This window comes from Mesorhizobium sp. WSM1497, from assembly GCF_001672455.2.
Taxonomy (GTDB): Bacteria; Pseudomonadota; Alphaproteobacteria; order Rhizobiales; family Rhizobiaceae; genus Mesorhizobium; species Mesorhizobium ciceri.
Genome location: NZ_CP021070.1, coordinates 3803525 through 3916355, shown reverse-complemented (window position 1 = coordinate 3916355; position 112831 = coordinate 3803525). Strand labels below are relative to the sequence as shown.

Below are 112831 nucleotides of genomic sequence, written 5' to 3'. Positions count from 1 at the left end.
GACGATGCCGAGGAATTCGTCGCCGACATAGACCTCGGCCGAATCGTCCTTGCGCGGCCGCGCCTTGACCTCGAGCTTGGGGTTTTGGAAGACGCGCTTGAAATAGGCGTCCAGCTTTCTGATTTCGTCCGGCTTCAACAGTCTTCTCCGATCATCGGGCTTGCTCGTTCGAACGCGCTTCTGGCACGTCGACAATGGCGATGTAAAGGCAAGCGGCCTGATTAAGGTCTGTTGATATTCACGTGAGGCCGGCCTGCAAATGGCGGTTTCCTGCGCTTCCCCGTTCTACCGCGTCGCGGTAGAACTGTGCTCACGTACCCAAACGTACGCTCCGCTCCGGTTCTCGGAACCCACCATTTTCGGCTCGGCCTGACCTGAATCTCAAAAGACCTTGGGCGAGAACAATCGCCCATGTCTGCCCACGGCCTCAGGCAGCGGACATATGACAATCAGATGTCGAAACTGACGACCTGATCCATCGTCTGCGACGGCAAAAGCTGGTCCATCTGGCGCGACGGCTGATCGCAGCCGGTCTCGCCGACGACGCGGGCCGGCACGCCGGCAACCGTCTTGTTGTGCGGTACGGGCGACAGCACCACCGAGCCTGCCGCGATCTTCGAGCAATGGCCGATTTCGATGTTGCCGAGGATCTTGGCGCCGGCGCCGATCAGCACGCCGTAGCGGATCTTGGGGTGGCGGTCGCCGCCGGCCTTGCCGGTGCCGCCCAGCGTCACGCCATGCAGGATCGACACGTCATCCTCGATGACCGCGGTCTCGCCGACCACGAGGCCGGTTGCGTGGTCGATGAAGATGCCCTTGCCAATGCGGGCGGCCGGGTTGATGTCGGTCTGGAAGACCGAGGACGAGCGGCTCTGCAGATAGAGCGCGAAATCCTTGCGCCCCTGGTTCCACAGCCAATGCGCCAGCCGATGGGTCTGGATGGCGTGAAACCCCTTGAAATAGAGCACCGGCATGATGAAGCGGTCGCAAGCCGGATCGCGATCGTAATAGGCCTGGATGTCGACACGCACCGTCGTCGGCCACTCCTTGTCGTCGGCCAGCATGGACTTGAAGGTCTGGCGGATGAGATCGGAGCCGATGTCCTGGTGCGCCAGCCGCTCGGCCAGCCGATGAATGACTGCTTCTTCCAGGCTGTCCTGGTTGAGGATGGTCGAATAGAGAAATGCAGCGAGCAGCGGGTCGCGGTTGACAGCCTCCATGGCCTCGTCCCGGATCGAACGCCAGATCGGATCGACCGGCTTCAATGCGCTGTGTCGGGAAATGCTGATGCTGTTCATCGCCGTCTCGTCCTGCGTCCTGCCTGGCCTGCCTGGCCTGCCTGCTGTGCTTGCCTGTTGCCTGGCCGCACATATAAGCCAGATCATAGCACGATTGAACTCAATTTTCCTTAGTGCTTTGTCAAATGGATTTGGTTCGCGGGAATTCAAGCAGCCATGGAAAACGAACCCTTGATCGACGACGCGCTGAAAAGCGAGCTCTCAGGGCTCTACCGAGCACAGGGCCGCCACTACCACAACCTTGCCCATATCGAGGCGATGCTGGCGCTGGCTGGCGACTATCGAAGGTTGCTGGCCGATCCCGAGGCGATCGAAGCGGCGATCTGGTTCCACGATGCCGTCTATGACAGCAAGGCCAAGGACAATGAGGCGCAAAGTGCCGCCCTTGCCGAAAAAAAGCTGGCGGGCCGCGCAGATCCTTCACGTATCAACCGCATCTCGGCAATGATCGTCGCCACCGCCACGCACCAGGTGCCGCCGTTCGACGACGCGACGGCCACACGAGACGCAAGTCTTTTCTTGGATATGGACCTGTCGATCCTGGGTGCCGCACCGGACGCCTTCGACGCCTATGAGCGCGCCGTGCGGCGCGAGTACCACTGGGTGGAGGAGCCGATGTGGCGAGCCGGACGCAGTGCGGTCTTGAAGAGTTTCCTCGCCCGCCCGCATATCTTCCACACGCAAGAGTTTCGCCAGCGCTTCGAACCGCAGGCCCGGGAAAACATCGCGCGATCGCTGGCGGCCCTTGCAAACGGCTAAGGACAATCAGGATAGGCGCCTATCACGATGCCAAGCAGCCTCGTCCCCGACTACGGCACTGCTTCTCGCTGCCCTGGCCCTCCGCTCAGAGCGGATTTTCGGCATAGAACTCCAGCACGCGCTGCTTGAAGGTCTTGTCCCCGACGGCCAGCATATGGTCCCGGCCCTCGATATGAAAAGCGCTGGCGTTCGGCATCAACGCTGCAAGCTCATCGGGCGAGCCGCCTATGTCGTCGGTGGTTCCGACGGCGACCAGCGTCGGCTGGGCGATGCGGGCAACATCCTGCTCGCTCAGCAATTCGCGCGATTTGGCGATGCAAGCCGCCAAGGCACGGCGATCGCTGCGGGTCTGGTCGGCGAAGGCGCGAAACGACCGGCCGCGCGGATGGCTGGTCGCGGCCGGATCTTCGGCAAGCAGCGCGTCGGCAATCGGATCCCAATCGCCGACACCGTCGATCATGCCGATGCCGAGGCCGCCGAAGACCAGCGTCGCCACCTTGTCCGGATCGGACAGCGCCATGAACGCCGCGATGCGCGCGCCCATCGAATAACCCATGACGTGGGCGCGCTCGATGCCGAGATGGTCGAGCAAGGCAGTGGCATCGGAGGCCATCTTGACCGGCGTATAGTCCGCCTCATCATAGCTCTTGGACGACGCGCCGTGGCCGCGATTGTCAAAGGCGATGGCGCGGTAACCGGCATCGTTCAGCGTCTTGAACCAGCCGGGCGACACCCAGTTGACATAGTGGCTCGAAGCGAAGCCGTGGATCATCAGCACCGGATCGCCCTCGCCCGATTCCGGCTGGCGCTCGAGGAAAGCAAGATCGAAGCCGTCATGGGTGAAAGACTGCATCTGCGATCCCGCCTGTGTGCTCAACCGCCACCGCCATTTGGCGCATCGCCATTGTCGGCTGGTGGCATGCCGGGGCCGGACACCGTGCCCACAGCCGGATGGCGCAAAAGGTCGCCATACTCGATGCCGTTCCTGGCGGCAGTGCCTGCCTTGAGCTCAAGCACGAAACGCACCGGTACACCAGGCGAAATGACGGCGTCTGATTGCGGCTCGCCGTGCTTGACCGCCCGGATCTTGCCATCCTGGCCGACAAAAATCAGATCAAGCGGCATCGGGGTGTTGTGCATCCAGAAGCCAACCTGCTGCTGGACCTCGAAGACGAACAGCATGCCGTGGTTGTCCGCCATGTCCCGGCGGTACATCAAGCCAGCCTCGCGCTCGGCGGCGGTGTCGGCGACTTCGATGGAGAAAGAGCGGTCACCGCCTTTCGTCACCACAACCAATGGCGCTGGATCCGCCGGAAGGATCATTGCCCGGCTGTCCGCCGAGGTCGGCTTTTCGGAATAGAAGTAACCACCGGCGGCGGCGATGAAGGCAATCGCGCACATCGCGCCCGCGGTCAGCCAGTTCCTGTAAGCCATTCGAGATCCTCGGCCGGAAACGCCCTAGTGCGAGACCGGCAAGGTCCCCATATCGGGGTGAATTTCGGCGGCCATAAGGCCTTTGTCGCCGCGCCCGAAACGAACCAGCACGACCTGTCCGGGCCGAAGCTCGGTGATACCGTAACGGCGCAAGGTCTCCATATGGACGAAGATGTCCTCGGTACCCTCGCCGCGGGTGAGAAAACCAAACCCCTTGGTGCGGTTGAACCATTTTACCAAGGCGCGTTCGAGACCGCTCTCCGGCGTCACAGCGACATGGGTGCGCTGCTCCTGCATCTCGGCCGGGTGGACCGCGGTGGTGACATCCATGGAGAGCACACGGAAGGCCTGCAATCCGCGCTCGCCATGCTTGACGAGGCAGACCACGCGTGCGCCTTCCAGCGCCGTCTGAAAGCCGTCTCTTCGAAGACATGTCACATGAAGGAGGATGTCGCCCGAGATGCCGTCATCCGGGAGGATGAAACCATAACCCTTGGCCACATCGAACCACTTGATGGCGCCGGCTACTTCGAGCAGATCAGAAGCGTCGCCGCCTTCGTCACGCTGCAAGGCGTCGCCAAGGGTTCCGTCCCGCCCCATGAAAGAGGCCTTTTCCCCCATAAGAATGCCCCCTCTTTTCAAGAACACCGCAACTGATTCTTGCCAACAGATTAACACTGCGGCTTCCGGTGTGTGCAAGACCTGCCGTGCCTTTTTTCACGGTTCATTGGGGCAATACCGGATTTGTTCTTTGCCGGCTGCGCACCGCCGCACGATTGCCCTTTGACAGGGCCGACCCTATGTTGCGCCGCAACGCAATTTATCGAGGAAATCACATGCGCTATCTGCACACCATGATCCGCGTCGCCGACGTCGATGCCTCGCTCGACTTCTACTGCAATAAGCTCGGCCTCAAGGAAGTGCGCCGCTACGAAAACGAGCAGGGCCGCTTCACGCTGATCTTCCTCGCCGCACCGGAAGACGAGGAGAGCGGCATCAATAAAAAGGCACCGCTGGTCGAACTGACCTACAATTGGGATCCCGAAGACTACAAGGGCGGGCGCAATTTCGGCCACCTCGCTTATGAGGTCGACGACATCTACGCCACCTGCCAGCATCTGATGGACAATGGCGTCACCATCAACCGGCCGCCGCGCGACGGCAACATGGCTTTCGTCAAGTCGCCGGACGGCATCTCGATCGAGCTTTTGCAGAAAGGCCCGGCCAAGGCCAAGGCCGAGCCTTGGGCTTCGATGGCGAACACCGGAAGCTGGTAGCCGATCACGCTGTCTTGAGCGGACAATGCCAGGCTGATGAGCCCGCTACCGTTTGGTTTTTCAGGGGCGGCGCCTATCTGTCTGGCTGAGGCGCCAGGCTTGGGCCGGCGCCCAGCCATGCAAAAGGGCGCTTGCCCAGGAGAATTCATGCCGACCAGCCATGCCGACGTCGCCACCGAACATGCCAGCCGCTACTTGCAGCAGTTGTGCAAGCACTGGGCACACAAATTCCCGGTCGAGTTCGATCCCACCCATGGCACCATCGATCTCTCAATGGGCCGTACCGTCATGGATGCCGATGCCGCAGCGCTGCATGTTACGGTGTCGACTGACGAAGCAGGATCGATCGAGCGCCTGGAAAGCGTTGTCGCCGATCACATCAAGCGCTTTGCTTTCCGCGAAGAACTGACCTTCGACTGGAAACCAACTTCCGCCTAGCCGGCCAACTACTTCTCACCGGCGTGTGCGGCCATCTCCAGCAGCGCCTGCACCGAGCGCCAATTGCGCGCGGTGCCCGGCACTTTCAGCGTGCGCGGGATCAGCCCGGCAAACACCGATTTGCCCAGCCCATTCGGTGCGCTGAGGTAGAGCACATCGCCCTTGATCTCGAAGCGTTCGGGGCCGGTGCACTTTTCGGTCAGCCGCGCCACCTCATCGGCGGTCGGCTCGCGTTCCAGCACATAGGCGTGCAGCTTCGTGTGGTCCGCGGCAATTTCCGGATAGGGATTTTCGCGCACCAGCTTCTCGAACTAGGAGAGATCGCGCACCATGATGCGCGAATGGAACCCCCATTTCGTCTCGAAGGCTGCTTCGAGCAGGTTCGCCAGTGCCGCCGCGTCGCCTTTCTTCGCCCGGAACACGGCATTGCCGCTCTGCACGTAGGTGGCGACGTCGGAAAAGCCGAGGCCCTCGAAGAACGACCGCAGCTCCGCCATCTTGACGATGCGGTTGCCGCCGACATTGATGCCGGAAAACAGCGCGACGAAGATTTTTCCCGGATCAATCATCCGATCGCTCATATGATGAACCCGGCCAGTGTCTCGTTGTCGGTGATGTCCTGATACTGAACGCCCTCGGCCTCGAACTTCGCCTTGAGCAGATCGAAATTTCGACGGTCCCTGGTTTCGATGCCGATCAGCACCGAACCAAAATTGCGCGCCGATTTCTTCAGATATTCGAAACGGGCGATGTCGTCGTCGGGTCCGAGCAGTTCGAGGAAATCGCGCAGCGCGCCCGGCCGCTGCGGAAAACGGATGATGAAGTATTTCTTCAAACCCTCGAAGCGCAACGCCCGTTCCTTGACGTCCGGAAGCCGCTCGAAATCGAAATTGCCGCCCGAAACCACGGCGACGATGGTCTTGCCCCTGATCTCCTTCTTGGAGAAATCCTTGAGCGCATCGATCGCCAACGCGCCAGCCGGCTCCAGCACGACGCCTTCAACGTTGAGCATCTCGATCATGGTGGCGCAGAGCCTGTTTTCCGGGATTAGCCGCACCGTGTCGGCCGGAAAATCCTTGAGATGACGCAACGGCTCGCGGCCGATCTCGGCCACCGCGGCGCCATCGACGAAATTGTCGACCTTGGCGAGCTTGAGCCGTTTCCCCGCCGCGAGGCTCTCGCGCAGGCTCGGCGCGCCTGCCGGTTCGCAGAAGACGAAGCGTGCTTCCCTGCCCTGATCGGCGAAATAGTGGGTGACGCCCGCGGCAAGTCCGCCACCGCCGACCGGCAGCATGACGATATCGGGCATGCGGGCGCCCGGCATCTGGTCCGCGATCTCGTAGGCGACGGTTGCCTGGCCCTCGATGATGTCCTTGTGATCGAAAGGCGGCACCATATGGGCGCCGGAACTGTCGGTGAATTCCAGGGCAGCGCGATAGCAATCGTCGAAGAAATCGCCGACCAGTCTGATCTCGATGAAATCGCCGCCGAACAGCCTGGTCTTGTCGATCTTCTGCTGCGGCGTCGTCACCGGCATGAACACGACGCCTCGCCTGCCGAAATGGCGGCAGACGAAAGCAAAGCCCTGCGCGTGGTTGCCGGCGGACGCGCAGACGAACAGTTCGGCCTCGTTGCCGGCCGCCAGTGTCTTGCGGAAGAAATTGAAGGCGCCGCGGATCTTGTAGGAGCGGACCGGCGACAGATCCTCGCGCTTCAACAGCACCCGCGCACCGGTCTTTTTCGACAGATAGTCGTTTTCCTGTAGCGGCGTTTCAGGGAAGATCTGGCGGATCGCGGCGGCAGCGGCAGCAACGCGGGAAGAGAAACTGTTCATCGGAAACCACCCCTGGGGAAAATCACCTTGCGTTGCATGCTGTCCGCGGATCTCTATCATTAATCGGGTCGCGAACGTTCGGTTGTTGAGCGCCATGACCAGGTGCGGCGCGAGCCCGCCTATCACATATCCGGCTCCCCAGCGCCATCGTCCATCATTTACGTCCTTCCGGGCGGAAATTTTGCGAAATATTTTCAGCTACTTGCGGGTGCATTCTCATGCCCCTCGCATCGGGCGGTATGAAATCGCTATCTCTGCGGGGATTGGAGGGCCGGCGGCGACGCCGCTCATTGCGCACATCACGCAGGCGTTTCCCGCCATTTTGGCTTTCGCGCAACACTGCGATGGCCGCAGCGGGGCGCCGATCACATTTCGACTCGACAGGACTTAGTTCTGCCGCACTCTGCCTGTCCGGGAGGTATCGTGAGGATAGACAGGCCTTTCGGCCGGAGTTGGAAATTCAGGCGTGCCTTTGAAGAAGATTTTTACCGTTGTCCTGGCCTTGTTCGTCGCCGGCTGCGCCGGCCAGCAAACACAGGAATTGCTTGGCAGCGCCATGGTGTCCGCGCCGGTGACGGAGATCGCCGGCAACCACTCGATCTTCATCGCCACGACGCGCAAGAAATCCGACGATCCCAACAAGGTTTTCGACGGCGAACGGTCGGCGACGCTGAACTACGCCCGCGTCAACGTCACCGTTCCGGCGCTTCACAAGACCGGCCAGATCGAGCGCCGCTCGCGCGGCAAGTCGGACGACCCGGCCAAGTATTTCATGGCTTCCGAGGTCGTCGGCTACGACACGCAGCCGAAATTCTCCAGCGCGCTCAACACCGACATCGCGGCGCGCGGCGGCCGCGTCATGGTCTTCGTGCATGGCTACAACACCGGCTTCGATGCCGCCGTCTATCGCCTGACCCAGATCGTCCATGATTCCGGCTATCCCGGCACGCCAGTGCTGTTTTCCTGGGCATCGGGCGCCAGGACCACCGACTATGTCTACGACAAGGAAAGCGCCAGCGCTGCCCGCGACCAGTTGGAGGTGACGCTCAGGATGCTGGAGCAGTCCGGCGCGCGGCGCATCGACATCGTCGCACATTCGCTCGGAACCTGGGTCACCATGGAAACGCTGCGCCAGATGGCCATCACCGGCGATCGCGATCTCGGCGGCAAGCTCGGCGACGTGGTGCTGGCCTCGCCCGACATCGATGTCGACGTGTTCAAGAGCCAGATGCGGCGCTATGGCAAGCCCGACAAGCCGTTCATCCTGCTGTTATCGGACGACGACCGTGCGCTGCGGCTCTCCGGCCTGATCGCCGGTTCACGGCCGCGTGTCGGCGACTACAAGGATGCCGCCGATCTTGCCTCCTATGGCGTGACGGTCGTCGACCTGTCCAAGGTCAAGGGATCGGACAGCTTCAACCATACGAAGTTCGCCGACAATCCGACGCTGGTGAAGATGATCGGCCAGCGGCTGCGCGAGGATGACGGCTTTGCCAGCGACCGTGATGTCACCGACCGCATCAGCCTGCTTGGCCAATAGGTGCGGTCTCGCGGCCATGCCTGCCCGGCATCGCGGACGTATGGATTCACTTTGAACTGGACCGCGCCGGTCTCTGGCCTTATCGGAATAGCCAGCGACGTCACGCGTTTGACGTCCCCTTTTGCGGGAGCCTGCGTGTGACCGTGCGTTCGAAGAGCTACCTCGTCGTTGCATTGGCGCTCGCTGTCACCGGCTGCGCTGGCGGAAAAACGCACGACCTGCTCAACAGGACGACGGTCTCGGTGCCCGCATCCGACATCGCGGCCACGCATGAAATCTTCGTCGCCACCACCCGCCAGAGGGCAACAAAAGAGCCGCGACAGGTTTACGACGGCGATCGCTCGCTGACCACCAGCTTTGCCCGTGTCGACGTCACCGTTCCCAAAAGCCATCAGGTCGGCGCCATCGAGCGGGCCAAGGGATCGGCAAACAGCAATCCTGCCAAGGATTTTACCGCCAAGGACGTCATTTTCTATGAGGGCGCGCCCCAGTTCGCCAAAGCGGTCGGCGCCGACATTTCCATGCGCGGCGACCGTGCGCTGGTTTTCGTGCACGGCTTCAACAACGGTTTTGACGACGGCATCTACCGGCTGACGCAGATCGCCCACGACACCAAATATCCCGGCACCCCGGTGCTGTTCTCCTGGGCTTCGAGCGGCAAGACCACGGGTTATATCTACGACAAGGAAAGCGCCAACGCAGCGCGCGACGACCTCGAGGCGACGCTCCGGATGCTGGCCAAGACAAAGGTCAAGAGCATCGACATCATCGCCCATTCGATGGGAACCTGGGTGACCATGGAGGCGCTGCGCCAGCTTGCCATCACCGGCGACCGGGATCTCGGCGGCAAGCTCGGCTATGTCATCCTGGCCTCGCCCGACATCGATGTCGACGTCTTCAAGAAGCAGATGATCCGCTACGGCAAACCCGACAAGCCGTTCGCCATCCTGCTCTCTGCGGATGACCGGGCTCTCAAGCTCTCGTCCCTGATCTCGGGCGACAAGCCGCGCGTCGGCGACTACGGCAACGCTGCAGACCTCGCCAGCTATGGCGTGTCGGTGGTCGATCTTTCCCAGGCCAAGGGCGGCGACCGCCTCAACCACGCCAAATTCGCCGACAACCCGATGCTGGTGCAACTGCTCGGCGACCGGCTGCGGGCGCCGGCGGGCCTCGCCTCGGACGAACCCGACCCGACACAGCTCAACAATCTCGGCCAGGGCCTCGGCAAGGCCGTCGGCTCGGTCGCAGAGATCGTCATCACCACGCCGTTCAAGGTGCTGACCATCGCCACCGGCGGGTGAGCCAGCGGGCGACATTGGCCCTAGGATTGTTGAGATTCGAGAACCGGAGCGGAGCGTACTTAAGTACGTGAGCACCGGAAGCGCAGAAAATCGCTACTTGCAGGCCGGCATGGCCTGAATAGCAACAATCCTAGACGAACAGATCGACCTTCTGGAATGTCGTCACATCGATCAGGCCGACGTCCGAAATCCTGAGCTCCGGAATGACGACCAGCGCCAGCAGCGAGTGCTGCATGTAGGCGTTGTTCAGCGAACAGCCCATCTTGCGCATCGCCTCGGTGAGCTTCTCGGCCTTGGCCGCGACGATTTCCGCCCGTTCGTCCGACATCAGGCCTGCGATCGGCATTTCGACCAGCGCCAGTTCCTTGCCCTTGGAGAACAGCACGACGCCGCCACCGACCGCGCCCAGACGGTTTACCGCCAGCGCCATGTCCTGCTTGTTGGTGCCGACGCAGATGATGTGGTGGGCGTCATGCGCCACGCTGGACGCCATGGCGCAGTCGCCCATATAGCCGAAGCCCGAAACGAAGGCGTTGGTGACGCCGCCCGTGCCCCTGTGACGCTCGACCAGCGCGATCTGGCAGATGTCGTTGCGGCGGTCCATTGCGACCAGCCCGTCCTCGACCGGCAGATCGGCCTCCAGCGCGCGCGTCGGCGCCTGGTTCTCGATGACGCCGATGACACGCACCCGAACCTCGTTGGCGCCCTTGGGGGCGGCGATATCGAAGTCGTCGCCCTTCAACTTCTTGCCGAGCTTGACGGTGTTCTTCGCCGTCCGGGGGTAATCATAGGCCGGAATGTCGATTTCGAGCTTGCCGGCCTTGGCCACCCTGACGCCGCGTGCATAGACCTCGTCGATGGTCATTGCGGCGAGATCCGAGACGATCAGCAGGTCGGCCAGCCGGCCCGGCGCGATCGAGCCGATCTCGCGCTCCAGTTTGAAATGCTGGGCGGTATTGAGCGTCGCCATCTGGATCGCCGTCACCGGCTTCAATCCCTGTTGGATGGCGTGGCGCACCACGCGGTCCATATGGCCCTCCTGGACCAGCGTGCCGGAATGGCTGTCGTCGGTGCACAGGATGAAGTTGCGCGGGTCGATGCCGCCCTCGGTCACCGCCTTGATCTGCGAGGCGACGTCGTACCAGGCCGAGCCCAGCCGCAGCATCGCCTTCATGCCCTGGCGCACGCGGGCGATAGCGTCCTCGGCGCGCGTGCCCTCATGATCGTCCTCGGGGCCGCCGGCGACGTAGCCGTGGAACGGCAGGCCGAGATCGCGCGAGGCATAGTGGCCGCCGACCGTCTTGCCTGCATGAACCGTCGCCGCGATCTCGCCCGACATCACCGGATCATTGGCGACGACGCCGGGGAAATTCATCACTTCGCCCAGGCCGATAATGTTCTCCCAGGTCATCGCTTCCGCGACATCGGCGACCGTCAGCTCGGCGCCGGCATGTTCCAGCCCCGGCGCCGAAGGCACGCAGGACGGCATCTGGACATGCACGTTGATGGGCATGGCGACCGCTTCGTCATGCATCAGCCGCACGCCGGGCAGACCCAGCACGTTGGCGATCTCGTGCGGGTCGATGAACATCGAGGTGGTGCCGTGCGGAATGACGGCCCGGCAGAACTCGGTCACCGTCACCATGCCGCTCTCGACATGCATATGCGCGTCGCAGAGGCCGGGCACCAGATAACGCCCGCCGGCATCGACCACCTTGGTGCCCTGGCCGATTGCATGGCTGGCATTCGGCCCGCAATAGGCAAAGCGCCCGCCGGCAATGGCGATGTCGGTGCCGGCGATGATCTCGCCCGAATGAACGTTCACCCAGCGGCCGTTGCGCACGACCAGGTCAGCGGGTTTGCGCCCCACGGCGACATCGACCAGATGTGTCGCCATCTCGGTCCAAGGTCTGGGTTTTGCGGGCGTTGCTTTCGTCATGGGCGATTCCTCGGTTGCCGCCAGTCTCGCAAATGTCGGCGGGCGCCGCCAGAGCCGTCGGTCCGACATACCGCGTCAGGGCGAGCTTGTTGACTAATCCGGCTGGAAGGCGATGCTGACCGCGAACCGAACCATATGAGGGAAGACATGACCCGTTTTTGGAAAGCGTTCGCCATCGTTATCCTGTTCGCAGCGTCGACCACTTCTGCCGTGGCCGAGGAGCGTTGGCAGACCTTGCCGGAACCAGCGGCCATGCCCAAACCCGATCAGAGCGGATACGCGCCGGTGAACGGCATCCAGATGTACTACGCCGTTTTCGGCGCGGGCGATCCGGTGCTGCTCATCCACGGCGGCCTCGGCCACGGCGACATCTGGGCCAGCCAGGTGGCCACGCTTTCCAAGACACACAAGGTAATCGTCGCCGACAGCCGTGGCCACGGCCGCTCCACCCGCACCGAGCAGCCCTATGGCTACGACTTGATGGCATCGGACTATCTGGCGCTGCTCGACCACCTGAAGATCGACAAGACCGCGCTTGTCGGCTGGAGCGATGGCGGCATCATCGGTATCGACATCGCACTGCATCATCCGGAGCGGCTGACAAGGCTGTTCGCGCAAGCCGCCAACGTAACCACCGACGGCCTTGATCCGGGCGTGATGACCAACAAGACCTTTGCCGCCTACATCGACCGCTCCGGCCGCGACTACAAGAAGATGTCGAAAACACCGGACCAGTATGACGCCTTCGTGGCGCAGATGAGCCACATGTGGGAGAGCGAGCCGGCGTGGAGCAAGGAACAGCTTGCCCAGATAACCACGCCGACGGCGATCGTTGCCGGCGACCACGATGAGGCGATCAAGCGCGAACACACCGAATATATCGCCTCCGCCATCCCAGGTGCGAAGCTGATCATCCTGCCCAACGCCAGTCATTTCGCCATGCTGCAAGCGCCGGATGAATATAGCCGGGCTGTGCTGGACTTCATCGATGCCAAATAGAGGATTCTGTACGGCGACAGGGGATTGCGATTGCGGCGAATGCGGTTATCCTTCTGACGAGGATCTTTCTGAACCGTCATTTCGGGGAGTTCGATGCGTCGACTGATGGTCGCTAGTGCCGGTTTCCTTGCCGTTCTGGCCGTGCCGGTTTTTGCAGCCGACCCAGCGGTCGACGTGCCGATGACCGCGCCCGGATTCGACTGGACGGGCTACTACGCTGGTTTGCAGGCCGGCTATGGCTGGGGCCAATCCGATATATCGGTGACAGAAGGTGCGCCGTTTTCCATCGCGCCCGACATTGACGGCGGTTTTGTCGGCGGCCACGTCGCCGGCCTGTGGCAATTCGACCAGGCGGTGCTCGGCGCCGAGGCGGACCTCAACTATTCCTCGGTCGGCGGCACGACGGTATCGGCGCTGGGAAGCACATTCGGCACCGACATCAAGTGGTTCGGGTCGGTCAACGCCAAGGCGGGTTACGCCATGGACCGCCTGCTGGTCTACGGCATTGGCGGCGTCGCCTTTGCCGGCATCGAAACATCGCAAGTCGCGGGTCCGGCGTTCGACAGCACGCGCACGAATGTCGGCTGGACCGTGGGTGCCGGCGTCGACTACGCGCTGACCGACAAGTTCGTCGTCGGCGCGCAGTATCGCTACTATGATTTCGGCTCCGAGCACTACGAGGTGGCAGAACCCTTTAACGATCGCGATCAGAACGTGAAGCTGAATACGGTCGGGATCAATTTGAGCTACAAGTTCTGACCAGGCCCACAATCGCGACGCTGCCGGCCCAGGCGACCACTTGAGGGGCTCTCTTCATGGAAGGGTGGCCGACGCTCCCAGTGGGCGGGGGGAATGGGTTGGGCCTGAGAGGCGCCGGCCTTGGCGGATCAAATCCACCACAAAGGCATCCTACCACTACCCGCCGCGCCGATAATTCCGTGATCGCGCCAGTATCATCAAGCCGCCCGGTCTGTTTGCACGTTCGGCGAACGCTCAACAACACGACTTGACGGCCTGTGTCTGGCGTCTGAAAAGGGCTGGCCTGCGGACGTGGCGGAATTGGTAGACGCAAGGGACTTAAAATCCCTCGATCTCTGATCGTACGGGTTCGATTCCCGTCGTCCGCACCACCCTTCGCTCTTCGAGCTTCGGGTGGCAGGCCACCTGAAGCTCGGCAGGTTCGAATTTCATCCGTTCAGGCGCACCAATTCACCGGCTACCGCCTTGTTGGCATCTCTACGCCTCGAACACTTTCTCAGAGAACCATTCCGCCAACCTGGCAAGCTCCGGTCCCAGCACGCGATCGGCGCCGACAGGCGGCACGATAGCTCTGATTTGATCGACGAAGGAACGCAGTGCCGGCGGCGGCGTCCGTTCGGTGACGTGCAGCGCCTGCGAGGCGATCATTGCCAGCATCGCCATGGCGGCATCGACGCAGCGGCCGGCGGTCGCTTCCTTGGTCCATGCGAAGAATGCCGTCGTGGCGACGTCGTCCTGCCCCGCGCCAGCCGATTCCGTGCCCGGAATGAAGGTGCGCTGTGCGGCCAGCTTGGCCTGCTCGAGATAGCCGGTGATCGCCATCGGCACATAGCCGACATTGCCATGGCCATCGCTGTCGGCTGAGTGACGTCCGGTCATCAGCAGATCCGGCAGCAGCGACACCTTGCCGTTCAGAAGCTTCGAGGCGTGGCGGTCGCAGAGCAGGCAGATGTCGGCCCATATCGCCGCCAGATCGTCCAGCGCCGGCGTTGCCATCGCATTGTGATAGCCGCCGGTCGAGATGCAGCGGCCGAGCCGATGTGCATCGTCGGGCGGGATGTAGACGGGATTGTCCGATACCGAGGCCAGCGACACATTGGCCGCCCGCTCGGCCGTCGCCAGCGCACGATGCGCCTGGCCGAGGACGCGCGGCACGATGCGGTAGCTGACCGGCGCCTGATAGTTGCGTCGCCCATCGCCGGCGCCAACCAGAAACTCCCGCAATCCCTGCAGGGCAGCCGTCTCATGCTCATCGCCCCAGAGCGTGTCCAGCGCCGCGTCATAGTGCTCGAGCGGCGCGCGAAACGCTTCGATCGACAGCGCGAACACTTTTTGCGCCATGCGGATGCGGCGGCGCCCCGCGAGCGCTGCGTCGGCCACCAAAGCGGCGGCGCAGGGCGAGCCGTTGATGAGCGAACCGCGTTCCTTGACCTCGAGGTCGAAGCGCGTCGAAAGTTCTGTAAACAAGGGATAGAGCGCCAGGATCTCACCGGCGCCGCCCTGGCCGGAGGCCGGCACGACAGGCATCGGCCCACCGTCGAGCATCGCGGCCACGGCAAGCGCGATGCGCGGCGTGGTGGCGGCGTTGCCCTCGATGAAGTTTGTCAGACGGGCAAGCACGATCGCCCTGACCACGCGATCCGGCAAGGGATCGCCGAACGAGGTGGCGGCGGCAAACGCCTTGATGCGCGCATGGCGATCACGCTCGTCAGGTTCGAGCTTGCGGCTTGCCAATTCCCCCATGGCGGTTGTGACGCCATAGATGACCGGTGGCGGATCGGATTCAATCAGCTTCAGAAACGAGACGCGGCATTCGGCGATGCGCTGCAAGGCCTTCTCGCTGATCTCCACCGTGTCCTTCTTCCAGGCGACGCGGAAGACGGTGTCGAGGTTGATGTCGTCACGCGTCGACAGGCTAACTGGCATGCTTCACACCATCGGAAATAAGGGACCTAGTAGAGTGGTTCCTCGAACAGCGTCTTGTCGCCGTCGACCAGCGCCTTGATCTGCGCGGTGCCGTCGCCGGCAAGCGCAAGACGGATGCCGAATGGCCGCACCCGCATGTCGTTCTGGATCGCCATCCCCTCGCCTTCCGGCAGATAGAAGCGCTCGATGCCATAGTCCGGCGCGATGGTCGCCTCTTCGCCGCGAAGGTCCCAGCCTTCGGCGATGTGGCCTAGAATATCGGCCTCGTCGGCGGTTGCCATCGTTGGCGCCTGGCCGAACCAGGCGGCCGTCGGCTGCCAATAGCCGTCGGCGCCCTTCTTCAGGCGCACCACAATCGACGTATCGTCGCTTGAAAATTTGTCGGGCGGAATGTTGGCGATCAATTTCACCGGTATGCGTGAAATCTCGTAGCCCAGGATAATATAGTCGCCGCGCAGGAGGTCGCGCGGATCGACGGGTTCGATCTTCAGCAGCACTTCCTTGCCGTTGCGCAGGATCGCCGCCCGGCCGGCGATGATCCAACTCAGGAAGCCTATCTGGACGAGCGCCAGCACCAGCGCCGAGATGACAAGCCTTTTCCCGGTGATCATGCCGTGGCTCCCTTGGCGTCTGGGCCCTTCATGCGTTTTTCCACGCGGATGATGACGATCGCGAGGATGCCGAGCAGCACCGCGGCGGCCAGGAAGAAACCGGCCGTATCGAGCATCGATTGCAGGGTCACGACATAGATGATGGCGAGTTCGAAGGCGAAGCCGAGATAGGCAAGCCAGCGTAGCCCACGGCTCTCCCGTCCTGCCAGCACGATCGCGGCGACAACACCGACCAGCGCGATCGCCGAAGCGAGGGCAAAACCGCTGTTGTAGGTGCTCTCGTCGGCGAGTTCGAACTGGATCATTGCGAGGCCGGTGAGGAAGCCGAGCAGCGCGTGCAAGGGCAAGCGGCCGCCGAGTTGCACGACCCGGTCGACCGGGCCAGGCGCGAAGACCTTGGCCGCGAACAGCAGCGCCGAGGCGACGACCAGCGGGATCGCCACCTGCAGCGTGTCGTGGTTGGTGACCAGCAGCATGAGATAGAACAGCACCGACAGGATAATCAGGTGGCGCGCCGCCTGGCTGCGGGTCCAGAACGAGACGGCAAACAGCACGATCGCCATCACGACGAAGCCGTGCGGAAAATCGCTGCGGCTGTAATAGTCGAAGCCTTTGAGGAACAGCCAGGCATCGGCGATGCCGACCGAAGCCACCGTCAGCGGGTTCGATCGCAGCGCAACCGCCGCCAGCGCCGTGCCGGCTCCCCAGGTCACCAGAGCCGAGGCCTCGTCGCCCGAGAGATGATACATCTGGCCGATCAGCGCGATCGAGCCGCCGAAAGCCGCGGCCGCCACGATCCACAGCGCTTCCCCGATTGCCGCATGGTCGCGGGCCTTCAGCACCGCGCCGCCGACATAGCCGCCAAGGATGACGGCAAACAGCGCCGCCACGCGCGCCAGCCTCGGGATCGCGTCCCAATTGGCGGCGACGAAAATCAGGATGGCGGCGCCGAACAGCAAGGCGGCCATCATAGCCAGGATCGAGCCGAAGCTCAGCGACTTGCGCTCGTTGGCCTCGACATCGCGCGCCAGCGAATCGGCCGTCGCGGGGTCGATCATGCCGGCCTGCTGCCAGCGCGCGATATCCGCCCTGACCCGCGACGAATAGCTCGCCATGCTGCTTCTCCCCCCAGTTTGGTCTTTTTTGCAGCCGATCCGGTCAAGCCGTTGGCGCTAAGGCATTTTCCGATTCGGGTTTCTTTGTGTCAGGTCCGTGAACGCGCGTTAATGCTGCATTGCACAATTTGCATTGCTGCCATGCAGCCATAGCGCTTTTAAATCGATATGGGTCCGCCTATTTATAGTTCGTACACAAACGGAATGATCCGCAAGAAAGACGAAACGAGAACTACCATGAACCTGATCCGCAACTACCGCAACTGGCGCCGCTACAGGGACACTGTGTCCGAGCTGAGCCGCCTGAGCAACCGTGAACTGACCGACCTCGGCATCAGCCGCAGCGACATTCCTTACGTCGCTCGCAAGGCGGTCTAATTCTTCGGACCGCGAATGGTCCGAACCAGTTTTGAAAAAGAGAACGACAATGAACCTGATCCGCAACTATCGTAACTGGCGCGTTTATCGCGAGACGGTTACCGAGCTGGGTCGCCTTTCGAACCGCCAGCTGCATGATCTCGGTATCGTCCGCGACGAAATCAAGATCATCGCCCGCCAGGCGATCTAGACAGAATTTCGCCAGGGTCGACCTCCTCCCCGATCTTGACGAATACGGTCACCCCTTACCTCCTCCCAAGGGTTGACCACCAAAACGGCGCCCGCCGCACCTCCTCCCGCGGCGGGCGTTGTTTCCCGGCAAATCGAATTTTGCCCCAAAGGTTTCGCTCCTTTTCAAACAGCGAAAGAGTTTTCGTCAAAGCCGACCTCCTCCCCGGCGATGACGAATCGGCCCGACCTTCACCTCCTCCCGAGGGTCGGCCACAAAAACGGCGCCCGCCGCACCTCCTCCCGCGGCGGGCGCTGTTTCCCAGGGGCAAGACGAATTTTGCTCCAGAGGTTTCGCCCCTTCTAAAAATGGCGAAAGGAATTTCGTCAAAGCCGACCTCCTCCCCGGCGATGACGAATATGGCCGGCCTTCACCTCCTCCCGAAGGTCGACCCCAAAAACGACACCCGCCGGACCTCCTCCCCCGGCGGGTGTTGTTGTTTTCAGGAGGCGCTCCCATCAGCAGCTGTTTGCCCCGCACCGCGCACGGCAATTGCAATCGCCGCACCAAGCGATTATTCCGGCGCTCATGAGCAAAAACCCAATCCACATCATCGGGGGCGGCCTCGCCGGTTCCGAAGCCGCCTGGCAGGCAGCGCAAGCCGGCGTGCCCGTCATCCTGCATGAAATGCGGCCCGTTCGTGGCACCGATGCGCACAAGACCGATAGCCTGGCCGAGCTCGTCTGTTCCAATTCCTTCCGCTCCGACGACGCCGACAACAACGCGGTCGGCCTGTTGCACGCCGAAATGCGGCTGGCCGGCTCGTTGATCATGAGCGCCGGCGACGCCAACCAGGTTCCGGCCGGCGGCGCGCTGGCCGTCGATCGCGACGGATTCGCCGATGCCGTGACGAAAAAACTCGAAGCACACCCGCTGATCACCATCCGGCGCGAGGAAGTGCCAGGTCTGCCGCCGACGGATTGGGACCAGGCGATCGTTGCCACGGGTCCGTTGACCGCCCCCGGGCTTGCCCAGTCGATCGCGGAAGCGACCGGCGCCGATGCGCTCGCCTTCTTCGACGCCATTGCGCCGATCATCCATTTCGACACGATCGACATGAATACCTGCTGGTTCCAGTCGCGCTACGACAAGGTCGGGCCAGGCGGCACCGGCAAGGACTACATCAATTGTCCGATGGACAAGGACCAGTACCTTGCCTTCGTGCAAGCGCTGGTCGACGGCCAGAAAACCGAATTCAAGCAATGGGAAGGCACGCCCTATTTCGACGGCTGCCTGCCGATCGAAATCATGGCCGAGCGCGGTGTCGAGACGCTGCGCTACGGGCCTATGAAGCCGATGGGGCTGACCAATGCCCACAATCCGACGGTAAAGGCCTATGCCGTCGTCCAGTTGCGGCAGGACAATGCGCTGGGCACGCTCTACAACATGGTCGGTTTCCAGACCAAGTTGAAGCATGCCGAGCAGGTGCGCATCTTCCGCACCATACCGGGTCTCGAAAACGCCGATTTCGCCCGTCTCGGCGGCCTGCACCGCAACACCTACATCAACTCGCCGACCTTGCTCGACGCTTCGCTGCAACTGAAGTCGCGGCCCGGCCTGCGTTTCGCCGGCCAGATCACCGGCTGCGAAGGCTATGTCGAGAGCGCTGCGATCGGCCTGCTCGCCGGCCGCTTCGCCGCAGCGGAGCGGCTCGGCCTTGCTCCGTCCCTGCCGCCGCTGACCACGGCCTTCGGCGCTCTGCTCAACCACATCACCGGCGGTCATATTGTCTCCGATGACGAGCCGGGAAAGCGCTCATTCCAGCCGATGAATGTCAATTTCGGCCTGTTCCCACCTGTCGAAGCTCCGAAGGCCGAGGGCAAACGCATGCGCGGCAAGGACAAGACCGTTGCCAAGCGGCACGCCATCACATCGCGTGCGCAGGCTGATTGCCGAGAATGGCTAGGGCTGCCGGCACAAGCGCGAGCCGCCGAGTAGTCCGTGGCCAAGCACTCCGAGCTGCACCAGCTTCTGCCGTCGGACCTGCCGCCGAGTGGCGAACCTTTCGCCGGCGACTACGAAATTTGCTGGAGCCTATGTCAGATGCACCAACCTGCGGAAGCTGCGCGAAGTTCATATACCCGCTATCGAGGCGCTAATAGGTCAGCCTCACGGGGGCCAAGGTTGGCTGTACGAAAATGAAAATTACAATGAGAACCGTGATCGAAGCTTGAAGAGAATCATTGCCGTTCAGCCTGTCGAAGGTCCCTACAATGACCGGCTAATTCTGGATTTCATGAAAGCGATCTATTCGCTGTCATCCTTCTGGGCGATCCAAGCCCGTCTGGATCCCTCACATCCTCATGGCGTCTACCTCAGTGCACGATTCACGCAGGAGGCTCCCAGCTCGGAGGCGCCGGCTATTGTCGACGCGCTGGTTGAGTTCGAAGCCAATTTTACAGATTTGGGGGGCCATGAATTCGGCCGGCATTTCGGCACAACTCGGCGCATTAGCGCCACCATGCCGGATGGTTCGGAAGCCGGCCGGGCGAAACCCAGGCGCTAGGACCTCATCGTTGGCCGCACGGATGAAGCAGGATACAAACCTACTTGCTGTCCAATGGGAGCCGTTCCACGGAATTCGCCGAGAAACTTTCTGTCACAGTCACGCCAGCAATGGCCCGCCTTATCCGCCAAAAAGTCGAAGACGGCTCTTTCGGCTCGGCGAGCGAAGTCATCCGCGCGGCGCTCCGGGCCTTCCAGCGCGAGGAAGAGGAGCATGCCGAGCGCCTAGCCGCGATCCGGGCCAAGATAAAGGCTTCGATCGAAGATACGCGTCCCGCTATTCCGCTGGATCACGCCATCGCGCAAGTGAGGGAACGAATCGCGCAATTGGCGTACGACAGCGATGACGACGGACCCTCCTGACATAAGAAGTTCTACTCGGCGGGCTCGACACCCACGCTTGGCAATCCCGGCTTCCCCGCCTCAGCAGGATTTCGCCTGACATAGGCAGCCTTCAAACTCTCCGAAGTCTCGCGCGAGCCGTCATGGCTCCAGCCGGGAGGCTTGATCAGATAGTTCAGGCGATCGCTCAAGGTCAGACCGGGCGCAAAGGCATCCCTGAACATGCCGATCCATTCATGGAATGCCACTTTCAGCGGATTGAAGGTGCCGAGATTCCTGACGATGCCGTAGCGCGGCCGGTCTTCTTCCAGTTCCCCGACGAAGGTGCCGAACATGCGGTCCCAGATGATCAGCGTGCCGGCATAGTTGGCGTCGAGATAGCGCGGATTGGTGGCGTGGTGGACGCGGTGGTGTGAGGGCGTGTTGAAGACGAACTCGAACCAGCCCCACATCTTGCCGATGGTCTCGGTGTGGATCCAGAATTGCCAGACCAAATTGAAGCCGAAGGTGAAGGCAATCACCGCCGGGTGGAAGCCGAGCAGCACCAGCGGCGCCTGCAGCACGAACATGAAGGTGAACAGGCCCGTCCAGCTCTGCCGCAGCGCTGTCGACAGATTGTAGTGCTGGCTGGAATGGTGGTTGACGTGTTCGGCCCACACCCAGCGCACCCGGTGCGCGATGCGGTGATAGAAATAGTAGCGCAGATCATCGAGCAGGAAGGCCACCAGAAAGACCCAGATCGACAGGCCGAGATTGAAGACGCGGAACTGCCAGAGCCACAGCAACGCCCAGTAGGACACGACGCCAAGCAGCAGCCCGGCAACGACATTGCCGGTACCCATCATCAGGCTGGTCAATGTGTCGCGCGTTTCGAACGAACCCTTGGCACGGCCGGTGCGCACCAACCAAAGCTCGATCAGGATCGCGACAACGAAGAACGGGATGGCCAGTTGAGTGACCTGCGGAAAATTGTAGTCGTCCATCATGCCGCCTCTCCGCCGAAACTCTGCGGCTCAAGCGCCTTCAGCAAGCCTTGCGCATCCGTTGCGCTGGCAAAGCGGAAGCGGCCGCCCTTCCAGGTGAAATCGGCGAGCCGCAGCGAGACCGTATTCCCGTCTCCAGCGTCCAAAATCGTGACATCTTGAGGCGTGACGATGCGGGTCAAGAAGCAGTCGCCTACGCTGTGAACGATCCCGAAGCGCCCTCGCCCGATATCCAGGAACGCGGTCCTGGCATCTGCTGTCAGGCGGACCGCCGCCACGATCTCGTCGGGAAAATCCTCGGCGAATCGGCTCACTGCCTGATCGGTGCCACTGAGCGTCGCCGTCTTGCTGCCGCCGGTGAAATGCACCGCCGCAACCGACAGTGCGATGCCGAAGGTAACGATCGCCACCAATATGGGTAAGCTCATTCATCTCCTCCGAGCCGGTCTGTTGTCTTCGGCAACAGTTTGGCGCGGGGACGTCTTAACATGATTGACGTTTACGTCAAAGAGCAGGCCAACCCTTGCTCGCACGACGCAGCAGCAGCCAATGCCGGCGCAAGGCCGACAGCCGCGCCACGCCTTCGAGCGGCGAGCCATTCTCCATCTTGCCGAGATAGGCGCGTGACAGGGCAAGTGGCAGGAATGCCGGGCGCAGCGAGACCGGGAGAGCCGGTGCGCCTTGCTCGAAGGCGGAAAGATGTTCCCGTGCCAGCGCCATCATCGCCGCCACCGCGCGTTTGGCGCCGGGTCCGCCGTCGCCGGTGACGAATTCTTCCGGCGACGATCCCGCTGCCGCCAGAATGTCGGCCGGGACAAAACATTGTCCGCGCTGGCGGTGCAGCGGCAACAGCAGCAGCAGGCCGGTCATCGCCTGTGCGCAGCCTGCCCTGCCCGCCAGTTCGGCAAAGCGCGGCGCCTCGCCGGGGTCGAGCACCATCGCCGCAAGCTGGATGAGTGCTGCCGCCGTCTCACCGCAATAGCCTTCCAGATCGGTGCGCGACGGCATCGGGTCGTCGTAGAGGTCGAAGATGCGCGCATCGAGCATGTTCTCGAAGGCCGGCTTCGGCAGGCCGAATGTCGCTATCGTAGCGTTCACGGCTTCGGCAGTGGGATGGCCGGCGCCGGCCTCGCCGCCGGCGGCAATGACATCGCGCCACCATTGCAGCCGCACCTCGCCCGGTAGCGCCTCATGGATGCGATCGCGAATACCTGATATCTCCGCGTTGAAGGCGTAGAGCGAAAACAGCGCGTCGCGCTTGTCGTCGGGCGCGTAGAGCGCAGTCAGATAGCGATCATGGTCGGCGGCGCGCACCGCGTCCATGACGATTTCAGCGCTTCGAGACATGTCAATCGACGGCAATGAGCGCGGCGGCCACGGCGCGCTCTTCCGCCAGAAGGACATTGTAGGTCCGCACCGCGGCCCCCGTCGACATCGGGTCGGATGCAACGCCGGCGGCCTTCAGCGCGGCCCGCAATGCAGCGGGCAACGGCCGGAGATCCCTGCCCATGCCGACCAGCAGGATCTCGACCTTGTCGGCCTCGGACAGCAGCCTGTCAAAATCCGCCACCGTCAGCGCCAAGGGGGCCACCGGCTCCCAGCCATGGATGCCGGATGGCAGACAGAGCAGCGAACCGCGATGCGACATGTCGGCAAAGCGGAATCCGCCATTGCCGTAGGCTTCGATCGGCGCGCGGCCCGGGAAATGCGCCTCGCGGATGACGATGCCTTTGCTGGTCACCGTTAAACCTCTTCGGGGGGGCGCGTCAGGTCGCGACCGCCTTGCCGCCATTGACCGGCTTCTCCTCGTCGGCTGAAGCCTGCGGCCGCAGTTTGAACAGGATCAGCAGCGGGGCGGCGATGAAGATCGACGAATAGGTGCCGAAGATGACGCCGAACAGCATGGCCATGGTGAACGAGCGGATCACCTCGCCACCGAACAGAACCAGCGCCAGCAGCGCCAGGATCGTCGTCACCGAGGTCAGCGTCGTTCTCGACAGCGTCTCGTTGATGGCGTTGTTCAGGAGTTGCGGCAGCGGCATGCGCTTGTATTTTCGCAGATCCTCTCGGACACGGTCATAGACCACGATCGTATCGTTCAGCGAATAGCCGATGATCGTCAGGATCGCCGCCAGTGACGACTGGTTGAACTCCAGCCCGGAGATGACGAAGAAGCCGAGCGTCATGACCACATCGTGCACCGTCGCCACGATGGCGCCGACCGCGAACTGCCATTCGAAGCGGAACCAGACATAGATCAGGATGCCGAGCAGCGCGATCAGCATGGCGATCGTGCCTTGCTTGGCGAGCTCGCCGGACACGGTCGGTCCCACCACTTCGACGCGGCGGAAATCGTAATTATCCTGCAGCTCGCCGCGCACCTTGTCGATGACGGTCTGCTCGGCATTTTCGCCACCATCCTGCGTGCCGACGCGGATCAGCACGTCGTTCGGCGTACCGAACTGCTGCACCTGGACTTCGCCGATGTTGAGTTCGGTCAGCCGCGCGCGGAGGTCGGCGAGATCGGCATTGCCGCTCTTGGCCTGCACTTCGATCAGCGAACCGCCCTTGAAATCGATGCCGTAGTTGATGCCGACGGTCATGAACAGCACCACCGACAGGATCGAAAGTGCGCTGGACAGCGTGAACGTCCAGCGACGGATGCCCATGAAGGGGATCTTGGTGCCGGGCGGAACGAAGGTCACCGGCGCCTTCGGCAATTCCTTCGGGCGAGCCCGGCGCAGCCAGATCGAGACCAGCAGACGGGTGAAGGTGAAGGCCGTGAAGACGGTCGTCAGGATGCCGATGGCATAGGTGATGGCAAAGCCCTTCACCGGACCGGTACCAAGATAGAACAGGACCACGGTGGCGATCAGCGAGGTGATGTTGGAATCGACGATGGTCGCCAGCGCCTTGGTGAAACCGGTATCGATCGCCTGGATGACCGAGCGGCCGGCGCGCCGCTCCTCGCGGATGCGTTCGTAGATCAGCACGTTGGAATCGACCGCCATGCCGATGGTCAGCACGATACCGGCGATACCAGGCAAGGTCAGCGTCGCGCCAAGCAGTGAGAGCACGCCGACGATCATCGCCACGTGCACCGCCAGCGCGATGTTGGCGAGGAAGCCGAGGAAGCCGTAGGCGACGAACATGAAGGCAACGACGAGGATAGAACCGATGATGCCGGCGACCTTGCCGGCATGGATCGAATCCTGGCCAAGGCCCGGACCAACGGTACGCTCCTCGATGACTGTCAGCGTCGCCGGCAGCGCGCCGGCGCGCAGCAGCACGGCGAGATCGTTGGCGCTCTGGGCGGTGAAATTGCCGGAGATCTGGCCGGTGCCGCCGAGGATCGGCTCGCGGATCTGCGGCGCCGAAATCACCTGGTTGTCGAGGATGATGGCGAACAGCTTGCCGACATTTTGCGCCGTGGCCTGGCCGAAGCGCGCCGCCCCTTTCGAATCGAAGCGGAACGACACCACCGGCTCGTTGTTCTGCGAATTGTAGGTCGCCTGCGCATCGACGAGGTTTTCCCCCGAAACGATGACGCGGTTCTCGATCAGATACGGAACCGGCGGATCGTCCTGCGAATACAGGACCGACGAGCCGGCAGGCGGACGGCCGTTGAGCGCGTCCTGCACCGGCATCGACTGGTCGACCATCTGGAAGGTCAGCTTGGCGGTCTGGCCGAGGATTTCCTTCAGCCTTTGCGGGTCCTGAAGACCCGGCACCTGGACAAGGATACGGTCGTCGCCCTGCCGCTGCACGATGGGTTCGGTCGTGCCGAGTTCGTTGACGCGGCGTTCGACCACCTCGATCGACTGCGTCAGCGCGGTCGACGCGCGGTATTTGATGCCGGCATCGGTGACGTTGAACTTGAGCAGGCCGGGCTCGGAATCGTCGAGCGTCATTTCCTGCACGGAACCGCCGGTGAACAGGCCGGCGGCGACCGGATCGGTCAGCGTCTTCAGCGCCGTCTTGGCGGCATCGATCTGGGCGGGATCGGTAATGCGAACCTGCAGGGTCCGCCCGGTGCCGGCAAGGCCGGTATAGCCAATCTTGGCGTCGCGCAGCAGCGTGCGGATTTCGTCGCGCGTCGTCTCCAGCCGGTCCTTGATCAGATCGTTCTGGTTCATTTCCAGCAAGATGTGCGAACCACCCTGCAGGTCGAGGCCGAGCGTCATCTGCCGCTTCGGCACCCAGTTGGGCAGCTGCGCCAGCGTGCTGGCGGAGAACAGGTTGGGCGCGGCGAGGATCACCGTGATGGCCACGGCCACCCAGATCAGGATCATCTTGAAGCGCGAGAAATACAACATATGGCGTCGTCCGTCAGAGCGTGTCCGCGGATCGCTCCGCCTAAAATTGGATTATTTCTTGGCGTTCTGGTTGGCCACCGGCTCGCCCTTGACGCGCACATCGGCGATCGTCGAGCGCAGCGCCGTCACCTTCAAGCCATTGCCGAGGTCGACCTCGAGCTCGTTGTCGTCGATCACCTTGGTCACCTTGCCGACGAAGCCGCCGCCGGTGACGACCGTGTCGCCGCGACGGACCGCGGCCAGCATCTCGCCGCGCTTCTTCAGCTGCGTGCGCTGCGGCCGGATGATCAGAAAATACATGATCACGAAAATCAGGACAAACGGCAAAATGCTGATGAACATGTCGGGAGAAGCGCCGACGCCTTGGGCGTATGCCGGTGTCACGAACATCGAGGTACTCCTGAATTTTGAAAACAGCCGCCAATCTGGCGGCCCCTTGAAATTTGGCCGGAATATAGTCGGTAAAGTTGTCAATGCAACTGCGCGGCCGGCCAAATCGGCTGCTTTTCCGGCCTGTTGAGCCGTGTTAGAGCAGGATCGCAAAAAGCGCGAGCCGGTTTCCGCAGAAAATTATGCTCGAACAAAAGGTTGCAACCGGTTTTGTATCAGGCGAAATCGGGCAGCTTCACGCCCCAAGACATCAAAAACGCGAAAACAAAAGACAGACATGACCGACAGCAGCATTGAGGCCCTGAACCAGAAACTCGACCGGCTGATCGAAGCGGTGAGCCGCCTTGCCCCGCCGCCGGTGCCCCAAACCGACCTCCGCGAGGCCGATTGCTTCGTTTGGCAGGCCGATCCGGGCTATCTGGAACCGGTGCACAGGGTTAACCGCGTCGACATCGGACTGATCCGTGGCGTCGACCGCGTCCGCGACATCCTTGTCGACAACACCGAACGCTTCGCTGCCGGCTACCCGGCCAACAATGTGTTGTTGTGGGGCGCGCGCGGCATGGGCAAATCGTCGCTGGTCAAGGCCGTGCATGCGGAGATCAACGCCAAGGCCAGGTCCGACCTGCCGTTGAAGCTGATCGAGATCCACCGCGAGGACATCGACACGCTGCCGAAGCTGATGGGTCTGCTGAAGGCGGCGCCCTTCCGCTTCATCCTGTTTTGCGACGACCTCTCCTTCGACCATGACGACACCTCCTACAAATCGCTCAAGGCAGCGCTCGAAGGCGGCGTCGAGGGCCGTCCAGCCAATGTCATCTTCTACGCCACCTCGAACCGCCGCCATCTTTTGCCGCGCGACATGATCGACAATGAACGCTCGACCGCGATCAACCCGTCCGAAGCGGTCGAGGAAAAGGTGTCGCTGTCCGACCGCTTCGGGCTGTGGCTCGGTTTCCACAAATGCTCGCAGGACGAGTATCTCGACATGATCGACGGCTATGTCCGCCATCACGGGCTGACAATCGATCCCGACACGCTGCGCGCCGAAGCATTGGAATGGGCGACGACGCGCGGCAGCCGCTCGGGCCGCGTCGCCTGGCAGTTCACCCAGGATTTGGCTGGCCGGCTCGGCAAACCGCTGAAGGACTGATGCGTTGGATAGCGTCGCCAACGCCATCCGATGACAAGATCATTTGGGCGGCTGCGACCGCCGCAAATCACGCGGCGTTTGGCCGATCTCACGCCGCATCCAATGCGCCAGATGTGACTGGTGCGCGAAGCCCGTCAATTCCGCCACCTCGCTTGTGCTGAGATCGCCTTGCTGCAGCAGGACGCGTGCGCGTTCGACGCGACGCCGTAGCACGTAGCGGTGCAGGGTGAAGCCCGTCGCCGCCTTGAACCATGTCCGCAAGTGCGAACTGCTGGCGCCGGCAACCCGGCTCAGTCGATGGATCGACAGGGGTTCGTGCAGCGCAACCTCGATATGCTCCAGCACGCGCTTGAGCTGAGTATCCGACAGCCGGCTCGCGCGATCGATATCAGGTTCACCGAGGCCAAGCAGCCTCACAGCGAGCGCGGCGCCGATGCTGTCGGCAAACAACGACCCGCTCGGCGACTTCGCATTGAGATCGCTCTCCAGTGCTCGCGCGAGGTGTTCGATGCGCTGGTCACGAAGCAGGTGACGTGTGCCGAGCGGCAATGCGCGCGCCTTGCCAAGTTCGGCTGCCACCCTTTCCATCAAGGCCGGTTGTAACGCGATCTCGATCGTGTCGAACGGGGTCTCAGCCTCGAACCCACCCTCCTGACCGGCGGGCACCAGGTCGATATGGCCGGCGCGCCTGACGAAATATCGTCCAACCTCATGGCAGTAGGAGCGCGTCGCGGCACTTGCATGCACCATGATGCGATGGTGTGGCGCCCGGAGCAGACGATGGACCCCGGCTTCGACATGCCGGGAGGCCAATGTTACGTCGGACGGGGATCGGGCCGGGGCGACTTGCGAGAGCATGCTTTCTCGATTCATGGCAAAACCTGTTCAAGACTTGGCAATTCCCGCGCGATTTTCAATGCCGTGGCTATGTACCTACGCCTCTCCATAAAACTTGGATGAGAGGTTATGCCATGAGTTTCTATGTTGTTGTGGGAGCAGGCTCGGTTGGTCGCGAGACCGCGCGGCTTCTGGGCGAAGAAGGCCATGATGTTGTCTTGACGAGCCGGAGTGTCGGTTCGAACGCGCTGCAAAACGTCCGGACCGTGCACTCCGACGCCACCAATGCCGCGGAACTGGCGCGTATCAGCCGAAACGCCGACGCGATCTTCATGTGCGCCATGGCCGCCTATCACCGCTGGCCGACCGACTTCTTCCCAATCATCGACGGCACCGTGCGGGCTGCCGAAGCGGTCGGAGCGAAGCTTGTGGTGCTCGGAAACCTCTATGGCTATGGCAAAGATGCCGAAAGCCCGCTTCACTCCGACCTGTCTCTGGATCCGACTTCGAAGAAAGGAACTGCGCGGACGATCATGTGGCAGCGGGCGGTCCGTGCGGACGTGCCGGCCGTCGAAGTGCGGTCCAGCGATTATCTTGGACATGGCGCGATCAGCTCTTTCTCACTGGTCGCGCTGCCCTCCATAATCGAAGGGAAACCGACGGCTTTCATCGGAAACCTCGACGCAACTCACGCCTGGTCCTTCACGAAGGACGTGGCCAGGACACTGGTCGCTGCCTCGCGCTACACGGGCGAATGGGGACGGGCGTTCCATGTTCCATCGCAACACGCCCCATCCCGGGAACTCATCCGGGCGACCGCGGCAATGCTTCACCGTGAAATTCCAGGAACACGCTCCTATTCCATCTCCGAAATGGAAGCATTGGGCATGCATGAGCTTATCGAGATGAGCTACCTCTTCGACAAACCCTTGCTGGTCGATTCCTCCGACGCGGAGACGCTTCTCGGCGTCAAGGCCAGCAGCCTTGGCGTCATGATCGCCGACACTCTGCGCGACCATCTTTGAAGCTTGAAGACTGGCGCGTCGCACCGGAACTGAAAAAGCCCGCTCCTTTCGGAACGGGCTGAGCCGGCGGGCCGGACTGGAGGTCAGACGGCCCGCAAATTGCTTTTTTTCTTCTATTCGAAACAGCCCCGACTATTCGAGATAACCGGAGGGATCGACTGGCGCCGAATTCTTGCGCACTTCGAAGTGCAGCTTCGGCGAGTCCGTCGTGCCGCTCATGCCCGACAGCGCGATCTCCTGGCCGCGCTTGACCTTCTGGCCGCGCTGCACCTCGATCGAACTGGCATGGCCGTAGACGGTGACCAGGCCGTTCTCGTGGCGCACCAGCACCGTGTTGCCGAATTCCTTGAGGCCGTCGCCGGCATAGATGACGACGCCGTTCTCGGCCGCCTTGACCGGCGTGCCCGTCGGCACGGCGATATCGACGCCGTCCTTGCCCGAGCCGAAACCGGAAATCACGCGACCGCGCACCGGCCAGCGCATCTTGCCGATGCCGGTGGCGTCTGGCGCGACGGCATCGTCGGCCTCGGCCTGTTGGATGACCTTCGAATCCTTTTTCGGCGGCGTGTAGGACGCCAGCGTTTCAGACGGCGTGGTCTTTGCCGCGGGCTGCGTGGTGGCCGTCGTCACTGGATCGACCTTGGCCGGCTTGGCAGCGGCGACGGTCGCGGTTCCGCCGGCCGGCACCTTCAGGGTCTGGCCGATCTTGAGCAGTCCGTCCTTCATCCCGTTGGCCTGCTTTAGAGCAACGACGCCGACGCCGGTCTTCCTGGCAATCGAAGACATCGTGTCGCCCGACTGGACCGTGTAGGTCCCAGCAGCGCCGGTCGTCTTGGCAACCTGCGGCTTGGGCTCCTTGGGCTGGTTTGCTGCGGCCGACGTGTCGACCTGAGCGGCGGGCTTGCCTTCCTTAGGCTTCGGCTGCTGCGGCAGAACGGCGACCTTGTCCGGCGCAGTGGCCGGCAGGTTGTGCTTGCCGTCTTTCGCCGGCTTGGCATCCGCGACCTTCGCCTCGCTCTTGCTGGAATAGGCATAGGCCGGGATGACCAGCTTCTGGCCGGTCTTCAGCCCCTTGGTCGCGCTCAGCCCGTTGACCTTCATGATCACGTCGGACGGCACCTTGTACCGCTGCGCCAGGCCGCCGATCGTTTCGCCGTCCCTGACGACGATCTCGGTTGCATGCGGAGTGCCGGAAGCAGCCACGCGGGGTTCGTCAGGTTGCGAAACCTTGAAAGGCGACGCCGCCGGAGCGACGGTGCCGGTCGTGGTCCTGTCGACATGCGGTGCCGGGGCCAATGCGGTGCGCACCGGCTTCGATGCCGGCGCCTGCTGCGCTTGGGCAACGGGCGGCGGCAGCGGCCGCGTCGAGACCGGCTCGAGGCTGGAGCGGCTGACCGATTGTGTATGGCTGCCATCGATCGGAGCGGCGGCGACATCGCCCGGATAGGGCTGCTGTACGGCATCCTGCTTGTTGATGATGGCGCGCTGATTGTTGGTCGAGGATGTAAAGACGTCGTCGACGCCATTGAACCGCGAAACTTGGGAACTGCACCCCGCAGCAGCACCCGCGACCATCAGAATGGCGCAGCCTCGCGCCAGATTGCGACCGTTTGTCTTCAAAACACTGAGTTGCATCGCACTAACCCGCACATACCCGGTACAAACTAGGCATGATTAAAGCGCGTTAATGTTACTCGACGGTTAACCTCATGGAATCCGACGCAATTTTTCTTAAAATATTAGACAGCGAGCCGTGCGGAGATTTCGGGTCAGGCCAGCCGGGGTCGAAGACGGGCGCACGACGCGGCCGAACATCGACATCCGCGCTAGATAACAGCGGCGACACCGCGCAGGATCGGCTGCAGGCGAACGAGCCCGATGTCTTCGCGCTCGAAGCGGCTGCCGACCTTGGTCAGCTTGGCCAGCACCTGTTCGCCCTCTTCGGGGCCGATCGGAGCGATGACGATACCGCCGCTCGACAACTGGTCGAGCAGGAAACGCGGCAGGCTGTCGAAGGCGGCCCAGGCGACGATGCGGTCAAATGGCCCTTCATTCGGCAGCCCGCCGGAACCATCGGCGTGGCGCACGATCACATTGCCGATGCCGAGCGCCTCGAAGCGCTGCCGCGCCTGCTCGGCGAGCGTCTTGTAGCGATCGGTGGTGATGACCCGAGCGGCCAGCCGCGACATCACCGCCGAGGTGTAGCCCGAGCCGGTGCCGATCTCGAGCACGCGGTTGCCCTGCTCGATGGTGAGTGCGGCGATCACCGCCGCCTGCATGTCGGCGCCTTCGATCGCCTCGCCGCATTCGATCGGCAGCATGCGGTCCGACCAGGCGATCTGATGGAACTGGGCCGCCAGGAAGCCGCGCCGCGGCGTCGCCTCGAAGGCCGCGATCAGCGCCTTCGGCACAGTCCCCCGGCCGCGCAGACGCAGCAGAAAGGCGGCAAAACCTTCGCGGTCGTCGATCGGGAGGCCCTGGTTCATGCGAGCGCCTTGCTCAGTTGGTCACGGATTTCATGGGCGGTAAGGTCGAGCTGCAGCGGCGTCACCGACACCAGCCGGTTGCGCAAGGCGTAGAGGTCGGTGCCTTGCTTGCCTTCGACCGGCTCGCGGCCGAAACGCAGCCAGTAGTAAGGCAGGCCGCGCCCGTCACGGCGCTCGTCGACCCACAGGGAGTGCACGAGCTTGCCCTGCGAGGTGACCACCGTGCCTGCGACTTCCTCGGGCGTGCAGTTGGGAAAATTGACGTTGAGCAGCACGCCGTCCGGCAATGGCGTCGCGATAAGTTTCTTCAGCAGCGCCGGCGCCAGCGCCTCCGTCGTCTCGTAGGGCACGACGCGATCTTCGCCGACATAGCTGTACCCCTGGCTGAGCGCGATCGAGCGAATGCCGAGCAGCGCGCCCTCCATGGCGCCGGCGACGGTGCCGGAATAGGTGACATCGTCGGCGATGTTGGCGCCCGAATTGATGCCGGACAGGATCAGGTCGGGTGCGCCAGGCAGGATCTTCTTGACGCCCATGATGACGCAATCGGTCGGCGTGCCGCGCACGGCAAAATGCTTCTCGCCAATCTTGCGCAGCCGCAGCGGCTCCGAGATCGACAGCGAATGCGCATAGCCGGACTGGTCCTGCTCGGGCGCCACCACCCAGACATCGTCGGACAGCGTACGTGCGACGCGTTCGAGCGACGCCAGGCCCTCGGCATGAATGCCGTCGTCATTGGTCAGGAGGATACGCATTATTTCGCTTCGATCTTTTCCAGACCGCCCATGTAAGGCCGCAGCACTTCAGGAATGGTTACGCTGCCATCCTCGTTCTGGTAGTTTTCGATGACGGCGATGAGCGCGCGGCCAACGGCTGTGCCCGAGCCGTTGAGCGTGTGGACGAAGCGGTTGCCCTTGCCGTCCCTGTCCTTGTAGCGGGCGTCCATGCGGCGTGCCTGGAAATCGCCGCACACCGAGCAGGACGAGATCTCGCGATAGGCGTTCTGGCCGGGCAGCCAGACCTCGATGTCATAGGTCTTGCGTGCGCCAAAACCCATGTCGCCGGTGCACAGCGTCATGGTGCGGAACGGCAGGCCGAGCCGCTTCAGCACTTCCTCGGCGCATTGCGTCATCCGCTCATGCTCGGCAAGTGACGATTCCTGATCGGTGATCGACACCAGCTCGACCTTGTAGAACTGATGCTGGCGCAGCATGCCGCGCGTGTCGCGCCCGGCCGAGCCCGCTTCCGAACGGAAGCACGGTGTCAGCGCGGTGTAGCGCAGCGGCAGTTTTTCATGCGCGGTGATTTCCTCACGCACAAGGTTGGTGAGTGGGACCTCGGCGGTGGGAATCAGGCCAAGCCTGCCCTCCCCGTGCGGCGTGAAGAACAGATCTTCCTCGAACTTCGGCAATTGGTTGGTGCCGAACAAAACATCGTCCTTGACCATCAACGGCGGTATCACTTCTTCGTAGCCGTGTTCGGTCGTATGCAGGTCCAGCATGAACTGGCCGAGCGCGCGTTCCATCCGCGCCAGTCCGTTTTTCAGCACCGTAAAGCGCGAGCCCGACAGCTTTGCCGCGCGCTCGAAATCCATCATGCCGAGCGCTTCGCCGATCTCGAAGTGCTCCTTCACCCAGTTCGGCCGCGTCGGTACCTTGCCGACGATGTGCTTGACGACATTGTCGTGCTCGTCCTTGCCGACAGGCACGTCGTCGAACGGTACGTTGGGCAGCACCGCCAGCGCGTCGTTCAGCGCCTTGTCGAGCTCGCGTTCGCGCGCCTCGCCGTTCTGGATGAAGACCTTGATCTCGCCGACTTCGGCTTTCAGCGTCTCGGCCAGGGCGGCATCGCCCGAACGCATGGCGTTGCCGATCTCCTTCGACGCGGCATTGCGGCGCTCCTGCTTGGTCTGTAGCTCGGTAACGTGTTCGCGCCGCGCCTCGTCCGAGGCGATCAGCCCGCCGACCGTGGACTGCGCCTCGTCAGCCGACCACGAGCGCTTCACCAGCGCCTCGACAAGGGCCTTCGGGTTTTCGCGAATCCATTTGATGTCAAGCATGGTTTGAACGCTCCGGGGTAGCATGTCGCCCAAAGTGCGCAGCGGTTTGGGACAACGACATGCTTCAAACAAAACTGAAACGCATCGCTTTCAGTGCGATGCGTTTCAGCCAGAGGGGGTAAACCGCATCCTCGATCGACGCAAGATGGGGCATGGGGAACGCAAGCCTGCGATCGCGCTTTGACGCGCTTTCGGCTGAAGGCGGAGGAGAGCCTGAAATGAAAAACCCGCCTCTACGGCGGGGTCGCTGGCGCAAGTCAGCACCATACCGAGAATCATAGCATAGCTGCCCTCACCAGGTCAAGAAAAAATTCCTATCGAGGCTGGCCAGACGCGGCGGCGCCGTTCAGGTGGAGGACGCGTCCGCCGGCTTCTTCTCGGCGACCTCTTCCGCCGCGTCCTGCTTCTCGCGTGCCACGCGCTGCTTTTCCTGATCGCGCTCGATCAGCCGGGCAGCCCAGATGGAGACCTCGTAGAGAAGGATGGTCGGAATGGCGAGGCCGATCTGGCTCATCGGATCGGGCGGCGTCAGCACCGCCGCGACGACGAAGGCGATGACGATCGCCCATTTGCGCTTTTCGGCCAGCCCCTTGGACGACAGCATGCCGACGCGTGTCATCAGGCTGGTCACCACCGGCAGTTGGAACACCAGGCCGAAGGAGAAGATCAGCGTCATGATCAGGCTGAGATATTCCGACACCTTTGGCAGCAGCGAAATCTGCACCTGATCGTCGGTGCCGGCCTGCTGCATGGCGAGGAAGAACCACATCACCATCGGCGTGAAGAAGAAATAGACCAGCGACGCACCCATCAGGAACAGGATTGGCGACGCGATCAGGAACGGCAGGAAGGCGTTGCGCTCGTTCTTGTAGAGGCCTGGCGCGATGAATTTGTAGATCTGCGTGGCGATCAGCGGAAAGGCGATCACCATGCCGCCGAACATGGCGAGCTTGACCTGCGTGAAGAAGAATTCCTGCGGCGCCGTGTAGATCAGCTCGACCTTGTGCGGATCGAGGCCTGCCCACTGCGTCGCCCATTTGAACGGGACGACCAGAAGGTTGAACAGCTTCTTGGCGAAGAAGAAACAGACCAGGAAGGCAACGAAGAAACCGCCCAGCGACCAGATCAGCCGCCGGCGCAGCTCGATCAGATGCTCCATCAGCGGCGCCGACGATTTCTCGATCTCGTCCTTTTCGGTGTCCGAAACGCTCACTTGGCGGCTCCAGCCGTCTTCTTGGCCGCCGGCTTCTTGGCCGCAGCAGGTTTCGGTTCGATTTTCGCCCCCGTCTTGGTCGCTACGGTCTTGGACGCGGTCACCTTGGCCGCAGCGGGCGTCTTGGCCCTGGGCGTTTCAGGCATTGCCGCCGTCGCGGGCTTCGCTGGCACCTTGGCCGCAGGCGTGGCCTTAGCGGTGACCGTTTTTGCAGGAGCTTTAGCGCCATTTGCCGAAGCCTTTATAGCCGGCGTCGCCCTTGACGGTGCAGGCTTGGCTGCCTTCTTCGCGGTGGACGCCTTCGGCGCCACGACGGGTGTCGTCGGCACTGATGACGTTACCACCGATTCGTCGGTCATCGCCGGGAAAATCGGCGCTGCCGGCGCTGCTTCCGGTCCGTTGACGCCGGGCATGGTCGTTGCACCGTTCTTCAGCGGCTCGGCCGCCTGCGGGGTCGAAGCGGCTGGCGTTGCCGGATCGGCTGCCGGCTTCGGCTTCATCGCCGCGTCGACGCCGGAGCGAACGTCGGCCGCGGCCTGTTCGAACGGATTGAGTTGCTTCCTGATCTCGGCCATCGGGCTCATGCCCCTGAGCTCGTCGACGGACTTCTTGACGTCGTCGAGCTCGGCCTCCTTCAGCGCCTCGTTGAACTGTTTCTGGAAATCGGATGCCATGGCGCGCAGCTTCGCCGTCGTGCGGCCGAAGGTGCGCAGCATATTGGGCAAATCCTTGGGCCCGACGACCACGATCATGACGATCGCGATGACCAGCATTTCGGTCCAGCCGACTTCAAACATGACACTCTGTTCCGACTAGAACCTTTGGGCTCAGCTCTTGCTGGCCTTTTCCTTCGCGGCCGCAACGGTCTCGTCGGCACGATGTTCGACGGTGCGCTTGTCTTCGGCAACGTCGTCGTCGGCCATGCCCTTCTTGAAGCTCTTGATGCCCTTGGCCATGTCGCCCATCAGCTCGGGAATCTTGCCGCGGCCGAACACCAAAAGCACGATCACCAGCACGATCATCCAGTGCCAAATCGAAAATGAACCCATAGCAAATCTCTCTCGAATGTTTTCCCTGGCGATGATCTATGCGTTTTCGCGTTGGGATTCAAACACAACTGCTACAGAGTTTATGAAAGGGTGGCGGATGTCACGCATTTTCGACGCGGCGGCCCCGCTACGAATCCGCGCATCCTCGACAGATCGGCCGCCAATGCCAGTCAATCTTCCGTGACGCGCGGCGTCAGCAGGCCGAGTTCCTCGAGATCGATATCGGTGAGCGCATCCTCGTCGTCGGTCAATGCATCGGGATCGGCCGGCGGCTGCGGAATGGAGAAATTCGACGGCATGCGGCCCGAAAGCAGGCCGACCCCCTTCAGTTCCTCCATGCCGGGAAGATCGCGGATCTCTTCCAGCGCGAAATGATCGAGGAAGGTCTCCGTGGTGCCGTAGGTAACCGGGCGTCCGGGTGTCTTTCGCCGGCCGCGCATGCGCACCCATTCCGTTTCCAGCAGCGTGTCGAGCGTGCCCTTCGAGGTTTCGACGCCGCGGATGTCCTCGATCTCGGCACGCGTCACCGGCTGGTGATAGGCAATGATCGCCAGCACTTCGAGAGCCGCGCGGGAGAGCTTCCTTTGCTGGACGGTATCCCTGCTCATCAGGAAAGCCAGGTCGCCGGCGGTGCGGAACGCCCAGGCATCGCCGACACGCACCAGATTGACGCCGCGCCGCGCATAGATCTGCTGCAGTTCGGCCATGGCCAGGGCGATGTTGATGCCGTCCGGCAGGCGTGCCGCAAGCTGCTTTTCGCTGACGGGTTCGGCGCTGGCGAACACGATCGCCTCGGCCATGCGCACAGCCTCGGCCAGATGCAGCCGTTCGGCCGGGTTTTGTAGCTGCTGCTCGGCCGGATCCTGGGAAAGCGGGCCCTCTTCGGGTTCATCGCCGATCTTGAACGGGACAACCGAAGCGTTGGCGCGTTCGCTCATGATGCCACCTCGACTGCCTTGATTGTCTGCGTTCGGCCGCGCAAGTAGATCGGCGCGAACGTCTGATCCTGCCGTACATCCATCTTGCCTTCGCGCACCAGTTCCAGCGTGGCAGCGAACGAGCTCGCGATCGCCGTGCGCCGCTCCTCGGGACTGGTCATGTACGCGATCAGAAAACTCTCCATCGTCGTCCAGTCGCTCACGGCTCCCACAAGGCGGGTCAGGATGTCGCGCGCGTCCTTGAGCGACCAGACACCGCGCCTGGCGATGGTCACATTGTTGATCGCCTGCTTCTGGCGCTGCTGGGCATAGGCGGTCAAGAGATCGTAGAGCGAGGCAGAATAGGCGTTGCGCTTTTCGATGATGACCATTTCCGGCATGCCGCGCGCGAACACGTCGCGGCCGAGCCGGTTGCGGTTGACCAGACGCGCCGAGGCGTCGCGCATGGCTTCCAGCCGCTTCAGTCGGAACTGCAGCACCGCCGCCAGTTCCTCGCCGCTTTCGCCCTCGTCGCCTGGCTGCTTGGGGATCAGGAGCTTGGACTTGAGGAAGGCCAGCCATGCCGCCATCACCAGATAGTCGGCGGCAAGCTCCAGCCTGAGCGCCCTCGCCGTCTCGACAAAGGTCAGATATTGCTCGACCAGCGCCAGGATCGAAATGCGCGCCAGATCGACTTTCTGGGTGCGGGCAAGATGCAGCAGAAGATCGAGCGGACCTTCGAAGCCGGCCACGTCGACGACCAGCGACGGGTCCCCGGTGACGCGTGAATCGTCATTTTCGGCCCACAGACGGTCCATCGGTGCGGCCTTCGCGGCCTTGCTTTCCAATGTCTCCGCCACTGCCTGTCACTTTCCCTTGCTATGCCACCGCATCGAAGTAGGTGGCGAATTCGGCGCGTATTTCGGTTTCTTCGACCGTGTCACGGTCCTTTATATAGGTCAGCGCCCGCTTGGCGCGCTCCAGCGACGTGCCCTCAAGCCCCGTGGTGCGCGATGCGATGCCGGCCATCTCCTCGAAAACGCCGTTGCAGTGAAGGACCAGATCGCAGCCCGCCGCAAGGATCGAGGCCGCCTTTGTCGGGAAATCCCCAGAAAGTGCCTTCATCGATGTATCGTCGCTCATCAGCAGTCCGTCGAAGCCGATTTCGCGCCGGATGATCTCGTCGATGACCTTGCCGGAGGTGGTCGCCGGATTGTTCGGGTCGATCGCGCTGTAGACGACATGCGCAGTCATCGCCATCGGCAGATGGCTAAGCTCCTTGAACGGGGCGAAATCATGCCGCTGCAGATCACTGAGCGAGGCATTGACCACTGGCAGTTCAAAATGCGTGTCGGCAAAGGCACGTCCATGGCCCGGAATATGCTTCATGACCGGCAGCACGCCGCCCGATATCAGCCCTTCCGCGGCTGCGCGGCCGAGCTCGATCACGGGTCGCGGGTCCTTGCCGTAGGCACGCGCGCCGATGACATCGCTGGCGCCTTCGATCGGCACGTCGAGCACCGGCAGGCAATCGGCTGTGATGCCGTAGCGTAACAGGTCGAAAGCATGCAGCCGCGCCATCAGCCAGGCCGCGCGGGCGCCGGCATCATGATCGTCGCGCCACAGCGCGCCCAGCGCGCCGCCGGCGGGATAATTCGGCGCCAGCGGCGGCCGCAAGCGCTGCACACGGCCGCCTTCCTGATCGATGAACACCAGCGCGTCCGGACGCCCTATGCAGTCTCGCATCTCGGCGACCAGATCGCGGATCTGTTCGGTCTCGCCGATATTGCGTGCAAACAGGATGAAGGCCCACGGGCATTCATTGCGATAGAAATTGATTTCTTCGCGGGTGAGCGATTTCCCGGCGCAGCCGAGGATCATGGATTTTGATTCGGTCATGTCGGCAGTTTAGGGCTTTGTGCGATCAAAGGGAATCGCCAGGGATTCATCCACGGCAACGCCGGATCTGCTTTCCCCATGAAAAAAGCCGGCGCGGTGACCGCGCCGGCTTTCAATCGGTTGGCTCCGGCTTTAGCGCGAGACGAAGCAGTTGCCGCCGGCTGCCTTGTAGCTGGTGCACAAATTGATCGCGTCATTGCGTGACTGGGCCGGAACGCGCACGCGGTAGAACGTGCCTTTGCCGGCGATTTCGGCCTTGACGATGTTGGCGGTACGCCCGGCAAGCACGCTGCCATAGCGGCGCTGCAGATCCTGATAGCTGGACTGGGCGCTTTCGACGGTCGGCTGCGAGGCGATCTGCATCGACCACGAGCCACCGCCGGCCGCGGTCGATGCCGGATCGATGGACGCAACCTGATCGGGCTTGACCTCGCCGACGACATCGACCGGCTGGTCGGACGGACGCTGCGGCGCGAGCGGAACTTTTGCCGGCGTGTTGGCCGATTGGGCCTTGGCCTCGGCCTTCGGCTTGGCCACCGGCTTGAGGGCCGGCTCGTCGTCCGCCTGGGCGGCGGCAGGCGCCACGGTACCGGTCTGGTCGGCATCGGCTTGCGCCGCCGGGGCGACATGCTGCGGCGCCGGATCGACCGGCTCGGTAGCGGCCACTTGCGGAGCGGCGGGTGCCGCCGGATCTTCACGCGGCACCAGCGAACCGTCCGACTTGACCACCATGGTCCTCACCTTGCGCGGTGCAATGGCGACGACATCGGCATTTGTGCCCTTGTCTGCATCCTGCAGCACCTGCGCGATGCGGTCCTCGGACTTGGGAGCTGGCGCCGTATTGTCGGCCAAAGCAGCGCCGGCCATCGGCGCGGCGTTGCCGACATCGGTTCCAGCGCCGGCTGCATTCTGGTCCGGCGAAAGATCGATGGCGCGGGCCGGGTCCTTCGCCTGCACGTCCACCGGCTCTTCGGTGTTGGTGACCAGCTTTTCCTGGACCGGCTCGGCGGGCTTGGCGCCCCTGACCGCGTCGTAGACCTTGTTGTCCTGGTTCGGCACCACGGCACCGCCCGGATTCTCCGGCTTGACCTTGATCGGCGCGTTGTCGGCCTTGACGATGACGGGCGCTTCGCTGCCGCCCTTGCCGCCAAAGGACAGCGCAAAGGCACCGAGACCGCCCGCGACCGCGACCGCGCCGACAATCGCGGCGATGAACAGGCCGCGTCCGCGCGACGGCCTTGCGGCCTCACGCTCGCCGAGACCCGGAACAGCCATCTCCTCGTCGAGTTCGGGATCGTAGTCGAGTTCATCGACGGTGAAATCATCGGCTTGGGAAGCCGGCTGGCTCCCCGGCAGGTTGTCGAGGTCGTAGCCCGAGGCGTCGGCATAACCCGTGGGCGGCGCCGCGCGGGCAGACATTTCCATCGGCCGCGCCGCATAGGTTCGCGCTTCCGGCTCATAGCCCGGCTTGACCCCGTCATAGCCCGGCTTGATCCCGTCATAGCCCGGCTTGAGGCTGTCATAGCCCGGCTTGAAGCCCGCGGCATAGGAGCCATCATCGTAAGACGCGCCGGCCGCGTTGCTTGCTGGGGCGGCAGTCACCTCCACCGCGTTCATCTCGGAGAGAAGGCTGGAGAACTCGGCATCGAGATCGTCATAGCCAGGCGACGCCGGCTGGTCTTCCTCGAAGTGCAGTTCGGGGATATCGAGATCGTCCGCCAGCGCCACGACACGCTCGGGCACATCGACCGTCTCGACATCGGGCATGTCTTCGTAACGCGCCGGCTGGCGCGATTGCGGCGCCGATACTGGGGCAGCGGGAGCCAAGGTTTCGACCGGCTCGGACGAACCATAGGACGTCATGGCGGCGACTGCCGGCGCTGCGGCCATGGATGATGCCACCGAAGCGGCCGGCTGAGCGCTAAACGTAGGCTGCGTGCTGAATGACGGCTGCTGCGGAACCGGCGTCACGCGGCTCCACGAACGCGTCGGCTCTGTCGGTTGGGAACGCTCCGCAAGCCAATCGAAAGAATCCGCCGAATTGTCCCGGGGAGCGGCTTCATCACGCGGATCAAGGCCCTGGGCCAAAGCCGCGTCCAACGCATCATCGTCGAAATCGACATCGCCAATGGTGTCCGAGTCCGGATCCTGGAGTTCATCAAGCATAAGATCGTCAATATCCGCGTCGGCCGCTTGGGCCGTGCCAACATGTCGATTCTGCTCAGGCGTGGTTTCGTCAAGATCCCAGTCGAGGTCGCCGACAAGGTCGGCCGGTTCCTCGGCAGGCTGGGCAACAGGCGGCGGGGCAGCGACAGCCGGCTGAGCCGTGACAGGCTCGCTGGCCACCGGCGCCGTGCGGGAAGTCATGGCGCCCAGCAGCGCATTCAACTCGTCTTCCAGGCTCCGTTCGTCCGCAATCGGGGCGTGCACCGCCGGCGCGACATTGGCTTCTGGCGCCGCCGGCTGGATCGTAGCGGCAGCAACTTCGGCGACCGGCTCTTCTACCGTTTCGGCGAACGAATCTTCAAAGTTCAGGTCGAAGGCATCGTCCGACAGGCCTTCAGGGTTGGAAATCTCGCTTGTTGAGTCCGCAGCATCGGCAAGCACTTCATGCGCTTCCGGCTCGTCGAAGGCGATCGGCTCATCCGCGCGAACGTCGAAATCCATGTCGACATCGGCCATGGCATCGTCGAGGCCAGCAAAGCTCTCGTCGGAGATTGCCTGGCCGTCAAGCGCCGCCGCCTGCTCCGGCATGGCATGCTCGACGGGATCGGCGGCCATGAATGACTGTTCCGCCGCCGAATGGTCGTCGAGCATCAGCTCGTCTTCAAGCGACATTGCCACCGCATCGTCGAATTCGTCATCGGAGGCAACCGGCTCGACAGAAGCGGGCGTATCGGCAACGCTGTACAGGGCCTCTTCGGCTTCCTCATCGATCCGAAGGTCCTGGTCGAGCGAGGCGGCAAGCTCGTCCGCCATCGACTGATCGTCCTCGAAGGGGGACACGTCCTCGAGCGAACCGGCGACGGCATCGCCAATGTCGGACGCGAAAGCGGGCTCGACGGACGGCACGGCTTCAGCGGCGACCGCATGGCTGGCGCCGGCGACGTGGTCGTCGATCTCAGCCATGTCCAGTTCGAAATCGTCGTCGAGCGACACCGAAAGCTCGTCGTCCATCGCGCTGGCGTCAGCCGCTTCGAATGCCGGCTCATGCACGAAAGTCGGCTCATGAGCCTGAACAACCGGAGCGGCGTCGCTGTCGTCAGCGCCGAACTCGCCCATCATTTCTTTCTCGAGATCGATATCGAAATCGCCCTCTTCGAGCCCGTGATCGGCGGCTGGGGCCAGCGGCTGGGCGGGCGATTGCGGCCTGACCGGCTGGCGCGGGTCGAATCCCATGATCCTGGTCAGTTCCGCGAACGGATCATCCTCAGCGATGTCGTTGTTGTCGGCTACTCTCAGCTGGGTTCTGTCTGCCATTATTGTTCCCGAACTCGCACTCATTCGGACGCCATGGACGTCGCGTAGGGTTGGCCCTTACCAGCGCAATGTGGGCAAAAGGTGACAGGTTATTTAGTCAAACCTAACGCATTTCAGTGGGCGCGGCGGCCCCGATCAACGTCAGGCCGGACGTCAAAACGTCCGAAACAGCCTGCACCAGCCCTAGTCTGGCATGCGTCAATTGTCGGTCGTTAACCTTAACAAAACGTAAGTCCGGATTATCCGTGCCACGGTTCCAGTGCCCGTGGAAGCTGGAAGCCAGATCATAGAGGTAAAATGCCAGCCGATGCGGCTCGAGCGCAAGGGCGGCGGACTCGATCAGCCGCGGGTATTCGGCAAGCTTGCGGATCAGGCCGATCTCGCCCTCGTCGGTCAGCAATGCCGCGGCGGACGCCAGGCTGTTGCGGTCGAAATTGGCTTCGCCCAGTTGCTCGCTCGCCTGCCGGAACACCGAATGACAGCGCGCCGAGGCGTACTGGACATAGAACACCGGATTGTCCTTGGACTGCTCGGTCACCTTGGCGAAATCGAAATCCAGCGGCGCATCGTTCTTGCGATAGAGCATCATGAAGCGGATCGCGTCGCGGCCCACCTCCTCCACCACTTCGCGCAGCGTCACGAAATCGCCCGACCGCTTCGACATACGCACCGGTTCGCCCTCGCGAAACAGCTTGACCAGATTGCAAAGCAGCACGGTGAGCTTGACCTCTTCGCCGGCAATCGCCCGCGCCAGGGCTTCCAGCCGCTTGACGTAGCCGCCATGGTCGGCGCCGAGCACATAGATCAGGTCGACGAAGCCGCGATCGACCTTGTCCTTGAGATAGGCAACGTCGGCGGCGAAATAGGTGAATGAGCCGTCCGACTTGACCAGCGCCCGGTCCATGTCGTCGCCGACCGCGGTCGAGCGGAACAGCGTCTGCTCGCGGTCCTCCCAATCGTCGGGTTTCTCGCCCTTGGGCGGCGGCAGCTTGCCCTTGTAGATATGGCCCTTCAGCGTCAGATCGTTGATCGCGGAGCGGATCTTCCTGGCATTGTCGGCGTGCAGCGTGCGCTCGGAGAAGAACACGTCGTGATGCACGTTGAGCATCGCCAGGTCCTCGCGGATCATCGCCATCATCGCATCGATGGTGCGGTCCTTGACGATGGCGAGCGCCTCGTCATCGGGCATCTGCAGAAGCGAGCGGCCGAATTCCGCGACCAGCGCCTGGCCGACAGGCACCAGGTAGTCGCCTGGATAAAGCCCGGCCGGAATCTCGCCGATGTCGTCACCCAGCGCTTCGCGGTAACGCAGGAATGCGGAACGGCCGAGCACGTCGATCTGCGAGCCGGCGTCGTTGATGACGTATTCCTTGGTCACGTCGTAACCGGCGAAGGCCATCAGATTGGCAAGTGCATCGCCGACGACAGCACCCCGGCAATGGCCGACATGCATCGGTCCGGTCGGATTGGCCGAGACATATTCGACATTGGTCTTCCTGCCGCCGCCAACCATCGAGCGGCCATAGTTGCGGCCCTCGCCGAGCAGTGCGGTCAGATGTGTCTGCCAGAAGCCGTCCTTCAGCCTGAGATTGACGAAACCGGGGCCGGCCACCTCTGTTGCCGCGACATCCTTGTCGTCGCGCAGCGCCTGCGCCAGTCTTTCGGCCAGCGCGCGCGGGTTCTGGCCGGTCGGCTTGGCCAGCACCATTGCCGCATTGGTCGCCAGGTCGCCATGGCTGGCGTCGCGCGGCGGCTCAACGGCAATGCGCGACAGGTCAGGCGAAATGCCGTCTTTGTCTTTCAGATCAAGCGCTTCGACGGCTTTTATGATTCGCGCGGTGAAATCGGCGAAGATGTTCATTTGTGTGACTCTGGGGTCTGGCTCTGGCGGCTTTGCAGCGAATCCGGCTCGTTGGCCGGCAAAATCGAGCCCGCCCTAGCCCAATTCAGGCGTATGGTCAAACAAACGCCGGTGTTCCTTGAGCGCGTAGGTGTCGGTCATACCCGCCAGGAAGTCGGCGACGCTGCGCGCCTTGATGCGATCATCGGCCCGATCCAGCCCCTCGCGCCAGCCATCCGGCATGGCGCGCGGATCGGCGAAATAGGCGTCGAACAGATCCTTGACGATCCGCTCGGCATCCGCGCGCACCCTCATAACCTCCGCGTGCCGGTAGAGGTGCTTGTACAGAAAGGCCTTCAGTTCCTTCTCCAGGGCAGCCATTTCGGCCGAGAAAACCACCATCGTCTCGCCAGCTGCCCTCACTGCATCGGCGCTCCGCGGCCTGATGCGATCGAGATTGGCGGTCGTCGACCTGATCACGTCCTCGACCATGGCCGTTATCTGCCGCCGCATCAGTTCGTGGCCGGTGCGCACGGCATCGAGGGAGGGATAGCGTTCGCGCACGCCTTTCAGGATCGTTCCCGGCAGCGAAACCGTCTCCAGCATGTCCAGCGTCAAGAGCCCTGCCCTCAACCCGTCGTCGATGTCATGCGTGTTGTAGGCGATATCGTCGGCGATCGCCGCGCATTGCGCCTCGATGCCGGCGAACCGGTCGAGTTCGAGATCGTGCAGTTGCGAATAATCACGGATCGCCTGTGGCACCGGCCCTTTCAGACCCTTGCCGTTGGCATCCGTCAGCGGCCCATTGTGCTTGACCAGGCCTTCCAGCGTTTCCCAGGTCAGGTTGAGCCCGTCGAATTCGGCGTAGCGCGCCTCCAGCCTTGTCACGATGCGCAGCGATTGGGCGTTGTGGTCGAAGCCGCCCCAGGCGGCCATCTTCTCGTTGAGCGCGTCCTCGCCGGTGTGGCCGAAGGGCGTGTGGCCGAAATCATGCACCAGCGCCACCGCCTCGGCCAGATCCTCGTCGCCGCGCAGCGCCCGTGCCAGGGCGCGCGCTATCTGCGCCACTTCGATCGAATGGGTCAGCCGGGTGCGATAGTGGTCGCCTTCATGGGCGATGAAGACCTGCGTCTTGTGCTTCAGCCGCCGGAAGGCCGTCGAATGGATGATGCGGTCACGGTCCCGCTGGAATGGCGTGCGGGTCGGGCTCTCCACCTCGTCGAACAGCCGCCCGCGCGAGTTTGCCGGATCGCAGGCATAGGCGGCGCGTGGCCGATAGCCGAATCCGATGTCGCCCAACTCACTGGTCATGGCTGATGCTGCCGCGTTTGACTTAGCCAGGTTGACTTGGCCCCTCGCGCTTCATACCTATCATGTGAAACCGAAAGCAAGGTGACGCCCATGGGCGCTGATGCCAAGACTGCCATGAAAGTCGATATGACCGAGGCCGCCGCCAAGCGGATCGCCAGGATTGTCTCGAACGAAGCCGGCAAGACGGCGCTGCGCGTTTCGGTCGAAGGCGGCGGCTGCTCGGGCTTTTCCTACAAGTTCGATCTGGTCGATACGCGCAACGACGACGACGTAGCCATCGAGAAGGACGGCGCCACCGTGCTGATCGACGATTTGTCGCTGGTCTATATGGGCGGCTCTGTGATCGATTTCGTTGACGATCTGATGGGCCAGTCGTTCCAGATCCGCAATCCGAACGCCGTCGCCTCCTGCGGCTGCGGCACGAGTTTCTCCATATAGAATGCCTGCCATCGGTGCGGTCCGTCAGATCGCGCTGTCGGCTGGCCGTGACCTCGACGTGACGCTGGCTTTCTGGCGCGACGTGCTGGGCATGGCTGTCCATGCACGCTTCGATCCGCCGGGCATCGCCTTCATCATGGCCGGAGAAATCAGGCTGCTGTTCACCGACGGCGTACCGGCCGGAACCGTCTATCTCGACATATCGGGCCTTGATCAGTTCCATGCCTCGGCTGCTGCCGCCGGCGTGCCTTTCACCGCGCCGCCAACGCTTGTCCATCGCGACACGGACGGCCAGTTCGGTCCAGCGGGGGAAAGCGAATGGATGGCCTTCCTAAAGGACCCGGCTGGCAATACGATCGGCCTCGTCGAACGCCATCCGCCGCAAGAGCCCAACTGAACAGCATCGAGACCGCCATGAAAATCGTCACCTGGAACATCAACGGTGTCCGCGCCCGCATCGGCAACCTGACCCATTGGCTGACCGAGAGCGCACCCGACATCGTCTGCCTGCAGGAGATCAAGACGGTCGACGAGCAGTTCCCGCGCGCCGAGATCGAGGCGCTTGGCTACAATGTCGAAACCCATGGCCAAAAGGGTTTCAACGGCGTCGCGCTGTTGTCGAAGTTGCGCTTCGACGAGGTGATCAGGGGCCTGCCCGGCGACGATGCCGATGAACAGGCGCGTTTCATCGAAGGCGTTTTCTCAACCGACAAGGGCGCCTTGCGTGTCGCCTCGCTCTATCTGCCGAACGGCAATCCGATCGATGACGAGAAGAAGTTTCCTTACAAGCTGTCCTGGATGGCGCGGCTTGAGCGCTGGGCCGAAGAACGGCTGAGACTTGAGGAGGCTCTGGTGCTCGCCGGCGACTACAACGTCATTCCCGAGCCGATCGACGCGCGGTTTCCGGAGAACTGGCTGGGCGACGCCCTGTTCCAGCCGCAGACGCGACAAGCCTTCCGCCGGCTGCTCAATCTTGGTTTCACCGAGGCGGTGCGCGCGGTCACCGACGCGCGCGACACCTATACGTTCTGGGACTATCAGGCCGGCGCCTGGCAGAAGAACAACGGCATCCGTATCGACCACCTGCTTTTGTCGCCGGAAGCCGCCAACCGTTTCTCATCGGCCTCTATCGAAAAGCATGTGCGCGCTTGGGAAAAACCATCCGACCATGTCCCGGTGGCGATCGATCTCGCGCTTCAGCCGGCTTGAGAGAACCCTCGCCGGGCCCGTCTGCGCTGAACCCTCATATCGCCACATTTCGCGCCGTTCATTGCAGACCAGCATGGCGGCTGGGGTTCCATGAGCGCACGATTTCATCTTTGTCCCATTGGCCTGGCATTTGCCATGGCCGTTCCTGGTACGGCATTTGCCGACCAGGAATGCCTGGCCAATGGAAAATCCTACCAGATCGGTCAGGTCGCCTGCCTGACGGTGGCCGAGCAGAGCCATCTGGCCCGCTGCGATATGGTGCTCAACAACACCTCGTGGACGAAGATCGGGGATAGCTGCCCGGAAAACACGCTGGCGCCACACCCCCATGTCACGCCGATCTCGACGCCGGCGCCCAGCATGGTGCCGACGGAGCCGATCGCGAACTGAGCCAATCTCGCGCCTTGTGGGGGAGATCGGCAGTTCAGCCGCCAGCAAAACTACTGGTCCGCGTTGTTGCCCTTGGTGAGGATATCATCGGCCAGCGAGATCGCGGTGCGGCGGTCGGCCTCGCCGGCGGTGGCAAATGCCTCTTCCTGCATGCCGCGGATCCAGGGCTGGTCAGCGGGCGAAGCGCGTTCGAGCGCTGCCGTCATCATCGCCAGGCCGCGAACGATCTTGCCGCTCTGGAACAACAGATGGCCCAGCGTCGCCTGGGCGCCGGCATGGCCTTTCTCGGCGGCGAGTTGGAACCAGCGCCCGGCCTGCTTGACGCTGGCCTTCACCCCGCCCTCGCCCTTCAGGAACATCTGCCCCATCTCGAACTGTGCGTTCGGGTTGCGGTAGTTGGCAGCCGCGCGCATGTAGTATTCCTGGGCCGCCACCTCGTTCTCGGTGACCGGGCTGCCGGGAATGCCCGTGCGCAAATAGTCGCCAAGCGCCACCAGCGCATCGGAGACATAGCTTTCCTCAGGCGAGCCGGGCTCGACATCCTGGTCGACGATCTCGGAGAAGAACTTGAACGCCTCATAGTCGTCGCGCGCCACGCCGTCGCCCTCGGCATACATGCGAGCAAGCTTCCAGGTGGCGCCGATCTGGCCGTTTTCGGCGGCGTATTTGTAGGCCTCGGCAGCCTGCTCCTTGTGGCCGTTCTTGTAGGCGGAGAAGCCGAACTGGAAGACCGCCCAGGGGCTCGATTGCGGCTTCACCCCGGTCTTGTCGTCGAACACCTTGTCGTCGAAGGCCATGGCCTGGCCGACGGCGCCAAAGGTCGCGCCAAACGTGGCGGCCACGACCAGTGCCGAAAAGACAGATGACCTCAACAACTCAGATGTCCGCATAACAGTGTGTTTCTTTCGCACCGCCCGGATGGGTCACCGCGCCATCGCGCGCCGGCCCCACCGTCTGTGCATATTTCCATATCGCGCCCGACTGATAATCGGTCGCGCGCGCCTTCCATGTCTTTGCCCTCGCCGCCAGTTCGCTATCGGACAACGCCACGTCGATCGTGCCGTTCACCGCGTCGATCGAGATCACGTCACCATCCCTGAGCAGTCCGATCGGGCCACCCACGGCTGCTTCGGGGCCGACATGGCCGATGCAGAAACCGCGCGTCGCGCCCGAGAAGCGCCCGTCGGTGATCAGAGCCACCTTGCCGCCCATGCCCTGGCCGTAAAGTGCTGCCGTCGTCGACAGCATTTCGCGCATGCCGGGGCCGCCGCGCGGTCCTTCGTAGCGAATGACGAGAACCTCGCCTTCCCTGTAGTTGCGATGCGTCACCGCCTCGAAACATTCCTCTTCCGAATCGAAGCAGCGTGCCGGCCCGGAGAATTTCAACTCCGCCATGCCGGCGACCTTCACGATCGCGCCTTCGGGGGCCAGGTTTCCCTTCAAGCCCACGACACCGCCGGTTTGGGTAATGGGTCTGTTGGCCGGGCGGACCACATCCTGATGCTCATTCCAGACAACGTGCTGCATGTTTTCGGCCAAAGTGCGGCCAGTCACCGTCATGCAGTCGCCATGCAGATAGCCGTGGTCGAGCAGGGTCTTCATCAGCAGCGGAATGCCGCCGGCCTCGAACATGTCCTTGGCGACATATTTGCCGCCCGGCTTGAGGTCGGCGATGTAAGGCGTCTTCTCGAAGATCTTGGCCACGTCGAACAGATCGAACTTGATGCCGGCCTCGTGCGCGATCGCCGGCAGATGCAGTGCCGCGTTGGTCGAACCGCCGGTGGCCGAGACCACGGTCGCCGCATTCTCCAGCGCCTTCAGCGTGACGATGTCGCGCGGCCGGATATTTCTGGCGATCAGCTCCATGATCTTTTCGCCCGAGGCGAAATTGAACCGGTCGCGCATTTCATAGGGCGCCGGCGCGCCGCAGGAATAGGGCAGCGCCAGGCCGATCGCCTCGGCGACGGTCGCCATGGTGTTGGCGGTGAACTGGGCGCCGCAGGAACCGGCCGAGGGACACGCGACCTGCTCGATCTCAAGCAGTTCGTCATCGCTGATCGTGCCGACCGAGTGCTGGCCGACCGCCTCGAAAACATCCTGCACGGTGATCTGGCGGCCGCGATAGCTGCCGGGCAGGATCGAACCGCCATAGATGAAGATCGACGGCACGTTGAGCCGCACCATGGCCATCATCATGCCGGGCAGCGACTTGTCGCAGCCGGCGAGCCCAACCAGCGCGTCGTAGCAATGACCGCGCATGGTGAGCTCGACCGAATCGGCGATGACCTCGCGCGACACCAACGACGACTTCATGCCCTGGTGACCCATGGCGATGCCATCGGTGACGGTGATGGTGCAGAATTCGCGCGGCGTGCCGCTGGCGGCCGCGACGCCCTTCTTGACCACCTGCGCCTGGCGCATCAGCGAAATGTTGCAGGGCGCCGCCTCGTTCCAGCAGGAGGCGACCCCGACCAGCGGCTGCGCAATCTCGGCCGCCGACAAACCCATGGCATAGAGATAGGAACGATGCGGCGCACGCGCCGGACCGACGGTCACATAGCGGCTAGGGAGCTTAGCCTTGGAGATGACTTTGGCGTCCATACTCTTCCTTGCCCCATCTTCCCTGCAAATGGGGCGGAGCGGCCTGCCCCCTCGCCGAGCCTTTTGGCGCGTGTCCCGAGACAAGATCGAGGTGCGCCGGGTTTATGGCGGGAAATAGGCAATTTCCTCAGCCCGGCTTCCAGCGCAGGGGTTGTTCAGAAAGTGTTGCCAAAACGCCACAATCGCAGGAGGGCGGCAACAGCGCGGCTTATGTGCACGCGGCCTATATGAATGGCGCACGGGCAAGAGCCGCCCAAATGAAAAAGGCCGGGTATTGCCCGGCCTTTTTGTAAAATTCTCAACAGGTTAGAACTTGATCTTGATACCGCCGGAAATTGCCGTGACCAGATCGTTGCCGAAGTCATAGCTGTCATCGGTGCCCGCGATGTAGCCGTTCTCGCCAGCCAACTCCCCTGAGTGGCCGCTGGTCAGCACACCGACCGCACCTGCCAGACGAACCTCGATATTCGGCGTGGGCGTATAGGCAACGCCACCACCCAGCGTCCAGGTATCGGTCTGTGCACCATAACCATGCGACGTGCCACGATCCCAGGAAAGCTGCCCGGCGGCACTCCACTGATCATTGAACTTGTGGCCGATACCGCCCGTGACAGTCCAGCCATCACGATACATCAAGTCGAGTGAAGTTAGTTGGCCCAGACCATTCGTTACGCAGAATGAGGAAGGTGTACCTTGGGCACAGATCGGAACGCTTTGCAGGACGCTCCAATTGACCCACTTGATCGAACCGAAAGCGAGCCAGCCGGGTGCGATGCCCGACTGCAGTTTCAATTCGAGTGAATCCGGCATTGACTCCTCCGCACCGTAAATCGGTACAGATACGATGCCGCCGATGTTCAGAGTACCGGAGATATTGTCGAGCTTCACTTGTGAATTGTAGACAAGGCTGGCGCGCAGCGCGATATCTGGAATTTCATAAGCGACGCCCGCACGCCAGCCCCAGCCATCTGCCTCCAGATCGACACGACCGACCATCGTGCCGAAGCCGATATCTGTGTAGTTCTCCTTGAAGCCATAGATCTTCTGGTAGAAAACGCCGCCTATGAACCGAAGCTGGCCCTTGCCGGCGTCCATCTTGTAGGAGCAGGTAGCCGCGTAGTTGTCGCTCTTGATATCGGTTTCGATATTCGAAAACGCACCGTTCCACGCATTTCCCGGCGCCGTATGTGCACCCCAGGGCTGCGAATAGTCGACCATGCAGTCGACGCCTTGAACAACTTGGACCTTAGCTCCAATGCGCGGAACCCAATAGCCTTCGGCTCCGTCGGCCGAGGTGCCCAAACCGAGATCGGCTCCGCCCGGACCGCGCGCATTCTTGTACTTGCGATCCGGCATCACATAGGTCGCTTCCGCTTCGGTCGCGAACGGAGCCGGATCGAACAACAGGTCGATATCGTAGCCAGCACGCTCCAGGCCGCCGGCATGTGCCGGATTCATCGCCGTCCCGATCAAAGCCAGGGAAAAGCAGCCCGCCCCCAGCAGCGCCTTCAGTCGCAGAATAGTCATGAAATGTCCTCCCCCGAATTCGAGTGCACCAAGCTAGAACCAATTCAGGTTAACGGTGCAACAACGAATTCGCGGGCGTACATGTACACACTGGCCAGCCGCATTTTCGAGGAAATGCAACCGGGTGCGGCAAGGCCGAAAAATGGTCTGTGAAGGCTGAGCGGCTCTCAAAAAACAGAGAGAACCATCCAAAAAGGCTCGAAAACAGGCCTTTTTTGGGCTCCAGGAGCCCCATTGTTACATTATGGCAACAATGGGGCTAAAACTTCCGTTTACGTCAATATTAACGCAACGGAATGCTGATTTTCGAGGCGGAAAACCAGCATTTTAGAGGGGTCTAAAGTCTCGCGAATCTATCCTCAACCGGCGTCGCGAACCCTGGCCAACGCGACCGACAGCTTGTCCTGTGCATCGCGGTATTCGGCGAGCTTTTCACGCTCGGCATCGACGATCTCGGCCGGCGCGCTGGCCACGAACCTCTCGTTCGACAGTTTCTTGTGCAGGCGTGCGATCTCCTCGGTCACCTTGGCCAGTTCCTTCTGCAACCGTGCAGCCTCGGCGGCGAGGTCGATCAGGCTGCCAAGCGGCAGGCAGATCGTCGCCTCGTTGAGCACGATCTGCGCCGAACCCTTGGGCGCGACATCGGCAAGCGAGATGTCGCCGACCCGCGCCAGCCGCTTGATCGCCGAATCCTCGCGAACGAGGCGCTCGCGTGTCACATCGTTGGCGCCGACCACGACGAGCGGTGCGATGGCTGCCGGCGGCACGTTCATCTCCGAACGCACGGAGCGGATGCCGGAGACGAGGTCGACCAGCCAATTGATGTCCGCGGCGGCCTCGGCGTCTTCGAAGTCCGGCGACGGCCACGCGGCATGGCACAGCAGCGAGGGGCGTTGCTTGCCTTCGCCAGCGGTCTGCGCCCACAGTTCCTCGGTCATGAACGGCATCATCGGATGCAGCAGCTTGTAGATCTCGTCGAGCACGAAGGCGACGCAGGCTCGGCTTTCGGCCTTGGCCGCCTCGTCGGTGCCCATGAACACCGGCTTCAACAGTTCCAGGTACCAGTCGCAGAACAGGTTCCAGACAAAGCGGTAGGCAGCGCCCGCCGCCTCGTTGAAGCGGTATGAGGTGATGCCGTCCGTGATCTCGCGCGCCGCCCGCGTCAGCTCGGTGAGGATCCAGCGGTTGACCGCCAGCTTGGCGTCGTTGAGCCAGAAATCGTCATTGCGCGCGACCTCGTTCATCTCGGCAAAACGCGTCGCGTTCCACAGCTTGGTGCCGAAATTGCGATAGCCGGCGATGCGCGCCGGATCGAGCTTCACGTCGCGGCCCTGCGCCGCCATCACCGTCAGCGTGAAGCGCAGCGCATCGGCGCCGTATTCGTCGATCAGGTCGAGCGGGTCGATGACGTTGCCTTTCGACTTCGACATCTTGGCGCCGTTCTTGTCGCGCACCAGCGCATGGACATAGACGGTGTGGAACGGCTCCTCGTCCGTGAAGTGCAGGCCCATCATCATCATGCGGGCGACCCAGAAGAAGATGATATCGAAGCCGGTCACCAGCACGTCGGTCTGGTAGCAGGTCTTCAGCTCGGGAGTCTCATCGGGCCAACCCAGCGTCGAGAACGGCCACAGCGCCGACGAGAACCAGGTGTCCAGCACGTCCTCGTCACGGGTCAGGATCTCGCCCGGCTTGAAGTTCTCCAGCTTGTCCTCGACCCAGGCCTTCCACGGTCCTTCCAGCGCCAGATAGAATTCGATCGCGGCGCTCAGCGCCTCTTCCTCGGTCTTCTCGACGAAGACGCGCCCGTCCGGCCCGTACCAGGCCGGAATCTGGTGGCCCCACCAGAGCTGGCGCGAGATGCACCAGGGCTGGATGTTCTCCATCCAGTCGAAATAGGTCTTTTCCCAGTTCTTCGGCACGAAGTTCGTGCGACCTTCGCGCACTGAAGCGATCGCCGGTTTGGCCAGCTCCGCCGCATTGGCATACCATTGCTCGGTCAGGAATGGCTCGATCGGCACGCCGCCGCGATCGCCATGCGGCACCGCGTGGCGATGCGGCTCGACCTTTTCGAGGAAGCCGCCCTCTTCCATCAGCTCGACGATCTTCTTACGCGCGACGAAGCGATCGAGGCCGTCGAGTTCGTCCCAGACCGCCTGGCGCTCCGGCGTCACCTCGAGACCGGCAAGGAAATCCTCATTGTCCCTGAGACTTACCGCCGCCTCCGTGGTCAGGATATTGATCGCCGGCAGCTTGTGGCGCTTGCCGACCTCGAAATCGTTGAAGTCGTGCGCCGGCGTGATCTTGACCGCGCCCGAACCTTTTTCCGGATCGGAATACTCATCCGCCACCACGGGAATCCTGCGGCCGACGATCGGCAGGACGATGTTCTTGCCGACAAGATGCCGGAAGCGCTCGTCGTCGGGATGCACCGCGACGGCCGTATCGCCCAGCATCGTCTCCGGGCGCGTCGTCGCCACCGTGATGAAGGTTTTCGGGTTTTCCGGGTCGAAGACCTTGCCTTCGACGGGGTAGCGGAAGTGCCAGAGATTGCCATTGACCTCCTGCTGCTCGACCTCGAGATCGGAGATCGCGGTGAGCAGCTTGGGGTCCCAGTTCACAAGACGCTTGTCCTTGTAGATCAGCCCTTCCTTGTAGAGCGTGACGAACACTTCGAGCACCGCCTTGGACAGGCCTTCGTCCATGGTGAAGCGTTCGCGTGACCAGTCGGCCGAGGCGCCGAGCCGCTTCAACTGGTTGAAGATGGCACCGCCGGATTCGGCCTTCCACTCCCACACTTTCTCGATGAACTGTTCGCGGGTCAGGTCGCGGCGATGGATCTGCTTTTCCATCAGCTGCCGCTCGACCACCATCTGCGTGGCAATGCCGGCATGGTCCATGCCCGGCTGCCACAAGACGTTCTTGCCGCGCATGCGCTCGAAGCGCACCAATATATCCTGCAGCGTGTTGTTGAGCGCGTGTCCCATATGCAGTGAGCCGGTGACGTTCGGCGGCGGGATGACGATGGTGAAGGCCTCCGCCCCCTCCTCGGCCCCGGCACCGGCGCGAAACGCGTCGGCCTCTTCCCAGACTTTGGCGATCTTCGGCTCGACGGTTTTGGCGTCGTAGGTCTTTTCAAGCATGGGAAAATGGTCCGCGCTGTCGGGAGTTTTGCTGGTCCGGTGTAAATCGGAAGGTTTTGGCCAAGTCAACCGCAAGGGCTGTCTCGGACCCTCACAACCAGATAGGCGCGGCCTCAGTCATTTCAACGCAAAGCGATCCGTCGTCCTGCCGACAACGACTTCACCAAAAGAAACGGCGCCACGAAGGCGCCGTTTCCTCTGGGCAATCGGCATGGGGAACTACTGCGCCCCGCGCGCCACGCGCTCGATCTCCTCGCGCACCAGCCTTTCGACCAGTGTCGGCAGATTGTTATCGAGCCAATCCTGCAGCATCGGCCGCAGCATCTCTTCGGCCACCTCGTCGAATGTCTTCTTGCTGCGGCTGGCAAACGCGTCGGAAAGCTCGCCAAAGGCAGCCGCGACCTGACGGCCGGTGTGCTCGGAAACGATCGCCGGACGCGGCGCGTCGCTGGCCGCCACCGGCCGCACCACGCTTGCATCCGGGCGAGACGGCTCGGTAGCCGGTTTCGCGGTCGGTTCATCCCCTGGAGCCTCCATCGACGGCTGGGCAGCCGTCTTGCGGGCTTCGCTCCGGTCTGGCACCGCCGCCCTCGCCTGCTCGCCAACCGCGGCGATCTCGCGACGCCAATCGGCGATGGAAGCGTCGGCGACAGGACGCGATATTGGCGCTTCAGCCGTGATTGGCTCCGCTGCAACGCGGGCGCTGACCTCGGCGAGTGTCATCGATGGCCTTGCCGGGCTGGGATCGGGGCGCACCGGCGTTTCCATGCGCGCCACCACCGGCTCGGCCGGCGGCAGCTGTGACTGGACTTCCGCCAGCGTGACAGGCTTCCTGCCCTCGGGGGCGGCATGCAGGTCGGCACGAAATGCTTCCACGTCGGGGGCTGCATAGGCGCTCGACGCGCGCTCCAGATCCTGGCTCAGCTCATCGGCGTCGCCCGGCTGCTTGCGGCCGCCGTCGCTGTCCTCGATGATCCGCCTGATGGAAGCCAGTATCTCTTCCATGGAAGGTTCGCGCTGTGCGCTGCTTGCCGTTGCCATCGTCACATCCGCCGCCCTTGTGACCCCTGTTGGGTTTTCCGCTCCGGCAGAGCCGGATCGAATCATGGCCACAGCGTAACCGACGGATCGCCGCACGAGAATCCCCAATCTGGGGACTTGTGGGATTTCAACAGATTAGCGCCATCTGAACCCGAGAGCCGCAGCGCGAAAGATCCTGCTCAAACCGGGAACACGGCCAGTTTAGGCCGAACGCCTCAGCGGCCGTCCGGCGTGCGCAGTCCGTACCACTTGTCCTTGACCGCGTTGTAGTGCTCTTCAGGCTTGTATTTCGCTACCTGCAAGCCAAGGCGGTCGACGGACAGACGGCCGGTCGCCTGCAGGATGGCGTAGCTCGCCACCACCACATCGTGTTCGTAACCGGCCTGGTTGATCTGGGCGGTGATGACCGTCGCCTGCGCATTGAGGACGTCGAGCGTGGTGCGCTGGCCGACATTGCGCTCTTCGATGACACCGTTCAGTGCCAGCTTCGCGGCTTCGATCACTTGCCTGTTGGCCGTCAGCTGCTGCTGCGCGGCGGTGTACTCGGTCCAGGCGGCGGTTACGGCCTGGCGCACCTGGTCGCGGCTGACGTCGACCTGGATGCGGGCCTGGCTGAGTGATTCCTTGTTCTGGCGCACGATCGCCGAGGTGCGGCCACCTGAATAGATCGGGATGGTCAGCGTTGCCCCGACACTGGCCGAATTGGTCGTGCCATCCTGCGAACCGACGCCTGGCAAAGGCGAGGTATTGCGATAGGCGCTCGAAACGCCGGCGGAAGCCGACAGCTGCGGCAACAGCGCGCCTTCGGCCGACTTCACCGAAAACGCGGCGGCGTCGACCAGATGCTGCGTGGCAAGGATGGCCGGATGCTCGTTCGAGGCCACCCCGACGGCGGCGGCGAGGCTCGACGGCAACAGCTTTGCCACCGGCGAAGCGCCCTTGAGCTTGCCCGGCTCGTCGCCGACGATCTGGCGATAGAGCGCCGCACTTGCCAGCGCCTGCGCCCGGGCAGCACTCAGCGATGCCACGGCGGCGGCGCGTGAGGCGTCGGCCTGGGCGACATCGGTGCGTGTGCCTTCACCAACTTCGAAACGCGAACGCGCCGCGCGCGCCGTCTCGGTCAGGAACTGCAGGTTCTGCTCGGTCAGCACAGCGACCTGCCGGTCGCGAATGACGTTCATATACGCTTGCGCCGCGCTGAACAGGATGCCCTCTTCAGTGTTGCGCAGGCTTTCGACCGAGGCCCGGACCTGCGCTTCGGCGGCAGCAACATTGTTCCTGGTCTGAAAGCCGTCGAACAGCGTCTGGTCGATCTGAACGCCAAAATTGCCGGTGGTCAGCCGCACGCTTGAATTGGTGCCGTTGAGATGGCTGCTCGAATAATCGATATCCGCCGAGCCGGTGACAACCGGGCGGTAGCCCGACTTGGCGATGGCGACACCCTCATCGGTGACGCGAACGCCGGCACGGGCCGAATTCAGTGAAGAATTGTACTGGTAGGCCTTTGCAAGCGCGCCGGAGATGGTTTCGGCTGAAGCGGCCAGTGGGGACAGCATGGTCGCCGAAACGAGGACGGCGGTGAAAAGTGACTTGCGTAAAGACGGCACGGTTAAACCCTCATTCGTTTTCCATGGGAACCGCGCCGCGCCTGCTTCTCTCATAGATCAGCCGGCGCCGCGTGTTCGTGTTCCCTGCTGCTCACCCCCAAAGTGCCCCCAGTTCGGCATCAGCAGCGATCGTTCAAATGCAAGCGACCATGACAAAGCCTCTGCTGCAAGGCCAAATCATTCAGAATTCGAAAGCACGAATGCGTTCAAACCCCGGTAGTGGCTTAATTGCCGCATTAAATGCACGTCTTCCGGTTACAACCCCCCCGGCCTTGAAAAAGAGACGGGCCACGCCGGAATTGCCCTGCCCTTCGACGGCGACGAGTCGGCCGCCTTCGGCAAGCTGGTCGAGCAACGGGGCCGGCACTTCCGCGACACTGCCACCGATAAAGATAACATCATAAGGCGCCTTGGCGGCATGCCCCTGCGGCAACGCGCCCTGGACGACGGTCACATTGCCGCAGCCAAGCGACGAAAGCGTCGATCTGGCGGTTTCCGCCAGCGCCGAATCGTTTTCGAGCGCCACTACGGACCCGGCCAGCCGCGACAGGATGGCCGAGGCGTAGCCCGTTCCGCAACCGACATCGAGCACCGAATCGGTCGGGTTGATCTCGGCCAGCTGGATAAGCTTGGCCAACGGCGACGCTTCCATCAGGTAGCGCGAACCGTCCGCGCCGGCTGCAATGCGGATGTCCTCGTCGATATAGGCGAGATCGCGCTGGGCGGCGCCGACAAACATCTCTCTTGGGACGACAAGCATTGCATCGAGCAGCGGCGCGCTGGTCACATCTGTGGTGCGGACCTGGCCGTCGACCATCTTGACGCGTAGTTCGGAGAAATCAGCGCTCATGTCCCAACCAGTCCGCTTGCCGCGCCAGAACCGCGGTCCATTGTGTCAGGAACTTCAGGCCCCTGCGCTGCCGCACGGGGGCCCGGGCATTGGAGGCCTCGCCCGGAATCGAACCGGGGTGCAAGGATTTGCAGTCCTCTGCGTAACCACTCCGCCACGAGGCCTCATTGCTCCCGGCGTTCCACCCGGTTCCAATAGGTTGCGGCGAAAATGCCGTCAAGCGGCCACCTTGCATTCCGAACGGTTTCCTCGCGTCACTCCGGACGGCGTCCGGCAAATCATCGGACCGCTTTATTAGCGGACAGTTAAGCATAGCCTGACGGGAGAAGAAACGCATCCTGTCGCCGCATGACAGGGCAAGGCTTGCCTCGGCCGCGGCTGTTCTCAAGCAGATCCGTGAGGCACTGGAAGACCAGGCCGCCCACTGAAACACCACCTTGCGCTATCGGCGGTCAATCGGGCCGGCGACGCCGTTCCCACCAGACGACAAAGCGACGCCGGTGACGGCGAACCATGGCGAATTCATAGGACAGCACCAGCAATCCGAGCGGAACCATCCAGAAGCCGAGGATCGGCAGGAAACCGAGGATGCCACCGATGGTCAGCAGGATGCCGATCGTGATTCTGAGCCCGCGCGAGCGCGGCATTTTGAACTCGCGCCCGAAAACGGAGATTTTGCGCGCCGGCATCTGGTTGTCTTGTGCTGTCATCGTCTCGAAAGATTGATCCGTTTGGTCGTTCGCAAGCATGCTCAAACCAAAGCCGCCGCCGCGCTTTCGGTTCCATATCCCTGCCAAGACGGCTAATATGAGGGCATCCTTCGACGATTGCGAGAAAGGCCTGCGCGAAAAAGCCTCGGAAAAATGTGAAAAGCTTCTTTGCAAAGCCGAAAAGGGCAGCTATAGGCTGCGCCACTCACATAAGAGCCTCCGTTCCCCGGTAGCTCAGTGGTAGAGCAACCGGCTGTTAACCGGTTGGTCGCTGGTTCGAATCCGGCCCGGGGAGCCAATTTCTTCAAAGCGTTGAGACGGTCAGGTCGCCCATAGGGGCTGATCTATGGCATGTCTGGAAAACCGCAGTCAGCAGGTTGATTCTCAATTTGACCTAGCGCCGCTATGCAGCGCGCTTCGATCACGGCGATCTCATCACCGCGATCTCATTCAGGATTTCATCTCTTGTCGCCGTTCGGGTTGGGTGCCGGTGCCTCTCGCACATCTCGTGGTGGCGGGTCGACATGTTCAAGCTCTGGCGGGGCTTCTTTGTCCCGACGTCGGACAGGTAGCTTCTCCGGTTCGGGCTTCGATGGTGGTTCTTTGATCTTGCTCGGCATAATCGAGTTAACCGCACTGCCGGTCCCTTGTTCCCGCAGCAAGCCGAAAACCTGAATGGGGGAACCGGGAGCGCCAAAAAGCGTTTTCTCGCATGCTCAAGAAGATCGCCCTTGCCGCCGTGCTGGTTCAGGTTGCCGCGGTTTCGGCTCTCATCACTCAGACGGTCCTCTTCGCGTCCACGGCCACACAGGCCGCCAACGCGCAGCCCGGCGACGTAGTCGCTGTCACTGCCGACAAGGAACCGGACAAGGCGGCGCAGCCTGCTGGTGCCGACCAATGCCCAACCCGGCTTGTGACGAGCAAGATTTTCACGAGCAACGTGATTACGCCGCAACGATAGTTCGCCATCGATGCCGGCCATCCGTCGATCCCCCCAATTTAAGTCAGGGCAGTGTGCTTGAAAGCGCAATGATTCCTGTTACTTGCGGCATGGGGCGAGTGCGTTTGGGTTGGGCAAGAATTGGGTATGACTTCATCGAATATGGAATGCCTGCGCTGTCATGGCAGCGGCAGGATTTTCGACTGCTCCAAATGGTATGCGTCAAACGGGCACTGCTGCCCGCAGGGAACCCATCGGGGTGGCTGCCCCGGAAAAACGGGGGCCTGCACGGAATGCGACGGCCTGGGGACAATGGCGGAGCCTCCGCTGAGGGCCGTGGCATAATCTGCGATAGTGTCGCATGCCGCTGATGGCGACGCGGACGCGCCCGCCAAAAAACCGTACTAACGGCGCGAACAACAACCGCCCGCCAAAGGTGAGCTGGCAGGGCAGCTCACCTTGTAGCGATGCGGAAACGACGACCATGCAGCCGGACCATCCTGATGGGGCCGCCCCTTATCAAGGCTAAGCGATTACCCCACCACGACCTGACCTTGTGCCGTCCATCCAAGGGAATTGGGCAAGCGGGTCCTGCAAGATTTTGACGGATCTTGCGAAGCCGGCGACGGCATCGCGCGCCACTGTCAGCGGAACCTGGCCGTCGTGAGCACGCTGGCAAGCTCGAAAGGCCGTTTCGAAAATCGGACCCCGCCGCTCCCTTGGCCACTCGTCAAAGAAGTCGAACGCATCGTCGAGGCACCCTATTTCTTGAATGAACTCGCCATTCTTGACAAGAACCGGTCGGTCGAACGTCCTGTCACTCATGTAAATTCCGCACGTGGGTTGTTGTTGGTTCGGGTCATCATGCGATTGCATGCTCCGGCTCGGCCAACATGCCGCCGCCTCCACGCCCGGGCGGCACCGTTGCAAAGGCCGGGATTGGCGGCGGATCATCATCGTCATCTCGCCAGGGGCGCCGCATCCAACCGAGCCGGCTCTTCTTGCGGCGCCGGTCGAAAGACAGGCTGACGGTTCCCAACCCCTTTGAAACACGCGGTTCCCGCCCGGTTTCGTCCAGAAGGCGGAGGGCGCGAAGTATGTCGCTGACTTCCACGATGGCGCCGTTGTCCAATTGCCGCAACGCGGGATTGTCAGGAACCGCATGAACGTCGGAAGCCCAGAAAGCGAGCAAAGCCCGCTTTGCACCGATCGTCATCGTCTCCTCGTTCAGCACATCATCCGGCGTCCGCAATCCAGCGGATTCCGCGGCAAGATTCTTCGGTTCAGGTTGGTGAAAACTGTAAGTTTCGGTTCTCATCTCCATTCTCCGCGATCTGTGCCTCCCGGCCGAACCGGGAGGCGGACCGTAGATTTAGCTTCCAGTGATCAGGCGACCTCGCGTTGAGGCTCCGCATCCGAGTCGATCAACTGCTTCCTGCCGGGTTGCTCGAGCGAAACCGCTTTGGCTTCGGACCCTATCTCAATGCGCCGAGGCTTGAGTTCCTCGGGCACTTCGCGGACCAGGTCCACTGACAGCAAGCCATTCTCGAGGTTGGCCGCCTTGACCTTTACGTGGTCGGCAAGTTTGAACACCTGCTTGAAGTTGCCCGTCGCCAAGCCGCGATGAAGGACCTCCCGATTTTCCTGGTCGGGTTTCCTTTGGCCGACGACAGACAATTCGGGGCCGTTCTGCATGAGTTCGACCTCATCGAGAGCGAAGCCGGCGATAGCCATCGTAATGCGATAGTCGTTCTCGCCGGTCTTCTCGATATTGTAGGGAGGCCAGTCGGAGCGTACGCTTTTTTCGAGCATATCGAAGAGACGGTCGAAGCCGACCGTTGTGCGGTAAAGAGGGGTATAATCAGAGCTTCTCATAGCCATATCCTCCGTGAAGCAACATGGATTACGAGGCTGTCGCAGCGTCGCTGCGACGCCAGTATGTCGAGCCGAAGCCTCGACGGAAAACGATCTGGTAATCGTGTTTTTTTCCTTCAAGAGGGGCGACAAAAATATTTTTGGCCGGCAGGCAGGTGCCCAAGGCGCTGCCTTGCGTGCTGGTGGCCACTGCGCGATGTTGACGCCAGGGGTGGATGCGAATCATGCGAAAAATTTTGATGTCAGGACTGCTGCTCGCGGCAGCCTTTTCCGCGAACCCGGCCCACGCGCTGGACAGCAGCGGCACGCCTGTCGTCGTGACCCCTCTTGCGTCGCGCACGACGACCGCGTCCGGCCAACCGATCACGCTGCCGCAGAAGAACGTGCAGGTGCTGGTCTCGACCTACGACATCGCGCCGGGCGCGACCTTGCCGGTCCACAGGCACCCTTTCCCACGCTATGCCTATGTCCAGGCCGGCACGCTGAAGGTCACCGATGTCGAGACCGGCGACAGCAACACCTACAAGGCCGGCGATTTCATCATCGAAATGATCGGCCAGTGGCATCAGGCCACCAATATCGGTGATATCGAGGTGAAGCTTCTGGTGATCGATCAGGTCGAGCAAGGCGCCAAGAACACGGAATTGTGCCAATAACCGCGAAGTCCGTGCCCGGCGCGAAAGTCTGTTCGCGCTTTCGCAGCAACCGGCGCGGTGGTAGGGCTGGCCGGGAAATCATGGAATGGATCGCCCCTTGACCAAAGCTCTCCGCCTGCCGCTGATCGAAATCTGTGTCGAAGGCATTGACGGCCTTCTCGCGGCGCAAGCCGCCGGCGCCGACCGGGTCGAACTGTGCGCCAGCCTCGTCGAAGGCGGGATTACGCCAAGCCTCGGCACGATCCGCGCCGCCATCGAGCAGGCAAACGTGCCGTTTCACGTCATGGTGCGGCCGCGCGGCGGCGATTTTCTCTACAGTGAGACCGAATATGCCTCGATGCTGGCAGATGTCTCGGCACTGCGCGAACTCGGCGTGCCCGGCGTGGTGTTTGGCTGCCTGAACGCCGATGGCACCATGGACGAGGCGCGCATGAGCGAACTGACGCAGGCCGCCGGCCCCTTGAACGTCACCTGCCATCGCGCCTTCGACATGACGCGCGAGCCGGCCGAGGCGCTCGAATCGCTGATCCGCAGCAAGGTCGGCCGCGTGCTGACCAGCGGCCAGCGTGACACTGCCATCGAAGGCTTGCCGCTGTTGGCGGATCTGGTGCGGCAGGCCGGCGACCGCATCGTCATCCTCGGCTGCGGCGGACTGGATTTGCACAACATTGCCGAAGTGCGCAGCAAAACCGGCCTGTCCGAAATGCATTTTGCCGCCCTCAAGGATGTGCCGAGTGCCATGGACTACCGCAATCCCCATGTCGGCATGGGTGGCTCCGATCTCGATCGCGAGTATCGCAACACGCTGACCGACACACCGCTGGTAGCGGCAACGATCGCGGCAGCCAAGGCATGACCTCGACCCCTGCCCCGATAGCCCGTGTATCGGGGCAAGACGAAGCGGCGATCCTGGCGCTCAACAACGAGCATGCCGCGGAACTGTCGTGGCTGGAGGCTGAGCGGCTGTCCTTCCTGCTTGGCGAAGCATTTTACACCAGGCGCATCGGCGATCTCGAAGCCTTCATCATGACCTTCGACCAGGACGCCCGCTACGACAGCCCGAATTTCCTGTGGTTCCGCGAACGCTACGAGCGCTTCGTCTATGTCGACCGGGTCGTCGTGGCGGCGCACGCACGCGGCCGCGGCCACGCCCGCCGGCTCTATCAGGACCTGTTCGGCCATGTTGAGCGCGCCGGCCACACGCTGGTCACCTGCGAAGTCAACACCGCCCCGCCGAACCCCGCCTCGGATGCCTTTCACGTCGCGCTCGGCTTCGTCGAGGCCGGCGACGCCGTCATCCATGGCGGCAAGAAAGCGGTGCGCTATTACGTCAGGCAGATCAGCGCCTGACAGACCAGGCAGATCCGCGCACGAAGACGAGGACTACTGGAACAGGGCTGTCGCACTCACCAGCGTCATCCAGAACCCCCAGACCAACGGGATGCCGACCAGCAGCCAGGCCAGCGTGAGTTTGATCGAATTCTCGTTGTCTTGCGCCATGGTCGGTCTCCTCAGAGCTGATCCCGAAAAGTGGACTCCGGTTTTCGGAAAAGATCATGCTCAAACAATAAGATAGAGCCCATCCCGATTCTATCGGGATGGAACTGACTCTAAGCCACCGCTGGTTCGGTCTTCATGTGGAAGCGCGCATTGACGGGCCGCATCATCAGGTTGAGCAGGAGGCCGACAACCAGCAGGCCGGCCATGATGTACATGGTGACCGTGTAGGCGTCGGCCCTCGCAACGCCGCTGTCGATCTGGTACTGCCGGATATAATTCACCAGCACCGGGCCAAGCACGCCCGCCACCGACCACGCGGTCAGCAATCGGCCATGGATGGCGCCGACGTAACGCACGCCGAAGACGTCGCGCAGGTAAGCGGGAATGGTGGCGAAGCCGCCGCCATACATGCTGAGGATGATCCCGTAGAACAGCACGAACAGGAAAACGCTGCCGGTCTGGCCGGTCCACGGCACCGCCGCATAGAGGACGACGCCCAGCGCGAAGAAGATGGCATAAGTTGTCTTGCGGCCGATATAATCGCTGGTCGAGGCCCAGAAGAAGCGGCCGAGCATGTTGAAGATCGACAGCAGGCCGACGAAGCCGGCGGCAGCGGCAGGCGTGATGCGTCCCGGAAACATCTCCTGGCTCATCGCCGAGGCCTGGCCGAGCACGCCGATCCCTGCCGTCACATTAAGGCACAGCACGCCCCACAGCAGCCAGAACTGCGGCGTCTTCAACGCATCGTCGAGATGGACATTGGACGTCGTCACCATCGCATTCTGTGCCGCCGGCGGCGTCCATCCGGCAGGCCTCCAGCCCTCCGGCGGCACCCTGACGATAACGGCGCCGATCAGCATGAAGACGAAATAGACGATGCCCAGCACCAGGAAGGTTTCGGCGACGCCGATGTGCTCAGGCGTCGAAAACAGCTTCATCAGATAAACCGACAGCGGCGAGGCGATGAAGGCGCCGCCGCCGAAGCCCATGATCGCCATGCCGGTTGCCATGCCCGGCCGGTCCGGAAACCAGGTGATCAGCGTCTTGACCGGCGAGATATAGCCGAGGCCGAGACCGATGCCGCCCAGCACGCCGTAGCCGAGATAGATGATCCACAACTGGTGCAGATAGACCCCGAGCGCCGAGACAATGAAGCCGCCGCCGAAACAGCAGGCAGAAGCGACCATGGCTTTGCGCGGACCGACGCGATCCAGCCAGCCACCGCCGAACGCCGCCGCAATGCCCAGGAACAGGATCGCGATCGAGAAAATCCAGCCGAGGCCGGTCAATTTCCAGTCGTCGGGCGCCGAGTCGGTGATGCCGATCAGCTTAGACATCGGCAAGTTGAAAACGCTGAACGCATAGGCCTGGCCGATGCAAAGGTGGATGCAGAGCGCCGCCGGCGGCACCATCCACCTGCTGAAGCCAGGCTCGGCGACGGTGCGTGAGCGGTCGAGCCAGCCGCCCGCCCTTTCCCCGGTCGTATCCATTCCATCCTCCCAGATGCGTCTTCGAACCATCTTCTCAGATGTGTCCTGCGAACAAACTAGGCGGGTAAGCCGGCGAGGCAATAAGGAATGCCTGCCATACGACCAATGTCTAATGAGACTGGCCCAGATCGGAAAGCAGGTCATTGCCTTCCCGAAAGTTAGATTAGAAACAATTAATTGACTGTCTTCTTATGAAGCGCGATCCCTCCACCTGCACTCACGATCATCTGGCCGGGCACGACGGCATTCACCAGTTGCGGTTGAGCCATTCGCGCGCCGGGCGCTCTATGAGGTAGTAGCTGCAGGCCGCGCAAGCGAAGACCGCGGCCAGCATCGGTATCGGCGCGCTGCCTTGCTCATAGACGAATTTGTAGAACGGCTGCTGCCATAAATAGAGCGAGTACGACCACAGCCCCAGCGTCGCCATCGGCCAGGACGACAGCAATCCGGAAAAATACCGTGGGCTGAAATCGAGTGCGTTGACGGCCAGAGCCAGCAGCGGCACCGCGAAGAGATAGTGCATCGGCGTCGGCACCCGATCCAGGAACAGGACAACGGCACAGACCGTCGCCACCAGGGCCACATGCTTGCCTCTCAAAAACGCCGGCAGCCTGCCGTCGGCCTTGAGCAGGCAGATCGAAGCCGACAGCAGGATCGACGCGATGTGCACATCCGTGCGCCAATAAGTGGTTTCGTAGTCCATCCCCAAGACCCAGTACGAAACCGCGCCATTGGCCATGGCCAGCAAGGCCAGCGCCAGGAGCAGCACGACCACGCGAGAGCGACTTGAGACGATGACGCTGATCAGCGCCAGGATGATGTAGGCATGCTCCTCGATGCAGAGCGACCAGATATGGTCGAGCGCCCCTGCCCGAGCCACGAGAATGCCGGCATAATTGTAGGTGAATGTCAGCGCCGTCAGCGCGGCCTTCCATTTGAAGGCGAGGAACGTGCCGGAGAGCGCGATCATCGCGACGACTACGAAGACCAGAAGAGCCGGATAGATGCGGGAGAAGCGGCGTTTGAAGAATTTTTTCAGCGGGTAGCGTTCGATGAACAGGATCTCGCCCATCAGCCGGCCGCTGAGCACGAAGAAGAATTCGACGCCCAGCACGCCAAGATTGATTCCCGGAACCGGAAAGAAATGGCCGATCAGAACCAGCGCGATCGAAAGCCCGCGCCAGCCGTCGAGATAGGCCAGTCTTGTTCTGGTTGATCTGTCGGCGGCGGATCGGGACGGAACGACATGCGTCGCGGAAATGTCGGTCATGCCGATCCTCTCGCAATAGGCATGCGAAGGGTACGACGGTACAATTCGAACCCAGCTCGCATTCCCGCCCTAGTTCATATTGCAGTGCAATATGGATTTGTGCAAGTGCGAGATTGCTGCCGGATCAGGTCCGGCCTCCGGTTCGGCGGGGATTTGCTTCAAGCAGTGCGGCAGCGATTCCATCAGCAACTGAACGGATGCAGGCCGCCGCACGAGAAAAGGGGCCACGGAGGCCCCTTTCCTTGTCTGCGACTGATCGTATTAGAAACTGTTTCGAAACTCGCCCTGGCGAGTCATATGGTGGTGGTTTCGAGAACCGGAGCGGAGCGTACTTTTGGTACGTGAGCACCGGAAGCACAGAAAACGCCATCAGATGGCCGCCGGAGTAGAGTTTCCAAACAGTTTCTCAGGCGTTGGCTGCCGCAACCGCGCGCTTGGCCATCACCGCGATCAGATTGGCGCGATAATCGGCCGAGGCATGGATGTCGGTCATCAGATTCTTCGCCGGCACTTTCACACCTTCCAGTGCCGAGGCCGCGAAATTCTTGGCCAATGCTGCCTCGATCTCCTTCGAGCGGAAGACGCCGTCATCGCCGGCTCCAGTGACGGCGACGCTGACGCCATCCTTGCCCTTGGCAACGAACACGCCGACGATGGCGTAGCGCGATGCCGGATTGCGGAACTTTTCATAGGCCGCCTTGGCCGGCGCGGTGAAGGTGACCGCGGTGACGATCTCGCCTTCCTTCAACGAGGTCTCGAACAGACCCTTGAAGAATTTGTCGGCAGCGATCTCGCGCTTGTTGGTGATAATGGTGGCGCCCAGCGCCAGCAGCGCCGCCGGATAATCGGCCGCCGGGTCGTTGTTGGCGATCGAGCCGCCGATCGTCCCCTTGTGGCGCACCGCCGGATCGCCGATCAGTGACGCCAGATGGGCAAGCGCCGGACAGGCCTTCTTCAGCTTCTCGTCATTGGCAACGGCGTGATGCGTGGTCGCGGCGCCGATGGTGACGGTCTTGCCCGACACCTTGACGCCCTGCAGCTCCGCGATCCGCGACAGGTCGACAAGGTCTGACGGCGCGGCAAGCCGCGTCTTCATCGCCGGGATCAGCGTCATACCGCCCGAAAGCAGCTTGGCGTCGCCTGTCTTGACCAGCTTGGCAGCATCGGCGACCGAGGCGGCGCGGTGATAGTTGACTGCGTACATGGAATTCTCCCTTGGGTGAATGGGCGAATAGGGAGTAGCGAATAGCGAATAGGATCTATCCAGTCGCACCGCCTTCTCTTCCCTATTCGCTACTCCCTATTCGCTATTCGCTTTCAGTGTTTCGTCGCGCGGATCGCGGCCCAGACGGTGGACGGCGAAGCCGGCATGGCAAGATCGTTGCTGCCGATGGCGTCGGTGAGGGCGTTGATCACCGCCGGCGGCGAGCCGATGGCGCCGGCCTCGCCGCAGCCCTTGATCCCCAACGGATTGCCCGGGCATGGCGTGTTCGAGGTCGAGACCTTGAACGACGGCAGATCGCCGGCGCGCGGCATGGTGTAGTCCATGTAGCTCGCGGTCAAAAGCTGGCCGCTATTGTCATAATGGGCGCCTTCGAGCAGCGCCTGGCCGATGCCTTGCGCCAGCCCACCATGCACCTGGCCCTCGACGATCATCGGGTTGATGATGTTGCCGAAATCATCGGCAGCGACGAACTGGACGATCTCGGTGACGCCGGTTTCCGGGTCGACCTCGACCTCGCAGATATAGCAGCCCGCCGGGAAGGTGAAATTCGACGGATCGTAGAACGCCGTCTCCTTCAGCCCGGGCTCCATGCCGCCCGGCAGGTTGTGGGCAGTGTAGGCGGCCAGCGCCATCTGGAACCACGGCACGTTCTTGTCGGTGCCGGCGACCTTCAGCGCGCCATTCTCGATGACGATATCGCCTTCGTCGGCTTCGAGCAGGTGTGCCGCGATCTTCTTGGCCTTGGCCTCGACCTTGTCGAGGGCCTTGACGATGGCCGACATGCCGACTGCACCCGAGCGCGAGCCATAGGTGCCCATGCCCATCTGCACCTTGTCGGTGTCGCCATGCACGATCGAGACCGAATCGAGCGGCACGCCGAAGCGCTCGTTGACCAGTTGCGCGAAGGTCGTCTCATGGCCCTGGCCGTGGCTGTGCGAGCCAGTCAGCACCTCGATCGTGCCGACCGCGTTGACGCGCACTTCCGCCGATTCCCAAAGGCCGACACCGGCGCCGAGCGAGCCGACGGCAGCAGACGGCGCGATGCCGCAGGCTTCGATGTAGCAGCTCATGCCAATGCCGCGCAGCAGCCCCTTCTTGGCGGCGGCGGCCTTGCGCTTGGCAAAGCCGGCATAATCCGACGCCTTCATTGCCGCATCGAGCGAAGCGGCATAATCGCCGGCATCATAGCACATGATGACCGGCGTCTGATGCGGAAACGCTGTGACGAAGTTCTTGCGCCGCAGCTCGGCCGGCGAGACGCCGAACTGGCGGGCCGCCGTCTCCATCATGCGCTCCATGACGAAGGTCGCTTCCGGCCGCCCTGCCCCGCGATACGCATCGACGGGCGCGGTGTTGGTATAGATCGCCTTCACATTGGCGTGGATGGCCGGGATATTGTACTGGCCCGACAGCAGCGTCGCATAGAGGTAGGTAGGCGTCGCCGACGAAAACAGCGACATATAGGCGCCAAGATTGGCCTGGGTTTCGACCTTCAGGCCGAGGATCCTGTGGTCCTTGTCGAAGGCCATTTCAGCATGGGTGTGATGGTCGCGGCCATGCGCGTCGGTCAGAAAACTCTCGGTCCGGTCAGCCACCCATTTGACCGGCACGCCGGTCTTCTTCGACGCCCACAGGCAGACGATCTCTTCGGGATAGATGTAGATCTTCGAGCCGAAACCGCCGCCGACATCGGGCGCGATCACGCGCAGCTTGTTTTCCGGCGCGACATTGTAGAAGGCGCTCATCACCAGCCGCGCCACATGCGGGTTCTGCGAGGTCGTCCAGCAGGTGTAGTGATCCTCGGCCTTGTCGTAATGGCCAAGTGCGGCGCGCGGCTCCATGGCGTTAGGCACCAGCCGGTTGTTGATGATGTCCATCTTGACGACATGGGCTGCCTTCCCGAATGCCGCTTCCGTGTCGTCGGCATTGCCGATGTCCCAGTCGAAGATCAGATTGTTGTCCGCTTCGGGGTGGATCTGCGGCGCACCCTTGTCCATCGCCTTGGAGGCGTCGACGACGGCCTTCAACTCCTTGTAGGTGATCTCGACCGCCTCGGCGGCGTCACGCGCTTGCCCCTTGGTCTCGGCGACGACAATGACGACGGCGTCACCGACATAACGGACCCGGTCGAAGGCGAGTGGCGACCATGCCCCCATCTTCATCGGCGAGCCGTCCTTGGAGTGGATCATCCAGCCGCAGATGAGATTGCCGATGCCATCGGCCTTGAGTTCCTTGCCGGTCAGCACGCCGATGACGCCGGGCATGCCTTGAGCCTTCTTCACATCGATCTTCTTGATCTGCGCATGCGCGTGCGGACTGCGCACGAAGGCGGCGTGCTTCATGCCGGGAACCACCATGTCGTCGACATAGCGGCCGGCGCCCGTGATGAATCGTTTGTCTTCCTTGCGCGCGACCCGAGCGCCAACACCTTCAATGCCCATCAGAAATTCCTCCCGAGATTGTAGGGGAGTAGGTGAGTAGGGCAGTACGGCAGTAGGGAAAAATTGGCTCCGATTCCCTACTGCCCTACTGCCTTATTGCCCTACTGCCTCGTTCAAGCCGCTTGTTTCGCCTTACCCTTCGACCCCTTCATCGTCGTCGATGCGGCGAGGATCGCCTTGACGATGTTGTGGTAGCCGGTGCAGCGGCAGATGTTGCCGTCGAGCTCGGCACGCACCGTCGCCTCGTCGAGCCCTTCGGGGTGGCGGCCGATCATGTCGGTCGCCGTCATGATCATGCCCGGCGTGCAGAAGCCGCACTGCAGCCCGTGATGTTCCTTGAAGGCGGCCTGCACCGGATGCAGGTCTGCGCCATTTGCCAGGCCCTCGATCGTCAACACGGTCGAGCCGGAGGCCTGCACCGCGAGCATCGTACAGGATTTGACCGCCTTGCCGTCGACGTGGACGACGCAGGCACCGCATTGCGAGGTGTCGCAACCGACATGCGTGCCGGTAAGGCCGAGATTTTCCCGCAGGAAGTGAACCAGAAGTGTTCGGTCCTCGGCAGCACCGCTGACCCGCTTTCCGTTCACCATCAACGAAACGTCCGACATGGTCCCTCCCTGGGTATCAGCCTTGGTCATCACGTTGCCAACGCGGCGTTGGCGCATCGGCCATGCGTTATTGGTACACCGCACATCGGACAAAAAACAGCACGTCGCAAACGCGGCACATTGTACTTTCGGTCATGGCCGCCCCCAAACATGCGGTGCCGGTGGCCCCATTGCCAAACCGCCGATTGAAGGCAACAATGTCGGTCGACGCCCGCGCGCCAGAAGCATTTAAAACAGCCGCGCACAAAAAAGCGTCGGAGGAAATGCGGAGAACATCGCTGGCCAATTCACAGACGCGCTATGCATGCGGCCTGTCGGCGCTCACCACGGACGAGCCCGACATGGAGGCGTTCGCCAAGGCGATCGCACTGGAAGCAGCCGCCATCGACGCGGGCTTTGCCCTGCTGTTCTTTTCCCAGAGCCTGGTCGAAGCCAGCGCCCTTTCCCAGGCGCTCATGACCCACGCGCCGGCGCTCCACCACGCCGGCTGCTCGACTGCCGGCGAGATCACGCCGCAAGGTCTCGAGGATGGTCATGTGCTGGCCATGCTGCTTCCGTCCCCCGCGTTTACCGCCGTCAGCGTGATGGTCGAAAATCTGTCCTCGTCGGGTATGGACAGGATCACCGGCGAGGTCGAGACCCTGCGGCGATCGCTGCGCGCGCGCCTCGGTTGCGATCGGACCAAAGGCACTTTCGCGCTCTGCTTCATCGACGGGCTCTCCTATGCCGAAGAAGCGGTGAGTTCAGCCATCCACTGGGGTCTCGATGACATTCCGCTGCTTGGCGGCTCCGCCGGCGACGATCTGAAATTCGAGACGACGCGCCTGATCTCGAACGGCAAGGTCACCTCCGACAGCGCCATCATCGTGCTGATATCGACCGAAATTCCCTTCCATGTCTTCAAGACCGACAATTTCGTTCCCACCGATGAGAAACTGGTGGTGACGGCTTCCGATCCAGATCACCGCATCGTGCGCGAGTTCAACGGTACCAATGCGGCGCAGGAATATGCCGCGTCCGTCGGTATCGTCGCGCAGATGCTGACGCCACTGAGCTTCGCCTCGCATCCCGTGGTGGTGAAGGTGGGCGGACAATATTATTGCCGGTCGATCCAGAAGATGCATGCCGACGGCTCGCTGTCGTTCTTCTGCGCCATAGACGATGGCGTCGTGCTGTCGATCGCTCAGCCCAAGGACATGGTCGAATCGACGCGCGCCGCCCTGCGCGACGTCGAGGAGAGGCTTGGCGGTATCGACATGATCCTCGGCTTCGACTGCGTGCTGCGCCGGCTGGACGCACGCAATCGGCAGGTGTTTCGCGAGATCTCGGAACTCTACCGGGTCAACAATGTCATCGGCTTCGGCACCTATGGCGAACAGTACCGGTCGATGCATCTGAACCAGACTTTCACCGGCATCGCCTTCGGCGAGCGCCAGGCGGCGGAATAGGACGGCGCAACGAGATGCCGCTGAGGGACATAAACGATCTTGAAAAGCTGAAGAAGATCAACGCGGCACTGGTCAGCCGCGTCGAGCGCTCGATGGACCAGCAAGGCAACGCCTTTTCGCTGTTCCAGACCACGATCTCGCTGGAAAACCGGGTGCGTACACGTACCGAGGAACTTCACTCGACCTTGCGGCGGCTGGAGCAGTCGAACATTGACCTCAGTGCCGCCAAGGAAAACGCCGAACTGGCGAACCTGTCAAAAACCCGTTTCCTCGCCGCTGCCAGTCACGACGTGCTGCAGCCGCTGAATGCCGCCCACCTTTCGGTTTCGGCGCTCGCCGAAGTTCAGACCAGCGACGAGGGCAAGAAACTGGTGCGGCAGGTCGAGCGCTCGCTGGAGACGATGGAGGACCTGCTGCGAACCCTGCTCGACATCTCCAAGCTCGATGCCGGCGTGGTGCAGCCCGACATAAGCGACGTCAGCCTGGAGGCGCTGTTCTCGTCGCTCCGCTCGGATTTCCTGCCGGTGGCGGAGATGAAAGGCCTGTCGCTGAAATTCCGGCCGGTCCATGCCGTGGTCCGCTCCGACCGCACGCTGCTGCGCCGTATCCTGCAGAACATTCTCTCCAACGCGCTGGGCTATACACGCTCGGGCGGCGTGCTTGTCGGCACCAGGCATCGCGGCGACACCATCCGCATCGACGTCGCCGACACGGGCTGCGGCATTCCCGACGACCAGCGCGAGGCGGTGTTCGAGGAGTTCCACCGCGGCACCTCGCCGGCCAATGCCGAACTGGACGGTGGCGGTCTCGGGCTCGGGCTCGCCATCGTGCGCCGCATGGCCAGCGCGCTCGGTCATCCCGTGACATTCTCGTCGAAGGTCGGACGCGGCACGATCTTCCACATCGATGTACCCGTCGGCATCGGTGCGCCAGCCGATGCCATCGCCAGCGTTGCCGATATGGAACGGCCGCGCGGCTATGGCCTGTTCGGCACCAAGGTGCTGCTGGTCGAGAACGATATCGAAGTGCTGCAGGCCATGACCTTCCTCCTCGAACGCTGGCAATGCCTGGTGCGGGCCGCGACCTCGACCGACGATGCGCTCGACATGCTTGGCGACACCGACTGGGTGCCCGACATCGTCATTGCCGACCAGCATCTCGACGGCGGCGATCTCGGTACCACGACCATCGCCGAGGTCCGCGACTATCTCGGCCGCGCCGTGCCGGCCCTGATCGTCACCGCCGACAGTTCGGAAGCCGTCGCCAAGGCAGCCCGCGCTGGTGGCATCGAACTGATGCGCAAGCCGCTGAAGCCGGCCCAACTAAGGGCGCTGCTGGCGCATTTGCTGGCTTAGCTTCATACCCTCCCCTTGAACGGCAGGGTAAAAGCTCAAAACCCAGCCTGATCGCGAAACAGCTCCGCATTGTCCAGTTTCGACACCTCGATCACTGCCTGCGTGCGGCTGTACACATTGAGCTTGCGCAGGATTTCCGACACATGCGCTTTCACCGTGGTCTCTCCCACCTGCAGCTCGTAGGCGATCTGCTTGTTGAGCAGGCCCTGGCGCAGCATCTGCAGCACGCGCAGTTGCTGCGGCGTTAGCGTCGACAGGCGCTGCACCATGTCGGCGCGGTCGGCGCTGTCGGCGTCCGGCGGCCGGCCTTCATAGGTCTCCGGCACATAGATCGCGCCTTCCATCACCGAGCGGATGGCTGCGGCGAGGTCGCTCTTGCGCGCCGATTTCGGGATGAAGCCGGCAGCGCCATAGGACAGCGCTTCGGAAATGATCTTCGGCTCCTCGTAACCAGAGACGATCACCACGGGCAGGCGCGGATAGCGGGTCCGGAGTTGCAGCAGGCCGTCAAAACCGTGCACGTCGGGCATCGAGAGGTCGAGAAGCGCGAGGTCGAACGGCTTGGCATCGGCCAGAAGATCGAGCGCCTCGGTGATCGAGCGCGCCTCCACCGTGTCGACTTCCGGATAGGCCATCTGCACGGCGCTGTGCAGCGCCTCACGAAACAGCGGATGGTCGTCGATGATCAGAAACCGGGCGCGATCGTGGGTTGCGGTCATGGGGTTCATTTCAGTTCGTGAGCGATTAGAATAACCTCTCCACCATGGCCAGATTATTGCCAAATAGTATATCGCCATCTCCGGCGGAAAGTGCCGCCGGCACTTTCTCGACCAAATCGCCTTGTCCAGGCCCCCAAATCGGTCGAATGTTCCGGCAACCAAGCAGAGACCCTTGATGACAGAATTCGTCCTTCCCCTGCCCGCAACCGCATCGGTGGCCGTTGCCGGCTCGTCCGATCGTTTTGCGGTGCGCCGTATCTACTGCGTCGGCCGCAACTACGCGGCGCATGCCCGCGAATTCGGCAATGACGAGCGTGATCCGCCCTTCTTCTTCACCAAGCCGGCCGACGCGGTGGTCGATTCCGGCACCGCTATCCCCTACCCGCCGCTGACGGCCAATCTGCACCACGAGATCGAACTGGTGGCCGCGATCGGCAAAGCCGGCTTCCGCATTCCCCGCGACAAGGCGCTGGACCATGTCTGGGGCTACGGCGTCGGCATCGACCTCACCCGCCGCGACCTGCAGGACGAGGCCAAGAAGGCCGCCCGGCCCTGGGACTGGTCGAAGGCCTTCGACCGCTCCGCCCCTTGCAGCCCGTTGGTGCAAGCGCACGAATCCGGCCACCCACAGAAGGGCCGCATCTGGCTCGCCGTCAACGGCAAGGTCAGGCAGGATGCCGACCTCGCCGAACTGATCTGGCCGATACCGGATATCGTGTCGATCTGCAGCGAGGCGATGGAGCTCGAGCCCGGCGACCTGATCTTCACCGGTACGCCAGCAGGCGTCGGCGCGGTTGGCCCCGGCGACACGATGACCGGCGGCGTCGACGGCATCGGGACCATCGAAGTGACCATCGGCCAGCCGAAGTGAGGCCATGAGCGAACTCGTCCTGCACAACTACTACCGCTCCTCCACCTCGTATCGGGTGCGGATCGCGCTGGAGATGAAGGGGCTGAGCTACGACTACGTCCCGCATCATTTGCGCCATGGCGAGCATCTGGAACCAGCCTATCTCGCGGTCAATCCGCAAGGGCTGGTGCCGGCGCTGATCCTCGGCGACGGCACGCTGCTGACGCAATCGCTGGCGATCATCGAATTCCTCGACGAGACCAGCCCGGAACCACCGCTATTGCCAAGGGATGCGGCCGGTCGGGCACGGGTCAGAATGCTGGCGCAGATGATCGCCTGCGACATCCACCCGGTGAACAATCTGCGCGTGCTGACCTCGCTGCGCACGCTGTTCGGCGCCGGCGACGAGGACGTCGTCAACTGGTTCCGCCACTGGGTGAACGAGGGCTTTCAGCCGCTTGAAAAGATCCTGGCCTTGTCGGCGGAGACCGGAACATTCTGCCATGGCGACGCGCCGGGTCTGGCTGACATCTGCCTCGCCGCACAGATTGCCAGCAATGCCCGCTTTGGCGTCGATCTGACGCCCTACCCGACGATCGCGCGCATCAACGCCGCCTGCATGGCGCTGCCGGCCTTCCAGAAAGCGGCGCCCCAGAACCAGATCGATGCCGAATAGAGAAGCCACCGATCCAGAGGAAGTAAAGGCGCTTGCCGACATCGAGGCCTATGGCTGCCATATCCTGTACGTGCTGGAGGAAGGCGACCTGGCGCCCTTCGCCTATTCAGTCGGTATCGAGCACAATTTCGGGGCTCCAGAATTGGTCGTGATAGGTCTGAGGCCTGAAATCTCGCAGTCCATCATCAACGAGTATTGCAGACGGGTCCACTCAGGCGAGGTTTTCGAACCAGGACAGCGAACGTCCGGCTTCGTCAAAGACTTCGACTGCCAGTTCGACGCTGTTCATATCGAGCACTACCCCGAGCATTTCGGCTGGGATCTCTGGTTCTACGACGGCCCGGATTTCCGTGTCGTGCAGCTGATTTTTCCGACGACTGAAGGCCTCTGGCCATGGGACGCCGAGGCCGACGACTGGTTCCGAGCCTGGCAGCCGCTGCTCGACACGGCTCCCGCGTCCCAGGCCTGATCGACGGCATCAATTTCGGACTCGCCGCGCCAAGGAATCGGCTATCTTCGCGCTTCGATGCGCGTGGTCCGTGAAATTATTTGGAGTTATCGATGAAAGCCGTCGTCTTCGAGAAATTCGGCGAAGCGCCGAGGATCCAGACCGTTCCTGATCCGAAGCCGGCAGCCGATGGCGTCGTCATCAAGGTCGAGGCGACCGGTCTGTGCCGCAGCGACTGGCATGGCTGGATGGGTCATGACGAAGGCATCACGCTGCCGCACGTGCCGGGCCACGAACTTGCCGGCATCGTCGTCGCCGCGGGCAGGCAGGTCACACGCTGGAAGGCCGGCGAGCGCGTCACAGTGCCGTTCGCCGTCGGCTGCGGCCGCTGCTTCGAGTGTAATTCGGGCAATCACCAGGTCTGCGAGCACCAGACACAGCCTGGCTTCACCGGCTGGGGCTCGTTTGCCGAATATGTCGCCATCGAACATGCCGACACCAATCTTGTGCGCCTGCCCGACGAGATGGAATTCGCCACCGCCGCCAGCCTCGGCTGCCGCTTCGTCACTTCGTTTCGAGCCATTGTCGACCAGGGCCGGGTGAAGCCGGGCGAATGGGTCGCGGTGCATGGCTGCGGCGGCGTCGGCCTGTCGGCGATTATGATTGCCAGCGCCATGGGCGCCAATGTCATCGCCATCGATCTCACCGACGAGAAACTGGATTTCGCCAAAAAGATCGGCGCCGTCGCCACCATCAATGCATCTACGACGCCGAACGTGGTCAAGGCGGTCAAGCAGATCACCAATGGCGGCGCGCATATGTCGATGGACGCGCTCGGCCACCCCACCACCTCGTTCAATTCGATATCCAATCTGCGCCGGCGCGGCCGCCATGTGCAGGTCGGTCTGATGCTGGGCGAGCATGCCCGGCCGCAGGTGCCGATGGACAAGGTGATCGCCTTCGAGCTCGAAATCCTCGGCAGCCACGGCATGCAGGCCTACCGCTACCAGGCGATGATGGACATGATCCGCAACGGCAAGCTGAAGCCCGAACTGCTGGTCGGCAAGAGGATCAGCCTCGACGAGGCGCCTGCGGCCCTGATGGCGATGGGCGGCTTCGAGGGCATTGGGATTGGGGTGGTGACGAAGTTTTAGGCGAGGACGGCACCGTCGTCAGGCGATCGCGCGTCGTGGCAATTCCTGCTTCGCGAATCGCTTGGCGCCTACGACGCAAAGCACCACGCCAAGCGTGACGACGACCATCAACGAACTGACCTGTTCGTGCAGCAGCGTCGCTGCCAGTGCCAGTCCGAAGAATGGCTGCAGCAGCTGCAACTGTCCGACCGCGGCGATGCCGCCTTGCGCCAGGCCGCGATACCAGAACACGAAGCCGATCAGCATGCTGAACAACGAGACATAGGCAAGCCCCATCCACGCACTGACGCCGACGCCGTCGAACGACGGCGGCATGGTCAGCAGCGTCAGCACCAGCATGATCGGCAGCGACAGCACCAGCGCCCAGCAGATCACTTGCCAGCCGCCGAGCCTGCGCGACAGCGCGGCGCCCTCGGCATAGCCGAGGCCGCAAGCGATGATGGCAGCCAGCATCAGACCGTCGCCAACCGGCGAGGCCGTCACGCCCTGCGTCAGCGCAAAGCCCGCGACCAGCGCACTGCCTATGCATGAAAACAACCAGAACGCCGGGCGCGGCCGATCGCCGCCGCGCAGCACGCCGAATATCGCAGTGGCCAGCGGCAGCAGGCCGACGAAGATAATGGAATGGGCCGTGGTGACGTGCTTCAGCGCCAGCGCGGTCAGCAAGGGAAAGCCGACAACCACGCCAAGTGCCACGATCACCAGCGACAGCAGATCGCCGCGCTCCGGGCGTTTCTGCCGAAACAGGAGCAGGAGCGCAAGGCCAAGCAGTCCGGCAATCGCCGCCCGGGCCGAGGTCAGGAATGTCGGATCGAATTCCCTGACCGCCACCCGCGTCGCCGGCAGCGAGCCGCTGAAGATCAACACGCCGATGAATCCATTCATCCAGCCACTCGCGGTCTTGTCCATCGTATGCTCCGTTTGTCGGCTCCGTATCGCGCGGAGCCGGTAGTATCGCCAGAGACAATGCGGTACAATTATGCAAAACTGTCATGGTCAGCAGAGCAGTACGGATGGACAAGCAGACTACAGGAAGCGAGAGCGGCGGTACGCTGGTCGAAGGCGTCATGGCGACGATCCGCCAACGGATCGCGGCGCGCAGCCTGACGCCGGGAGCGCAATTGCCGTCGATCCGCACCTTTGCCAAATCCATGCGAGTGTCCAAATCCACCGTGGTCGAAGCCTATGAGCGGCTCGCCGCCGAAGGCGCGATCCGCTCGCGGCCGGGCTCCGGCTTCTATGCCGCCGGATCGCTGGCGCCGCTGTCGCTGGCCGAAATCGGCCCCCGCCTCGACCGCGCCGTCGATCCGCTCTGGATCTCGCGACAGTCCCTGGAGGCCGGCGATGACATGCTGAAGCCCGGCTGCGGCTGGCTGCCCGCTTCATGGATGCCACAGGCAGGGCTGCGCCGGGCACTGCGCACGGTGGCGCGTGCCGACGATGTCGCACTGGCCGATTACGGCACGCCGCTCGGCCTGCCACCGCTGCGGCAATTGCTGGCGCGGCGCATGGCCGGGCATGGCATCGAGGCCTCGCCCGAGCAGATCATGCTGACGGAATCAGGCACGCAGGCCATCGACCTCCTGTGCCGGTTCCTGATCGAGCCCGGCGACACCGTGCTGGTCGACGACCCCTGCTACTTCAACTTCCACGCCCTGTTGCGCGCTCACCGGGCTAAGGTCGTCAGCGTTCCCTACACGCCGTCGGGGCCGGATATCGATCTGTTCGCGCAGGCGTTGGCCGAGCATCGGCCACGCCTCTACATCACCAATTCCGGCATCCACAATCCGACCGGCGCGGTGCTGTCGCCAGTCACCGCACACCGGCTGCTGAAACTCGCCGACCAATCGCAATTGACCATCGTCGAGGACGACATCTTCGCCGATTTCGAACATGCGCCCGCCCCCAGGCTGGCGGCTTTCGATGGTCTCAACCGCGTTGTCCATATCGGCAGCTTCTCGAAGACACTGTCGGCATCGGTTCGCTGCGGCTTCATCGCCGCACCGCACGACTGGATCGAGCCCCTGACCGACCTCAAGATCGCCACGACCTTCGGCGGCGGCCGGCTCGCGGCCGAACTGGTGCTGACGTTGCTGAAGGACGGCAGCTACCGCAAGCACATGGATTTGCTGCGCGCGAAGCTTGCGCGCGCCATGGGCGAGACGGCCGCCCACCTGAAAGCGATCGGCATCACGCCGTGGATCGACCAGCCGGCTGGCCTCTTCCTGTGGTGCAGCCTGCCGGACGGCGTCGATGCGGCCGAAGTCGCCCGCCGCTCGCTGGCCGACAACATCGTGCTGGCGCCCGGCAACGCATTCAGCCTGTCCGGAACGGCTGGCCGTTTCCTGCGCTTCAACGTTGCCCAATGCGCGGACGAGCGGATTTTCAGGGTGCTCGAGGCGGCGATGGCGCGTTGACGCGCATCAAGCTGATCCTGTTGCCTGTGCAACCTTCGGCTGCTAGGGAAACGCGAGCGCACTCGAGAGAATATTCGCGCCATCATTTTCCGGGATAGCGTTTATGGGAACCAGCAAGTCAGCAGACAAGTAGGCCGCAACAGCACTTCGTTGTTGCGGCGGCCCGTCATTTCCCATCTTCAGTGAGAACGGCAGATCGCCGCCAAATGTAGCCATTTGAGCGGATGTTCAATCATGCCTCTTCCAAAAAACCCGACATGGACCACTTCCCTGCCAGCAGCCATGGTGCTGATGGCGCCCTTCGCCATCCTGGCCTCGCTGGCCATGGACATCTACCTCCCGATTGTCCCGGCGATGCCGGGGATCCTCGAGACATCGCCTGATGTCATCCAGCTGACGCTGAGCCTCTACATGATCTGTCTTGGGCTCGGCCAAGTCGTCTTCGGCCCGATTTCCGACAGGATCGGCAGGCGCCCGGTGCTGATCGGTGGCGCGCTTTTGTTTTCAGGCGCTTCCTTTCTGCTCGCCAGCACCTCGCTGGCCGCTGTCTTCGTCGTCCTGCGCGTCGTGCAGGCCATTGGTGCGTCCGCCATTCTCGTTGCAACCTTCGCAACGGTTCGCGACGTCTATGCGCAAAGACCCGAAAGTGCCGTCATTTACGGCCTGTTCAGCTCGATGTTGGCTTTCGTGCCGGCGTTGGGGCCGGTTGCCGGTGCGTTGATTGCCGACAATTTCGGCTGGCGGGCGATCTTCCTGACGCTCGGAGTCCTGGCCACGGCAGCTACCCTCAATGCATGGCCGAAATGGCACGAAACCCGCCCCTCGAATGGCGATACCAGGCGAATGGCGCTTCGACCCATTCTCTCCAGTCTTGCCTTTTGGACCTACACGCTTGCATTCAGTGCCGCCATGGGCGCCTTCTTCGTGTTCTTTTCGACTGCGCCACGGGTGCTCATGGATCGGGCCGGCCTTTCACAGTTCGGCTTCAGTCTAGCCTTCGCCACCGCGGCGCTGGTGATGATCGTCACCACCCGCTTCGCCAGAAGGTTCATTGCAAGCTGGGGCATCGCCGGCAGTGCCATCAGGGGCATGGCGATGCTGCTGTTCGGCGCGGCGCTATTGGCAGTGGGGCAACTGTTCGCACAGCCGTCCTTCGCGACATTTATCTTGCCGATGTGGGTCGTTGCCGTGGGTATCGTCTTCATTGTCTCAGTCACCGCAAACGGTGCACTCGAGGCGTTTGGCGATGTCGCGGGAACCGCAGTCGCACTCTACTTCTGCATCCAGAGCCTTGTCGTCGGCATCTTCGGCACGTTGTTCGTCGTCCTGCTCGGCGGAGACACGGCGTGGCCGCTGGTCGCCTACTGTTCGGTCATGGCGACGCTCACACTAAGCGCACTGAGGCATTTGCAGAAACGCCAAACCGAATAGACTGGACAGATGAGAAGCCTGGGCGGTTGGCGCAGGCTTCTCATCGTTGTCAGCGCGACGCCGCACACACCTCCCGCACACAGTCGCGCAACCAGCGTTGCGCCGGATCGGCATCGAGGCGCGGATGCCAGAGCATGGAGATAGTGACTTCCGCGGTGGCAACCGGCAGGGGAAAACTGCGCATGCCGGCGCGTGCGCCCTCGGTATGCCGCTCCGGAACGCTGGCGATCAGGTCTGATGTGCGGGCCATGGCAAGGGCTGCCGAGAAACCGGAAACCATGCACACGACGGTCCGCCGCAGCCCGAGCCGGTTCAAAGCCTCGTCGATCGGCCCTTTCTCGCGGCCACGCCGTGAAACGCTGATGTGTCGGCCTGCGGCATAGCGCTCAGGCGTCACCGCGCCCTCGGTCAAGGGATGGCCCGTTCGCACGGCGCCGATGAAGCGGTCGCGAAGCAACGCCTGGATGCGCACCTCCGGGCCGGTCTCGCCAGCGACGCCTATGTCCAGATCGATCGCCGCGTCGCGCAACGACATGACGTCCCGGTCGGACTTCGGTGCAAAGCGCAGCCGCACGCCGGGCGCATCGGCCTGGATACGAGCAACGAGACGAGGTGCGAACTCTTCGACGAAGCTCTCATTGGTGCGCAGCGTGAAGACCCTGTCCAGGTTCGGGAGATCGAGCAAGGTGGCAGGGCGCAGGAGCGCCTCCGCATCCTGGACGACACGGCCTACCTGCTGTCGCAGTTCTTCCGCACGCGGCGTCGCCACAAGGCCTCGACCGGCGCGAACCAGCAGCGGATCGCCCGTCGCCTGGCGCAGTCGCGCCAGCGTGCGGCTCATCGCCGAAGGGCTGAGGCGTAGGCGGCTGGCGGCGCGCGCCACGCTGCCTTCGGTCAGCAGGACGTCGAGAGCGAACAGTAAGTTGAGATCGGGTGATGTCATCGGCAGATCATGACATGATATGGCGCCAAACGCACGAATAAGATGCAAATGCTGCGCCTTCCGCCACATTGGCCAAGGAACTAGATCTCCAGCAGTTCCGGTTGTGGGACTGATCGAAGGAGACCGCCGTGGCAATCGCTGAGCAAAATCCGGACGGGCTGACATCGGCGCCACCACGGATGCAATCCGCCGGCTGGGCGTTGGCAAGCCTGTCGCTCGCCACACTGCTGTCGTCGCTGGGAACCAGCATTGCCAGCGTCGGGCTGCCGTCGCTGATGCAGAATTTCGGCGCGACGTTCCAGGCCGTGCAATGGGTTGTTCTGGCCTATCTCCTCGCCATCACCACACTGATCGTCAGCGCCGGCCGGCTGGCCGACATGTTCGGGCGCCGACCGTTGCTGCTTGGGGGCATCGCGCTGTTCACGTCCGCATCGGTGCTCTGCGGCCTGGCGCCGACACTCTGGCTGCTGATTGCCGCACGCGCCGTGCAGGGACTTGGCGCAGCGCTGATGATGGCGCTGACGCTGGCCTTCGTCGCCGAAACCGTGACCAAAGACAGAATCGGCGGCGCCATGGGCCTGCTCGGCGCCATGTCCGCGATCGGCACGACACTTGGCCCCTTGCTCGGCGGCCTTTTGATCACCGGCTTCGGCTGGCGGGCAATCTTCCTCGTCAATGTCCCGCTGGGAGTGCTCACCTTCGTTCTTGCCTGGCGTGCCCTGCCGGCACGCAATAAAACCGCGCGGCTCGACCGAGGCACGTTCGATGTCGTGGGCACCGCCCTGCTGGCCCTGACGTTGGCCGCCTATGCGCTGGCGATGACGCTGGGCAGAGGCAATTTCGGCACGCTCAACATCGGCCTGCTGATCGCCGCCGGCACCGGCGTTTTTCTTTTCGCCGCCGCGCAGGCGAGAGTGAAAAACCCCTTGATCCGGCTTGCCAGCTTCCGCGATCTTCAGCTGAGTGCCAGTCTCGCCATGAGCCTCGTCGTCGCCACGGTGATGATGGCGACGCTGGTGGTGGCTCCGTTCTACCTGTCGCGCGGGCTCGGGCTGGATGCTGCAATGGTGGGTGCGGTGCTGTCGACCGGCCCGCTCGTCTCGACCTTGTCGGCGTTGGTCGCCGGACGCCTGACCGACCGCTTCGGCGCTCATAGGATGATGGTCGCAGGCCTGCTCAGCCTCACGACAGGCACGTTCCTGCTGTCGCTCGCCGTGACCAGATTCGGCATTGCCGGCTATGTCGTTGCGATCACCGTCACCTGCATCGGCTACGCGCTGTTCCAGACGTCGAACAATGCAGCCGTCATGACCGGCGTTGACGCGGGTCAGCGCGGCGTCGTCTCCGGTCTGCTCAACCTTTCGCGCAATCTCGGGCTCATCACCGGCGCCTCGTTGATGGGCGCTATATTCGCCGTCGCATCGGCCGAAGGGCACGAAGGCATTGGTCTTCTGAGTTCCGAGGCCGCCGCCCGGGGAATGCAGGTCACCTTTCAGACGGCGACGGTGCTGGCGCTGGCTGCGCTGTTCCTCGCACTGCTCTCGGCCCGCGCCACAGGCCGCGCAGAATCCAGGGCTTCGTGACGCGCACACCGCTCAGAGAGTAGAATTCCAAACAGGCTCAGGCACCTGCCCGCTTGCGGCGTTCATAGAGCATGACCAGCGTTTCCGCCGTCAAGGCAGGCTTTTCCTCGCCTTCGATCTCGACCGTGTTGGCCGCCTTCATCAGATACTGGCCCGGGCCCCTGTCCTCCATGGACAGCAGCGTGATGCGCAGTCTGATGCGGGCGCCGACCCTGACCGGCGCCAGGAAGCGTACTTTGTCGAAGCCATAATTGAAGGCGGCCTGCGTATTCTCGGGCACGATGCCCATGCCGAGCGCCAGCGCGCCGATGATCGACAGCGTCAGATAGCCATGCGCGATCGTCGTGCGGAACGGGCTTTGCCGCCGCGCCCTTTCAGGGTCGACATGAATCCATTGATGGTCGCCGGTGCATTCAGCGAACTGATCGATGCGGTTCTGGTCGACCGTCGTCCACTCCGACACGCCGAGTTCCAGCCCGGCCATCGTCCTCAACTGCTCGTAGGTAGGCGGCGTTTTAGGCCGTATTTCGTTCATTCCTGGTTTCCCGATCGCTTCCAGAGCCTCCGGACCACGAACTGACGGCCTCTGTCAATTCGCTCTACGCGAATCCGTTCCGTCGATCTCGGCCGCAATCGAGCCACGCCGCCGGCGCAGTCGCAGGCCAACTCGGGCTTTCCGGGCTTCAGGGCGGCCGGCAGCCATGAACCGGTCCCGGCCACATCCGCTACTTCTTCTCGTAGCCGGCGCGGATTTCCTCCATCGCCTCCTTGATGCGGGTGCGCAGGATGTCGACCGATTCGGCACCGGATTTCTTGACCAGTTCAGCCACTTCGCCGGCATTTTTCAACGCGGCCTCGAAGGACTTTCTGGCAAACTCCGTCTGTTTGGCCATCAGTTCCTGCGGATTGCCCGGCGCCCTGTAGCTTTGCGCCATATCGGTGACCTCGCGCAGCGTATCCTGCAGCATCTCGCGCTGCCGGGACAACAGCGAGATGGCGCCGGCGGCACCGGCTCGTGCCGATTTCTCCAGCGCTTCGAGGTTCTTGCGATGATGGGCAAGGATCGCCTCGACATCGACATTCGGCACCTTCAGGTCGCGGCCGAACCTGCCGAACATGTCCATGAAGGAATCGGATTCCGGTTGTTTTGCCATGCTTGTTTGCTCCCCTTTGCCGCGGATGCGGGCACCCTCGGATGGAGAATAACACTCGCGTGCCGTGAGTCCATTCGGACGCGGAGGAATGAGCGCCAGTCTGGCCGCGCATCAATTCACGAGGAACAGCCGCTCGGCCACATAGAGCACGACACCGGCGAGGCCGCCGATGATCATGCCGTTGAAGCGGATGTACTGCAGGTCCCGGCCGATGTTCATCTCGATCAGCCGCGTCAGTTGCGCGAGGTCCCAGCGTTTGACCTGGTCGGCGATGAATGTCGACACGCCGGCCTTCTGGCTCTCCACGAACGACGCCAGCGCCACCACGAACCCCTGGTTCATGTCGGCCCGGATCTGCGCATCGCCGGCAAGATGCCGGCCGACCTCGACGAACATGTTGGCGAGGTGCGCACGGATGACCGAATTCGGCGCCTTGGCATCCTGCTCGATGAACTGGCTGAGGCTTGCCCACATGTCGCCGGCCAATCCCTTGACCTCCGGCCGGCCCAGGAAGTCGCGCTTCAGCTTTTCGGCCCGTTTGGCATATTGTTTCGATGTCCTCAGCTTATCGATGAAGCCTTGGGCGAAGCCGTCGAATTCGGCGCGCATCGGGTGGTCGGGATCGGCCCTCACTTCGTCGAGCAGCGAGCCCGCCGAGGCGACGATCTTCTTCAGGAGATAGGCGTCGGCGCGGAACAGGTTGAACAGCGACGGCAGTTCCTTGCGGATTTTTTCGCGCATCGTTGCCAGCGCTTTTTCGTCATTGAGGAACCGCCCGATCACCTTGGTGAATTCGTCGAACAATTTCTGATGGCGGCGATCATCGGTAAGCGCCGAGAGCAGTTCGGCGGCCAGCGGCGCCAGCGGCACCTTTTCGATCTGTTCGAGCATGCGGCTTGTGACGAAGCCGCGCAGGCCGGATTGCTCTATCGCCGCAAGCGTCTGCGGCACCAGCCGCACGATGAAGCGCGACAGGCCGGCGGCGCGCTCCGTATCGGCCAGCCAATCGGCGACCAGCGCCGAAAAATCGACCTCGGCAAGCTTTTCACGCACCGGTTCGGGCGCCAGAAAGTTGACCTCGATGAAGCGGCCGAGATTGTCGGCGATGCGGTTCTGGTTCTCGGGGATAATGGCGGTGTGCGGGATCGGCAGCCCCAGCGGCCTTCGAAACAGCGCCACCACCGCGTACCAGTCGGCGAGGCCGCCGATGGTCGCCGCCTCGGCAAAGGCAGCGACGAAGCCGAGCCACGCATGGATGTGCTCGAACGATTTGGCGAGCGCAAACACCAGTACGCAAAGCGCCAGCGCGGCCGCCGCGAGGAATTTCGTCCGCCGCAACGCGGAAAGCTTCGCATCCGCTTCGGCATCGAAACGGACCGGCGTCAAGGGCGAAGCCGATTGTGACATGGGTGAGCCGCTCCTCGTCGATCTCAGCCTATCTAGTGTTCCGACGGCCGAAATACCCGCGACAGCCGGTTTCGCCCGGCATCTTGCCCGGCTGCGCACACAAAGTTGAGGAGAAAATTCATCTATCGCGCCAAGCTAGTCTGGAATTATTCCAAGGTATAGGCCATATTCCGCCTGGGCCAATGTGGCGAATCCGGAATTTCGGGTCAAAGCCGCATCAGGAAAATTTCCAGATCTGGCGTGGGTTGCACCGCCCCAGTGCCTTGTGAGGACAATATGCGGCTTACGCGCCAGACCAACTATGCCATGCGCATCTTGATGTATTGCGCGGCAAATGACGACCGATTGAGCCGTATTCCCGAGATCGCGGCCGCCTATTCGGTGTCGGAGCTTTTCCTGTTCAAGATCCTGCAGCCGCTGGTCGAGCACGGCCTCGTCCAGACTGTGCGTGGCAGGAATGGCGGCGTCAAGCTTGGCCGGGCGGCTGAAGCCATCAGCCTGTTCGATGTCGTGCGCGTGACGGAAGAGAGCTTCGCCATGGCCGAATGCTTCGAGAACGATGCCGCCGAATGCCCGCTCGTCGACAGCTGCGCGCTGAACTCGGCGCTGCGCGAGGCCCTGAATGCGTTTTTCGCAGTGCTCGCCCGCTATACGATCGCCGATCTGGTAGCGGCGCGGCCGAATGTACGCAACCTGCTCGGCATCGACATGCTGATGGAGCGCCGCGCCCCGGCTGCCTAGCGTATTTCTCCCCGTTCTACGGAGAGAAATGCCCGGCAGGGCAATGAGGGGCGGCGCCGACTTCGACAATTGGCGGGAGAAGCGCAGGAAACCGCCATTCGCAGGCCCGGCCTCACCTGAATATCAATAGACCGCCGACTGGGGCAGCACGAACGGCATATTGCCCGCCGGCAGCACGCCGACCCTGAGCCGGCAGTCGAACACTTTCTCGATCAGATCATCGCTCAGCACGTCCCGCGGCGATCCGGCGGCGGCCAGCCGGCCGCGATGCATGACGAAGATCCGCTCCGCATACATGGCCGTCAGATTGAGGTCATGCAGGATGGCGACCACGCCACCGCCCCTTCTGGCGAAGTCGCGGGCAATGTTCATGATGATCAGCTGGTGCTTGATGTCGAGGCTGGACACTGGCTCGTCGAGGAACAGAAAGCGCGGCTTGCCGTCGAGCACCGGCGCCCAGACCTGGCACAGCACGCGCGCCAACTGAACGCGCTGTTGCTCCCCGCCGGAAAGCTCCTGGTAGAAACGGCCGGCAAAGCCGTCGAGATCGACACGCGCCAGCGCCCGTTCCGGCAGCCGCGCATCCTCGCCCGGCAAGGCGCCCGAACGGCCGCCGACAAGACCAAGCTTGACCACTTCCCGCACGGTGAACGGGAACGACAGCGTCGTCGCCTGCGGCAGCACCGCGCGATGGACGGCTGCCTCGGCCGGCTTCATCGTCGAGAGATCTCGGCCGTTGAGGGCAACGCGGCCGGTATAGGCGAGTTCGCCGGAGAGCGCTTTGAGGAAGGTCGTCTTGCCCGAACCATTGGGGCCGACGATGGCGGCGATCTCGCCGGGCCGCGCGTGGAAATCGACACCACTGACGATAGGCTTGCCGGCGATATCAACCGAAACATCCTTTGCCTCGATCATCAAGCCTCACAAATCAACCACGCCGCGCTTGCGCAGCAGGATCCAAAGGAAGAACGGCGCGCCCGCTATCGCGGTGACGATGCCTATCGGCAGTTCGGCCGGCGCAACGATGGTGCGTGCGACCGCATCGGCCAGAAGCAGCAGCGAGGCGCCGAGCAGCGCCGACGCTGGCAGCAGATAGCGATTGTCCGGACCAATCAGCAGGCGCAGCAGATGCGGCACCACGATGCCGACGAAGCCGATGCCGCCGCTGACGGCGACGGATGCGCCGACCGCGGCGGAGACGCCGACGATGGCCGTGTATTTCAGCCGCTGCACCGGAATGCCGAGATGACCGGCGGTCGCCTCGCCAAGCGCCAGCGCGTTGAGGCCGCGTGCCAGGAACGGCATCGCCGCCAGCGCCAGGACGATGATCGGCCCTACCGACGCGATCTTCGCCCAGGTCGCACCACCGAGCGATCCGAGTTGCCAGAAGGTCAGGTCGCGCAACTGGCGATCGTCGGCCATGAAGATAAGGATGCCGGTCAGCGCCATGGCGAGCGCCGCCAGCGCGATGCCCGCGAGCAGCATTGTGGCAACCGAGGTTTGCCCCCGCCGCGTCGCGACCTGATAGAGCATCAGCGTGGTGGCGAGCCCGCCACAGAAGGCCGCCAGCGGCAGGGCAAGCGTGCCGAGCAAGACTGTCACCGGAGCCAATATCGTCGCGCCGAGCACGATGACGGCAACCGCGCCGAGGCTGGAGCCGGCCGAGACGCCGATCAGGCCGGGGTCCGCCAGCGGATTGCGGAACAGCCCCTGCATGACCGCGCCGGAGACGGCGAGCGCCGCGCCGACCAGCATGCCGAGGATGACGCGCGGCAGGCGGATGTCATAGACGATCAGGCTGTCGCGGGCGCTCAACGCGGCGTCGTCAGGCACTGCGCCGAACAGCCGGCCCCCGATGACGTTGGCGACCGATGCGTCCGAAGCCCCCGATGTCAGCGACAGAAAACCGGCTGCCGCGAGCCCCAGGCACAGCAGAAGGATGACGATGCGGGCGCGGCCCGACCGGTCGCCTTCGGATACGCTTGCCATCACCGGGCCGGCGATCGATTGATCGACCATGATCTGCCTGCTCAGTCCGTGACCTGCCCGCCATAAAGCGAGACAGCGAGATCGTGGATGGCATCAGCCGTGCGCGGCCCGAAGCCCAGCAGATAGGCGCCGTCGATGCGGATCAGCTTGTGCGCCGCTCCGGCCGGCGTGGAGGCGATCGATGGATTGCCGAACAGTTCGTCGTCCGAAACCGTAGGCCCGGCATTGCTCATCATCAGGATCACGTCCGGCCGGGCGGTTATGATCGCCTCGTCGGACATCTGCTTGTAGCCGGAAAAGCCCTCGACCGCGTTGACGCCGCCGGCCAGCTTGACCATGCCGTCGGCGGCGGTCTCGCTGCCGGCCGCCAGAATCTTGCCACCCTGTATCGACAGCACGAAAAGGATGCGCTTGCGCTCCTTGATCGAGGCCGTCTGCTTCTCGGCGGCCGTGAGCTTGGCATCGAGCTCCTTGGCCAGCACCTCGGCCTTGGCGTCGACGCCGAGCGCCTTGCCGACGATGCGGACCTTCTCGAGAATGCCTTCGTGGCTGTAGTGCTCGGGCACCTCGATGAACGGCACGCTCGTCTTCTTCAAGACATCGACCGCTTCCTTGGGGCCGCTGCCATGCAGCGCCAGGATGCCGGTCGGGTCGACCGACAGCACACCTTCCGGCGACAGCGCGCGCATATAGCCGACATCGGGCAGCTCAAGCGCCGCCTTTGGGAACCGGCTGGTGGAATCGCGTGCCACCAGATGCTTTTCCTGGCCGAGAGCATAGACGATCTCGGTGATCGAGCCGCCAATGGCCACGATCTTTGAAGGATCGGCAAACACGGCCGTGCCATCCGCGGCGCTGGCGGGTTGCAGTGCGATAGCAGCCATGGAGAGACCGATCACCGGCCCCAAAATAAATTCGCGCACAGCCGACAATCTTGGGAAAACACTCATAGCATTTTTTCTCAGGCTGCGGTCGGGTTTGGGATGCGCGGCAGGTTTTCCGCCAGGAAGCGCCAGTCGTCCCGCTCGCTTTCGCCTTCATGACGCTTGCCGAAGAACTGGATGATCATCTTGCCGTCGGCGTCATAGACCTCGAGCGAGGTGACATGACCGTCCTTGGTCGGCTTGCGCACGGCCCAGACCTCGTGGATGTGGTCGGTGCGCAGATGCAGGTGGAAGGTTTCGTCCAGCACGTTGATCCATGGTCCCATCGGCTTGATCGACTTGATCGGACCGGAATGGATCTGGATGCAGCCGCGGTTTCCCACAAAGCACATGATCGGCATCTCGCCCTCCGCGGCATGATGAAACATGGCCCGGACCGCCTCATTGTCGAGCTGCCAGGCATAGTCCTGCCCAACCAGGCGCACCGCCTGCCGGCGGCTTAGTTTCAGCGTCTTCAGCATACCAAAGAACTGGTGCACGTCGGTCAGCCGGCTCCAGCGGTCACGCAGATCGTCGAGATTGGCGGCCGCTTCGTCGCCATGGATCTCGTCATCGGGGAGTGGCCCCGAGATGTCGACCGTCGGTTCCTGGTTGGACGATTCGAGCGCGGCGACCAGCTTCTGATAGGCATAGAGGCTGGAGGCCGGCCGCAGATGCACCTTGTGCACGGCCTCGCCTGCCGCATCGAAGAACTGGAGGCTGCGGCGGATTTCGTCGCCGTCGCGCTTCTCGACGGCAAAGCCGTGCGCCCAGACCTTCGGGAAGATGCGCAAGTCGATGTTTTCGCCAAGCACCATGGCATTGTGGGTGCCGGTGACGACCTTGTCATAGACGCCGATCTTCTCGTGCACCGCGCTTTCATTGCGGGTCAGCGCCATGACCTCGCCGACGGCCTCGAGGCCGGTCAGAAGATCGTTGACGCGCGGCTCGATGCGGACGACGCCGTCGCCGCAATGCGCCGCGATCAGTTCGGCCTCCGAAATGCCGAGATGGGCAGCCAGATCACGCTCGCGCGTCTTCGGATTGTCTGTCCGTGCCCGCCGGATTTCATGCGGGGCGGGTTTTACGCGCTGATCCATGTCTCGGTCCCTGTTGCCTTGTCTTACTTGTTGAGAATGAGCTTGCCCTGTCGGGTGATCTTCAGCCGGTAGAGTGCACCGTGATGCTCGATGCCTATCTCGTGCTCGCCCTGGAACAGGGTGTTGCTGGAAAGGGTTCGTACCGCCAGCGGAACCCGGTCGAAATGGGGGGAGGCATCGTCGGGACGGCGGACGCGATAGCGAAAATCGTTGGGATTGTGGGTGTTCATCTGGATGGATCCCTTTCCTGTGCCGGGCGTCTGGCTAGGCGTTGCGTAATCCGATTCATTTCTTGACTTGGATAATCATGTTTACTAGTCAGTGCAATACCGGATTAAATGAGTCAACATTTAAGACGTCGGCGACGATCAAAAATGCCAGCCAGCCCCGGGCCAGCCAGCATGAAACCTGGACTTTGGAGTTGGGGCATGGGGTTTGTGACTTGGGAATGGCGCGGCCGGTCGGCGGCGAACGGCGCGGCGGCATTGCTGGCAAGTGTGGCGGCGATTGCCTTATCGGCGCAACTGGCCAACGCCCAGCAGGCGGCGCAGCCGACAGATCAAACGAAGAAGGCTGAAGAGGAAAAGGCAGCACCAGCGGGAGCAACGCTGCTCGACAAGATCCTCGTCATCAGCCGCACCGGCGAGACGGCGATCGAATCGCTGGCATCGGCCAGCCATGTCGGCCAGGAACAGCTCGACCGCCGCATGGCGACGACGCCCAATGAGATGCTGCTCGGCGTGCCCGGTGTCGCGGCGCAGGCCGACGCCAGGCGCGTCAGCACCAGCATCAACATCCGCGGCCTGCAGGATTTCGGTCGCGTCGCAGTCATCGTCGACGGCGCACGACAGAATTTCCAGCGCTCCGACCACGGCACGCAGTCGACCTTCTACATCGACCCCGAACTCGTCAAATCCGTGGATGTTATCCGTGGTCCTGTAGCCAACACCTACGGCTCGGGCGCCATCGGCGGCGTCGTCTTCTTCGACACCAAGGATGCCGAGGATTTCCTCAAGCCTGACGAGACATGGGCCGGTTCCGTCACGGGACGCTATGAGAGCAACGGCAAGGGCTGGACCACAAGTGCATCCGGCGCCTACCGCATTAACGAGAATTGGGACGTGCTGGGCAACATCGTCTACCGCGACTATGACGACTATAAGGATGGCGGCGGCGACACCGTCAAGGGCACCGGCTTCGACGTGCTCAGCGGACTGCTCAAGACCAGCATACGCCCGACCGACAACAGCGAACTGAAGCTCGGCTGGGTCGGCTCAAGCGATGGCTGGAACGAGATCAGCGGCGGTGCGCCGGTCAATGACGTCGACCTGAAGTCGAACACCTTCACGGCGCGCTACAACATCACGGATGAGGACAAGAGCTGGCTCGATCTCCACATCAACACCTCCTACAACAAGACCAACCTCGATCTGACCAGCCTTGTCCCGCAAAACCGCTTTGATCCGGTCACCGGCCTTCCCGTTGTCTTGCCGGCGGGATCGCAGTCGACATTCGACGTCGGCACCACCGGCATCGACATCTGGAACACGTCCCGGTTCGAGACGAGTGGGATCGCGCACGAGCTGACCTATGGCGGCGACTGGGTCGGCGATAACGTCGAGACCGGCGGCGCGGCTGGTGGCGACAGTTTCTACACGCCTTCGGGCAAGCGCAACGTTTCGGGCGCCTATGTCCAGGACAAGCTCACCTGGGAGTGGCTCGAAGTCATCGCCGGGCTGCGTTACGACGACTACAGTCTCAAAGATGACACCCACGACATTTCCGGCGACAGGGTATCGCCGCGCATCACCGTCGGCGTCTCCCCGTTCGAATCCGCAGGCCTTGCCGGCCTTCAGTTTTATGGCACCTATGCCGAGGGCTATCGCTCGCCATCGATCACCGAGACGCTGATCAGCGGCAATCATCCGGCAGGCGTCAGCTTTCCGTTCCTGCCCAATCCCAATCTGCGGCCGGAGACTGGAAAGACCGTCGAATTCGGCGTCAACTACAAGCAGAACGACATCTTCGAAGCCGGCGATGCGCTGCGCATCAAGGCAGCGTATTTCAACAATGATGTCGAAGATTACATCGATGGCGTTACCCTGTCGCGGTTTGACCCGACAGCCGGTTGCCCGAGCGGACCCGGTATCCCGATATGCTTCCAGTACCAGAATTTTGCCAAGGCCAAGATCGACGGCTTCGAACTGGAGGGCGTCTATGATGCCGGATGGGGCTATGCCGGGCTCTCGGCTTCAATCACCAATGGTCACACCATTTCCTACAAGGGTGTGGAAGCGGATCTCGCCACGATCCCATCATCCCAGGTCACTGCGCAGCTCGGCTTGCGCTTCCTCGAGGACAAGCTGACCGTCGGCGGCGAAGTGCAATATAATGGCAAGCCCAAGGGCAATCCGATCGCCGAGGACTACACGCTGGTCAATGCCTTTGCCAGCTACCAGGCGACGGACAATTTGAAGATTGATTTCCGCGCCGACAATCTGTTCGATGTCAAATACGCCAACCCGCTTAACCTGACCACGGCCGGCCAGCCGCCGCAGCCGGTTTTCGCGGCCTACGAGCCCGGCATAACGCTGAAGCTGGCGGCAACGATGCGGTTTGGAGGCTGATTGCCATGACGAGCTTGACGACACCCCTTCGTCTGCTGACCTCGATGCTGGCGATGTCGCTTGCGATGGTTCCGGCGTGGGCACAAGAGTCCGCGCCGGCCCCCGCGCTCACCCTGGAACTCAATGGTGCGCAACCTTCCGACAAGGGTTGCCGCCTGACGTTCGTGGTCAACAACAATCTCGGCGCCGACCTGTCCAAGGCTGCCTTCGAGATCGCCTTGTTCAACGAGGCAGGCGTCGTCGACCGGCTGACCGTGCTCGATTTCAAGGAATTGCCGGCCGGCAAGACCAAGGTGACGCGTTTCGATCTGGCCGGCACCGAGTGCTCGAAAGTCAGCCGCGTGCTGATCAACAGCGCGACCGAATGCACCGGTACCGGCGTCGAACCGAACGCCTGCATGCGCAAGCTGAAGACGGACACCAAGACCGGTATCGCCTTCGGCGTCTGAGGTGGGACTGCATCCCGCATTCCTGCAAAACAAAACGGTGTGGCCAGCTGCCGGCCACTGCCGACTGCCGCTGCGAGCGAACGATCTTGATTTGACAATTCTGCTCTTGTCGCTGCAGGTCTCGCGGCGAGACATGCAGGATATCAGCCCCCTTTCCGAAGCCGGCGCCGAGCTGGCGATAGAGCCAACCGAGCCGCTCGCGCTGCCGCGGCCGTCGGCCTGGAACCGCAAATGGACGGCGGCGATCGTCGTCTCCTGCGCGCTCCACGCCGCCGTGGCGGCGGCTTTTCTGATCTCGCCTTCGGGGATTTCGAGTTCCCAGAATGCCGAGCAGCCGGAAGGCAGTGATCAGTCGGGCACCAACGTGGTCGGCAGCGCGCTGGACAAGGACCCGACGGCAATAAACGTTGCACTGGTGCCCAGCCCGCAACCGGCCAAACCACAGCCGGCAACACCGCCCAAGCCGTCGCAGCCAACGGAGGCCTCCCAACCTGCCGCGGAAGCGGCAAAGCCGCCGCTCAAGTCTTTGCCGGAAGCTGTCAAACCGCAGGCGGTCACCCCGGACATACTGGTGGCCGGCGCCCCTCGCCCCGATGATCAGAGCGTGGCTCCCAAGACCGAAGCGCCGGCACAGCCGACCGTTCAGCCCAGGAGCACCGAGGCGCCTGTCGCCGTTCCAGAACAGCCGCCGATCCCCAGCGCGAGGCCCAGTCCGGCAGCTGCCCCTTCAAAGACGGCGGATGAAAAGCGCGGCACGGCGGATGGCCAGGACCTGTCGGCGCAAGCGGCCAGCAAGGGCAAAAGGCAAAACGAGGCAGGCACTGCCGCGGAAGATAACTACCGCGGCGATGTCTTTAGAAAGCTCGGCAGCGTCAATCGCACTCTGCCGCCGTCCCTACAACTGGCGGCACGCAACAATGCGGTTGTTAAATTCGTCATAGGCAGGAAGGGCAACATAAATGAGTTGCGCATCCTGGAGACCTCAGGGTCGGCGGCTTTCGATCAGGCGGCGCTTGGCATTATCCGCAAAGCAGCCCCCTTCCCTTCGATTCCACCACAGGCAGCAAGCGCAAGTTTGGAGTTCGAGACCGAAATCGGCCCATTTTGAATGTGCGCAGAACAAAACGCTGCGGCCGCAAATCATCAACATCCCTGTGAGAGGAAACCGCCATGTACATCGCCATGAACCGCTTCAAGGTGCAGACCGGCTCGGAGAACGATTTCGAGGCCGTGTGGAAGAACCGCGATTCCAGCCTTGCGGAGATGAAGGGGTTCCGCGAATTCCACCTGCTGCGAGGCCCGGTCAACGAGACCGAAGGCTACACGCTGTTTGCATCGCACACGGTGTGGGCGAGCCACGATGATTTCATCGCCTGGACCAAGTCCGAGAATTTCCGCGCCGCCCACAGGAATGTCGGCACGACGAAGGTCCACTATCTCGGCCACCCCCAGTTCGAGGGTTTTTCGGTCGTCGAAGGCGCGTAATGCATGTCGCCCAAAAGTGGTCCCGGTTTGGGACAACGACATGCATAAAACACATGCATAAAACAAAAGAGATAGAGACATTCACCGTTTCCACGAAACGGTGAATGGCTCTAACGACCGGCCGGAGTCAGGCTCCGGCCAGCAAGCTCGCATTGCCGCCCGCGGCGGTGGTGTCGACGCAGACGGCCCGCTCATGTGCATAAGCCGCCGGGTTCAACACTTCGCTGACCAGCGGCACGATCGGGCCTGAGCGATCAGCGATAACCCTGCGCACGATGCGCGCGGCCTCTGGCGTGCCGGAAAAAGCAACGATATCGACGCGCAGCGAGCGTGCCTCGACCGGATCAGGCCGGCCATCGATGGCGGCCAGCGGCAGGCCCTTGCCGGTCAGAGCGGAAAGGGCTGCCGGCGCGCCCGGTGCAACGGCCAGCACGGCGTTGCCGGCGGCGAGCGCCTGGATCGTCTGCGCCAGCAGCGTATCACCATCGGGACCAAGGCACAGCACCCGTCCACGTGGCGACAGCGAGAGCGTGTTGGCTTCGCCGGTCGGCCCGGGCAGGTCGACCTGGCCGAAATCGATGCCGGCGGCCGCACCAATGGCCGCAGCACCCTTGCCGCGCAGATGCTTCCTCAGAATGGCGATCCGGTCCGGACGCGTCGACCAGCCGCCAAGTGTGGGATCAGGCAGATTGTCGGCAAGCTCGGTCGCCGTGACCTTGTGGCCATCCTGCACATGGGTGCCGGCCTCCGGCCCCTTGCGGAAGCGGCGGAGATAGTGCGGACCGCCGGCCTTCGGCCCGGTGCCGGAAAGCCCCTCGCCGCCAAACGGCTGCGAACCGACGACGGCGCCGATCTGGTTGCGGTTGACATAGATGTTGCCGGCATGGATGCCATCGACGAAATGCTGCACGCGGCCCTCGATGCGGGTGTGCAGGCCGAAGGTCAGGCCATAACCCTTGCGGTTGATGGCGGCGATGACCGCGTCGATCTGGTCGGCGTCGAAACTGGCGACATGCAGCACCGGCCCGAACACCTCGCGCTCCATGTCCTCGATACCCTTGACCCGGAAGACATGCGGCGCGACGAAGCGACCTTCCCTGGGCGCCTCGAGCTTGGCGATCAGCCTGCCCTGCAGGCCCATCTTCGTGCAATACTCGCGGATCGAGCTTTGCGCCTCGTCGTCGATAACCGGGCCGACATCGGTCGAAATCCGCCAGGGATCGCCGACGTTGAGCGCCTCCATGGCGCCCTTCAGCATCTCCAGCATCTTCTTCTCGACGTCCTTCTGCACGTAGAGTACGCGCAGCGCCGAGCAGCGCTGGCCGGCACTCTGGAAGGCGGAGGCGAGGATATCGCGCACCGCCTGTTCGGGCAGCGCGGTGGAATCGACGATCATGGCGTTGAGGCCGCCGGTCTCGGCGATCAGCATGGCGTCGGGCGCGGCCGTCCCGGCCAGCTGCTTCTCGATCAGCTTGGCAACCTCGGTCGAACCTGTGAAGCAGACGCCAGCGATGCGCGGATCGGCGGTGAGCGGCCCGCCGACCGATGGGCCGTCGCCAGGGAGCAACTGGATGACGTCTTCCGGCACGCCGGCCTCGCGCAGCAGTTCGACGGCGCGGAAGGCGATCAGCGGCGTCTGCTCGGCCGGCTTGGCGATCACCGAATTGCCGGTGACGAGCGCTGCCGCGATCTGGCCGGTGAAGATGGCGAGCGGGAAATTCCACGGCGAAATGCAGACAATGGCGCCGCGCGCTTGCGTGCCCGCCTCCGCATTGGCCGCCTCAGTGGCGTAGTAGCGCAGGAAGTCGACGGCTTCACGCACCTCGGCGACGCCGTCGGCCAGCGATTTGCCGGCCTCGCGGGTGGCGAGTGCAAAGAACTCGACGGCATTGGCCTCATAGAGATCGGCGGCACGGTTGAGGATGGCGGCGCGCTCGGCGACGGGACGCTTCGCCCAGGCCGGTTGCGCTTCCACCGCGAAGCGCACGGCGGTCGCGACTTGCTTGGCAACTGCTTCGCTGACCGTGCCGACCACTTCGGAAGGCTTTGCCGGGTTGACGATCGGACGCTGCTTGCCATAGCCGGCGGCCCGCGTAATCGGCTTGGCATGCCAGCGATCCGGCCCGGCGAAGGCCGCCCTGGCCTTGTCGATCGCCGCCAGCGTCACCGTGTCGGTGATGTCGAATCCTTTCGAATTGCGACGCCCGGCTCCAAAAATCTGGGAAGGCCGGGCAATCGCCGGATTGGCTGCCGGACCCTGGCTTTCGACCGTCTCGAGCGGATCGCGCGCAATGTCCTCCGGCTCGACATCCTCATCGGTCAGCTGGTGCACGAAGGAGGAGTTGGCGCCGTTCTCCAGCAGCCGGCGCACCAGATAGGCCAGCAGATCGGAATGCGCACCGACCGGCGCATAGATCCGGCAGCGCGTGCCTTCGGACCGTCGCACCGTCTCGTGCAGCGCCTCGCCCATGCCGTGCAGGCGCTGGAACTCGAAGGAATCGCGGTTATTATCAGCCATCGACAGGATGGCGGCGACGGTGTGGGCATTGTGGGTGGCGAACTGCGGGTAGATGCGGTCGGTCATGCCAAGCAGCTTCTTGGCGCAAGCCATGTAGGAGACGTCGGTGTTGGCCTTGCGGGTGAAGACGGGATAGCCGGTGAGTCCCAACGTCTGCCCCCGCTTGATCTCGGTGTCCCAATAGGCGCCCTTGACCAGCCGAACCATGATGTTGCGGTCGTATTTCTTGGCCAGCGCATAGAGCCAGTCGATGGCGAAGGCCGCGCGTGGCCCATACGCCTGCACCACCACGCCAAACCCGTTCCAGCCGGCAAGTTCCGGCTCGGCCAGCACCCGCTCGATGACGTCGAGCGATAGATCGAGGCGGTCGGCCTCCTCGGCATCGATGTTGAGACCCATGCGCGAATGGCGCGCGGCCAGCGCCAGCGACAAAAGCCGCTCGGCCATCACAGGCAGCATCTCTTCCTTCTGCGCCACCTCGTAGCGCGGATGCAGTGCCGAAAGCTTGACCGAGATGCCGTGGTTCTGCCTGATATCAGGACCGTTGGAGCCGGAATCGAGCGACGAAATCGCGTCGGCATAGGCCTTGTGATAGCGCAAGGCGTCGGCCTCGGTGCGGGCCGCCTCGCCCAGCATGTCGAAGGAATAGAGATAACCCTTCTGGGTCATCGGCCGGCCGCGCTTGACGGCTTCAGTGATGGTGCGGCCGAGCACGAACTGCTCGCCCATCTCGCGCATGGCGGCGGCCACCGCCTTGCGGATGACCGGCTCGCCCAGCCGCCGCACCATAGAACGCAGCGTGCCCTCGATGCCGCCCTCGCCTTCGTCGAGGACGCGGCCGGTCAGCATCAGCGCCCAGGTCGAGGCGTTGACGAAGATGGAGCTCGAACCGCCCGAATGCGCCGACCAGTCGTGCGGCGCGATCTTGTCGGCGATGAGGTCGTCCATCGTCTCGGTATCGGGCACGCGCAGCAGCGCCTCGGCCAGGCACATCAGCGCCACGCCTTCCTTGGTGGAGAGACCGTAAGCGGAGAGGAAGACTTCCATCAGCCTTGGATCCGACGAACCGCGCACCGCGCGCACCAGATCGGCGGCACGAGCCGAGATCGCCTTGCGGTCTTTCCCGGAGAGTCCCGTCGCCTCGGCAAGCCGCTTCACGGCCTCGTCTTCGTCGGGCAGGTAGTTGGCGCGGATCTGCTGGCGGATGGCATCGAGCGCTGGCATGGCGGTCCCGTGGATCGAGCAAAGGGGATCGTGCCGGCGGTCACCGGACCGAATGGCGCAAGCTAGCACAAGTGCAAAATTTCGGCCGGTCCAAAGAAATCGACATTGCAGGTCATTTGATCTATTATATCGGCATATAATTGACATTTGGACTGCGATTTCGATGACAGAAGACCAATTGGACCGCATAGATCGGAATATCCTGGCCGCACTTGCAAGCGATGGCCGGCTTTCCATGTCAGAACTGGCCGCAAAGGTCGGCCTGTCGAAGACGCCGGTGCAGGCGCGGGTGAAGCGGCTTGAGAAGGACGGCTATATCAGAGGCTACCAGGCGATCGTCGACCGCGAGCGCATGGGCGAAGGCCATGTCGCATTCGTCCAGGTGAAATTGTCCGACACCAGATCCGCCGCGCTCGACGCCTTCAACCGGTCCGTACAGGCTGTGCCGGAGATCGAACAGTGCCACATGATGGCATCGAGCTTCGATTATCTGCTGAAAGTCCGCACCAGGGACATCGCCGCCTACCGCCGCGTCCTCGGCGAGCGCATCTCGGCCCTGCCCCATGTCGCCCAGACCTCGACCTTTGTGGCGATGGAGACCGTGAAGGATCGGTAGATCACTCCGAAAGCGTCTTCAAGAACGCCACCAGAGCAGCGCGTTCTCGGTCTGAAAGCTCCAACGGGTGAACCTCTGATACCCCTTCGACGCTGGGCGCGGCCTTCGCATAATGCGCCACGACCTCGTCGAGCGACGAAAACTGCCCGGCATGCATATAGGGCGGTCGCGTTGCCGCTCCGCGCAGAGACGGCGTCTTGTAGGCGCGGATGAGTTGTGGCGCATTCTTGACCATGAAGCGCAGTTCGCCGCAGGCGGCAACGTCGCCGTCCCGATAGGCGCCAAGGCAGTTGAACGGGTCGGCCTCGAGTTGGTGCACGGCATCGATGCGGCCGCGATCCGGCGGCAGGCCCGCAACAGGCGGCACGCCGGTGTTGTGAAAGCTGTTGTCGGTGAAGCGCGGGCCGTTGTGACAAGTCACGCAATTGGCCTTGCCGATGAACAGTTTAAGCCCAAGGATTTCTTGTTTGGAAAAGACAGCATCGCCCTTCGGCTCGGCACCGGTGGCGAGGTCCAGCGCAAAGCGGTCGAAGCGCGCTGGCGTGGGCGCGATCGAGCGTTCGAAGGCGGCAATCGCCTTGCCGATATTGACGAAGACACCGTTGATGGCGTCGCGCTGCGCGCTGCTCATGGCATTCCAGGCTGCTTTCTCGGCATCGTTTCCAAGTGGGCTGGCATTCAACGGCATGCCGGAAAAATCGGGCAGCGGCCCAAAAATGCGCTCATAGCGCTCGCCGAAGCGCGCCTTGATGTAATGCGCGTAGGCAGCGCGGTTTCCCGCCTGCTCCAGCGGATTTTCGAGCGGCGTCAACGCTTGCGCCCACAGGCTGTCGCGACGGCCATCCCAGAAGAACCAGGGATCGTGCGCCACGCCGGCCAGCGGCATGGTGCGCCGGTTGGTGTGGCCGACGCCGACCGCCTGCGGCAGGTCGTCCTGGAACTGGCGGTCGATCTTGTGGCAGGTCGAACAGGATACCGACCCGTCACCGCTCATGCCCTGATCGAAGAACAGCGTCGAGCCGAGTGCGGCGGCGGCCGGCACGTCGGCAAAACGATTGGTGGTGTCGGCCTTGAGCGCCGGCAGCGACGACAGCGCCAGCGAAGCGATAGTCTTCTTTTCTGCGTCGGAAAAATCAGGCTTGCCGCAGCCCACGAGGACGACGGCGACCATCAGCGCCAGAAAGCGGAAAAGGCGCTTCATCGATCGCTCACAGCACCACGTTGAACAGTACTGTATCGGAGCCGGCGCCGGATGAGATGGCGAAACGAAGTTGCCACCAGCCGCTCATGGTGAATTTCAGCCCCTCGATGCGGTAACGGCCTTCGCCCAGGTAATCGGTGACCTGCGGGCTGGTCGGCAGGCCGTGATTGTGTTGCGGCATGCCGCCGGAGATGGCGATCGCGGCGCGCTCCACCGAAGCCCCTGTCTTTGTTTTCAGGGTCAGCAGCCAGGATTCCAGTTCGCCCTGCCGCACCACGCCCCGTTCCGGCACGAAACTCGCCACGTACAGCCCGTTGTCGGTTTTCTTCGTCCGCGCGACATCCGGGCCGGCTGGCAGCGACGAACGCGGCGCCGTCAGGAAGACGACCGCGAGAATGGCGACCAGCAAGGCAGCCAGACCAAGACCCGCCAGAAGATAACGCCATATCGATGCCAAACCGGTTCCTCTTCTGCAGACAACGCTCTGCCGAACGGATCGCATCCCGCCAGCCTGTGGGAAAACGCTGTGGCGGAAAAAACCCTGCTTGCCAAGCATGGCGCTGCCGATGGCAAAAAGCTACAGCACCGGGAAGCACTGGAGGATTGTAGATGGCGGGAACCGGCGTCGCCTCGATCGGCGAATGCATGCTCGAACTGTCGGGCCAGACCGGACCGAACTGGCGCATGGGCTTTGCCGGCGACACGTTCAACACGCTGTGGGCGCTGCACGCGCTGAGCACTGAGCGGCCGGCAACCTATGTCTCGGCCTTCGGCGACGATCCGTTCTCGCAAGCCCAGATCGATTTCTTAGGCCAGAACGGCATCGGCATCGGCTCCAGCCCGATCATAGCGGGCGCACGGCCTGGCCTCTATGCCATCACGCTGACCGGGGCCGAGCGTTCCTTCACCTACTGGCGCGGCGACGCCGCCGCGCGGCAGCTCGCCTCAGACCCAGCTGCATTGTCGAAAAACCTGGTAAATCAGGCGCTTGTCTACTTTTCCGGAATCACTTTGGCAATTCTGGATGAGGCCGCGCGCGCCGTATTGCTGGCGGCCGTCGCCAAGGCGCGCTCGGCCGGTTCACTTGTCGCCTTCGATCCCAACTACCGGCCGCGGCTTTGGCGCAATCGCGAGAATGCACAGGCAGCGATCGTCGAAGCCCTTGCCGCCACCGACATCGCATTGCCGACTTTCCCCGACGAGCAGATGCTGTTTGGCGATGCAACACCGCAAGCGACCGCAAAGCGACTCAGGCAACTGGTTAGCGAGGTCGTCGTCAAGAACGGCGAGCAGCCCGCCCTGATTGCCCAAGGAGAAACACTACGCGAAGTCCCGGCGATCCATGTCGCCGCCCCCGCCGATACGACCGGCGCCGGCGATTCGTTCAACGGCGGCTATCTTGCGGCTCGTCTTGCCGGCCACGACCCGCAGGAAGCCGCGCGCCGTGCGCATCGTGTCGCCGCCGCCGTGGTGCAAGTGCGCGGCGCGCTGGCGCCGTTCGAGATGCTGCGGGCGGCTTTCGAAGGCTAAGGTCGGAAAAACTAGGGCAGGCGGAACCTGTATTCCGTGACGTGGTGGTAGATCGCGCCCGGCCACAGCGTTGCTTGCGGGAAATAAGGCCGGTTCGGCGCGTCCGGCCAAATCTGCGGCTCCAGGCAGAAGCCGCAAAAGGCCTTGTAGTTCCGCGCTTCCAGCCCGGTGCGCGGCGTCACATACTGGCCGGTATAGAGCTGGACGCCGGGCTCGGTGGTCCAGACCTCCATCTCGACACCGGAACTGGCGCCTTGCGTCCATGCCGCCTGCTTGAGCGGCCCGCGTGCCGAAGCAAGGCAGAAATTCTGGTCGTAGGGCAGTTGATCACCCTCGGTTTCCATGCGCAGCGGCCGCGCCTGGCGGAAATCGAATGGCGTGCCGTCAACCGGCTTGACCACGCCTGTGGGGATCATGTCGCCATCGACCGGCAGGTAGGCGCCGGCATTCAGCATCATCCTGTGGTCGAGAATGTCGCCTGCGCCGCCATCATCCAGGTTGAAATAGGAATGCTGGGTGAGATTGCACAGCGTCGGCTCCTCGCAGGTGGCGGTCAGCTCGACGCTGAGCGTGCCGGGGATCTTCAGCCGGTAGGTGCAGGTGACGTCGAGCGCGCCGGGAAAACCCATCGTGCCGTCGGGATCGTGCAGCGTCAGCGTGACGAAATCCCTGCCATGCAAGGAAACCGTCCACGCCCGGTGGGAGTAACCTTGCGAGCCGCCATGCAGCGTATGCTTGTCGAGGAAGTTTTGCTCGGTTTGGTAGCGGCTGCCGCCAATGGTGAAGCGGCCGTCGCGGATGCGGTTGGCATAGCGGCCGACGACCGCACCGAAGAAGGCCGTATCCGTCTCGTAGCCTTCCAGACTGTCGTAGCCGAGCACCAGCGGAGCATCGTGCCCGGTCAGGCGCAAATCCTGGATGATCGCGCCCAGACCGATGATGTTGGCTGTGATGCCGCCGCCCCTGATCGTGAAGCGACGCACCTGCTCGCCAGCCTGCGTCGTGCCGAAAACCTCGCCGTCCTTCATCGCCATGCCCGTAAATGCCAGTTGATCCAGAAGACTTCGGCTGGTTTTTCCATGAGAGATGGGCAGGCCATCGGCCTCCCCATCTCAGGGATAGCCTATCAGAGGCCGAGGCCGCCGATGCAGACATATTTGGTGTCGAGATAATCCTCGATGCCCTGATGCCCGCCTTCTTTGCCGAGGCCGGATTCCTTGACGCCGCCGAACGGCGCTTCCGGCGTGGTGATGAGGCCTTCATTGACCCCGACCATACCGTATTTCAGCCCTTCCATCACTCGGAAGGCGCGGCCGAGGTCACCGGTGTAGAAGTAGCAGGCAAGGCCGAATTCGGTGTCGTTGGCGAGGGCGACGGCTTCCTCTTCGGTCTCGAACTTGAAAACCGGTGCGACCGGGCCAAAGATCTCTTCCTTCATGAAGCGCATCTTGGGTGTCGCGTTGGCGATGACCGTCGGCTGGAAGAACGAACCGCCGAGCGCATGGCGCTTGCCGCCGGCAACGATCTTGCCGCCCTTGGCAGTGGCGTCGGCGATCAGTTCCTCGACCTTCTCGACCGCCTTCTCGTCGATCAGCGGCCCCTGCTGCACGCCGTCCTCGAGGCCGGAGCCGACCTTCAGCGCGTTGCTGGCGGCAGCGAGCTTCTCGACGAACTTGTCATAGACACCTGCCTGGACAAGGAAGCGGTTGGTGCAAACGCAGGTCTGGCCGGAATTGCGATACTTGGCGGTGATGGCGCCGGCGACGGCACGCTCGAGGTCGGCGTCGTCGAAAACGATGAACGGCGCGTTGCCGCCGAGTTCCATCGACACCTTCTTGACGGTGACCGACGACTTCTGGATGAGAAGCTTGCCGACCTCGGTCGAGCCGGTGAAAGTGATCTTCGACACCAGCGGATTGGCGCAGATCTCGTCGCCGATCTCGCTGGCCGAACCGGTCAGGATGTTGACGACGCCCTTGGGGAAACCGACTTCCTCTGCAAGCGCGCCCCAGGCGAGACCCGAATACGGCGTCTGCGACGCCGGCTTGACCACGGCGGTGCAGCCGGCGGCGAGCGCCGGGCCGAGCTTGCGGGCCAGCATCGAGGACGGAAAATTCCACGGCGTGATGGCGGCGATGACGCCAACCGGCTCCTTGGTCACCAGGATGCGGCGGTCCGCCCATGGCGAGGGCACGACGTCGCCATAGGTGCGGCGACCTTCCTCGGCGAACCACAATATGTAGGACGCGGCCGAGCCGATCTCGCCCTTCGATTCGAACAGCGACTTGCCCTGCTCGATGGTCAGCAGTTCGGCCAGTACGTCCTGATTGTCCATCATCGCGTCGTGCAGCTTGCGCAGCAGCTTCGAGCGCTCGAGCGCGGTCGTCTTGCGCCAGGTCTTGAAAGCTTCCGCGGCGGCTTCGATGGCGCGGCGGGTCTCGGCCTTGCCCGACTTCGGCACGGTGCCGATCTTGAGACCGGTGGCCGGGTTGTTGACGTCGACCGTCTGGCCGCTGTCGGCCTGCACCCATTCGCCATTGATGAGATTGGCCTGCCGCATGAAATGGCTGGTTTTCTGAAGCATGCTATCCTCCGTTCGGCGCCCTGACGGGCGGGTCTGTGAAATCTTCGGTGCGCGTGCGCCATGGACTGAGGCCGGCACGCCGGAGCCACTGCTCTTTACCGAGGGCAAGGCACGCAAGCAATCGCAAGATGGCATATAGGGCTTGGGCCAGAGCGAGACGAGAGCAGGCTGACGTGCTTACACCGATGCCTTACCCGAAAACGTGCAAGACAACAGTCAGCCAGAACGCGGTGGTGACGGCGGCGCAGGCCGTGGCGAGGGTCATCTGGTTCGACGCCAGCGCCTGGCCGGTGTTGAACTGCACCGCGATCAGATAGGAATTGACGCCGGATGGCATCGCGGCCACCATCACCGCCACCTTGGCCGTCAAGGGCGGCATGCCAAGCAACCAGACGAAGACCAGCACCAGCGCCGGCATCAGGAACAGCTTCAGTGCCGACAGTGCCAGCGCCGGTCGGATGTTACCTGAAATGCCGAAACGGCGCAGGCTGAGCCCCATGGCGAACAGCGCCACTGGCCCGGCAGTGTCAGCCAGCGTATCGACCAGCCGCGTGGCAAGGTTCGGCAGCGGCGCGCCGGTTAGGCGCCAGGCCAGCCCGGCCAGGATACCGATGATCAGGGGATTGGTGAACAGTCTTCTCAGAAAGCTCTGGACGATGCGCAGCGGGTGTACGGGCTCACTGCCACCGCGGCCAAATATCTCGAACATGATGATCGAAGCCATCATCATGGTCGGCAGATGCACGGAAACGAGCAGCGACAGCACTTCGAATCCCCTCGACCCGAATACGCCGAGAATGAAGGGAATGCCCAGCAGCACCACGTTCGAGAAGGACGACGACACTCCACCGACGATGCCTGCGCGTGCGTCCCGCCCGAAAATCCGCGTCGTCACCAGATGGCCGGCAGCCCATGTCATTGCAACCGCCGTGAAGTAAGCGCCCCACAGCGGCCAAGGCGCCACGCCGTGGAAGTCGGACTTCACCATCGTCTGGAACAGCAGCAGCGGCATCGCCACGTTGATGGCAAATTCCGAAATCCCCTCGCCGCTCGCCGGCTTCAGATAGCCGGTGAGCCCGGCGAGGTAGCCGAGCGCGACAAGGCTGAAGACGAAAAGAACGGTTTCGGTGAGCGGAGACATTTTTACCGTGAGGGGCGGGTTCCCCGTGATAGGCGAGCCAGGACCGCGACGCAATCGCGCCTGAATTTGATCATCGTCGGCTGGCAGCGTTATAGAGGGCTTTGATCATCAGGGCGGACACGGACGACAAATAGCCTTTGTCCGACTCTCGAACCTCCGTCTTTTGCAGCGGGCATGGCTGACGGCTTTCGTCGCCGCACTGCTTTGTCTTGCCGCGACCGCGCTTGCAGTTGCCGAGACGAAAAGCGACGCGCGCAGCGTCACCGATCGAGGCCGCATTCACGGCGACGCTGAAGGTATTCACCAGGGAAGCCTTCCGATGCAATGGCCTTCGCGCAGAACAATCTCGGGGATGTCAGCTGGAATCGGGCCAGCTATGGCGGCGGCAAGGCCGAATATCAAAAGGCGATCGGATTCTTCGAGAATGCCAAGCAGGGTTTACCGAAGCCGGCTACACCATGCCCATCCCTCTCACCGACCAGAAGGTCGATCTGGTGAAGAAGCAGATGGCGAAGAAGTAGGTCTACGCTTCCCGCCGACCGCGCCTTGTCTTTCGGCCGGCTTTACCGTCCCTATATGTCCTGCCACCGGAACCCCTTGCCGGGAACCGCAGAAGGATAGCGGATGATTCGATTTGCCTTGGCGTTGTTCCTGCTTGTTGTTCCCGGCGTGGCGCACGCCACGGATGCAGGCTGGGCGCTGCTGCGCGATGGCGGACACGTCGTGCTGCTGCGCCATGCCATGGTCACCGGCACCACCGATCCGGCCAATTTCGACATCGACAGCTGCGCCACCCAGATGAACCTGTCGGCGCGCGGCAAGCAGCAGGCGAGCAAGATCGGCGCTCTGTTTGCCGCTCGGGCGGCACCGATCGAGCGCGTGCTGTCCAGCCGCTATTGCCGCTGCCTCGACACCGCCCGCATCGCCTTCGAGGCCGACCCGGAACTCTTTGCACCGCTCGATCTCCTGAAAGGCGACGAGACGCAGAAGGCCGCGCAGATCGCTGCGATCCTGAAGGAAATCCGCGCCTATTCCGGCTCCGACAATCTGGTCATGGTCACCCATCTGGAAGACATCGTGGCACTGACCGGCATCTCACCGCGCGAAGGTGAGGCCGTCGTCGTCGAGCCGCAAGGCGATGGCCTGCGCGTGCTCGGCCGCGTCACCTTCTGAGCGTGCTGCGCGCGATCGCTGACGCCGAAAGCGGTGTTGCTGAAATGTCACCGTTGAAAGAAGCCGCAAATTCGCCGTGACAATGCCGCTTGCGACAACCCGTCGCAGGGGCTATAGGCGCGCTCCCGGTCACGAGAACCGCAGCGAGCACAACGGTTGGAGCTTTCGTCTCCGCCCGTGCAGGCGGCATTGCCGCCCTGCATACGGCGCCGCTTTGGGGATTGGGATCGCGGATGTAGCTCAACTGGGAGAGCGCCGGACATAATCCGGAGGTTGTGGGTTCGAGTCCCTTCATCTGCACCACGGATAGCTCAGTTTGGTTAGAGCATCAGATTGTTAATCTGACTGTCGAAGGTTCGATTCCTTCTCCATTTGGCCTTTGAAAAGCCATCCGAAAAACGGTCCGGGGACTGGAATGCGAAAGACTGGACGGGTGACCCAAGCTTTCGGGCGCGGATCATCCCAAGCGTCTTTCGCCATCGGCTCGCGGCCAGGCCCGCGGTGACGATCAAGGCGCGGTGTCGCCGGCAAGGGAGGCTAAGGCCTCCTGCGCCCGCTTCGCTGCCCCGCGATCCGCTCCCGAAGGCCCGCCACGGCTCGATGCCACCAGTCCCCGGATCATTCGTGCCCGGGCTACGACGCAAGAGACGACGTGAAACGAGAAACGAAGGGAAGATCGACGCATGACGTGACGCCTCGCATGGGGCCATGCCCGACAGGAGTAAGACAATGACCATTCTCGACAAGGTTCTTGGGCGCGAGCGCGTCCTCGTAAGGGAAAACGAACGTGCCCTCGCCCTCCACAAGGGGGAGATCAAGGCTGTCCTGCTGCCGGGCGAGCACTGGCTCGCCAACCGGCGCGGCAGCCTCGAAGTGTCTCGGCACGATCTGAAGAACCCGGAATTCGTTTCGGCATACGAGAAGGCGTTGTTCGACAAGCTTCCGGATGTGGCCGCGCGTCATTTCACCGTCGTTCGCACCGGGCGCACGGATGTCGCCGTCATCGAGCGTGACGGCAATCTGCACGCCGTGCTGGCACCGGACCGCAAGCTCGTGCTGTGGACGGATGCCGGCCCGTGGAAGGTGACGCTGATCGACACGTCAGTCGATCTCGCCATCGATGCGGCGATCATGCGCCGGCTCGGCCAGGCCCGGAAAGCGGAATTGATGTCCGTCCATCCGGTCGTCGATGGTCAGGCCGGACTGCTGTTCATCGACGGTGTCCTGGTCAGGACGCTGACGGCGGGCGTGCATGGCTTCTGGAACGTCGGACGCATGGTGCAGATCAAGGTCGTCGACGTCAAGCGCCAGTCGCTCGACGTTGCCGGGCAGGAAGTGCTGACCAAGGATCGCGTGACGATCCGCGTCAACATCGCAGCCGAATACCGGGTCGTCGATCCGGTCAAGGCGGTCAGCATGGTGAAGGACTTCTCCGAAGCCCTCTACCGCGCCCTGCAATATGCCTTCCGCAAGACGCTTGGCGCGCTGACACTCGATCAGATCCTCGAAAAGAAGGTGACGATCGATGAGGAAGCGGCAGCCAAGGTCCGCGCCGACATGGCCGAGATCGGCGTGGAGGTCAGCGATATCGCGCTCAAGGATGTCATCCTGCCGGGCGAGATGCGCGAGATCCTCAACCAGGTGGTGTCGGCCGAAAAGCAGGCCGAGGCCAACATCATCCGTCGCCGCGAGGAGACGAACGCGACCCGTTCCCTCCTCAACACGGCCAGGGTGATGGCGGAAAACCCGGTGATGCTGCGGCTGAAGGAGCTCGAGGCGCTGGAAACCATCGCCGGCAAGGTCGAGCGGCTGACCGTCCACAACGGAACGGGCGGGCTGCTGAACGATCTGGTCAAGCTTCGCGACAGCTGATGCATGTCGCCAAAAGTGTTCCGCTTTTGGAAAAACGACACGCATCGAAATAAGGCTGACGTTGCGTCAACAGAAGGGCCGCCGGGTAAACCGGCGGCCCTTCTTGCGTTTCGAAGGAACCCTACCCATCTGCGCCCGGCGTATCAGGCCTTTTCCTGCCGGAAAAAACCGATTAGACAGCGCCCAAACAAGATGCGGACAGATTCCGCCCGCAACCGAAGGAAAAGCCCTTGTCCACCACGTTCGACAAAGTCGCCAAGATCATTGCCGACACCAGCGAGATCGATATCGACACCATCACGCCCGAGAGCCACACGATTGACGATCTCGGCATAGACAGCCTCGATTTTCTCGACATCGTCTTTGCCATCGACAAGGAATTCGGCATCAAGGTGCCGCTGGAAAAGTGGACCCAGGAGGTCAATGACGGCAAGGCTTCGACCGACGATTACTTCGTCATGAAGAATCTGTGCGCCAAGATCGACGCGCTGGTCACCGCCAAGACCGCCTGACGTCAGTTAAGCGCACGATCTTGACGCGCTCTGCCGCCTGACCCACAAAGCCGCACATGAGCAGCCCCCGCGACGTCGTCATATCAGGTATCGGCCTTGTCTCCTCGCTGGGGGAAGGTCCTGACGCCCACTGGCAGAAGCTCGCGCAACCGGGCCCGCGGCCGGTGCTCGAAGCGACGCGCTTTGCACCCTATACTGTCCATCCGCTGCCTGAGATCGACTGGAACCTGCAGATCGCCAAGCGTGGCGATCAGCGCCAGATGGAAACCTGGCAGAGGCTCGGCACCTATGCTGCCGGCCTTGCACTGGACGACGCCGGCATCAAGGGCGATGACGAACTCTGCGCGACCATGGACATGGTTGTGGCGGCGGGCGGCGGCGAGCGCGACGAGGCGGTCGATGCCGCCATTCTCGCCGCTTCGGAAAGCCGCAATGACCGCGATGTACTGCTCAACGAGAAATTGACCACCGAATTGCGCCCGACACTGTTTCTGGCCCAATTGTCCAACCTGCTCGCCGGCAACATCTCCATCGTCCACAAGGTCACCGGTTCGTCCAGAACCTTCATGGGCGAGGAAGGTGCCGGTGTCGCCGCGGTTGAAACGGCCGCCGCACGCATCCGCTCGGGTCAGTCGACGCATATCCTGGTCGGCGGTGCCTTCCAGACCGAACATTCCGATATGCTGCTCGGCTATGAACTCGCCGGCTATCTGCATCGCGGCCCATGGAAGCCGGTTTGGCAAAGACAGGGCACTGAGGGCGGTGGCGTCGTGACCGGCTCCGGCGGCGCCTTCCTGGTGCTGGAGCAGCGCGAACACGCGATGAGCCGCGGCCGCAAGATCTATGCAGAACTTGGACCGGTCGTCTCCGGCCGTGCCCGGCGGCCACGGGGAGAACTCGACGCCGAGATCGCCGCACTGCTCAAGCAGGCTGCATTGCCGAACGGCAAATTGCTGACCCTGTCGGGCGCATCGGGCGCGCATGCGGCGACAACAGCCGAGAAGGCAGCGCTCGATGCCAATCCGGCGATCGCCGCGCGTGGCTTCTCGACGCTGACCGGGCACATGAAGGAAGCACAGTTTCCTTTCGCTGTGGCACTGGCGGCACTCGCTGTCGACCGCAAGGCCGCCTATCCTGTTTTTGATGCCGCAGCCGAGACGCCGTTCGAAGGCGTTCCCCAATCCGTCCTTGCAACGGCGATCGGCTATCACCAATTCGAGGGCATGGCGCTGGTCAATGCCGCGTAATGCGGCTCCACGATCCATGCTGCAACGATAAGAGGGCTCCCGGATGGCCAATCTCAGAGATCACATGGGCAGGCCGATCGTCGCCGTCACCGGCATCGGCGTGGTGACCTCGCTTGGCGTCGGCAAATCAGACAATTGGGCGGCACTGACCTCCGGCAAGTCGGGCATTCACCCGATCACTCGCTTTCCCATCGATCAATTGAACACCCGCATCTCCGGCATGGTCGATTTCCTGCCGTCGAGCTCGAAAGGCGCCAGCCCACTCACCTATGAGCTAGCCGAGCTTGCGGGCTTAGAAGCGGTGAGCGAAGCCGGTCTTGATTCCAGCGATTTCGGCGGACCGCTCTTCCTCGCATCGCCGCCAGTCGAACTCGACTGGGCCGAGCGCTTCTCGCTCTACAATTCTGACAAGGACAAGGATGACACCGCCGCCGAAAGACTGCTTCGGGTCGCGCGTAGCTTGAAAGAGCTGGATATTTTCGAGACCACCCAGTTCGGTTCGATCGCCGGCCGCCTTGCCGATCGCCTTGGCACGCGTGGTCTGCCGATCACGCTGTCGACGGCTTGCGCTTCAGGCGCCACCGCGATTCAGCTCGGTGTCGAGGCGATCCGACGCGGCGAATGCGACCGTGCGCTGTCGATCGGCGCGGACGGTTCCGCGACCGCCGAGGCATTGATCCGTTTCTCATTGCTTTCGGCGCTCTCCACGCACAACGACATCCCCGAAAAGGCGTCGAAACCCTTCTCCAGGGATCGCGACGGCTTCGTGTTGGCCGAGGGATCCGGGGCGCTGGTGTTGGAATCGCTTGAGACGGCATTGGCTCGCGGCGCGACTATTCTCGGCGTCCTGGGCGGTTGCGGCGAGAAGGCCGACGACTTCCACCGCACCCGCTCCAAACCGGACGCTTCACCGGCCATCGCCGCGGTCCGCGCCGCCCTCGTCGATGCCGGACTGGGTGAAGACGAGATCGACTACGTCAATGCCCACGGCACCTCGACGCCCGAAAACGACAAGATGGAGCATCTGGCGCTGTCGACGGTGTTCGGCGAGCGGATCGGCTCGATGCCGGTCTCGTCGAACAAATCGATGATCGGTCACACACTGTCGGCGGCGGGCGCTGTCGAGGCGGCTTTCTCGCTGATGACGA

The 112831-nt window shown here is 62.8% G+C and carries 108 protein-coding genes, 5 tRNA genes and 1 pseudogene (2 of these 114 cut by a window edge); 47 read left to right on the top strand and 67 right to left on the bottom strand.

All coding sequences use genetic code 11. From position 1 onward, the window contains the following. A protein-coding gene (locus A9K65_RS19030; protein ID WP_013531334.1) for a DUF3126 family protein crosses the window boundary here: on the bottom strand, positions 1-138 show its 5' portion. Its footprint begins 66 nt before the window's first position; 138 of the gene's 204 nt are visible here — the first part of the coding sequence; it begins with the start codon at positions 136-138; its stop codon lies beyond the left edge, outside the window. Positions 139-449: 311 nt separating this feature from the next. Next, positions 450-1298, bottom strand: a complete 849-nt coding sequence (gene cysE / locus A9K65_RS19025; protein ID WP_013531333.1) for a serine O-acetyltransferase — start codon at positions 1296-1298, stop codon at positions 450-452. Between the two features lie 156 nt (positions 1299-1454). Between cysE and A9K65_RS19020 the strand changes: the two genes are divergently transcribed. Next, complete coding sequence (locus A9K65_RS19020) at positions 1455-2057, top strand: hypothetical protein (RefSeq protein WP_013531332.1); 603 nt, start codon at positions 1455-1457, stop codon at positions 2055-2057. 85 nt (positions 2058-2142) lie between these two features. Here A9K65_RS19020 and A9K65_RS19015 read toward each other — a convergent pair whose 3' ends face one another. Genes A9K65_RS19015 through A9K65_RS19005 form a run of 3 tightly spaced genes read right to left on the bottom strand, consistent with a single transcriptional unit; the run spans position 2143 to position 4091 of the window. Beyond that, a complete protein-coding gene (locus tag A9K65_RS19015; RefSeq protein WP_064993643.1) occupies positions 2143-2910 on the bottom strand; it encodes an alpha/beta hydrolase in 768 nt (255 codons plus the stop codon). Between the two features lie 20 nt (positions 2911-2930). Beyond that, positions 2931-3491 (bottom strand): DUF192 domain-containing protein, encoded by a 561-nt coding sequence (locus tag A9K65_RS19010; protein WP_064993644.1) that lies wholly within the window; start codon positions 3489-3491, stop codon positions 2931-2933. A 24-nt stretch (positions 3492-3515) separates the two neighbouring features. After that, positions 3516-4091 carry a cold-shock protein gene (locus A9K65_RS19005; RefSeq protein WP_174564974.1) on the bottom strand — a complete coding sequence of 192 codons (576 nt, stop codon included), beginning with the start codon at positions 4089-4091 and terminating at the stop codon, positions 3516-3518. A 236-nt stretch (positions 4092-4327) separates the two neighbouring features. On the opposite strand from A9K65_RS19005, the gene gloA reads away from it, so the two are divergent. Further along, positions 4328-4768: a lactoylglutathione lyase gene (gene gloA, locus A9K65_RS19000; protein WP_064993645.1), complete on the top strand. Its 441-nt coding sequence runs from the start codon at positions 4328-4330 to the stop codon at positions 4766-4768. A gap of 147 nt (positions 4769-4915) precedes the next feature. Next, positions 4916-5206: a DUF2218 domain-containing protein gene (locus A9K65_RS18995; protein ID WP_024503868.1), complete on the top strand. Its 291-nt coding sequence runs from the start codon at positions 4916-4918 to the stop codon at positions 5204-5206. An 8-nt stretch (positions 5207-5214) separates the two neighbouring features. Here the strand turns inward: A9K65_RS18995 and A9K65_RS18990 are convergent. Next, positions 5215-5775: pseudogene (locus A9K65_RS18990) on the bottom strand (DUF1697 domain-containing protein). A gap of 8 nt (positions 5776-5783) precedes the next feature. Further along, positions 5784-7040 (bottom strand): threonine ammonia-lyase IlvA, encoded by a 1257-nt coding sequence (ilvA, locus tag A9K65_RS18985; RefSeq protein WP_024503866.1) that lies wholly within the window; start codon positions 7038-7040, stop codon positions 5784-5786. 466 nt (positions 7041-7506) lie between these two features. On the opposite strand from ilvA, the gene A9K65_RS18980 reads away from it, so the two are divergent. Together A9K65_RS18980 and A9K65_RS18975 are read left to right on the top strand one after the other, a co-directional pair. Continuing rightward, positions 7507-8580 (top strand): alpha/beta hydrolase, encoded by a 1074-nt coding sequence (locus A9K65_RS18980; protein ID WP_064993646.1) that lies wholly within the window; start codon positions 7507-7509, stop codon positions 8578-8580. A gap of 137 nt (positions 8581-8717) precedes the next feature. After that, on the top strand, positions 8718-9881 hold the full coding sequence (locus tag A9K65_RS18975) for an alpha/beta hydrolase (protein ID WP_027160412.1): 1164 nt from the start codon (positions 8718-8720) through the stop codon (positions 9879-9881). Between the two features lie 130 nt (positions 9882-10011). Here the strand turns inward: A9K65_RS18975 and ade are convergent, their stop codons facing one another. Further along, positions 10012-11820: an adenine deaminase gene (gene ade / locus A9K65_RS18970; RefSeq protein ID WP_064994027.1), complete on the bottom strand. Its 1809-nt coding sequence runs from the start codon at positions 11818-11820 to the stop codon at positions 10012-10014. 147 nt (positions 11821-11967) lie between these two features. Between ade and A9K65_RS18965 the strand changes: the two genes are divergently transcribed. The 3 genes from A9K65_RS18965 to A9K65_RS18955 all read left to right on the top strand — a co-directional run bounded on the left by A9K65_RS18965 (position 11968) and on the right by A9K65_RS18955 (position 13949). Further along, positions 11968-12819, top strand: a complete 852-nt coding sequence (locus A9K65_RS18965) for an alpha/beta fold hydrolase (RefSeq protein WP_064994028.1) — start codon at positions 11968-11970, stop codon at positions 12817-12819. A 93-nt stretch (positions 12820-12912) separates the two neighbouring features. After that, entirely contained in the window at positions 12913-13578 is a 666-nt protein-coding gene (locus A9K65_RS18960; protein WP_064993647.1) for an outer membrane protein, read from the top strand. A gap of 285 nt (positions 13579-13863) precedes the next feature. Then, positions 13864-13949 (top strand) — tRNA-Leu (locus A9K65_RS18955). Between the two features lie 106 nt (positions 13950-14055). Here the strand turns inward: A9K65_RS18955 and A9K65_RS18950 are convergent. From A9K65_RS18950 to A9K65_RS18940, 3 genes are read right to left on the bottom strand one after another with little or no spacing between them, the layout of a single operon-like run. Next, entirely contained in the window at positions 14056-15504 is a 1449-nt protein-coding gene (locus A9K65_RS18950) for an aromatic amino acid lyase (protein ID WP_064993648.1), read from the bottom strand. A 26-nt stretch (positions 15505-15530) separates the two neighbouring features. Next, a complete protein-coding gene (locus A9K65_RS18945) occupies positions 15531-16115 on the bottom strand; it encodes a GDYXXLXY domain-containing protein (protein ID WP_064993649.1) in 585 nt (194 codons plus the stop codon). Next, positions 16112-17230: a DUF2157 domain-containing protein gene (locus tag A9K65_RS18940; RefSeq protein ID WP_064993650.1), complete on the bottom strand. Its 1119-nt coding sequence runs from the start codon at positions 17228-17230 to the stop codon at positions 16112-16114. Before A9K65_RS18940 ends, A9K65_RS18945 begins: the two co-directional genes overlap by 4 nt. Before the next feature lie 237 nt (positions 17231-17467). On the opposite strand from A9K65_RS18940, the gene A9K65_RS18935 reads away from it, so the two are divergent. The 5 genes from A9K65_RS18935 to A9K65_RS18915 all read left to right on the top strand — a co-directional run bounded on the left by A9K65_RS18935 (position 17468) and on the right by A9K65_RS18915 (position 20705). After that, the gene (locus A9K65_RS18935; protein ID WP_013531315.1) at positions 17468-17608 is read left to right on the top strand and encodes a DUF1127 domain-containing protein; all 141 of its coding nucleotides are present in this window, start codon (positions 17468-17470) and stop codon (positions 17606-17608) included. Between the two features lie 49 nt (positions 17609-17657). Next, positions 17658-17798 (top strand): DUF1127 domain-containing protein, encoded by a 141-nt coding sequence (locus tag A9K65_RS18930; RefSeq protein ID WP_013531314.1) that lies wholly within the window; start codon positions 17658-17660, stop codon positions 17796-17798. A 567-nt stretch (positions 17799-18365) separates the two neighbouring features. Then, a complete protein-coding gene (trmFO, locus tag A9K65_RS18925; protein WP_064993651.1) occupies positions 18366-19775 on the top strand; it encodes a methylenetetrahydrofolate--tRNA-(uracil(54)-C(5))-methyltransferase (FADH(2)-oxidizing) TrmFO in 1410 nt (469 codons plus the stop codon). Positions 19776-20007: 232 nt separating this feature from the next. After that, positions 20008-20343 carry a hypothetical protein gene (locus tag A9K65_RS35665; protein ID WP_064993652.1) on the top strand — a complete coding sequence of 112 codons (336 nt, stop codon included), beginning with the start codon at positions 20008-20010 and terminating at the stop codon, positions 20341-20343. A 44-nt stretch (positions 20344-20387) separates the two neighbouring features. Next, positions 20388-20705 carry a type II toxin-antitoxin system ParD family antitoxin gene (locus A9K65_RS18915; protein ID WP_013531311.1) on the top strand — a complete coding sequence of 106 codons (318 nt, stop codon included), beginning with the start codon at positions 20388-20390 and terminating at the stop codon, positions 20703-20705. Between the two features lie 11 nt (positions 20706-20716). Here A9K65_RS18915 and A9K65_RS18910 read toward each other — a convergent pair whose 3' ends face one another. The 6 genes from A9K65_RS18910 to yajC form a co-directional block, all read right to left on the bottom strand. Then, positions 20717-21667 (bottom strand): sterol desaturase family protein, encoded by a 951-nt coding sequence (locus A9K65_RS18910; RefSeq protein WP_174564975.1) that lies wholly within the window; start codon positions 21665-21667, stop codon positions 20717-20719. Beyond that, on the bottom strand, positions 21667-22077 hold the full coding sequence (locus A9K65_RS18905; protein WP_348629605.1) for a hypothetical protein: 411 nt from the start codon (positions 22075-22077) through the stop codon (positions 21667-21669). Before A9K65_RS18905 ends, A9K65_RS18910 begins: the two co-directional genes overlap by 1 nt. Before the next feature lie 94 nt (positions 22078-22171). Beyond that, positions 22172-23014, bottom strand: coding sequence for a phytoene/squalene synthase family protein (locus A9K65_RS18900; protein ID WP_064993654.1), 843 nt, complete (start codon positions 23012-23014; stop codon positions 22172-22174). 1 nt (position 23015) lies between these two features. Then, on the bottom strand, positions 23016-23459 hold the full coding sequence (locus tag A9K65_RS18895; protein WP_064993655.1) for an Mth938-like domain-containing protein: 444 nt from the start codon (positions 23457-23459) through the stop codon (positions 23016-23018). Next, positions 23434-25983, bottom strand: coding sequence for a protein translocase subunit SecDF (gene secDF, locus A9K65_RS18890; RefSeq protein ID WP_064993656.1), 2550 nt, complete (start codon positions 25981-25983; stop codon positions 23434-23436). The genes A9K65_RS18895 and secDF overlap by 26 nt, the downstream gene beginning before the upstream one ends. Positions 25984-26034: 51 nt before the next feature. Continuing rightward, positions 26035-26373: a preprotein translocase subunit YajC gene (gene yajC, locus A9K65_RS18885; RefSeq protein ID WP_013531305.1), complete on the bottom strand. Its 339-nt coding sequence runs from the start codon at positions 26371-26373 to the stop codon at positions 26035-26037. A gap of 277 nt (positions 26374-26650) precedes the next feature. Here yajC and A9K65_RS18880 point away from each other — a divergent pair, with 277 nt between their 5' ends. After that, positions 26651-27526, top strand: coding sequence for an ATP-binding protein (locus A9K65_RS18880; protein ID WP_024503854.1), 876 nt, complete (start codon positions 26651-26653; stop codon positions 27524-27526). Positions 27527-27565: 39 nt separating this feature from the next. On the opposite strand, the gene A9K65_RS18875 is transcribed toward A9K65_RS18880, so the two are convergent. After that, positions 27566-28384 (bottom strand): AraC family transcriptional regulator, encoded by an 819-nt coding sequence (locus A9K65_RS18875; RefSeq protein ID WP_063173703.1) that lies wholly within the window; start codon positions 28382-28384, stop codon positions 27566-27568. Positions 28385-28497: 113 nt separating this feature from the next. Between A9K65_RS18875 and A9K65_RS18870 the strand changes: the two genes are divergently transcribed. Beyond that, entirely contained in the window at positions 28498-29388 is an 891-nt protein-coding gene (locus A9K65_RS18870) for an NAD-dependent epimerase/dehydratase family protein (RefSeq protein WP_064993657.1), read from the top strand. 132 nt (positions 29389-29520) lie between these two features. Here A9K65_RS18870 and A9K65_RS18865 read toward each other — a convergent pair whose 3' ends face one another. From A9K65_RS18865 to A9K65_RS18805, 13 genes are all read right to left on the bottom strand, one after another. Continuing rightward, the gene (locus tag A9K65_RS18865; RefSeq protein ID WP_064993658.1) at positions 29521-31023 is read right to left on the bottom strand and encodes a peptidoglycan DD-metalloendopeptidase family protein; all 1503 of its coding nucleotides are present in this window, start codon (positions 31021-31023) and stop codon (positions 29521-29523) included. Between the two features lie 191 nt (positions 31024-31214). After that, positions 31215-31874 (bottom strand): protein-L-isoaspartate(D-aspartate) O-methyltransferase, encoded by a 660-nt coding sequence (locus tag A9K65_RS18860; RefSeq protein ID WP_013531300.1) that lies wholly within the window; start codon positions 31872-31874, stop codon positions 31215-31217. Beyond that, positions 31871-32629 carry a 5'/3'-nucleotidase SurE gene (gene surE, locus A9K65_RS18855; RefSeq protein WP_063172319.1) on the bottom strand — a complete coding sequence of 253 codons (759 nt, stop codon included), beginning with the start codon at positions 32627-32629 and terminating at the stop codon, positions 31871-31873. The genes A9K65_RS18860 and surE overlap by 4 nt, the downstream gene beginning before the upstream one ends. Further along, entirely contained in the window at positions 32629-33933 is a 1305-nt protein-coding gene (serS, locus tag A9K65_RS18850) for a serine--tRNA ligase (RefSeq protein ID WP_064993659.1), read from the bottom strand. Before serS ends, surE begins: the two co-directional genes overlap by 1 nt. Before the next feature lie 346 nt (positions 33934-34279). Beyond that, positions 34280-35146 carry a twin-arginine translocase subunit TatC gene (gene tatC / locus A9K65_RS18845; RefSeq protein ID WP_013531297.1) on the bottom strand — a complete coding sequence of 289 codons (867 nt, stop codon included), beginning with the start codon at positions 35144-35146 and terminating at the stop codon, positions 34280-34282. Next, positions 35143-35943 carry a Sec-independent protein translocase protein TatB gene (tatB, locus tag A9K65_RS18840; protein ID WP_064993660.1) on the bottom strand — a complete coding sequence of 267 codons (801 nt, stop codon included), beginning with the start codon at positions 35941-35943 and terminating at the stop codon, positions 35143-35145. Before tatB ends, tatC begins: the two co-directional genes overlap by 4 nt. Before the next feature lie 30 nt (positions 35944-35973). After that, positions 35974-36195, bottom strand: coding sequence for a twin-arginine translocase TatA/TatE family subunit (locus tag A9K65_RS18835; protein ID WP_013531295.1), 222 nt, complete (start codon positions 36193-36195; stop codon positions 35974-35976). A gap of 170 nt (positions 36196-36365) precedes the next feature. Beyond that, on the bottom strand, positions 36366-37133 hold the full coding sequence (gene scpB, locus A9K65_RS18830; protein ID WP_064993661.1) for an SMC-Scp complex subunit ScpB: 768 nt from the start codon (positions 37131-37133) through the stop codon (positions 36366-36368). Then, positions 37130-37930 (bottom strand): ScpA family protein, encoded by an 801-nt coding sequence (locus tag A9K65_RS18825; RefSeq protein WP_013531293.1) that lies wholly within the window; start codon positions 37928-37930, stop codon positions 37130-37132. Before A9K65_RS18825 ends, scpB begins: the two co-directional genes overlap by 4 nt. A 61-nt stretch (positions 37931-37991) precedes the next feature. After that, positions 37992-39011, bottom strand: a complete 1020-nt coding sequence (gene nagZ, locus A9K65_RS18820) for a beta-N-acetylhexosaminidase (RefSeq protein ID WP_013531292.1) — start codon at positions 39009-39011, stop codon at positions 37992-37994. Between the two features lie 132 nt (positions 39012-39143). Then, positions 39144-42491 carry an SPOR domain-containing protein gene (locus tag A9K65_RS18815; RefSeq protein ID WP_064993662.1) on the bottom strand — a complete coding sequence of 1116 codons (3348 nt, stop codon included), beginning with the start codon at positions 42489-42491 and terminating at the stop codon, positions 39144-39146. A 103-nt stretch (positions 42492-42594) separates the two neighbouring features. Beyond that, positions 42595-44352: an arginine--tRNA ligase gene (gene argS, locus A9K65_RS18810; protein ID WP_064993663.1), complete on the bottom strand. Its 1758-nt coding sequence runs from the start codon at positions 44350-44352 to the stop codon at positions 42595-42597. A 75-nt stretch (positions 44353-44427) separates the two neighbouring features. Next, complete coding sequence (locus tag A9K65_RS18805) at positions 44428-45642, bottom strand: deoxyguanosinetriphosphate triphosphohydrolase (protein WP_064993664.1); 1215 nt, start codon at positions 45640-45642, stop codon at positions 44428-44430. 90 nt (positions 45643-45732) lie between these two features. Between A9K65_RS18805 and erpA the strand changes: the two genes are divergently transcribed. The 4 genes from erpA to A9K65_RS18785 all read left to right on the top strand — a co-directional run bounded on the left by erpA (position 45733) and on the right by A9K65_RS18785 (position 47679). Next, positions 45733-46080, top strand: a complete 348-nt coding sequence (gene erpA / locus A9K65_RS18800) for an iron-sulfur cluster insertion protein ErpA (RefSeq protein WP_013531288.1) — start codon at positions 45733-45735, stop codon at positions 46078-46080. 1 nt (position 46081) lies between these two features. After that, the gene (locus tag A9K65_RS18795; RefSeq protein ID WP_013531287.1) at positions 46082-46477 is read left to right on the top strand and encodes a VOC family protein; all 396 of its coding nucleotides are present in this window, start codon (positions 46082-46084) and stop codon (positions 46475-46477) included. Positions 46478-46494: 17 nt separating this feature from the next. Next, the gene (xth, locus tag A9K65_RS18790) at positions 46495-47289 is read left to right on the top strand and encodes an exodeoxyribonuclease III (RefSeq protein WP_013531286.1); all 795 of its coding nucleotides are present in this window, start codon (positions 46495-46497) and stop codon (positions 47287-47289) included. A gap of 135 nt (positions 47290-47424) precedes the next feature. Next, positions 47425-47679 (top strand): hypothetical protein, encoded by a 255-nt coding sequence (locus A9K65_RS18785; RefSeq protein WP_244506831.1) that lies wholly within the window; start codon positions 47425-47427, stop codon positions 47677-47679. A gap of 50 nt (positions 47680-47729) precedes the next feature. Here A9K65_RS18785 and A9K65_RS18780 read toward each other — a convergent pair whose 3' ends face one another. The 9 genes from A9K65_RS18780 to A9K65_RS18740 form a co-directional block, all read right to left on the bottom strand. Beyond that, positions 47730-48569, bottom strand: a complete 840-nt coding sequence (locus A9K65_RS18780) for a tetratricopeptide repeat protein (RefSeq protein ID WP_013531284.1) — start codon at positions 48567-48569, stop codon at positions 47730-47732. Then, entirely contained in the window at positions 48556-50280 is a 1725-nt protein-coding gene (gene ilvD / locus A9K65_RS18775; RefSeq protein WP_024503842.1) for a dihydroxy-acid dehydratase, read from the bottom strand. Before ilvD ends, A9K65_RS18780 begins: the two co-directional genes overlap by 14 nt. 306 nt (positions 50281-50586) lie before the next feature. Beyond that, entirely contained in the window at positions 50587-51807 is a 1221-nt protein-coding gene (locus tag A9K65_RS18770; protein WP_063172327.1) for an OmpP1/FadL family transporter, read from the bottom strand. Positions 51808-52166: 359 nt separating this feature from the next. Beyond that, the gene (locus A9K65_RS18765; protein WP_064993665.1) at positions 52167-54950 is read right to left on the bottom strand and encodes a valine--tRNA ligase; all 2784 of its coding nucleotides are present in this window, start codon (positions 54948-54950) and stop codon (positions 52167-52169) included. Between the two features lie 219 nt (positions 54951-55169). After that, positions 55170-55991 (bottom strand): PopZ family protein, encoded by an 822-nt coding sequence (locus A9K65_RS18760; RefSeq protein WP_064993666.1) that lies wholly within the window; start codon positions 55989-55991, stop codon positions 55170-55172. Positions 55992-56206: 215 nt separating this feature from the next. Continuing rightward, positions 56207-57598 carry a TolC family outer membrane protein gene (locus tag A9K65_RS18755; RefSeq protein WP_013531279.1) on the bottom strand — a complete coding sequence of 464 codons (1392 nt, stop codon included), beginning with the start codon at positions 57596-57598 and terminating at the stop codon, positions 56207-56209. Positions 57599-57779: 181 nt separating this feature from the next. Then, positions 57780-58448, bottom strand: a complete 669-nt coding sequence (locus A9K65_RS18750; protein WP_024503837.1) for a protein-L-isoaspartate O-methyltransferase — start codon at positions 58446-58448, stop codon at positions 57780-57782. 90 nt (positions 58449-58538) lie between these two features. Continuing rightward, positions 58539-58612 (bottom strand) — tRNA-Cys (locus tag A9K65_RS18745). A 288-nt stretch (positions 58613-58900) separates the two neighbouring features. Then, entirely contained in the window at positions 58901-59158 is a 258-nt protein-coding gene (locus tag A9K65_RS18740; RefSeq protein WP_024503836.1) for a hypothetical protein, read from the bottom strand. Between the two features lie 223 nt (positions 59159-59381). Here A9K65_RS18740 and A9K65_RS18735 point away from each other — a divergent pair. Both A9K65_RS18735 and A9K65_RS18730 read left to right on the top strand, forming a co-directional pair. Then, positions 59382-59456: transfer RNA gene (locus A9K65_RS18735), tRNA-Asn, on the top strand. A gap of 414 nt (positions 59457-59870) precedes the next feature. Then, the gene (locus A9K65_RS18730; protein WP_064993667.1) at positions 59871-60119 is read left to right on the top strand and encodes a hypothetical protein; all 249 of its coding nucleotides are present in this window, start codon (positions 59871-59873) and stop codon (positions 60117-60119) included. 504 nt (positions 60120-60623) lie between these two features. On the opposite strand, the gene A9K65_RS18725 is transcribed toward A9K65_RS18730, so the two are convergent. From A9K65_RS18725 to A9K65_RS35660, 4 genes are all read right to left on the bottom strand, one after another. Next, on the bottom strand, positions 60624-60923 hold the full coding sequence (locus A9K65_RS18725; RefSeq protein ID WP_064993668.1) for a DUF982 domain-containing protein: 300 nt from the start codon (positions 60921-60923) through the stop codon (positions 60624-60626). Positions 60924-60960: 37 nt separating this feature from the next. Further along, positions 60961-61416 (bottom strand): hypothetical protein, encoded by a 456-nt coding sequence (locus A9K65_RS18720; RefSeq protein ID WP_064994029.1) that lies wholly within the window; start codon positions 61414-61416, stop codon positions 60961-60963. 68 nt (positions 61417-61484) lie between these two features. Then, entirely contained in the window at positions 61485-61973 is a 489-nt protein-coding gene (locus tag A9K65_RS18715) for an Hsp20 family protein (protein WP_064993669.1), read from the bottom strand. Between the two features lie 28 nt (positions 61974-62001). Next, entirely contained in the window at positions 62002-62280 is a 279-nt protein-coding gene (locus A9K65_RS35660; RefSeq protein ID WP_164753782.1) for a hypothetical protein, read from the bottom strand. Between A9K65_RS35660 and A9K65_RS18710 the strand changes: the two genes are divergently transcribed. From A9K65_RS18710 to A9K65_RS18700, 3 genes are all read left to right on the top strand, one after another. Next, positions 62198-62629 carry a cupin domain-containing protein gene (locus tag A9K65_RS18710; RefSeq protein WP_064993670.1) on the top strand — a complete coding sequence of 144 codons (432 nt, stop codon included), beginning with the start codon at positions 62198-62200 and terminating at the stop codon, positions 62627-62629. The genes A9K65_RS35660 and A9K65_RS18710 overlap by 83 nt on opposite strands. A gap of 85 nt (positions 62630-62714) precedes the next feature. Then, positions 62715-63485, top strand: a complete 771-nt coding sequence (locus A9K65_RS18705) for a copper homeostasis protein CutC (protein WP_013531272.1) — start codon at positions 62715-62717, stop codon at positions 63483-63485. Further along, positions 63482-63979 (top strand): GNAT family N-acetyltransferase, encoded by a 498-nt coding sequence (locus tag A9K65_RS18700; protein WP_064993671.1) that lies wholly within the window; start codon positions 63482-63484, stop codon positions 63977-63979. Before A9K65_RS18705 ends, A9K65_RS18700 begins: the two co-directional genes overlap by 4 nt. Before the next feature lie 260 nt (positions 63980-64239). Here the strand turns inward: A9K65_RS18700 and A9K65_RS18695 are convergent, their stop codons facing one another. From A9K65_RS18695 to A9K65_RS18675, 5 genes are all read right to left on the bottom strand, one after another. Further along, positions 64240-65619, bottom strand: coding sequence for an OFA family MFS transporter (locus tag A9K65_RS18695; RefSeq protein WP_064993672.1), 1380 nt, complete (start codon positions 65617-65619; stop codon positions 64240-64242). 247 nt (positions 65620-65866) lie between these two features. Next, on the bottom strand, positions 65867-66889 hold the full coding sequence (locus A9K65_RS18690) for an acyltransferase (protein ID WP_013531268.1): 1023 nt from the start codon (positions 66887-66889) through the stop codon (positions 65867-65869). A gap of 406 nt (positions 66890-67295) precedes the next feature. Further along, positions 67296-68093, bottom strand: coding sequence for a xanthine dehydrogenase family protein subunit M (locus A9K65_RS18685; protein ID WP_063172334.1), 798 nt, complete (start codon positions 68091-68093; stop codon positions 67296-67298). Positions 68094-68206: 113 nt separating this feature from the next. Continuing rightward, on the bottom strand, positions 68207-70555 hold the full coding sequence (locus tag A9K65_RS18680) for a xanthine dehydrogenase family protein molybdopterin-binding subunit (protein WP_013531266.1): 2349 nt from the start codon (positions 70553-70555) through the stop codon (positions 68207-68209). 113 nt (positions 70556-70668) lie between these two features. Continuing rightward, positions 70669-71166 carry a (2Fe-2S)-binding protein gene (locus A9K65_RS18675; RefSeq protein ID WP_013531265.1) on the bottom strand — a complete coding sequence of 166 codons (498 nt, stop codon included), beginning with the start codon at positions 71164-71166 and terminating at the stop codon, positions 70669-70671. A 263-nt stretch (positions 71167-71429) separates the two neighbouring features. On the opposite strand from A9K65_RS18675, the gene A9K65_RS18670 reads away from it, so the two are divergent. Both A9K65_RS18670 and A9K65_RS18665 read left to right on the top strand, forming a co-directional pair. Beyond that, positions 71430-72614: an FIST signal transduction protein gene (locus A9K65_RS18670; protein WP_064993673.1), complete on the top strand. Its 1185-nt coding sequence runs from the start codon at positions 71430-71432 to the stop codon at positions 72612-72614. A 14-nt stretch (positions 72615-72628) separates the two neighbouring features. Then, positions 72629-73969, top strand: coding sequence for a hybrid sensor histidine kinase/response regulator (locus A9K65_RS18665; protein WP_064993674.1), 1341 nt, complete (start codon positions 72629-72631; stop codon positions 73967-73969). A gap of 35 nt (positions 73970-74004) precedes the next feature. On the opposite strand, the gene A9K65_RS18660 is transcribed toward A9K65_RS18665, so the two are convergent. Next, positions 74005-74688: a response regulator transcription factor gene (locus A9K65_RS18660; RefSeq protein ID WP_024503826.1), complete on the bottom strand. Its 684-nt coding sequence runs from the start codon at positions 74686-74688 to the stop codon at positions 74005-74007. Positions 74689-74863: 175 nt separating this feature from the next. Between A9K65_RS18660 and A9K65_RS18655 the strand changes: the two genes are divergently transcribed. The 4 genes from A9K65_RS18655 to A9K65_RS18640 all read left to right on the top strand — a co-directional run bounded on the left by A9K65_RS18655 (position 74864) and on the right by A9K65_RS18640 (position 77816). Continuing rightward, positions 74864-75559 carry a fumarylacetoacetate hydrolase family protein gene (locus tag A9K65_RS18655; RefSeq protein WP_064994030.1) on the top strand — a complete coding sequence of 232 codons (696 nt, stop codon included), beginning with the start codon at positions 74864-74866 and terminating at the stop codon, positions 75557-75559. Between the two features lie 4 nt (positions 75560-75563). Further along, positions 75564-76214 carry a maleylacetoacetate isomerase gene (gene maiA / locus A9K65_RS18650; protein WP_064993675.1) on the top strand — a complete coding sequence of 217 codons (651 nt, stop codon included), beginning with the start codon at positions 75564-75566 and terminating at the stop codon, positions 76212-76214. Next, the gene (locus tag A9K65_RS18645; RefSeq protein ID WP_064993676.1) at positions 76204-76683 is read left to right on the top strand and encodes a DUF4262 domain-containing protein; all 480 of its coding nucleotides are present in this window, start codon (positions 76204-76206) and stop codon (positions 76681-76683) included. The genes maiA and A9K65_RS18645 overlap by 11 nt, the downstream gene beginning before the upstream one ends. A gap of 92 nt (positions 76684-76775) precedes the next feature. Continuing rightward, on the top strand, positions 76776-77816 hold the full coding sequence (locus A9K65_RS18640; RefSeq protein WP_064993677.1) for a zinc-dependent alcohol dehydrogenase family protein: 1041 nt from the start codon (positions 76776-76778) through the stop codon (positions 77814-77816). Between the two features lie 18 nt (positions 77817-77834). Here the strand turns inward: A9K65_RS18640 and A9K65_RS18635 are convergent, their stop codons facing one another. Then, the gene (locus A9K65_RS18635; RefSeq protein ID WP_063168159.1) at positions 77835-78725 is read right to left on the bottom strand and encodes a DMT family transporter; all 891 of its coding nucleotides are present in this window, start codon (positions 78723-78725) and stop codon (positions 77835-77837) included. 104 nt (positions 78726-78829) lie between these two features. On the opposite strand from A9K65_RS18635, the gene A9K65_RS18630 reads away from it, so the two are divergent. Beyond that, positions 78830-80233 (top strand): PLP-dependent aminotransferase family protein, encoded by a 1404-nt coding sequence (locus A9K65_RS18630; RefSeq protein WP_064993678.1) that lies wholly within the window; start codon positions 78830-78832, stop codon positions 80231-80233. A 234-nt stretch (positions 80234-80467) separates the two neighbouring features. Then, positions 80468-81664 carry a CmlA/FloR family chloramphenicol efflux MFS transporter gene (gene cml, locus A9K65_RS18625; RefSeq protein WP_064993679.1) on the top strand — a complete coding sequence of 399 codons (1197 nt, stop codon included), beginning with the start codon at positions 80468-80470 and terminating at the stop codon, positions 81662-81664. Between the two features lie 49 nt (positions 81665-81713). Here cml and A9K65_RS18620 read toward each other — a convergent pair whose 3' ends face one another. Further along, positions 81714-82607 (bottom strand): LysR family transcriptional regulator, encoded by an 894-nt coding sequence (locus A9K65_RS18620; protein WP_064994031.1) that lies wholly within the window; start codon positions 82605-82607, stop codon positions 81714-81716. 128 nt (positions 82608-82735) lie between these two features. Here A9K65_RS18620 and A9K65_RS18615 point away from each other — a divergent pair, with 128 nt between their 5' ends. Then, positions 82736-84190: an MFS transporter gene (locus tag A9K65_RS18615; RefSeq protein ID WP_064993680.1), complete on the top strand. Its 1455-nt coding sequence runs from the start codon at positions 82736-82738 to the stop codon at positions 84188-84190. 37 nt (positions 84191-84227) lie between these two features. Here the strand turns inward: A9K65_RS18615 and A9K65_RS18610 are convergent, their stop codons facing one another. The 3 genes from A9K65_RS18610 to A9K65_RS18600 form a co-directional block, all read right to left on the bottom strand. Beyond that, complete coding sequence (locus tag A9K65_RS18610; protein ID WP_013531248.1) at positions 84228-84725, bottom strand: MaoC family dehydratase; 498 nt, start codon at positions 84723-84725, stop codon at positions 84228-84230. 190 nt (positions 84726-84915) lie between these two features. After that, complete coding sequence (locus tag A9K65_RS18605) at positions 84916-85344, bottom strand: phasin family protein (protein ID WP_064993681.1); 429 nt, start codon at positions 85342-85344, stop codon at positions 84916-84918. A 111-nt stretch (positions 85345-85455) separates the two neighbouring features. After that, a complete protein-coding gene (locus tag A9K65_RS18600; RefSeq protein WP_064993682.1) occupies positions 85456-86751 on the bottom strand; it encodes a DUF445 domain-containing protein in 1296 nt (431 codons plus the stop codon). A gap of 276 nt (positions 86752-87027) precedes the next feature. On the opposite strand from A9K65_RS18600, the gene rirA reads away from it, so the two are divergent. Further along, positions 87028-87492: an iron-responsive transcriptional regulator RirA gene (gene rirA / locus A9K65_RS18595; protein ID WP_013531245.1), complete on the top strand. Its 465-nt coding sequence runs from the start codon at positions 87028-87030 to the stop codon at positions 87490-87492. 123 nt (positions 87493-87615) lie between these two features. On the opposite strand, the gene A9K65_RS18590 is transcribed toward rirA, so the two are convergent. The 5 genes from A9K65_RS18590 to hemP are packed head-to-tail and all read right to left on the bottom strand — an operon-like array spanning position 87616 to position 91734. Next, on the bottom strand, positions 87616-88407 hold the full coding sequence (locus tag A9K65_RS18590; RefSeq protein ID WP_064993683.1) for a heme ABC transporter ATP-binding protein: 792 nt from the start codon (positions 88405-88407) through the stop codon (positions 87616-87618). A gap of 6 nt (positions 88408-88413) precedes the next feature. Further along, positions 88414-89511, bottom strand: coding sequence for an iron ABC transporter permease (locus A9K65_RS18585; RefSeq protein WP_064993684.1), 1098 nt, complete (start codon positions 89509-89511; stop codon positions 88414-88416). Positions 89512-89522: 11 nt separating this feature from the next. After that, positions 89523-90431: a hemin ABC transporter substrate-binding protein gene (locus A9K65_RS18580; RefSeq protein ID WP_064993685.1), complete on the bottom strand. Its 909-nt coding sequence runs from the start codon at positions 90429-90431 to the stop codon at positions 89523-89525. A gap of 11 nt (positions 90432-90442) precedes the next feature. Continuing rightward, entirely contained in the window at positions 90443-91504 is a 1062-nt protein-coding gene (locus A9K65_RS18575) for a hemin-degrading factor (protein ID WP_064993686.1), read from the bottom strand. Between the two features lie 23 nt (positions 91505-91527). Continuing rightward, positions 91528-91734, bottom strand: coding sequence for a hemin uptake protein HemP (gene hemP / locus A9K65_RS18570; protein ID WP_063168168.1), 207 nt, complete (start codon positions 91732-91734; stop codon positions 91528-91530). A gap of 198 nt (positions 91735-91932) precedes the next feature. Here hemP and A9K65_RS18565 point away from each other — a divergent pair, with 198 nt between their 5' ends. The 4 genes from A9K65_RS18565 to A9K65_RS18550 all read left to right on the top strand — a co-directional run bounded on the left by A9K65_RS18565 (position 91933) and on the right by A9K65_RS18550 (position 96065). After that, positions 91933-94131 carry a TonB-dependent hemoglobin/transferrin/lactoferrin family receptor gene (locus tag A9K65_RS18565; RefSeq protein WP_084015782.1) on the top strand — a complete coding sequence of 733 codons (2199 nt, stop codon included), beginning with the start codon at positions 91933-91935 and terminating at the stop codon, positions 94129-94131. A gap of 5 nt (positions 94132-94136) precedes the next feature. After that, the gene (locus A9K65_RS18560) at positions 94137-94580 is read left to right on the top strand and encodes a hypothetical protein (protein ID WP_027160462.1); all 444 of its coding nucleotides are present in this window, start codon (positions 94137-94139) and stop codon (positions 94578-94580) included. Between the two features lie 274 nt (positions 94581-94854). Further along, entirely contained in the window at positions 94855-95688 is an 834-nt protein-coding gene (locus A9K65_RS18555) for a TonB family protein (RefSeq protein WP_224675394.1), read from the top strand. Between the two features lie 62 nt (positions 95689-95750). Beyond that, the gene (locus A9K65_RS18550) at positions 95751-96065 is read left to right on the top strand and encodes an antibiotic biosynthesis monooxygenase (RefSeq protein WP_027039045.1); all 315 of its coding nucleotides are present in this window, start codon (positions 95751-95753) and stop codon (positions 96063-96065) included. Between the two features lie 127 nt (positions 96066-96192). On the opposite strand, the gene putA is transcribed toward A9K65_RS18550, so the two are convergent. Continuing rightward, positions 96193-99807 carry a bifunctional proline dehydrogenase/L-glutamate gamma-semialdehyde dehydrogenase PutA gene (putA, locus tag A9K65_RS18540; protein WP_064993688.1) on the bottom strand — a complete coding sequence of 1205 codons (3615 nt, stop codon included), beginning with the start codon at positions 99805-99807 and terminating at the stop codon, positions 96193-96195. 163 nt (positions 99808-99970) lie between these two features. On the opposite strand from putA, the gene A9K65_RS18535 reads away from it, so the two are divergent. Beyond that, complete coding sequence (locus A9K65_RS18535) at positions 99971-100423, top strand: Lrp/AsnC ligand binding domain-containing protein (RefSeq protein WP_013531233.1); 453 nt, start codon at positions 99971-99973, stop codon at positions 100421-100423. A 1-nt stretch (position 100424) separates the two neighbouring features. Here A9K65_RS18535 and A9K65_RS18530 read toward each other — a convergent pair whose 3' ends face one another. Together A9K65_RS18530 and A9K65_RS18525 are read right to left on the bottom strand one after the other, a co-directional pair. Beyond that, positions 100425-101624 carry a cytochrome c peroxidase gene (locus A9K65_RS18530; RefSeq protein WP_064993689.1) on the bottom strand — a complete coding sequence of 400 codons (1200 nt, stop codon included), beginning with the start codon at positions 101622-101624 and terminating at the stop codon, positions 100425-100427. A gap of 7 nt (positions 101625-101631) precedes the next feature. Further along, entirely contained in the window at positions 101632-102180 is a 549-nt protein-coding gene (locus tag A9K65_RS18525; protein WP_245268539.1) for a FixH family protein, read from the bottom strand. Positions 102181-102233: 53 nt separating this feature from the next. Between A9K65_RS18525 and A9K65_RS18520 the strand changes: the two genes are divergently transcribed. Further along, positions 102234-103154 (top strand): sugar kinase, encoded by a 921-nt coding sequence (locus tag A9K65_RS18520; RefSeq protein WP_064993690.1) that lies wholly within the window; start codon positions 102234-102236, stop codon positions 103152-103154. A gap of 11 nt (positions 103155-103165) precedes the next feature. On the opposite strand, the gene A9K65_RS18515 is transcribed toward A9K65_RS18520, so the two are convergent. From A9K65_RS18515 to A9K65_RS35230, 4 genes are all read right to left on the bottom strand, one after another. Continuing rightward, complete coding sequence (locus A9K65_RS18515) at positions 103166-104188, bottom strand: aldose epimerase family protein (RefSeq protein ID WP_024501271.1); 1023 nt, start codon at positions 104186-104188, stop codon at positions 103166-103168. Between the two features lie 92 nt (positions 104189-104280). Beyond that, positions 104281-105738 carry an NAD-dependent succinate-semialdehyde dehydrogenase gene (locus tag A9K65_RS18510; protein WP_064993691.1) on the bottom strand — a complete coding sequence of 486 codons (1458 nt, stop codon included), beginning with the start codon at positions 105736-105738 and terminating at the stop codon, positions 104281-104283. A gap of 190 nt (positions 105739-105928) precedes the next feature. Then, positions 105929-106879 carry an AEC family transporter gene (locus tag A9K65_RS18505; RefSeq protein WP_064993692.1) on the bottom strand — a complete coding sequence of 317 codons (951 nt, stop codon included), beginning with the start codon at positions 106877-106879 and terminating at the stop codon, positions 105929-105931. 70 nt (positions 106880-106949) lie between these two features. Continuing rightward, positions 106950-107204: a hypothetical protein gene (locus tag A9K65_RS35230; protein ID WP_064993693.1), complete on the bottom strand. Its 255-nt coding sequence runs from the start codon at positions 107202-107204 to the stop codon at positions 106950-106952. A 299-nt stretch (positions 107205-107503) separates the two neighbouring features. Between A9K65_RS35230 and A9K65_RS18495 the strand changes: the two genes are divergently transcribed. The 7 genes from A9K65_RS18495 to A9K65_RS18465 all read left to right on the top strand — a co-directional run. After that, a complete protein-coding gene (locus A9K65_RS18495; RefSeq protein WP_064993694.1) occupies positions 107504-108052 on the top strand; it encodes a histidine phosphatase family protein in 549 nt (182 codons plus the stop codon). A 229-nt stretch (positions 108053-108281) separates the two neighbouring features. Further along, a tRNA-Tyr gene (locus tag A9K65_RS18490) sits at positions 108282-108355 on the top strand. 1 nt (position 108356) lies between these two features. Continuing rightward, positions 108357-108423: transfer RNA gene (locus tag A9K65_RS18485), tRNA-Asn, on the top strand. 358 nt (positions 108424-108781) lie between these two features. Further along, complete coding sequence (locus A9K65_RS18480) at positions 108782-109924, top strand: slipin family protein (RefSeq protein WP_064993695.1); 1143 nt, start codon at positions 108782-108784, stop codon at positions 109922-109924. Positions 109925-110154: 230 nt separating this feature from the next. Then, positions 110155-110436 carry an acyl carrier protein gene (locus A9K65_RS18475; protein ID WP_064993696.1) on the top strand — a complete coding sequence of 94 codons (282 nt, stop codon included), beginning with the start codon at positions 110155-110157 and terminating at the stop codon, positions 110434-110436. Positions 110437-110492: 56 nt separating this feature from the next. After that, the gene (locus tag A9K65_RS18470; protein ID WP_064993697.1) at positions 110493-111683 is read left to right on the top strand and encodes a beta-ketoacyl-ACP synthase; all 1191 of its coding nucleotides are present in this window, start codon (positions 110493-110495) and stop codon (positions 111681-111683) included. Positions 111684-111726: 43 nt separating this feature from the next. Then, a protein-coding gene (locus tag A9K65_RS18465; protein WP_013531223.1) for a beta-ketoacyl-ACP synthase crosses the window boundary here: on the top strand, positions 111727-112831 show its 5' portion. It continues 173 nt past the right edge of the window; the window shows 1105 of its 1278 coding nt (coding positions 1-1105); it begins with the start codon at positions 111727-111729; its stop codon lies off the right edge, out of view.

Bases quoted from the DNA above. Each gene is read 5' to 3' on its own strand.
- A9K65_RS18515 (WP_024501271.1), bottom strand. From the start codon at position 104,188: ATGGCGATGAAGGACGGCGAGGTTTTCGGCACGACGCAGGCTGGCGAG.
- A9K65_RS18700 (WP_064993671.1), top strand. From the start codon at position 63,482: ATGACCTCGACCCCTGCCCCGATAGCCCGTGTATCGGGGCAAGACGAA.
- A9K65_RS18630 (WP_064993678.1), top strand. From the start codon at position 78,830: ATGGACAAGCAGACTACAGGAAGCGAGAGCGGCGGTACGCTGGTCGAA.
- A9K65_RS18770 (WP_063172327.1), bottom strand. From the start codon at position 51,807: ATGACTATTCTGCGACTGAAGGCGCTGCTGGGGGCGGGCTGCTTTTCC.
- A9K65_RS18480 (WP_064993695.1), top strand. From the start codon at position 108,782: ATGACCATTCTCGACAAGGTTCTTGGGCGCGAGCGCGTCCTCGTAAGG.
- A9K65_RS18880 (WP_024503854.1), top strand. From the start codon at position 26,651: ATGACCGACAGCAGCATTGAGGCCCTGAACCAGAAACTCGACCGGCTG.
- A9K65_RS18875 (WP_063173703.1), bottom strand. From the start codon at position 28,384: ATGCTCTCGCAAGTCGCCCCGGCCCGATCCCCGTCCGACGTAACATTG.
- A9K65_RS18600 (WP_064993682.1), bottom strand. From the start codon at position 86,751: ATGTCACAATCGGCTTCGCCCTTGACGCCGGTCCGTTTCGATGCCGAA.
- putA (WP_064993688.1), bottom strand. From the start codon at position 99,807: ATGCCAGCGCTCGATGCCATCCGCCAGCAGATCCGCGCCAACTACCTG.
- A9K65_RS18525 (WP_245268539.1), bottom strand. From the start codon at position 102,180: ATGCTTGGCAAGCAGGGTTTTTTCCGCCACAGCGTTTTCCCACAGGCT.
- A9K65_RS18680 (WP_013531266.1), bottom strand. From the start codon at position 70,555: ATGGGCATTGAAGGTGTTGGCGCTCGGGTCGCGCGCAAGGAAGACAAA.
- A9K65_RS18550 (WP_027039045.1), top strand. From the start codon at position 95,751: ATGTACATCGCCATGAACCGCTTCAAGGTGCAGACCGGCTCGGAGAAC.
- A9K65_RS18785 (WP_244506831.1), top strand. From the start codon at position 47,425: ATGGCCGTTCCTGGTACGGCATTTGCCGACCAGGAATGCCTGGCCAAT.
- A9K65_RS18620 (WP_064994031.1), bottom strand. From the start codon at position 82,607: ATGACATCACCCGATCTCAACTTACTGTTCGCTCTCGACGTCCTGCTG.
- A9K65_RS18940 (WP_064993650.1), bottom strand. From the start codon at position 17,230: ATGGCGAGCTATTCGTCGCGGGTCAGGGCGGATATCGCGCGCTGGCAG.
- A9K65_RS18860 (WP_013531300.1), bottom strand. From the start codon at position 31,874: ATGAACCAGGGCCTCCCGATCGACGACCGCGAAGGTTTTGCCGCCTTT.
- A9K65_RS18870 (WP_064993657.1), top strand. From the start codon at position 28,498: ATGAGTTTCTATGTTGTTGTGGGAGCAGGCTCGGTTGGTCGCGAGACC.
- A9K65_RS18695 (WP_064993672.1), bottom strand. From the start codon at position 65,619: ATGGATACGACCGGGGAAAGGGCGGGCGGCTGGCTCGACCGCTCACGC.
- xth (WP_013531286.1), top strand. From the start codon at position 46,495: ATGAAAATCGTCACCTGGAACATCAACGGTGTCCGCGCCCGCATCGGC.
- A9K65_RS18635 (WP_063168159.1), bottom strand. From the start codon at position 78,725: ATGGACAAGACCGCGAGTGGCTGGATGAATGGATTCATCGGCGTGTTG.
- A9K65_RS19010 (WP_064993644.1), bottom strand. From the start codon at position 3,491: ATGGCTTACAGGAACTGGCTGACCGCGGGCGCGATGTGCGCGATTGCC.
- A9K65_RS18995 (WP_024503868.1), top strand. From the start codon at position 4,916: ATGCCGACCAGCCATGCCGACGTCGCCACCGAACATGCCAGCCGCTAC.
- A9K65_RS18510 (WP_064993691.1), bottom strand. From the start codon at position 105,738: ATGCTTCAGAAAACCAGCCATTTCATGCGGCAGGCCAATCTCATCAAT.
- secDF (WP_064993656.1), bottom strand. From the start codon at position 25,983: ATGTTGTATTTCTCGCGCTTCAAGATGATCCTGATCTGGGTGGCCGTG.
- rirA (WP_013531245.1), top strand. From the start codon at position 87,028: ATGCGGCTTACGCGCCAGACCAACTATGCCATGCGCATCTTGATGTAT.
- A9K65_RS19005 (WP_174564974.1), bottom strand. From the start codon at position 4,091: ATGGGGCGGGACGGAACCCTTGGCGACGCCTTGCAGCGTGACGAAGGC.
- A9K65_RS18640 (WP_064993677.1), top strand. From the start codon at position 76,776: ATGAAAGCCGTCGTCTTCGAGAAATTCGGCGAAGCGCCGAGGATCCAG.
- A9K65_RS18945 (WP_064993649.1), bottom strand. From the start codon at position 16,115: ATGATCACCGGGAAAAGGCTTGTCATCTCGGCGCTGGTGCTGGCGCTC.
- gloA (WP_064993645.1), top strand. From the start codon at position 4,328: ATGCGCTATCTGCACACCATGATCCGCGTCGCCGACGTCGATGCCTCG.
- A9K65_RS18690 (WP_013531268.1), bottom strand. From the start codon at position 66,889: ATGACCGACATTTCCGCGACGCATGTCGTTCCGTCCCGATCCGCCGCC.
- A9K65_RS18725 (WP_064993668.1), bottom strand. From the start codon at position 60,923: ATGAGTGACAGGACGTTCGACCGACCGGTTCTTGTCAAGAATGGCGAG.
- A9K65_RS18585 (WP_064993684.1), bottom strand. From the start codon at position 89,511: ATGGTCGATCAATCGATCGCCGGCCCGGTGATGGCAAGCGTATCCGAA.
- A9K65_RS18520 (WP_064993690.1), top strand. From the start codon at position 102,234: ATGGCGGGAACCGGCGTCGCCTCGATCGGCGAATGCATGCTCGAACTG.
- A9K65_RS18900 (WP_064993654.1), bottom strand. From the start codon at position 23,014: ATGTCTCGAAGCGCTGAAATCGTCATGGACGCGGTGCGCGCCGCCGAC.
- A9K65_RS18730 (WP_064993667.1), top strand. From the start codon at position 59,871: ATGCTCAAGAAGATCGCCCTTGCCGCCGTGCTGGTTCAGGTTGCCGCG.
- yajC (WP_013531305.1), bottom strand. From the start codon at position 26,373: ATGTTCGTGACACCGGCATACGCCCAAGGCGTCGGCGCTTCTCCCGAC.
- A9K65_RS18935 (WP_013531315.1), top strand. From the start codon at position 17,468: ATGAACCTGATCCGCAACTACCGCAACTGGCGCCGCTACAGGGACACT.
- A9K65_RS18610 (WP_013531248.1), bottom strand. From the start codon at position 84,725: ATGAACGAAATACGGCCTAAAACGCCGCCTACCTACGAGCAGTTGAGG.
- A9K65_RS18710 (WP_064993670.1), top strand. From the start codon at position 62,198: ATGCGAAAAATTTTGATGTCAGGACTGCTGCTCGCGGCAGCCTTTTCC.
- A9K65_RS18535 (WP_013531233.1), top strand. From the start codon at position 99,971: ATGACAGAAGACCAATTGGACCGCATAGATCGGAATATCCTGGCCGCA.
- A9K65_RS18835 (WP_013531295.1), bottom strand. From the start codon at position 36,195: ATGGGTTCATTTTCGATTTGGCACTGGATGATCGTGCTGGTGATCGTG.
- A9K65_RS18530 (WP_064993689.1), bottom strand. From the start codon at position 101,624: ATGAAGCGCCTTTTCCGCTTTCTGGCGCTGATGGTCGCCGTCGTCCTC.
- A9K65_RS18795 (WP_013531287.1), top strand. From the start codon at position 46,082: ATGCCTGCCATCGGTGCGGTCCGTCAGATCGCGCTGTCGGCTGGCCGT.
- A9K65_RS18495 (WP_064993694.1), top strand. From the start codon at position 107,504: ATGATTCGATTTGCCTTGGCGTTGTTCCTGCTTGTTGTTCCCGGCGTG.
- surE (WP_063172319.1), bottom strand. From the start codon at position 32,629: ATGCGTATCCTCCTGACCAATGACGACGGCATTCATGCCGAGGGCCTG.
- trmFO (WP_064993651.1), top strand. From the start codon at position 18,366: ATGAGCAAAAACCCAATCCACATCATCGGGGGCGGCCTCGCCGGTTCC.
- tatB (WP_064993660.1), bottom strand. From the start codon at position 35,943: ATGTTTGAAGTCGGCTGGACCGAAATGCTGGTCATCGCGATCGTCATG.
- maiA (WP_064993675.1), top strand. From the start codon at position 75,564: ATGAGCGAACTCGTCCTGCACAACTACTACCGCTCCTCCACCTCGTAT.
- nagZ (WP_013531292.1), bottom strand. From the start codon at position 39,011: ATGACCGAATCAAAATCCATGATCCTCGGCTGCGCCGGGAAATCGCTC.
- A9K65_RS18575 (WP_064993686.1), bottom strand. From the start codon at position 91,504: ATGGATCAGCGCGTAAAACCCGCCCCGCATGAAATCCGGCGGGCACGG.
- A9K65_RS18720 (WP_064994029.1), bottom strand. From the start codon at position 61,416: ATGAGAACCGAAACTTACAGTTTTCACCAACCTGAACCGAAGAATCTT.
- cml (WP_064993679.1), top strand. From the start codon at position 80,468: ATGCCTCTTCCAAAAAACCCGACATGGACCACTTCCCTGCCAGCAGCC.
- scpB (WP_064993661.1), bottom strand. From the start codon at position 37,133: ATGAGCGAACGCGCCAACGCTTCGGTTGTCCCGTTCAAGATCGGCGAT.
- A9K65_RS19015 (WP_064993643.1), bottom strand. From the start codon at position 2,910: ATGCAGTCTTTCACCCATGACGGCTTCGATCTTGCTTTCCTCGAGCGC.
- A9K65_RS18655 (WP_064994030.1), top strand. From the start codon at position 74,864: ATGACAGAATTCGTCCTTCCCCTGCCCGCAACCGCATCGGTGGCCGTT.
- A9K65_RS18750 (WP_024503837.1), bottom strand. From the start codon at position 58,448: ATGAGCGCTGATTTCTCCGAACTACGCGTCAAGATGGTCGACGGCCAG.
- ilvA (WP_024503866.1), bottom strand. From the start codon at position 7,040: ATGAACAGTTTCTCTTCCCGCGTTGCTGCCGCTGCCGCCGCGATCCGC.
- A9K65_RS18560 (WP_027160462.1), top strand. From the start codon at position 94,137: ATGACGAGCTTGACGACACCCCTTCGTCTGCTGACCTCGATGCTGGCG.
- A9K65_RS18705 (WP_013531272.1), top strand. From the start codon at position 62,715: ATGGATCGCCCCTTGACCAAAGCTCTCCGCCTGCCGCTGATCGAAATC.
- argS (WP_064993663.1), bottom strand. From the start codon at position 44,352: ATGAACATCTTCGCCGATTTCACCGCGCGAATCATAAAAGCCGTCGAA.
- A9K65_RS18645 (WP_064993676.1), top strand. From the start codon at position 76,204: ATGCCGAATAGAGAAGCCACCGATCCAGAGGAAGTAAAGGCGCTTGCC.
- A9K65_RS18825 (WP_013531293.1), bottom strand. From the start codon at position 37,930: ATGGACCGTCTGTGGGCCGAAAATGACGATTCACGCGTCACCGGGGAC.
- A9K65_RS18470 (WP_064993697.1), top strand. From the start codon at position 110,493: ATGAGCAGCCCCCGCGACGTCGTCATATCAGGTATCGGCCTTGTCTCC.
- A9K65_RS18950 (WP_064993648.1), bottom strand. From the start codon at position 15,504: ATGCCAGTTAGCCTGTCGACGCGTGACGACATCAACCTCGACACCGTC.
- A9K65_RS18590 (WP_064993683.1), bottom strand. From the start codon at position 88,407: ATGATCGAGGCAAAGGATGTTTCGGTTGATATCGCCGGCAAGCCTATC.
- A9K65_RS18580 (WP_064993685.1), bottom strand. From the start codon at position 90,431: ATGAGTGTTTTCCCAAGATTGTCGGCTGTGCGCGAATTTATTTTGGGG.
- A9K65_RS18815 (WP_064993662.1), bottom strand. From the start codon at position 42,491: ATGGCAGACAGAACCCAGCTGAGAGTAGCCGACAACAACGACATCGCT.
- A9K65_RS18910 (WP_174564975.1), bottom strand. From the start codon at position 21,667: ATGGACGACTACAATTTTCCGCAGGTCACTCAACTGGCCATCCCGTTC.
- A9K65_RS18715 (WP_064993669.1), bottom strand. From the start codon at position 61,973: ATGAGAAGCTCTGATTATACCCCTCTTTACCGCACAACGGTCGGCTTC.
- A9K65_RS18665 (WP_064993674.1), top strand. From the start codon at position 72,629: ATGCCGCTGAGGGACATAAACGATCTTGAAAAGCTGAAGAAGATCAAC.
- A9K65_RS18930 (WP_013531314.1), top strand. From the start codon at position 17,658: ATGAACCTGATCCGCAACTATCGTAACTGGCGCGTTTATCGCGAGACG.
- A9K65_RS18660 (WP_024503826.1), bottom strand. From the start codon at position 74,688: ATGACCGCAACCCACGATCGCGCCCGGTTTCTGATCATCGACGACCAT.
- A9K65_RS18505 (WP_064993692.1), bottom strand. From the start codon at position 106,879: ATGTCTCCGCTCACCGAAACCGTTCTTTTCGTCTTCAGCCTTGTCGCG.
- A9K65_RS18605 (WP_064993681.1), bottom strand. From the start codon at position 85,344: ATGGCAAAACAACCGGAATCCGATTCCTTCATGGACATGTTCGGCAGG.
- A9K65_RS18765 (WP_064993665.1), bottom strand. From the start codon at position 54,950: ATGCTTGAAAAGACCTACGACGCCAAAACCGTCGAGCCGAAGATCGCC.
- cysE (WP_013531333.1), bottom strand. From the start codon at position 1,298: ATGAACAGCATCAGCATTTCCCGACACAGCGCATTGAAGCCGGTCGAT.
- A9K65_RS18565 (WP_084015782.1), top strand. From the start codon at position 91,933: ATGGGGTTTGTGACTTGGGAATGGCGCGGCCGGTCGGCGGCGAACGGC.
- A9K65_RS18805 (WP_064993664.1), bottom strand. From the start codon at position 45,642: ATGACCAGTGAGTTGGGCGACATCGGATTCGGCTATCGGCCACGCGCC.
- A9K65_RS18670 (WP_064993673.1), top strand. From the start codon at position 71,430: ATGCGGAGAACATCGCTGGCCAATTCACAGACGCGCTATGCATGCGGC.
- A9K65_RS18960 (WP_064993647.1), top strand. From the start codon at position 12,913: ATGCGTCGACTGATGGTCGCTAGTGCCGGTTTCCTTGCCGTTCTGGCC.
- A9K65_RS19020 (WP_013531332.1), top strand. From the start codon at position 1,455: ATGGAAAACGAACCCTTGATCGACGACGCGCTGAAAAGCGAGCTCTCA.
- hemP (WP_063168168.1), bottom strand. From the start codon at position 91,734: ATGAACACCCACAATCCCAACGATTTTCGCTATCGCGTCCGCCGTCCC.
- A9K65_RS18895 (WP_064993655.1), bottom strand. From the start codon at position 23,459: ATGGCGGCAAGGCGGTCGCGACCTGACGCGCCCCCCCGAAGAGGTTTA.
- A9K65_RS18780 (WP_013531284.1), bottom strand. From the start codon at position 48,569: ATGCGGACATCTGAGTTGTTGAGGTCATCTGTCTTTTCGGCACTGGTC.
- serS (WP_064993659.1), bottom strand. From the start codon at position 33,933: ATGCTTGACATCAAATGGATTCGCGAAAACCCGAAGGCCCTTGTCGAG.
- A9K65_RS18740 (WP_024503836.1), bottom strand. From the start codon at position 59,158: ATGACAGCACAAGACAACCAGATGCCGGCGCGCAAAATCTCCGTTTTC.
- A9K65_RS18685 (WP_063172334.1), bottom strand. From the start codon at position 68,093: ATGTACGCAGTCAACTATCACCGCGCCGCCTCGGTCGCCGATGCTGCC.
- A9K65_RS18675 (WP_013531265.1), bottom strand. From the start codon at position 71,166: ATGTCGGACGTTTCGTTGATGGTGAACGGAAAGCGGGTCAGCGGTGCT.
- A9K65_RS18865 (WP_064993658.1), bottom strand. From the start codon at position 31,023: ATGCAACTCAGTGTTTTGAAGACAAACGGTCGCAATCTGGCGCGAGGC.
- erpA (WP_013531288.1), top strand. From the start codon at position 45,733: ATGGGCGCTGATGCCAAGACTGCCATGAAAGTCGATATGACCGAGGCC.
- ilvD (WP_024503842.1), bottom strand. From the start codon at position 50,280: ATGGACGCCAAAGTCATCTCCAAGGCTAAGCTCCCTAGCCGCTATGTG.
- A9K65_RS18965 (WP_064994028.1), top strand. From the start codon at position 11,968: ATGACCCGTTTTTGGAAAGCGTTCGCCATCGTTATCCTGTTCGCAGCG.
- ade (WP_064994027.1), bottom strand. From the start codon at position 11,820: ATGACGAAAGCAACGCCCGCAAAACCCAGACCTTGGACCGAGATGGCG.
- A9K65_RS18760 (WP_064993666.1), bottom strand. From the start codon at position 55,991: ATGGCAACGGCAAGCAGCGCACAGCGCGAACCTTCCATGGAAGAGATA.